Raw genomic sequence first — 115,343 nt, 5'->3', positions numbered from 1 at the left:
GTTAAGGTATTAGCCCCTGGAAGAGGTAAACTTGTAGCTACAGTAGATGTTACAGGTAGCGACTTTGGACAACAGACCCAAAAGATTGAGTTTAGTTCAGAGGTGGTTGATTTTGAGTTTAATTCTCTAAGGGATGATGTACAAAATGTAGTGCTAACTCCTGTTAATGGAACTGGTAAGCCAACTGTATCTAATAAAGATATAACCTTTAAATTTAAGATGCTATCAAAAGGAGCTCATGAGTATGATACTACTTACCCAATAGAGAATAATGATAGAGATATTGTGGGATGTGAGTATAATGTGCCTGTAACAGGAGCTCCAGTACAGTATGAAATACTATGGAATAATATTCAAATAGGAGGTAAACTCAGACCTTACTCAGTGGCAACTAATGCTAATTATATAGATGTACCAGTGAAGGTTATCTTCCCAGGTGAAGCTGTTATAGAATCTGATGTTCAAGTAAATGGAGTAAGTTATAAAGGGTCAAAAGTATTGACAGATAATGATATTAATACAAATGGAGGAGTAAAAACTATTCGATTACAAGCCACTGGTAGACCAGAGAAAGCTGATCAATCTGTATTTACTTTAAAAGGAAACAGTATTGGTAATAATCCTCAAATAGGACCTGTTACAGTACCTATTTTGTATAGACCAATGGTTTTATTATCCTCTGGAAATAGTTCAGGATATCGTGTAGATGCAGGAACAAAAGGTGGATTGTTAAACAATAAGGATTATTTTGGTCCTAATGGACTTGTTAAAATAGAAAGCTTAATTGTTGTTTCAGGAAGTCATACATCAGCTTCAGCTTTTTCAACTGCTTTAACAAATAATAAAGTAGATATAGTTATAGGAACGCTAAACTTTGGATTTGATAATACTAAAAATAATGTTCTTTATGATTTTTTAGTTAATCAAAAAGGAGCAGCAATGATTAATAATGAAGCAAATGAATCTTATGCTGCGGCATTTATAAATTTATTAGCAGGAGGAGGAAGTGCAACTATTTCAGGACAAAGTACATTCCATACTTTAGTAAGTATTAATGATCCGCTTCTTGTGGGGCCATTTGGAGACTTAAGAGGCTTAACCCTTGGGGAGGATGTAGTAGGTAGAACAGTTAATAATTTACCGTCTTCTTATATTGCCTACGATGCAGATCCAAACAAACGTTGGGTTATAAGACACAATAAGTATAATTTTGTTTATACAGGAGATAGTGGGTTTATGCAACTAGGTAATGTTTATGGAGTTAGTGGTAATTCTACTAAAGCAACTGTAACAACAGGTAGAGGATCTGCAGGAAATGGTAGTCTTCCAACTTATAATAGTCACTTTACAATGAACTTCTTGGCCTATGCAATTGATCAAATTCAAAGAGATAGACCAAATGAGTAAAAAAATAAAAGAGAGCTGAAAATAGCGCTTTTTAGATAAATGAGGTAAAATAGGAATAAAAGTGTTCTTATTTTACCTCTTTTTTTTGGGTTTATAAAATTTAAATAAGAATCAGTAAAGCAAAATTAATGAGTCTTAGGTTAGTTAAAACTTTATTTTTATTGACTAATTAGGGGGGATAGTATTTAATAAATTAAATGAAGAAAAATCGTGTATATACTTGTGATATATCTACTATGTTTTAAGCTAAGAAATCAAATAATTCTCCCTTTGATTCTAAGGGTAATTATTTTAAGTATAAAGCTAATTATCACCAGAGAAAGTAAAATAAATACAAAGGAAAGTACCATAAGAAGTATCACAAATACAATCGGGATTATTTTGGCTAAATAAGGACATAGTGTAGGATTACCTGGATTAGAGGTGATCTTTTTTTGTTAAAAGATTCCAAGTTTTAAGGCTTTTTTTTACCTATAAAATCTTATGTAAAAAGTTGTAATACGACGAAAAACCTCTTGTATTGACAAGAAGCTTAGAATATTTATTAAAAACTGGATAAGAATACTTTAAAAAGTTGTACATAAGGTGAATTTATGCAAATTGTGATATTCGTTTTTTTAAGCAGGTGATTTTTATATGGATATTGTCTTGTGTGATTAAGTGTTTTGGTATAGGTGATTTTTGGTGATTAATTGAAAAAACCTGCAACTAGGGATTGTTTTAAGATTGTTATAATTTTTTTTTAGTTTTTCTTTTTTTTCGATATTTAATAGGGTTTTATTCAATAATGATTAGTTAATTGTTTGTTTTACAGGCTTTTTGTTATTTTGTTTTAAGAAATAGTATTGGTAATTAATGAGAATAATAGCAATCCATTTTGTTTTTTAACATTTAAAAATATGGATTGGGTATGTTCTTTGTTAAAGCCTATTTACTAGTAATAAATAACAAAAAGGTTATGAAAATAAAGGTAGATATTAAAAAGATAGGAGTGAGTTTACTGACTTTAGGATGTTTTACAACTATGCAAGCTCAACAAGACCCTCAATTTACACAATATATGTATAATACCTCAAACATCAACCCTGGGTACTCAGGTACTCGTGGAGTGCTTAATGTTTTTGGTATGTATAGAGCACAATGGGTAGGGCTTGATGGATCTCCTCAAACAGCAAATATATCCATAGATACTCCACTTGGGAAAAATGGACTCTCAGGAGGTATTAACTATACCAATGATAGAATTGGAGCTATGTCAGAGAATAACTTTTCTGTAAACCTAGCCTATGCGGTAGATTTAAATGACCAGTACAAATTATCATTTGGTTTAAAAGCAACAGCAAATCTTTTAAATTTTGATAAAGACAAGCTTGATATATATGATCCAAGTGATGTTTCTTTTGTTGATGTTAATAATAAATTTAGTCCAAACATAGGAGCAGGATTATATCTATATTCAGAGAAGTCTTATCTGGGTATGTCTGTGCCTAATTTTATGACTACAGATAGAACAGAGAACGAGGGGCAAAAATTAATGCGTCAAAAAATGAACTTTTATCTTATGGGAGGATATGTTTTTGAACTTAATCCAAGTTTAAAATTCAAACCTGCTTTTTTGGCTAAGTCTGTTTCTGGCGCTCCTATGCAGGTTGATTTAACAGCAAACTTCTTGATTATTGATAAATTCACACTAGGGGCATCTTATCGTTGGGATGCTTCTGTAAGCGCTCTGGCTGGATTCCAAATAAATGAAGGATTGTTTATAGGGTATTCTTATGATGCTGATACCACTAAATTAGCTAGATACAATTCTGGATCACATGAGGTGTTTCTAAGATTTGATATTTTCAATAAATACAATAGAGTAACCACAGCTCGTTTCTTCTAAAAAAGCTATAAATATAATATAAGAAAAAGAATGAAAAAGATTTACAAAACAGGGTTTATAATGTGTTTAAGCTTGTTTTCCTTGACCAGTTTTGCCCAAAACAGCTATGTTAAAAAGGCAAATAAGCAAATACAGAAAATGGCTTATGCCGAGGCAATTACTACTTATGAAAAAGCAATAGCAAAAGGTAAACAAGCAGATGATATACTTTTTAATTTAGTCAAGGCTTATTATGAGAATGGTATGTACTTGCAGGCAAATCACTGGTATGAAAAATTGTTTGAAAACGTAAGTCAGGCTAGTGATATAAAAGATATAGAGGCTTACTATAGATACATTCAAACAATTAGAACAACAGGGGATTATTTTTTAGCAAACTCAAAGATGGAGCTATTTGCCGAGAAAGCTCCTGGAGATTCTAGAGTAAAAAAGTATTTGAGTAATCCTAACTACTTAGAACAGGTTAATACCAATAGAGATGGGTATAGGGTAAAGCAACTAAATAGCGTAAACACCCCAGGATCTGAGTATGGCTCTGCATTATATAAAGGAGAGATTGTTTATGCATCATCGGCTAAAAAAGGTAAACAAAAAGGTATTCACTCTTGGACCAATGATCCTTATACTAAGCTTTATTCTGCTTCGGTAAGAATTGATGGGTATATTGGCAAGGCGAAACCTTTTGTTAGAAAACTAGAAGGGAATTATAATGAGGCTAATGCTATTTTCTCAGCCGATAGTAGAACCATGTATTTCTCTAGTAATAATCGAGCAGATAAAAACGTGAGATACTCAGATAAAGCTTTACTAGTTAATCTATATAGAGCCTATAGCTTTGGACCAGGAAAATGGGGAGATGTAGAGAAATTAAGTATTAATGTAGAACATGCCAATACAGCTTCTCCTGCATTATCACCTGATCAAGATTGGATTTATTTCTCATCAGATAGACCCGGAGGATACGGTCAGTCAGATTTATATAGAGCTAAAGTATTTAGAGATGGATCTATTGGAACTCCAGAGAATTTAGGAGATAAAATAAATACAGAAGCTAGAGAGAGTTTTCCTTTTGTGAGTTCTGATAATGTATTATACTTCGCCTCGGATGGTCATCCTGGGTTAGGAGGACTTGATCTTTATGGAGTACAGATTTATCAAGATGGAAGTTTTGGAGAGGTAGTTAATTTAGGTAACTCAATTAATAGCCCTTATGATGATTTTGCTATGTACTTAGATCCTGAGGCTAAGTTTGGATTTATTACCTCTAACAGACCCAATGGAAGTGGTAAAGACGATTTGTATTATGTAAGAATGAAATTAGGTACTGAGCTTAATATCTCTCAAGATATCACAGGAAAGATCATTGATCAAAAAACTAAGCAACCAATTCTAGATGCTTTTGTGTTTTTATATGACAGTAAACATAGAATGATAGAGCAAATAGAGGTTGATAAGCGTGGTGAATATGTTTTTAAAGACGTAAAAGTAAACAGAGATTATTATGTATCGGTAAAAGCAACTGGTTATGTATCAGAAGAAAAATCAGTAGAGGATGTTACATTAACAGATGTGAAGGTTGTGAATTTTCAGCTTTTAAAAGATACAGCTCTTGATATTGATCACTATAACAATTCTGGTGAAGCACAATCCTATAAGGAGATACAAAAAGGAGAAGATCTAGGTAAACGTTTAGCACTTGCACCAATTTATTTTGATCATGATAGTGCTGTAATTAGAACTGATGCTCAGTTTGAGCTTGCTAAAGTGGTTGTGATGATGAAAAATAATCCAACTATGAAAATACAGGTTCGTTCACATACAGATAGTAAAGGGTCCGATGCTTATAATATGGGATTATCAGAACGTCGAGCTCAAACAACAGTTGATTGGTTAATCTATCAAGGTATTAATCCTTCTAGGTTAAGTGCTAAAGGTTATGGTGAGACTAATATTATTAATCATTGTCAGAATAATGTTCCTTGTTTAGAAAAACAACATCAACAAAACAGACGTAGCGAGTTTATTATCATGGAGTTATAATATGTAGTTATTATAAAATAATATGTAGTAGAGCTACCTTCTTTTTAAAAGAAGGTAGCTCTTTTTTTATAGGAGATTTTTCTTTGTCTTTTGAAGTGTTTTTTATAGAGAAGAAGTTGAAAATAGATAGAGATTTTGGATGTACAATTATTCATGATTTTCCGCCTCCATCGGATAAACTGAGACAGCTCCAATAGTGTCTCTACATAAGTTGATTAATAATTCAGATCGGTCATGTGGATTAAGCTTCCAATGTTTTTCTCCGATGTCTAGTAACCAACCTTCAGGAATTAACCCATCGAAAAAAGGAAAAAGTACATTACTATGATAATTTTCTTCAGATAAGGGTAAACTAATTGGCTTAGGATTAGTTGTTTTTAGATAATCCTTTTCATAGTAAAACGAGTAACCATTATCTGTTTCAAGAAGATAACCAGCTAATTGATCTTGAAAATATATTTTCGCTTGTCTTACCATTATTATCTAGTTTTATCAATTACACCTACTTCTTTACCAAATAGAGCTAGTACATCGTTTACTTTGTCTAAACGAAGTGTTTTTTTACCTTGTTCTAAATCACGTACAAAACGCAGTCCTACACCAGCATTTAATGCTAAATCCTCTTGTGTTAGCTTTAATTCTTTTCGTTTTTGCTTTACAAATAATTGTATTGAATCCATATCTATACCTTTTCAGGTATAAGGTATACATAAAAATATTATATAATACCTCTTCGGGTATAGTTTGTACTTAATTTATTTTTTTATACCCAATAGGTGTTATTTTATGAGTTAAATAGAAAGTGTTTTTAGTTGGAAAGTTCTTAAAGAATAAGCTTCTATTTATATGTTTTTTCCTCTGATAAGTTTAAGTCAAAGATTCTATTTTTTCATTCTTGATTAGAAAGAGGTCAAAATAGTATTGGTACAAACAACGCACTACTTCTATAAGTGCTTCTGCTGGTCTATGGAAAAAAAGTCCTTTCTCTGTTGACATACTATTTCAAACAGAGATACGCAACCTAAAAACAGAAGAATAAAAAACGATTAACCTTTATGAATTAACAAGTTATAACTATTTGCCAGAAGTAAAGTTTAATTATGTATTGTCTAGAAAATGGCAAGCTCAATTACAGCTCTCTGCTTAATTGACTACTTTAAAAGAAAAAGAAAATAGATATAGTTATAATAGGGTAAACGATGATTTTTCTGGTGTTTATGATTATGTTAAAAAAGGAGAGATAAAAACCCTATGTACTAGATGAGAATCAATATAGAATTGAGGTGAGTATTACTTATAGACATAGTCAGTTTTGGTTATACAGTTTAGGGGTGAGTTACCAAAAAGACAGCTATGATGAGTATTATAAGCAGACACTTTTTAAATCTCAACTTGATAAAAAAACTCCAAAGGCTGAAGCTAAGGTACTTTATCAAAAACAAAAATATCAAGTAGGAGTAGGAGTGAGTTTTGAAGCTCAGAAATCACAAAAAGCTTTTACACAAGAAGACACTACTTTTCAAAGTTTGTATCAAGAGATTTACCTTCCTGCTTTTAGATATCGAACGATGGATAAAAATTATTTGACACTAGAGCTAGATTATATTTACAGTCTAAAAGAGAGACAGCAGATAGGAGCTAGATTTACTTTAGGTAAACTATGGGCAGATAAAAGTGAGTTAATACTAAATGACCAGGCTTATAAAGTTAAAGCTCATCAAGTTTATATGAGTTTATATTTTCAGTTTTAGTGCGTATAACAATAATTAGATTTTTATAAGTATCTCGCTATCAGTCACTTTTTCTATAGATATGTAAAACTGTAAGGACGAGTCTTTTATAGGATATACCTTTGTCGTTCCTAAGGAAACAAAGGAAGTAGTATTAATAATAAAAAAAATATGAAATGAAAAGAATTGTTCTATTACTAATGATGGCATCTATGGCACTAGCTTGCTCTTCTGATAATAATGAGGTAAATGAGAGTGAAATAGTTGATGGAATTTCTACCTCAACTAAGATTCAAACACCAAAATGGCTTCAAGGAAATTGGAGGATAAGTGGAGGATAAGTGGGGGGACTTCACCATTTGTTCCTGGTTTTAGTATTTCTTTAAATGAGTTATGTTTCATTTCTCTAACAACAGAATGTTTTCAAGAGATGATTAATCAGGCTTATCAAGTGAATCCTGATGTAGTCAAAGTAGAACAAGAATATAGAGAAGGATTACAACAAGGGTATAGAGAAGGGTATTATCGTCTAGCTATTTACCTTAATAATACTACAATAGAATTTATATTTACTGAAAAAAGTAATAGTGAGGTTAGATATACAATGGGAAATGTAAAAGGTACCTTATTTAAAGTTTATGAATAATATTCCAATAAAAACAGAAAGGCTGTCCAATCGGACAGCCTTTCTATTTTTTAGTTATAAAACTATTTAGTTTCAAATGTGATTTTGTTTTGATTAGCACCACACTTAAGCATTGAAGAACCGTATAATGGGTTAGATAGGTCTTCTACATCACTTAGCCATTGACCACCTTCACCGTTGTTGTACATTGGGCAGTATTGTTCAAATACTACTCTGTCTGTTCCTACCGTATTGATTAGTTTTACTAAGTCTTCTGTTAGGTCTTCGAATTCTTCTCTTTGTACTTTGATGTCTGCTACGTCAATCTTAGTAGCTGTTTCTACTAATTCTTTCACTAGTTCTTTTGCTGTAGCATCTTCTGTTACTACTGCATTAAGATTAGTTACTAATGTTTTACTAGCCGTAGCAGCTTCTGCTTGATTGTCTTCTTGAAGTGCTTTTTTAACTAAGAAATAAGCATCAAGAGTAGATTGTAATACAGCAGATTCTTTTACTGTTGTTACTTTTTCAGCAGCGCTAGCTGTAGTGTGATCATCGTGATCATGTCCTGCGTGCTCTTCTGTTGTTGGAGCTGTTGTTTCTTGTTTTTTGTCATTACATGCAGTAAGTGTGAAAGCTAATACTGCAAAACTTAAAATTACTTTTTTCATTTGATTGTTATTTGTATTATTGTTTTTTGTCAAGGTGTGAAATCGTGAAACCGCTTATTTGTATTTTTGTTACTTGTTACTTGTTACGTGTTTTCAATTCTCTGTTCCCATTTTCGTTTTCGATAAGGTAAAGTTAGAAAAAAGAAGGTAGAGTTTTGTTTAAAGTTAACAGTTTACGGTTTACAGTATTGCCCTACGGGCATAATGTACTTAGATGATGTAATTAACTATACTCTGAAACAGTTTCACGAAAAAACAACATCACAAATTCACGGTCTCACAAATTCACGGTCTCACAAAAAAGAAACTACCTTTCGAATTGACAACAGCTGTGTAAGGCTTTATAATCTGCATCTGTAGCTTTGTCTAGTTCTGTATCGTGTCCTACCTTGGCTACAGCCTTAGATATAGCTGCTTTAGAGGTTAGTTTTTTATCAAAGTTAAGGTGTAGTACCTTTTCCTTTACATCCCAAGAAGCAGTAGATACCCCTTTTACTTTCTTCGCAGCGGTTTCTATTCTCTCTTTACATAAATCACAGTTTCCTTTTACTTTAAGCATAGCATGTTCTAGATTAGCACTTGCCGTAGTTCCGTGATTAGCATGTCCTTTAGCAGCAGGAGCATTATCGTTGTTCATCATACTGCGTTTCCCCTCTAACTGCGCGCTAGCATCAACTGTAAATACTCCATTAGTTACGATTTCTTCTCCATTTTCTAATCCTGACATCACTACATAATTCTCTCCAAGTGAAGGTCCTAATACGATTTCTCTTAGCTTAAAGGCAGGAGTAGCTGTATTGGGTTGTTTTACATAGATTACAGAGCGTTTACCTGTCCATAGTACAGAAGATTTAGGAATGACCATTTCTTTATTGTACTGTTTAAGAGGAGCTGATATTTTTGCACTCGCGTACATCTCAGGTTTAAGGTTATTATTTCTATTGTCTGTTTCTACTCTTACTTTTGCTGTTCTAGAAGTAGCGTCTATAATAGGATTGATAAAAGCAATCTTTCCTTTAAATACTTCTCCTGGTAAACTCTGCAATGTATATTTTAATACATCTCCTTCTTTGATAAATGGAAGGTCATTCTCATAGGCATCAAATACAGCCCACAGTTTAGATAAATTAGAAATATTATAAAGCACAGTTCCTTGACTGATATAATCACCTTGGTTAACATTTTTTGCCACGACAATACCACTTGTATTCGCATGTATAGATACATAAGGAGAAACATTCCCTGTGCTCAAGACTTTGCTTATTTGAGCTTCTGACATCTTCCAAATGCGCAATTTCTCTTTAGCAGCGTCTAATAATAATGGCTGTAAGTCTTTTAACTTAGCTGCTTCTAATAACTCTTGTTGAGCGGTTAGTAGATCAGGAGAATAGATAGTAGCGATTAGTTGTCCTTGTCTTACAGCTTCTCCTGTAAAGTTAACATACAACTTCTCAATACGACCATTGACATGTGAAGTTTGAGATTGTTGTAATCGCTCATCTACTTGTATGGTTCCATAGAGTTGAATGTCTTTTACTGCATCTTGATGTCCTACCACAGTAGTTTGTATATTAGCTAGTGCTACTGCTTCTTTAGACATCTGGATTGCCTCATCATCTATTGCGTTATCACCACCATCAGAAGATTTAAGCGGAATTAAGTCCATAGCACATAAAGGACATTTCCCTGGTTTATCCATTTTGATTTGTGGGTGCATAGAACAAGTCCATACTGTATTTCCCTCTTCTGTAGTAGCTGGTTCTCCATTGTGCTGATGTGATCCTGCTCCACCAAAGACCATCCATCCTAATAATAAACCTACAAGTAATATTGCACTATAACGCACAATATTGTTTTTGAATATATTTCTTATTTTGTCCATTGCCTAAATATTTTGTGTGTTGTCACGTATTGCTAATAATTTCTTGATAGAAGCTACCATGGTATTGTAGTTAGCAATTGCTTCTGCTTTTTTTAATTGGTAATCTAATAATTGACGTTGTACTTGTATTACATTGGTTAAATCACTTTTACCTGTTACAAATTCTTTGATAATAAGGTTGTAAGTCGTCTCAGCTAATGTAGTCTGCTTCTCATACAAGGTGACAATTCGTTCAGCATCATCTAATTGACTTTTGTATCCATAATACTCACTTTTTAAAGTATTATAAGTGTCTTCGAACTTCTGATCACTAGACTTCCACCATAGTTTACCTTCTTCTTGTTGGGCTTTATACTTTTTGCGGAAGATAGGAAGACTCACAGTGACCATTGGCATAATCATATCCTTTCCATTCATATCTCCCATAGCCAGCATTTTATCATTAGTCTTTCCGATAACCATATACTGCAGTCCAAGTCCTATCATAGGGTAGCTCATTTTCTTGTCCATTTCTGCTTTCGCTTTATAGGCAAGACCTTCTTCTGTGATCATTGAAAGCATAGGGTTATTAGCCTCTATGGCTAGAAGAGCATCTTGCTCTCCATATATAAAAGGTATTTTCTCTATTTCACCTAAGACTACTTCATGGTTTGCCTCTCTGTTTAAAAGAGCATTGAATTTTGCTTTCTCTGCTTTTAATTGAGAGTGTAAGCTTTCAATATTATTCTCTATCTCTATAAGCTCTAATCCAATACGCAATACATCAGACATTCCTGAAGCGCTACTGCCGCCCAATTCGCTCATACCTCCGCCAGATCCCATGGAAGAAGACATCGCTGGTGTGCTACTAGCAGTAGTTCCACCACCCATATTCATTGATCCCATACCTGCTGATGCAGAAGCAGATGTAGTAGAGGCAGTCTTACTACTTACTTTAGGAGTAGCGGTAACCTTAGCACTATTAGATGGTGCTGAGAACTTTCTAAGAGCTAATTGTTCTAATTGTTGTAAGAGTTTTCTGTTCTCTTCATTATTTCTTAACTGCTCGTTTAGCTTCTGCATGGCATACCATTGGGTATGTACTTGTAAAGTAATATTATCAACCACTTCTTTGTACTGCTCGTTTTGCATATTAGCCATATGACCAGCTTCTATGCGGGCAGTCTTACGCGTACCAAACCAAGGAAGCATCTGCATGATACTTACATTGCCAATAGAGCGCCCACCTACAATATCCATAGGCTTTGTGTAGAAGTCCATAGATAGTTCAGGATCCTGAAAAGCACCTGCTTGTGGAATCTTTTGTAAAAAAGCTTCATGAGCAAATTTCTGTGCTTTGATCCCTGGGTTATTCTCTATGGCTACATTGAGATAGCTTGATAGAGAGTCTTTAGGTTGCTGCTGCGCTACAGCCGTAGCAGTGAAGCTAGTCACTGCTAAGAAGGCCGAAGCTAAATATATATACGTTTTATTTTTGTTCATTGTTTTATTAGTTTACGGTTCACAGTTTATGTCGTCACGGATTGGAAATCCACACCATCATACTTCGTTTAAGTTGCGCAAAGTCGGGAGACTTTCCGCAGCGAGTTATCCCCTGAATGTGACACGCATAATAATGCGTCTCTACCTTAGTGTATTGTGTGCCGACAGTGTGTATATAATGCCCGTAGGGCAATCATTCTTAATTCGTAATTAATTAAGCGGAACGCTTAATTGCCCATTCTCTCCACCAACATTGGAATACTGGTACTACAAACATGGTCATGGACTGTATTAACATTCCTCCGAATGTAGGGATAGCCATGGGGACCATAATCTCTGCTCCTTTACCCGTAGAGGTCATCACAGGAAGAAGTGCAATTAGAGCTGTAGCAGTAGTCATCGCTGCAGGTCTTACACGTTTTAATCCTGCGTATACTACCGCTTCTCGAATCTCCTCTTTAGTCTTAGGATCTCTAGCCTTAAAGGTATCATGTATATAAGTTCCCATTAGTACTCCATCATTGGTAGCTAATCCGAATAAGGCGATAAAACCTACCCAGACTGCTATACTCAGGTTGATATTGTGCATTTGGAATAAGTCTCTCATATTCATATCTCCGACTGAGAAGTTCATAAACCAAGGCTGTCCGTATAACCACAATAAGATAAAACCTCCTGCAAAAGCTACGAACACTCCAGAGAAGTGGATAAGCGATGCTGCAATCGTTTTAAACTGGAAGTATAGAATCAAAAGAATCGCTAATAAACTCAGTGGTACAATGTATAGTAATCGCTGAGAAGCTCTTTCTTGTTGTTCATAATTACCAGCGAACTTATAGGTTACTCCTTTTGGTAGGGTAAGTTCACCAGAGGCTAGCTTAGCTTGTAATAGCTTATCTGCCTCGTGTACTACATCTACTTCTGCTTTTGTTTCTATTTTATCAAAGATGACATAACCAAGTAAGAAGGTATTCTCACTTTGAATCATCTGTGAACCTTTAGCATATTCTATATCCGCTACCTCGCTTAAAGGAATTTGAGCTCCTGTAGCGGTAGGGATTAGCATTTTTGCTAGCTGTTCTGGGTTATCTCTTAGTTCTCGAGGATAACGCAATCTTACCGGGAATCGCTCACGTCCTTCTACAGTAGTGGTTAGGGCCATTCCTCCGATAGCAGCACCGATTACATCTTGCAAGTCAGATACTGTAATTCCGTATCTAGCCATATTATGTCTGTTTAGGTGAATCTCTACATAAGGAGCACCTACCGCGCGATCATAGAATACAGTAGAAGGCATAATAGAAGGGATGTCTTTAAGCGCAGTCTCTAATGCTTTTCCACCTGCTTCTATAGATTCTAGATCTGGTCCAGATACTTTTAATCCCATTGGCGCACGCATACCTGTTGATAGCATCACAAGTCTTGCCTCGATAGGCTGAAGTTTAGGAGCCGAGGTTAGTCCAGGTAAGTGAGATACATTGACAATTTCTTGCCAGATATCATCTGCCTTTTTAATCTCAGGACGCCATTGACGCAAGAACTTACCATCTTTGTCTATAATTAAACTATCTCTAGGGATAAGTCTAAAACCATCTTCTACATTATAGGTAGTTCCATTGATAAGTTCAAACTCTCCTTTTTTATTCACTTTAAATCGCTGTCTATGTCCATTGTCATCTAGGATGTATTCTGATCTATAGTTGATCGTGTTCTCAAACATCTGAGTAGGAGCAGGGTCTAGAGCAGAGTTTACACGTCCCCATTTACCTACTGTTAATTCTACTTCAGGAATATTGGAAATACGTCTGTCTAGTGTACCGATAAACTGAAGGTTCTGTTCAATACCTGTATGAGGCATACTTGTTGGCATCAGTAAGAATGATCCTTCGTTAAGACTAGGCATAAACTCCTGTCCAATACCTGGGAAGGTCTGTGTTGATTTTTGCCAAAAAGCAGTTTCTCTAAATGATTTCCATCCAACAGTCTCAAAGCCTTTGGCTAGAAAACCAAAGCTTTTGTCTGCACCTAACCATACTAGCATTCCGAAGACTAATGTTAGAATAGGAATACTCATGAACTTCCAGCGGTGGGTAAGTGCCCATCTTAAGATTTGTTCATAGTAGATTACTAATAACCACAATACACCTAATATAGATCCGATAGCTAAAAGTACAAAGACAAAGTTTAATCCTGTACTCTCTTGAGTACCCAGAGGTAACCATTCTACTGTAAGGTAGTATAAAGCCACAAATAGGGTAAGGACTACATTGATATAATTGGCTATTGTATCTGTTTTCCAGCCTGGTGTAAACAGATTATTAATAGCCACTAATGTTAGCGTCACAGCGATAAACTCGCCTGTATATATCCACAGTCCTATACCTACTACAGCTAAGATATAATTGGCTATTTTGCGCAGTTTTTGTTTGTCTATTTTAATAGAGTATACATAGTACGCTATTGTAGGAAGTACGATGATCCCTAAGATAAATGCCGATAATAGAGCGAAGGTCTTGGTGTAAGCTAATGGTTTAAATAGCTTTCCTTCTTGCGCTTCCATTGCAAATACAGGTAAGAAGCTGATAATGGTGGTTAGCATAGCTGTTGACAAGGCACCTGATACTTCTGATACCGCTTTTGTAATAAGGTTGACAAAAGCCATTCCCTTACTTTGTATTCCTTGGGCTTTTTCTTCTTCCATGTACCTGATGATACTCTCGACAAAGACGACGCCAACATCCACCATAACTCCAATAGCAATAGCAATACCCGATAGGGCAACGATATTGGCTTCTATTCCCATATATTTCATAATGATGAAAGTCGCTAGTACACCTATGGGTAGAATACTAGAGATAATCACTGACGCGCGCAAGTTTATAACAAGTACAATAACTACGATGATACAGATTAATATCTCGTGTGCTAAGGCTGTTTCTAGTGTACCTATTGTTTCTTGTATTAATCCTGATCGGTCATAGAAAGGAACTACGGTTACTTTAGATATGGTACCATCAGCAAGTGTTTTTTGAGGAAGCCCAGCTTCCATCTCTTTTATTTTAGCTTTTACGTTACTAATCACATGCATAGGGTTAGCTCCATAACGAGCTACTACAACACCTCCTACAGCTTCAATACCTTCTTTATCTAGACCACCACGACGTGTAGCTGGCCCTAAGTTAACGAAGGCTATGTCTTTAATTTTTACAGGAACATTGTTTCGTACTGTGACTACAGCATCCTCTAGATCCTTGACATTTTTAATGTATCCAAGACCGCGTACTAAGTACTCTGCTTTATTAATTTCGATGGTCTCTGCTCCGATATCAAGGTTACTTTTCTGAATCGCAGACATCACATCCATCACAGATACGTTATAAGCGCGCATTGCATCAGGATTTACTTCTACTTGATACTCTTTTACATATCCTCCGATAGAAGCTACCTCAGACACTCCTTCTGCAGCAGATAAGTTATATTTAGTATAGAAATCTTGTACTGTACGTAGCTCGTCCGGATCCCATCCACCTGTAGGTTCTCCTGTCTCAGGATTACGCCCTTCTAGCGTGTACCAGTATACTTGCCCAAGTGCAGTAGCATCTGGTCCTAATGAAGGGATTACTCCCTCAGGTAATGTTCCTGCTGGTAGAGAGTTTAGTTTCTCTAAGATACGCGAGCGGCTCCAGTAGAATTCTACATTTTCTTCAAAAATGATATAGATAAACGACATCCCAAACATAGAGCTACTACGCACTGTTTTTACACCAGGGATTCCCAGTAGAGAAGTCGTTAGTGGATAAGTGATTTGCTCCTGAATATCTTTAGGAGAGCGCCCCATCCACTCTGTTGCTACGATCTGTTGGTTTTCACCAATGTCAGGGATAGCATCTACTGGTACAGGATCGCTTGGCAACATATTTTGGTGCCAGTTAAATGGAGCTGTTATTAGTCCCCATACAATAACTACTACTAGTAGTAATAGAGTAATTACTCTATTGTGTAAGAAGTACTTAATGATTTTATTAAGCATAAGATATGTATTTCTGTATTAAAAAATGACATCTACTAATCTTTGATTCTATGCAACAATAGGTATGCCATAAGTTAAGGCATTGATTTTAAACCTAACATCCGATAAAAATAGATTAGTGATGATAACTAAAAGATAATTATCATTTGCCCCACAGATTAGCACTTTATTACTTCTTTAGTAAAGACATCTAAATAGTTACATTGTTATAGACTTCTTTAATGTACATAATAAGGTAAGTACTTAGAATAATACTTTCCTATCTAGTAATAAAATAAAATGTGTGGGTAAAGTAACTATCCTAAGAGTTTGCCCAGAGTATAGGGCATAAGGTAGTTACCTTGTGTAGAGTATCATATACGGTAAATACAGATATAAGACAAGGGGTCTATATCTTTATACTTAAATCCAGAAACAGAAACAGAAAGGGGAGAAACAGATACTAAATCAATAGATTTTAAGTCCTCTAAGTAGTTAGAGTTAAACCATTGTGATTTAATATTGGCTATTTTAGCCTTTGTATCTTGAACAACTTTTGGCGTTTGTACTTTTAACTCTGCTATGGTAACTAGTACTCGTGAAGCAACTGTACAACATGGCATATTCATATCCATACTGCGAGAACTTTGCTCCATATCACCACCACAACAAGACATACCACCCTCAGTACTCATCTCCATACCACAAGTCATCACCTCCTCCGTGCAAGACCACTCTATAACAGGGCTAGCCGTCACTAAAAAGGATAAGAATAGGAATAATATGGATAAGTATTTCTTCATTTAATGTCTGAATTGTTCAAAACAATGAGACAAAGATACTTGTTTTTTAAATATATAGATAGGTTTTAAATGATTTTTGCAGACGTAAAAGCACTTTTATTTTTACACTTATACAATTGTTGTTATTTGTTGTATAATTCTTGTCTATTATTGGTTTTACTTCCTTTAGACACTTGTCAATAGTGCCTTTAATACGGTTAAAGTTTTGCAAATGCAATAATTAAGTTTTGGTTTAATTCAGCACCAGATTATTTTATTGAAGCAATTTACTCTTGTTTTTTTGTTTTTAACGGTGTGTTAATGTATTTGATTTATTCTTATTTATAGTGTTAAACTATATTCGCACTATGTGACTATTATTATTTAGACAGTCCTAATAGTAAACATAATTTAAATTGCTATGAAAAATTATTTTGCTGAGTTCTTCGGAACTTTTTGGTTAGTATTAGGAGGGTGTGGTAGTGCTTTATTTGCAGCAGGGGTACCTGATGTAGGCATTGGGTTTGTAGGTGTATCTCTAGCTTTTGGTCTGACGGTTTTGACTATGGCTTATGCGGTAGGACCTATTTCAGGAGGTCATTTTAATCCTGCTGTATCCATAGGAATGTATATAGGGGGAAGATTTTCAGGAAAAGAAATTCTACCTTATATAGGATCACAACTCGCTGGAGCAATATGTGCAGCTGTTGTATTATACCTGATTTATATGGGTAGCTCAGTCTGTTGTATTGACAATAAATTACCAGGAGCATTTGCAGCCAACGGATATGGGCATTTATCACCTAGTGGGTTTAATCTACTATCTGCTTTTGTTACAGAGTTTGTATTAACAGCTTTCTTTATTCTAATTATTCTAGGTGCTACAGATAAGAAAGCAAGTGGTAAATTTGCAGGGATAGCCATTGGACTAGCGTTAACTTTAATTCATTTAATCTCAATTCCTATTACCAATACTTCTGTAAATCCTGCTCGTTCTATTTCGCAAGCACTTTTTGCAGGAGGAGAGTATATCCCTCAACTTTGGTTATTTATCACAGCGCCTATATTAGGAGCTATCGTAGGAGGAGTGATCTATAAGTATCTTTTACAAGACAGAAATTAAGAGATTCTGCTAAATACACGACAAAAAACTAAAGCACTTGATATTTAAAGGGTTGTATTCGTTTTTAGAAAGCAATAATCTTGATAGATAGTCAAGTCCAAGTTTAAAGACACTAATAAGCCTATTACCATGATTCTTGATTGTAATAGGTTTGATAGTGTCTATATAATCCCCAATCTTATAGCACCATACAAAGGCAATCATCACTAATATGACTAGTTTTTCAAGTCTATCAATTTTTTGTAAGTGTGTATCTTCTATATTAAAACCATTAGACTTGAAGGCTTTAAATAATGTTTCTATCTGCCATCTTATTTTATAAGTATCTAAAGCTTTCTCTGGTTTATTAAAACCTATGACTATACAGAAGTCTATTTTACCATCTGTTATCACTTTAGTTCCAGAGATATAACATAGCTGGTTATGAATTCTAACAATCTTGTGATACTGTCTTGTTTGACTAGATTTTAAGTTATTAAATAGATGAGAAGCCGTTATTTCTTTCTGTTTACTGGTCAAGTAAACCTTAAAGTTATTTCGAATACGGATGTAGTATTTAATCTGTCTATCATTTAGATAGCTAATCCAATCTTCTCCAACAAATTCTCTATCCGCTAAGACACAATCAATACAATCTTTGCCAAACCAATAAATAAAAGTATTAATGAGTTCTTTTCGCTCATTTGTATTTGAATTACCACGTTTATCTAGCATTTTAAATAGTATTGGAAAACACATATTCTTATAACTAATACCTAACATTAAGATGTTTATATCTTGTTTTCCAAACTTCCAATTGGTGCGATCCATCACAAGGACATAAGATTCCTCAGTAGGAATAAGTGCAAAAATAAGTCTTGAAACCCATTCCAACTTCAAATCGACACAAGACATAAAACGCTAAAATACGTCTATAGTTACTACTAGTTGTTGCACAGTTGTCAAATCCAGTTGATACTTTAGAAAAATTCACGGACTTTACTTTGCATAGAGCAATGATAAATAAACAAATAAGTCGGATCCTAGCTAACCCTAATTTTCCTTTAAAATTAGCTTCTATAGTTGTTAGAAGTTCTGTGTTTTTGTACTCTAGGCTGTTGTTTGTTTTTAAAAACATTACGTGAGAAATAATTATTTAATATACTGAATATCAGCCTTTTTTACAAACAATCCTTTCCTTTATTTATCTTAAAATCAACTATTTAATAATTTTGTCGTGTACTAAGGAGATTCTGTTTATATTTATAGGGGTTTCATGTTTAGTAAAATTGCATATTTAGTCAGAATGATTTATTACATTTCTGTCGAGTGTTGTATTAGCGGCTTAGTGAATAAAACAGATTTTTTATTGATATAGAAGTCTATTTTGATGATATAACTTATATCTAGTCAATTAACTAATGCTAAAATATCTCTATCAAGATTGTTTATTAATGCTGATTTTGATTCTCAGAAGCTTAAAAAAATTAGTGATAAAGAAATAATAGATAACATCTGTCCTAATAAAAGAAATGGGCAAGATAATGAAGACGATTATTTTGATGAACAACTATACAAAGAAAGATATGCTATTGTATGAACCAATACTTGGTTAGATAGCTTTTGTTCTTTACTAAATAGATTTGACACCAGACTTTCAATAATCAAAATATCCTGAAGAATTATTTAAATATAAGATTAAATTTTATTATTGGAAAAATGAAGTCATCTTGACTTTTTAGTTTCGTAAAACTTTTTCAGTCTATCACAATAAAAGCAATGAAGTCCAGCTAGAAACTCCTAGTTTATTTTCTCAGAGCATTTTAATGATTTAGTATAATAGATGTTTATTTATACTAAATCATTAAAATGCTCTGTTAGATTGGTTATATCTTGTTTGATAAGTAGTGAATGTAAAATAAACAGTTAACACGATAATTTATTTTCAAGAGATAATAAATTAACTAACTATTGTTAAAGCATGTCTATCTAGATTGTTTACTGAAAATTTTATAACACATAAAAACAAATTATCTGAATTTATTTATGAAAATCTATGTAAAAATATTTTATTATCAATAAAATATTAGTAGTTTTACTTCTACTGTGACTTATGTAAGATGTGATATTAAAAATAAAGTGCTAAATATTTAATTAAATTGGAAAATTTTGAGATGTTGATAAATATTTTTTTTTTAATTAGCCTAGGTGTTCTTCTTATAAAAGAGTTGATACTATATTATATATTAAAAAAGAAGAATGTCTATATGATGAGTTTTAAACTATTAAGTAGGCTTAACTATCTTGTTATAATACAGCTTTCTTGTTTTTTCTGTTTTATATTAGTTAAAAAAGATTTGTATATATCACCACTGTGGATTTTATTATTTATATTATATGCACCTTATTTTATTTTGATATTGTATTATTGTTTTTTTAAAGAAAAAAATATTTTTTATAATTACTATTTAAATAATTCTTTTTTTTTATTGTGTTTTTTTACATTTTTATCTTTTGTGTTTTTTCATTTTATAGATGATTTACATTTAAGTAGTGATATATGGTATTTTTTATGTATTTCTGTGTCATTACATTTGTTATATTATATTACCAAGGGATTTTACTTGTTAGGATCTATAAAAAGAATTAAAAGAAAGAATCTTCGAATTTACAATCTACAGGTGATTCTTTTAGTTTTTAATTCTGTTTTTTCTGTTTTTTTCGTGATAGCTCTTGTTTATTATCGACATTATTACAACGTGTTGTTTGGTTTTTTAGGATTAAACTTATTTGGCTATTATATTTTTTTAGGAGTTTTGAGATACAGGTTAATTCACAATATTTATAATGATATAAGTGCTGATATTAAAGCTCAATTTGATGTTATTCAAGAAAAAAGTCAAGTTTCAACCTCCTATCAACTTACTAATACCATAGTATTGGGAACTTATTATCAGGGAAATATAGATTTAAAAGAACAGGAAAGTAAAGGAGGTGAAAATAAGAAGATTGATATTGAAGAGAATATTTATCAAGAAGAGACCAAATATGAGAGGGTACAATTGAGTAAAGATGTACTTAATAGGATAGATAAGAAAGTTAACCAGATTGTTTTAATAAATAGGGCATATTTAAATCCTAATTTTAAAATTACTGACTTAGCTCTACAGACAAAGGTATCAAGATATTATTTAGCTCAATATTTCTCGAAAATTCATAATATGAATTTTCGAGAATATATAAATTCTCTACGTATACAAGAGGTCTTGGAATATATAAAAAGTCAAGAACAGAAGGAAAAAATTACTGTGAATGAATTGTTTTTCCAAAGTGCTTTTAATTCTAGAACTTCCTTCTTTAAGTGTTTTAAGAGCATTACAGGTATGACTCCTGCAGAATATTTAAAATCTATTTAATCCGTTGTGCATTTTAATTTATAGAAATTTCTATTGAATAAGAATTTATTAATACAACGTGAATTTGATGTGGAAAAAGACGAAAAGTATATAGTTTTAGTTAAAAATTTATGATTAACAATCTTGAATTTACCAATTATATCTATTTTTTATATTATTTTTTTGTCTTTTCTTATATTGAATTCACGTTAAGATAGATGTATCTCCGTTTTAGTCATAAACAGTAATATTGGCAATAATAAGCCTATCAAAGAGTTTATCACCAAAGTACCTTCTATTAAGTTTATAAACGAATTCATTTAAGTATACTTGAAGATATTTTCGTTTAATTTTATGGTAATTTCCCAGTAGTTTTTTTTGGGCATTACGATAACTATATGTACCCATTTAAGAGTTTGTTCTGATGATTTTTCAGTGATATGTATCTGAACAAAATCTGAAATATCTACATAAGAAGTACTCTTGTTAGTTAAGACAATACTACTTTCATGAATATTTTTCTTAATCATTTCATTAACACCTTCAGCTTTATGATCTTCTAAAAACAACAGCTTTAAAAAAGCGTACATGATTTTGTTTTTCACCTGTTTTTATGTCCTCTAAAACTGTACTCTCTGCCATAATTGCAACATTTTGGACACCTGTAGATCCACGACCACTTTTTGTTTTAGACTTCTTTATTTCAGATGTTTATACTTTAGAATACCCCCTGATCCATCTCTAACATTCCTGCTAAAGTATATTTGCTATCTCTATTGCCCATTGCCCATACTGGTTCATATCTTTTTAGTCCTAACTGCTTCTGAATTTCTAAAGTAGAAAAGCCTTTCTTGGTCGCTGTCATTAAGAACATTGTTTTATAGCATATTAGAAAAGATAGCTTAGAATGTTCCATTATTGTTCCGCTTTTTAAAGTCATATGAGAACGACATTTCTTACATGAATAACTCCATCTACTTTGAATTCAATAGTGGGTATCATGACAATATCTTTGACAAGTTACACCTAATTTGTCACGTTGTTCCTTAAAGTGTAAACTGCAAGCTTCTTCACTTGTAAATTCGGCTGAAAAGGTAAATGATTGGCCATATGATTCCTCTCTTTTAGACTACAAATATAGAATTATGTCATTAAACGGAGATACATATTTAATTTATATAACTATGAAAAATGATAGTCTAAGCTTTTATTATATTGATAATATATTTTTACTATGATACTTTTTGTTAAAAGTATTGGTAGGTGTTGTGTTTTATTGTTAATAATTCTTTGTTTGTTTCTTTTTGTTAGTTGTGTTTTTTTTAAAACGATTTTTTTTTTATACATAATATGGGGTACTTACTTGATTTTTAATTTGTTATTAGTGTTTTTTTTTGTTAGGGAACAATATTTATAACAAAAGAGAACTGTGTTTTTTGTTATTTTATTGAATTTCGTTTCATAAAATTTAGTGAATTATGAAAAAAAAGTTACTGTGTGTGGCAGCATTTTTATTTATGCTGTCAGTAAAAGCTCAAGTTGGTATTGGAACCAAAGTTCCGAATAAGTCAGCCGAATTAACTATTAGCTCTAATGACAAAGGATTATTAATACCAAGTGTCTCTTTAAAAGCTACTAATGATTCTTCAACTATTTCAAATGGGAATGTTGAGAGCTTATTAGTCTATGCTAATAAAAAGCAAGGAGATATTGAACCAGGGTTTTATTATTGGAATAAAACAAAGTGGGTTAAATTGGCATCGGATTCAGAAGTCAAAGATATTGTAATAAATAATTTTGAAGAAATTGTCAAAAATGAGACAGTTCAAAACATTATAAAAAAAACAGGAGGGAATGTTTTTTATGATGGAAGTAAATTTGAGTATTTAGATCGTTCAGGAGCTAGGAAGGAATTAATTTTTTCATCAATAGTTAAGGCAAATGAGACACTAACTACGCTAGTTGCATCAGACAACGGTACATATACTTATAAATCAGAGAATGGAACAGAGACAGTTATTGACATCCCAGCATCTGTTGCCAATAACTTTGAGACAATTGTAAACAACAACCCCGAGAAAGTAAAAGAGATTATCGAGAAAGTAGCTAAAGATGTAGAGGGTAATGTAATCTACAACGGTAAAGACTTAGTTTACAAAGATAAAGATGGCAATGATCAGACAATCGACCTAGATAAACTAGTTAAGGCCAATGAGACAGTAACTACGCTATTGGCTGGGGCTGATGGTACCTATACCTATAAGTCAGAGGATGGGACAGAGACTAAGATTGACATCCCAGCTTCGGTAGTTCAGAACTTCGAGACTATTGTAAAGAACAACCCTGAGACAGTAGAAAAAGTAATTAAGGAAGTATTAAAAGATGTAGAGGGTAATGTAATCTACAACGGTAAAGACTTAGTTTACAAAGATAAAGATGGCAATGATCAGACAATCGACCTAGATAAACTAGTTAAAGCCAATGAGACAGTAACTACGCTATTGGCTGGGGCTGATGGTACCTATACCTATAAGTCAGAGGATGGGGCAGAGACTAAGATTGACATCCCAGCTTCGGTAGTTCAGAATTTTGAGACTATTGTAAAGAACAACCCCGAGACAGTAGAAAAAGTAATTAAGGAAGTATTAAAAGATGTAGAGGGTAATGTAATCTACAACGGTAAAGACTTAGTTTACAAAGATGAAGATGGCAATGATCAGACAATCGACCTAGATAAACTAGTTAAAGCCAATGAGACAGTAACTACGCTATTGGCTGGGGCTGATGGTACCTATACCTATAAGTCAGAGGATGGGGCAGAGACTAAGATTGACATCCCAGCTTCGGTAGTTCAGAATTTTGAGACTATTGTAAAGAACAACCCCGAGACAGTAGAAAAAGTAATTAAGGAAGTATTAAAAGATGTAGAGGGTAATGTAATCTACAACGGTAAAGACTTAGTTTACAAAGATGAAGATGGCAATGATCAGACAATCGACCTAGATAAACTAGTTAAAGCCAATGAGACAGTAACTACGCTATTGGCTGGGGCTGATGGTACCTATACCTATAAGTCAGAGGATGGGGCAGAGACTAAGATTGACATCCCAGCTTCGGTAGTTCAGAATTTTGAGACTATTGTAAAGAACAACCCCGAGACAGTAGAAAAAGTAATTAAGGAAGTATTAAAAGATGTAGAGGGTAATGTAATCTACAACGGTAAAGACTTAGTTTACAAAGATAAAGATGGCAATGATCAGACAATCGACCTAGATAAACTAGTTAAGGCCAATGAGACAGTTACCAAATTAATAGATAATAAAGATGGAACGTTTACTTATTTTAATGAAAAAGCGATAGACTCTGATGGTAATGTAATTGATGAACAAGGTGTTAGTTTTAAACTGAATGATGGTTATGCTCTAGTTGATATGGCAGAATATACAAGTACTGCTGCGTCTGATAGATCTTATACATATAATCAGATAGTGGGACAAAATATTCAAAACGAAGGAGAATGGCGTTATATTCCTCAATCATCTGTTTCTTTCAATAACCCTGTTTATACACTTAATTTTAAATCAGATGTAAACAAAACAGAAAAGAGATATATTCAACTCTCAAGTATAGTAAAAACGAATTTTGAAACAATCAATGATTTTACTGTTAGACAACATTCAACTGTCAAAATAGTAGTATCTACTTATCTAAATAGTCAATTGATAGCATCTTATAATGATTATCTAATCTTGCCAATAGGAGGCGGTGACCCTATCCTTTCAAAATATTCAAAGAGTATCAATATAGACCATCTAATGCTTTTGGAAACTAATAATAATTTAGAAATACGAGTAGCAGTAGAGTCTTCAACTTTTAAAAAAAATGGAGGGGATCAAGATGGGAACTTTGCTAAGGGTGATGTGAAATTATTAACTTTTAGTGTAAAGGATATCTCTTTTCAATTATTTCAGAAGTAATCAATGATTTAGATATAAGCTATAAAAGGATTAGCATTCTTCAGATTAGAAGCAATAATTAAATAAAGTAGAACAATATTAAAAATATTAATATGAAAAAAATAATTGTATTGGGAATTCTATTATTGACTCCCTATTTAGTTTTAGCACAACAACCCGAAAAAGGAAAAAAACCTTTAGTTATAGATCAAACTATTGTAAATGTCGATAGCAAAATTTTTCTAGTAATAAATAAAAAAGATACTCAAAAACTAACAGTAAAAGGTACAATATACAATGCACAATTTGATGGAACTAAACAGGGAATTAATAGTGATAAGGTACAAATTAGTACAAATAAAGAAGAATTAATTTTTGCTCCTAATAGAGTATTTAGAATTACAGGAGCCATTGGAGTACGTGGTGCAAGTTCAAATGGACAAGGAAGTACTAGTCCAGGTTATATTACCAGTGAATTTAATTTAATTAATGGAGGTCGAGTTTTAGTTAGTACTAAAGGATATACTGAATCTTCTACTGAAGGATATGATGATGGTGGAGTAACTCAACCTGTAATGATTTTTACTTCGGAAGCTGCAGGTGCTCGCTTGAATTTAAAGGTTAGGTATGGTGGTTCAGCTGCAGGTAACGATGGTTATTATTTGGCAGGAGAAGCAACTACTTCAAGTGTAGGAACCTATATACTTATAGAAGAACTTTAGTTAATTTAGATGTGTTTTGGAAGTTTTTCTTATTATTTTAAATAAGAAAAAATAATTTTATAATTAGTATTATGATAAAAATACATATACCAATGATCTGTTTTTCTCTGTGGAACTTTGCTGTGTTTGGTCAGGAATCTGTAGAAGAAAAATTTATCAATCAAGGAGATTTGATTGTATTGGAGGGAGGAACCTTAAGTATAGGTTATAATTTTGAGAATAGTATTTCTGGAAATTTCGAAAATAGAGGAGAGATTTATTATTATAATAATTTTAAAAATGATAATCTTTTCTATTCAGGTGCTTCATCAAAAAAGGCAAAAGTATATTTTCATCCCAAGAAAGAATTAATAAGACAAGAAATTTTAGGACAAAGTGTTAGTGAATTTCATAATGTAGAGTTTAGAACAGATAATTCTAACCAAAGTTTTTTACTTGGTAATGAAATTAGTGTTAAAGGTGAATCCAATTTTATTTCAGGAATTGTCAAAGTTTCTGATCAAGAGGGCATGTTTACTTTTCTGTCTAATTCTAAATCAATAGGCGCTTCAGATAAAAGTCATGTAGAAGGGTATGTAGAAAAACAAGGTAAGGATTCCTTTACATACCCAATTGGGGATAGTGGCTATTATCGTCCAGCAAAATTATCTACATCATCTAATGAAAAGGATTTATATATGAGTAGATATGTTTATTCAGAGGAAGATTTTTTTTTAGATAAGTCTAGTAAATCGGGAGTTATAGAGGATTTGAATACAAAGGAGTATTGGGAGATAAAACGCTCAGACTCTAGTTCAGGTAATGTATTATTAACACTAAGTTGGGATGAACGAACTACTCCATCAGAATTGTTGACAAATCCAGAGAAAGATTTACATATCGTGCGTTGGGATTCAAAACAACAATTATGGGTAGACCAAGGTGGAGTAGTAGATCTAGAGAAGAAAGAGATTACAACGGCTTCAGGCTTATTAGGTTATGGATATTTTACTCTAGCAAGGATAAAAACAGATTTACTCTTAGAAGGAGATGTTGTTATCTATAATCTAGTATCTCCTGATGGAGATGGAAAGAATGATTATTTTATCATTGATAATATTAATCGTTATCCTAACAATACAGTAGAGATTTACAACCGTTGGGGAACAAAAGTATTTACTACAGATAATTATGATAGTGCTGGGAATGTGTTTAGAGGATACTCTGATGGACGTGTTACTATAAATAAAGGTGAGAAATTACCAAGTGGTACATATTTTTATATTGTAACCTATGAATACAAAGATCATAGTGGTTCACGTATGATAAAAAAATCAGGGTATTTACAATTAGAAACAGACTAAAACTATGAAATTGAAAAAGAGAATTATATTACTTGGGATGAGCCTACTCATGGTAGGCTTAATCCCTTCCCTTTACGCTCAACAAGATCCGCAGTATACACAGTATATGTATAATGCTAATATGATCAACCCTGCTTATGCAGGTAGTAGAGGAACACTGAACGTGTTTGGGATGTACAGAACACAGTGGGTAGGACTAGATGGAGCACCTAAGACAGCGAATGTATCTGTGTCTACACCTCTTGGAGAAAGTGGATTAGGTCTAGGAGTGAACTTTACCAATGATCGCATTGGAGCGATGGATGAGAATAATATCTCTGTAGATTTAGCTTATGCTATTGACTTAAATGCTGATTATAAATTAGCATTTGGACTTAAAGGAACAGCTAATCTATTAAGTGTTGATTATACAAAGCTTAATATCCACAATCCTACAGACCCTGTAAGCCAAGAGAATCTAAACAACAAGTTTAACCCAAATATTGGAGCAGGGGTTTATTTATACTCTGATAAAGCTTATGTAGGATTATCAGTTCCGAACTTCTTGACTACGGATCGCTATGATGATAATGATATCACGACTATGCGTCAGAAGATGCACTTCTACCTAATGGGAGGGTATGTATTCGATGTGAGTGAGAACTTATTATTTAAGCCAGCAGCTTTAGTTAAGGCAGTAAGTGGATCACCATTACAAGTTGATTTAACAGCTAATTTTTTGTTGTATGACAAATTTACTTTAGGAGCGGCTTATCGTTGGGATGCTTCAGTGAGTGCATTGGCAGGATTCCAGGTGAATGACAACTTATTTGTAGGATATTCTTATGACTTTGAGACTACTGCCTTAAAGCGTTATAACTCAGGATCACACGAAGTTTTTTTAAGATTTGAATTATTTAACCGTCGTAGTACAATTAATGCTCCGCGATTCTTCTAAGGAAAATTCGCTATAAAGAAAGAGAAACTATGAGAAAACAGCTATTAAAAATAAGCTTATTGACAATGTCACTTTTCGTAGGTATTAGTACTTATGGGCAGAAAGTAGCAGAGAAGAAAGCGGATAAAGAATATCAAACTAAGGCTTACGTAGATGCAATCAAGATCTACGAGCGCATAGCTAGCAAAGGATACACCAATGCTGATATGCTAAAGAAGTTAGCGGATGCGTATTACTTTAATGGAAAATTGATAGAAGCAAATAAGTGGTATACTGAATTGTTTGAAGGTCAATACGAAGATAAAGGCAAAGAAGTGTTGCCATCAGAATATTATTATCGTTACGCACAGACACTAAAAGCTGTAGAGAACTATGATAAGTCAAAACTGATGATGGAGGAGTTCTCTAAATTAGAGGCAAACGATTCTCGAGCACAGCTTTTTGAATCTAGTAAAGACCGTTATCTAAAAGAGATAGAGAATAACTCTGATCAATACGAACTAAAGAATATAAGCGTGAATACGGCCTATTCGGATTATGGAGCAGCTTTATTAGGAAATCAGTTGATTTATACTTCTGCTCGTAATACAGAACATCAGTCAGGAAAGAGATTACACGAATGGACGAACGAGAGTTTTACAAGTTTATACAGTAGTGTGATTAATGCAGACGGTACTTTTGAGGAACCAGTGAAGTTCGCACCTGAGTTAGACACTAAAGTAAATGAGGCAACAGCTGTATTTACTTCTGATGGGAAGACAATGTATTTTACACGTAATAATACAAGTGTAAAAGGAAAGAGAAGATTAAATAAAGAGCATTCAACTTTATTAAAAATATATAAAGCGACTTTGTCAGAAGAGGGAAAATGGGAGAATGTAGAAGAGTTGCCGTTTAACTCGGATAACTATAATACAGCTCACCCAGCTTTAACACCAGATGATAAGTGGCTATATTTCTCTTCAGATAGAGAAGGCACTTTAGGACAATCTGATATCTTTAGAGTAGCTATTTATTCTACTGGAGAATATGGTAAAGTAGAGAATATAGGGAATAAAGTAAATACAGCAGTAGAGAGACATTTCCATTTATATCTAAAGATCACTTCTTGTTCTTTAGTTCAGATGGACACCCAGGACTTGGTGGTTTAGATGTATTTGTGGCCAAGATTAATGTAGATGGAAGTGTAGGTCAAGTAATCAATATGGGAACACCTATTAATAGTAGCACAGATGATTTTGCATTCTATATTGATAGTAAGACACGCAAAGGATTTGTTAGTTCTAATAGAGTGAATGGTGTAGGTGGAGATGATATTTACTTCTTTATTCAGAAAGTATGTCACCAGAGCCTAGAAGGTATTGTGTTTGATAAAGATACCCAAGAGGTATTAACTAATGCTAAAGTAACCGTGTATGATAACTCATATAAAGTAATCGGAGAAATTATCACTGATGATAAGGGATATTATAGAATAGATGATCTAGAGTGTAAAGGGAAGTATCGACTAAAAGCAGTAGCTGAGAAGTATAATACAGAAGAAGTAAGTGTACAATTAGACGCTGTAGCTGGAGGAGTTAAAAAACAAGATATTTCTTTAGAGAAAACAGAGAAACCTATTGCTAAAGATGATGATCTATTTAAGAAATTAAAACTGAATCCAATCTATTTTGATTTCGATAAATCAAATATTCGTAGAGATGCATCTATTGAATTAATGAAAGTGGTAGAAGTATTAAAAGAGTACCCTACTATGAAGATAGATGTTCGTTCTCATACAGATAGTAGAGGAAACGATGATTATAACTTAAGATTGTCTGATCGCAGAGCCAAGTCTACAGTACAGTGGATTATCAGCCAAGGTATCGAGGCAAGCCGAGTGACAGGACAAGGATATGGTGAGACACAATTACAGAATAAGTGTAGTAATGGAGTGCCATGTACAGTAGAAGAACATCAGTTAAATAGACGTAGTGAATTTATTGTTCAATCCTTATAAATAAGGATGATTTTATTGTATTTTATTGGAAAATATCTGATTTTAAGTATTTACTTAGAAAATGTAACAGTACTAAGAAAAATAAGTTGTATGCTTATAAGTGTTGTTTTATAATCAAAAGATTCCCTAGAGGCTCTGTTTTTGGGGAGTTCATTCAATGTTTTTATTAATGTTATACCAAGGCTAAGTTATTTATTCTATTACTTATGAATTAACTTAGCCCTTGGAATACAACAAGTAGTTTAATTAATGATGTTTAACTTCTGTCTTAAAGTCGAGGAGCTTTTTGTTAAAAATTCCTTGTTAAATAGATGTAGAAGAACAAGAATAATTAATTTAAAAATAGATAAATATGAAAAAGTTTGTTTTTATTTTTTGTACATGTTTGTTTAGCATGTCAATTAATGCCCAACTAAGTGAAAATATTTCAATACCTGAGTTGTCTAAAAAAGTAGGTAATACACCTATTAAAAAAGGTAATTGGATAGTTGGAGGAGCTCTTGGTTCTACAGGGTATAGTTTTGAAGAAGAGAGTTTTAATATTAATATTACACCAAGAGCTGGTTATTTTATCTCTAATGGCGTAGCAGTAGGATTAGAAATAGGAGCTGGTCTACAAACAGTAAAAGGTGGTGATAATATTTGGAATTACAAAGTAATGCCTTTTGCACGTTACTATTTTCCTGAAGGAGCTAGTGAAACTGGTAGATTTTTTGGGCAAGGAGCAATTGGTATTTCTGGAGCAGAGGTAGGAGGTAAAAGTGATACATCATTTGCATTTAATGTAAATGCAGGTTATTCCCACTTTGTAAGTAGAAATATTGCATTAGAGGCTATTGTTGGATACAATTATAGCAAATCAAATCAATCCAATGCATCTGCACATAACGGATTAGGTGTGTCACTTGGTTTTCAAATATTTTTGGGTAAGTAAACTCAAGTACTATTAAAATAATTGAGTTTTATTTAAAGTGATTTTATATAATAAAGCTAGTTAAATAAGTTCTTTTTCCTTTAGTTATCTCATAAAAAAATTAGATGAAAAGGGGACAACGTTTAGATTCGCTAGGAGACTTTTTAGTCTTATTAAGTTGTTGGCTTGTTAGTAAGAGCATATGGATAACAAAATAAAACTGTTTTTTTAGAAATTAACTAGATATTTGAATTATAATTAAAAAATGATTGAAGGTTAACAAGCATCACATAAGCTTTTTTTCCGATTTTAAATAAGGAGTTTTTATTTGACGATTAAAAAGCTACTAGTAAGAAACTTTGTGATAAAATAGTGTGGTGTTTGTAATGAAGACCTTAGTTTCAAAACTAGAAATTAAGGTCTTTTAATCAAGAACTAAGTAAATAGGATTACTTAATTTATTCTCTTAGATAAAGATAAGCTATACTGTTTTGTAAGGAGGTTGTCATGAGTTTGTAAAATAAAAATAAAGAAGGGTTATAGATCTTTGTGTTGCGAAACAAACAAAATCTACACCCCGTGACCAAGTACTCCACAAAAGATAGTATAGAATTAGATATAGTACCATATTTATCACTTCGAAAAAGATGGATTGAATCATAAGTTTCACTATATAAAACAGTTAGTTCTTTATTGTGCAAATTAAAAACAGGTATCCAATGGAGTTATTAGCCAGTTCAAGCTTTGTTTAGCAACTAAGTATTAAGTCATAAAAAGTCATAAAAAAGTATTTGGTCATTTTACAAAACTAAAAAGTCAAGATGACTTCAAATTATTAGTTATAAAGAAGTTTAATTTAAAATAAAAGAATTATGAATGAAGATCAATTAAAAAAAACAGTAAACAATGCTCAAGATAAAGTAGAAGGGGCAATAGATTCTATGAAAGAAACAGTAAACAATGCTCAAGATAAAGTAGAAGGGGCAGTAGATTCTATGAAAGAAACAGCTAGCAATGCTCAAGATAAAGTAGAAGGGGCAGTAGATTCTATGAAAGAGACAGCTAGCAATGCTCAAGATAAAGTAGAAGGGGCAGTAGATTCTATGAAAGAGACAGCTAGCAATGCTCAAGATAAAGTAGAAGGGGCAGTAGATTCTATGAAAGAGACAGCTAGCAATGCTCAAGATAAAGTAGAAGGGGCAGTAGATTCTATGAAAGAAACAGCTCAAGAAGCTAAGGAGAGAACAAGTGATTTTTTAGGTAATATGTGGGATAAAGCAAAAGGTTTAGTAGAAGATGTTGTAGAGGAAATTAAAGAGTTATCTCATAATACTAAAGATGAAGATACTAAGGTATCAGATAAAATCTCTGATGTAGTAAGTGATACAAAAGATGCTGTTCAAGAAACAAGTAAAAATGTATCAGAAAAAATAGAAGCAGTTGGTAATCAAACTCAATCTAGCTTACAGAATACTTCTGAAGATTTTAAATAAGACAATAGCGTCCTAAATAAATTTAAGGCATAAAGTATCCTTCCACTTTAGTTGGTTATAGATGATATTTTGATAAAATTTAAAATAGAACCCCTTCTTTCAATTTTGAAGGAAGGGGTTCTATGTAATTTAGTGGGGTATCTAACCATTTTTGTAGATATATTTTGAAAAATAGATTTAAACTGATAAAAGCGACTAAATTAGGTAAGTGCCATCCAAATTTAGAGTGAGCTCTTAGTGCTTTGTGTATTAGTATAGTTACCAATACAATAATTTAGATCCTAGAATTAGCTCTATTTGTGTATTGTTTTTACAACACTTTTTTTCAAAATAATTCGCACTAAAATCAACTCAAATTTTTTAACAGATTAAAGAGAAAGTATTGCTGTTTTGTAGGCTTCCCTAAAAATGTAGGCTTCCCCATTTTAGGACACCTCTAAATTCGACAAATAATTCTTATTATGTTCAGATTTGATGAAGAATTTAAATTCTTCATCAAATCTGGGCTTATATTCTTTAGGTGATTTATTCCCTAATGCTTTGTGAGGATGGTTAAAATTGTAATCCTCTCTCCATTTATCAGCCAATCTTTGTAACTGGTAAATATCATTGAAGTAAAAAGCATCTAATATATCCTCTCTAAAAAATCGATTAAAACGTTCTATATATCCATTCTGCATTGGAATTGTAATAAAAAAGGTTGAAAAAAGTAATATTTATAGTTAGTTTTGAAAGTCTTGTCATATTATTTTATCAATTCTCTTAGTGCTTAATACTGTGGTAAAAAACAAACAAGAATGCAAATTTATAAAGCTAAACTAGATTATTCAGTTATTCTCTTTCTTGTAATAGGCATTTCAGTTATAGGATACTTTATAGACATGGAAGCCCTTAATATTATTATCTTAAATATAGTAGTTCTAGGGCTACTAGGTATTTCAAATTTTATTTACTCAGATATTGAGTTTATTATAGACTCAAGTAACCAAACAGTTAGTTATAGTTTTGCAAGATTAGGTAAAGTTATTAAAAATACTTATAAAGTAGCGGAATTAGAATATAGCTATAAAAATGTGGTAACAAGCTCTGGTAAGTTTAATAAATTTAGTTTGCTTCAAAATGGAAAAACTATAGTTAAAACACGACCAAAAATATATTCTTTGACAGAGAATCAAATTCAAGATATAATTAAAAGTTTAAGTGACTTACAGGTTAAAGAAAGTATTTAGTGGACTGCATATTAAAAACTAAGTCACAAAAAATGAAAGATAAACATTACTTGCTGTTTTTGAGTTTACCTACAATTAGTGGATGTAATAATTATAAGTAGATTGTGAGTGATTAACTAGTGATGAGTTAAAGACAGAGTGTATAGTAATAGTTAAAAAACTTTCTATTCAAAAAGAACAAACTCTTATTTTTCTATGGAAATGTGGTAGAAAGGAGTATTAAGATTAAGTACTCGTAGTTTAATATACCAAAGAGAGATAGAGTCATTTTTATCTCTCTTTTTTATTTATAATTATGTAGGTTTTGTTCAACACAATATGTAATTAACTGGATCTTGTTTTTAACCATAAATTTTTCAGAAAGCTTTTTTATATAATTTTCAACTGTTCGAGAGCTTAAGTTGACTTTATCTCCTATTTCTTTATTTGTTAAACCTTGACAAGCATGATTTATTATTTGCAATTCAATAGAAGTAGGATCATAGATATTTTGTCGTTGCCTAGTAATATATTCATGAACGTCTGCTTTGTTTTGTTCCCATTTCTTTAGATAATCAGCATAGAAATCTATTTTTTTTTCAATTATAGATGTTAAAATTTCAAATATTACATCACTGTTCTTTTGACAATAATAGACATTGTTAATGCTTTCCAAAAACAAGTGTATATCTTCTTGATATACATGTGAATAGGTTATTATTGGAGTCTGATTATTTCTTTGTCTTAAGATTTTTATCGCCTCAAACCCTGTCATAATCGGTGTAAATGAGTCAATTATCAAAAAATTGTTTTGTTTGTAATAAATTCTATTAATTAATTCTAATCCATTGTTGTATTGGTCATTTAAATTATATGATATTCTTCTTTCTATATTATCTATTAGTAATTTTTTAAAGTAAAAATCGGATTCACATATTGAAATATTGACTTTCATTTTCTTAATATTTTTTTTTGATTTGAATTCCGTAAAAATAGTATTAATATTGTTTTAAAATTATGTTATGTTTAAAAAATACACTGTTTATAATAAGTTATGGGGTTAAAAAGGGTAAATAATAAGGAGATATTTAGCAGTTTTTGTGTGTTTTTGACATCTTTTGTCATGCTATTAACAGTATCTTTTATTGGGATTTTTTGTTTTTACAAAAGTTCTGATTTACAGCAAGATAATATAGAAAAAGATGTTTTGGCTTACAAAGAGGTTTTAAATAAGCATTATGCTTTAAAGACCAAGATAGACACTGTTTATTATCATATGAGTCTTCTTAGTACAGGTAAGGTGAGAAATGATGTTTTTTTAGAAAACTATATCACCAAGGATATTGTTCAGATTAAAGCTTTAATCGGAGAGGATAAAGAAGAGAATTTTAAATATTACTCTGTACTGGTATCTAAACTTGATAGTTTGCTAGAACTTAAGAATAAAATTATTCATGTTAGTGATCAAGAGAATTTAGCCTTAAGAGACTTGAATGAATGCATGAATAGATTCAAGAAAGTCCACAATGAATTAACTGATGATCCTGGTCGAAAGTTTAATAGAAAATAGATAGTTATGACACAAAATAAATATCAGTCTTTATCAAAAACAGAAAGAAGATATCAGTTCTTTTATTTAGTTGCAATGCTTGTTGTTTCTTTAATTTTATTAGGAATTGTTTTTTTAAGAGGTTTTAATTCTCCTTTTTCAAACCACACTGTTTTAGAGATACAAATGTTAGAACAAAAATATAAGTTTATTGAACAGCAGCATATTGTAGAACCTTTACTTGAATCAACCTTTAATAAGATTAGTATTTTAAGTTTTGAAACTCCTCAACCTTTTGTGGAGAATGATATAACTAACAGTATTAATGAGGTTGCTAATTCTTTTGCTAATGTTCCCATTTACGATCCTCGCAAGGAAGCATATATTCAGATTGGTTATTTCTATAAAATGTATTTTGAGGATAAAAAGATTGTTGCTAAAAAGTCTGAAAATATCAAGTTGTTTCGTAAACAATTCGAGGAGTGTTCAATTGGTTTTAAGGATAAAGAACAACAACTGGTTCAAAGAAGAAATGCATTACTAGCAAGATAAGAGTTATGAGTTATATAGAAAAAAATAAAGGTAAAGTTATTTTAATAGTTGGTAGTGTTTTAGTTATTCTTTCACTGGTTATCTATTTTATTCAAAAGAAGTTTTTTTATAGTATTTCTGATTTAGATAGTAAGGTGTATCCTGCGGTATTACATGTTGGAGATACTTTGCATTTTGAGGATAACACAAGTATTAGAGCCATAAAGAAATGGGAGTTTGGAGATGGAGATTTATCATTAAATGAAAAGGGATATCATATTTATAAACAACCTGGTTTTTATCAGGTTTCATTTACAGTAAACAATAAGTATACTAAGACTTTTTCAGTAGAGGTAAAACAAAAACAACAACAGAATTATGGAGATTATTTTACGCAGATAGAAGCTCCAAGTCAGGCCATGCAATATGAAAATATTGTTTTTAGAGCAGTGACAGAAAAGGCTAGTATGTATAGTTGGAAGTTTGGGGAGACTGGAAATATTGATGCCAAGGAACCCTTAGTTATTTATGCCTATCAAGAACCAGGTGATTACGAGGTTTTCTTGTACACAGATGATACAGCTTATCCTGTGATTCATCGTATAAAGGTTCATCCTTCATTTAAAAATATGAACGATGAGTTAGATGTAGAGGATGTATATAAGGCTGTGGATGATGATTTTAAGTACCATTTACAACAAATAGCAAACGGCGCTTCCTTTAATCAACACTACAATTATTTGGTCAATAAATATTTATGTCAAAATGAGAATGCAAGTGTAAGTGTGAATACAAGTAAAGTCAATTCATTTTATTATTACTGCATGGGATTAAAGTTTGATAAAAACGTTGTGATTCAATCTGTAAAAGTTGGATTTGATGAGGCTGTTAATTGTGTAACAAAGGTAAATGTAGTACAATCTAAATAAAAGAAGATGAATTATAAGTTTAATAGTAAAGTTATTGGTCTGGTTTTAATTGGTGCAGTCTCAGTAACAAGTTGTGGTATTAAAAAAGTACCAGTTAAAAAAACACCTTCTTCAAGTATTATTTTTAAGTATGAAGATAATTTACTTTTATCGGGGTTTCCTAAGTACTCAAAACCTTGGATTGTTTTTGCAGATAAGGAAAAAGCGGTTGTCTACCCAACAAAGAACTTTGATCAAGCTGATAAAAAAGCAAATTTTATAGAACCATTTATTGTTTTACGCAAAAAAGGGGACATGTATAAAGTGGCTAAATACGAACCAGGAAGTATTGTTGAGAATAAAATAGATAAAGGGCTTTTAAAAGGTTATGGTTGGCTTCATAAAGATGATTTACTTCTATGGAATGAATCTTTAAAAAATGAAGTTAATGGATTTAGACTCAAAGGAATCTTAGCTATAAATGATAAGGATGTTATTGAAAAAAGCCAAAAATATATTCAAAATGATTCTGTTTTAATCTATAAAGAACCAAGTTTAATTAATAAGGCAGATATAAAACTACCTATTAATGATATTGTCTATATCTACAAATTTAGTGATGATAGTAAAAATGCATTAATTGGAGGAGTGTCTATTTTAGAAGTTGACCAGCCAGATAGTAAATTATATGGATGGATTGACACTAAGATACTTTCTCTCTGGGGGGAGCGAACAGGGTTTAAAATAAAACCAACTAAAGAAGATAATAAAATTCAATTAGGAGTAGAAAGTCCAGAAGGAACTAGTTTTAACTCAGTGATTAACTCATCAAAAGTTACAGAGGTAAATGACCTTGGACATATTAATGCTTTGGGGTATGTTAAACGGGATAATGATTTTGAAATTAGGTATTTAGATAATGTACTTGACTATAGAGAGAACAAAGTATATAATGTTTTAGGTAGGGCGATTTATTATAATGCTTATCGCGAGATTCTAGCCAATAACCGAAAGTTAAACCTTGTGTTTGTAATTGATGGGTCAAGAGAAAACTTTAGCAGTTTAGCTGCTTTAAGATCTGTTGTACAGGATTTTGAACTGCAAATGTCAAAACAAGACTATTTTGATCAAGTAACTTTTTCAGCCACTTACTATAATGTTGATAGGGAATATCAAAAAGAGTATGTGAATTTGTCAAGAGATTATAATGAGCTTTCTAATGCCTTAGATAAGCGCTTTTTCTCAAATACTAGAGCAACATCTAATCTTAGCTTATCCGAGGCTATAAATGATGTTAATCATATGCTTATATCAAATTTAGATCAGACTAATCTGGTTGTAGTTCTAGGTAATACACTAGATCAGAAAGATAAACTAAATCAAAGTGCTTTAATAAATAATCTAGCAAGGATAAACAGTAGAGTTGTTTTTTATCAGCTTAAAGCCAATAGAAATGACAATTACAATGATTTTGTTTTATTTGGGGAGCGCGTGATAATGGAGTCTTCTAAAGAGGTTTCTAAGAATAAAAAACAAAAATTAGTTAATCACGAGGATGTATTACAAACAAATCAGTTTGATCTTTCTCAAGGAGAGATGGGTATTTATAGACTTGATTATCCTAATAACAGTATGAATCAAGGGGCTATTGTTTTTCCTAGAAAAGGCGAGGAGAATAGACCAATTTTACTACAAAATGTTATCGAGAAAACACTTTCTGATATTGTTTTAGACAATCAAAATATTGATAGTACACTAACTAATTTCTTTAAGAGTCCTATAGGAGTATCTCATACTAAGGTTAAATCAGAGTATTTACCATGGTATAAACAAGACAAAACATATGTCTCTACTGATATTGCAATGCCATTAATAGATAAAGATTACTCGTTTATTGTAAAAGGGAAACTAAAAAAACAAGATAGTAATGATTATCAAAATATTGAATATGGCGTTTTGTTAGATGATTTTGAATTAGAACAAATCAGAAACTACTATTTAAGTATTTATGCGAATGTTTTTAGAAATAATACTTTAACAAACAGACGTTTAATACGTAGGTATATGTCTGTGGTTAGAGACAAGAGTTTATTACATAAGGGAGTATCAAGAAGTTTCTTGCGAGAAAATCCAATGCATATTGGTTTGTTTCAAAGCACGGGATTGTATTTACCCCAGGCAGATAGCCTGTCAAGTATGAAACTTAATAAATGGAAGCGTAAAAAAATTATGAATCCTATTATGCTACAACATTACTTTAGAAGCTTTAAGGATTATGCAGATAAAATTGTAGCAGATAAAGGAAATAAAGAAGTGATGTTTAATCATCATGGAACAAGTTTTTACTGGTTAAGTTATAAGTATTTACCTGTATTGGATTATTCAACCAGTAAAGAGTATGACAATAGTTTTGATATACTTCCAGTTGAACTTGAAAAAATAAAAGCTGGTCAAGAAAATAAAGATGTATTGCAAGGTAATTCTAAAGAGTATATCGAAAGAGTGAAAAAAGGAATGCCTTAATGAAAAAAATCCATTGAAAATATGAGTGTATTATTATCAAATGAATCAGTTCAAGAAGTGATTCATATTGCAAAATCCATAGCTAGAGAAAATTACAATCCTAAATATTCAGCCTCACATGTATTACAGGCTTTAATGCATAAGAATATTGATCTACAGGATTTTTTATTTAGCATCGATAAGGACCCTTCTTATTTTTATGAATGGGCAGAGGTGCGTATAGAGGATTATCCCAAGACTACACAACTTCCTGAAGAAGTAAAAGAGGATGTTGAATTAAAACAGATGTGGGAGAATGCAGAAGATGTAAGAATGAAATTAGGTCTTTTAGAGGTTACTCCTTTATGTTTGTTAGCTAGTATTGTAAAGCCGAATTCTGTTTTTTCTTCAGAGCAATTAAAATCTTTACCCTTACGTGAGTCTGAGGTATTTGGAGCATGTCAATCTAGAGAAAATATGCGCCTTTTTGAAAGCAAAGATGTAATTGATGCTAATTATAAAGGGGAGAATGATCAACCTTTAAAACTAACAGCAATTACAAATTACTGTATAGATTTAACCAACAAAGCAATTGATGGAGAGTTTGATAGAATCCTAGGAAGAGAAAAAGAAACTAGGACTCTTGTTGAGATTTTAGGAAGACGATCAAAACCCAATGTTATTTTAGTTGGAGAACCAGGGGTGGGAAAGACTGCCTTGATTGAAGGTTTTGCAAAACAGCTGAGTCTACAAGAAGTTCCTTTTTTATTAAAGAATTGTAATTTATTCCAGATTGATTTAAGTCTACTTGTTGCCGGTACTAGTTATAAAGGAGAAATAGAAGATCGATTAAAAAAGATCTTAACTGAGAGTAAACAACTTGGTAAAACTATTTTATTTATAGACGAGATACATTCTTTACTAGATAGTAAAGGTAATATGGCAGGAGTGGCTAATTTACTAAAACCTGATTTAGCAAGAGGAGAAATTACAGTAATAGGTACTACTACTTTTGAAGAGTATCGTAAAATCATTGAACCAGAACTAGCTTTTAATAGACGATTTGAGGTCTTAGAAGTTATGGAACCAGATGATCAGACTTGCGTGAAAATGTTAGAAAGTGTAATTGGTAAATATGAATCACATCATAATATAAGAGTTGATTTAGATGCCTTACCTACATGTGTTTCTTTAGCTAAAAGGTATTCTAAAGATAAGAAACTACCTGATACAGCATTTGATTTATTAGATAGAACCATGGCAGCTATTGGTATGCTTGATGAATTATCTGAATCAGAGCTTGAATCGTGGAGGTTGTTTTATCAAACTAGTTTAGATAAAGATTTTGTAGATGATACTACTAAATCCTCTGAGATGATATGGCTTTATGGCCAATTACAAAATATGATAAGCCCTATTTTATGGGGAATGTTAAAAAATCAACCCGAACTTGATAATAGTTTTTCAAGTGAAAAACTTGATTGCATTATCACTGATATCTACAAGGAGTTAGTACAGGCTTCAAAACAGAAAGTAAGTAGAGTATCTCATATGGAATTAGCCGCTGTTATGGCTGCTAAAACAGGTATTCCTTTAGGTAAGATACAGGCCAAAGAGAAAGAGAAGTTACTTAACATGGAAGAGCTTTTACAAAATAGAGTGATTGGACAAAATCATGCTTTAAAGGTACTCTCTGACGCCATAGTAGAGAGTAGAAGTGGGCTTAATAAACCAGGACAACCTATAGGCTCTTTCTTTTTTTTAGGACCAACAGGAACAGGAAAAACAGAACTGGCAAAATCAATAGCTGAACTTTTATTTAATGATGAAAAAGCGATGATTCGCTTTGATATGTCAGAGTTTAAAGAAGAGCATTCTGCAGCACTTTTATACGGAGCACCTCCAGGATATGTTGGATATGAAGAAGGGGGGATGCTTGTTAATAAAATAAGACAACAACCGTATGCTGTGGTTTTATTTGATGAGATTGAAAAAGCTCACCAATCTGTTTTTGATGTGTTTTTGCAGATAATGGATGAAGGGAAAATTCATGATAAACTTGGAAAAGAAGGAGATTTTAGCAATGCTCTGATATTGTTTACCTCAAATATTGGTAGTAAACATATTATAGAGTCTTTTAATCAAGAAAAAATACCTTCATCTAAAGAACTTATGGAGCTGATGACAGGTAATTTTAGACCTGAGTTTTTAGCTCGTATTACTGAGATAGTCCCATTTGCTCCTATTACAGAAACAATGGCAAAACAGATATTCTCTATTCAATTAAAAGGACTTATTAAGGCTTTTGATCGATTAAATATTGGTTTTGAAATTACTGATAATGCAAAAACAGAATTAGCTGTTTCTGGGTTTAATAGCCAGTATGGAGCCAGACAAATCTCAGGGGTGATTCGCCAAGAGATAGCCCGACCTATTTCAAAGATGATTGTAAGGGAAAAATTACTGCCAGGACAAAAGGTTCTTGTAGATATAAAAGATAAAGAGGTGGTTTTTAAAGTGAATTAATTTAAAACTAAGTATGCAAAATACATTTTATAAGTTTCCCTTTAATCCTGAACTAGCCATGAGTGAAGGTGCTAGTTTACCAACGTGTAGTTTGGCTGAGAGTATTGCTCAAAATGTGATGCTACTGGTTCTTACTCGCAAAGGTGAAAATAGATTTAATCCTGATTATGGAAATGCAGTTTGGGACTTAGAGTTTGACAATGCAGTTACTCTAGTGGAGTGGGAGAGAGTCTTTGAGGAGAGTTTACTGGATCAAATTAAAAAATATGAACCAAGGATTATCTTTCCTAAGATTCAAGTGCATATGGAGTATGTGGAGCATAATTATGGAACTAAAGATTTTGTGGAGATTAGAAAAAAGGCCAAAATAGGTGTAAATGCAGTGCTTACTGATATAGGTGAACTATTTACTTTTTCTACCCATATCTATCTCAGCCCAATGTCGGTGGATTAAAAAAAATATTGCTATGAAAAAGATATTAAATAATTATTCCAAAGAAGTAATCAAATCTAGGATTCTTCAAAATGCAGCTAAGCTTTGGGGGGTTAATAACCCTAATGCTTTAGACCCTTTTGTGACCTTATTAGTAGATGCCTTTAGTACGGAGATTTTTAAAGTAAACAACGATATAGAGGACATCAAAGCAGGTATCTTAGAAAAGATGGCGCGTTTATTAACTCCTAGTATATATACTTATCCAAGGCCTTCTCATGCTATTGCAATTATAGAGGCAGAGGAGTCTAAAGAGGTGCTTTTAAATCATCAAGAATTCTTTACCAAAAAGCTCTTTACATCTAATGTAAAGTCAGCCTCGGATATTCAAATAGATATTCCTTTTACAGCTATTGATAATATAAACCTTTATAAACTTAAGGTTAGCTTTATGTTAATTGGAGATACTATTTGGAAATATGATCGATTCTACAACAGCGTTCCTGAGGTAAAACTCAGTAGTTCAATTGGGCATAACACTATGTTTTTGGCTATTGATTTTAGTGAGTATGATCTAGAGCATACCCCAGAGTATTTAAGTCTTTATTGTGATAATCCCACTTATGAGAATTTAGAGTTTGTCTATAAGCTACTTCCTTTTTCCTCAATGAGAGTAAAGGGCGAGGTACTTAAGATAAAAGAGGGGTTAACTTATCCTGATAAAGAAATTAAAAACGGATATGAAGAAATGTTTGATAGTTATTCTATTGAGCATAGAATTGAGGAAAATATAAAGAATATTTATTCTAGTAAGTTTATTGAAATTAGTGGTTTAAAGGATAAAGTAGCTGATTTACAACTTGCTGTCTTACCTAAAGAATTAGAGTTTTTAAAACAACAACAGGGGGCCAAAGAGATTTTAAAAAACAATAATCTACTTTGGATTCAAATTGATTTTCCTGCTCAGTATTCTAAAGAAATTTTAGAAGGATTTACCTTTCATTTAAATGCTTTTCCTGTTTTAAACAGAGGATGGAAACACAATGAATCTAGTTTAGATATTATGGGAAATAATATTCCTTTAATGACTAGTGTGGGAGAGGAGTTTTTGTATACAAACAAGGTAGTGGATAGTCATGCTAGAGAATACAGCGAGATTCCTTTTTCTGAAAACAATAGTTTAAGACAAGGTTTGTATACGTTAAGAAAAGGAGGGATGGAACGCTTTAGTGAGCGCAATGCTATTGATCTTATCACTAATGTGATAGAATTAACCAGAGATGAAGTCTCTGCTTTTGGTATTGTTGAAAGAGATAAGGTAATGGAGGCTTTAAAAAATATGATTTTCCAGATGAGAGCCTTAGATCAAAAAGTAAAATCAGTAAATGGTATCGTGCCAAGTGATGTGAATTATGTTATTGTAGAGCCACTGGCCAATACAGAATATCTAAATGCGACATATTGGATCACTCATTGTGCTCTTGCCAACAATATTAGAAAAGCAACAGAGCTTACTCAGCAAAATAAGGTTTACACCAATGTTAATAGACATATTTTACTTCTTAGTAATACTCAAGGAGGTGAGCGTGAAAAAACAGGAACAGATGCTATTCAAGCATATAAATATGCCTTAACTACTAGAGATAAGATTATTTCAAAAGAAGATATTAAAAACTATTGTAAAATGGTCTTAAAACAGCAGTGTAAAGGGGTTAACGTTTCAAAGGGAACAATAGTTAGCGATAAACCAAAAGAAGGTTTTATTCGTACTGTGAATATTGAAATAGTTGTAAGTGATTATGAGGAATTAAGTAGTCAGTATTGGATTAGTTATGCTCATAGTTTAAAAAAACAAATTGTCAGCAGAGCAATTGATGGGATTGAGTATGTGGTGAGTTTTAAATCGGATACTTCTATTAAAGCGTAAGAGTATGAAGGAGTTTGATAAGCTAAATATTAAAGACTACAATAACCTAAGTACCGATTATAAGGCAGAAGTTATTGCTTATAATATCTGGAAATACTATAAGGAGGTAGATTATGTTTTTTTAAAAAAACTAGGTAGTAATAATAGAAGTTTTCATAAAGACTTAAAAGCTATAAAAGAGGAATATATTGATTTAAATGAAAAAATAATTAGTGTTGAGAGTTATAGAGAAGGAATCTATGATTATATGCCAGAGGGAGTTTTTCATCCACCATCACTTAAGGGAAAAGGTCAGAATATAACTGAAGTAGTTGAACAAATAAGGTATGAGAAAAGAATTGAGAAAAAGGCAAGAGAGTTTTTTCAACCCTTTGAATTAGAAATCTATTTTAGTCATTTAAAGGCTTTAGAGCTTAGTGATAGTTTTGATGTTATTGCTGATAAAAGTGAGTTTTTAAATATGATCGAGCAACTTTGGCCTTTATTAAAGTCATTGGATTTAAAGAGTGCTAAAATTTTTGCTTGTCTGCTACCTTATTTTCATTCCGCTAGAGGAAAGAAATCTTGGATAGAGAAATGTTTAAGTTCATTTTTAAACATACCAGTTAAGGTAAGTTTTACGCCAAATAAAATTTCAGAGCTAGATGAACTATCCTCAGAATTAGTGTTATCTGAGATAAGATTAGGATTGTCTAGTGTGCTTACAGGGGATCACTTTGATGGAGAGAGAAATTGGAAATTCTCATTCGGTCCAATTAAATATGAAGATTTACACTTGTATTTAAACGGTAGTCCACTAAGACAATTATTAGATGTTATATACGATTACTGTTTACCAGTTACAGTTACAGTTAAGCAGGAGTTTATAACAAATAGAAACGAAAATTCATTTAAGATAGACAATAACAACAATAGTTTATTGGGGTATTCAACCTATCTATGATTTAAAAAAGAAACAGTTATGGATATAGAATTAGTAAAAGCCTTTTTTTTAAAGCACTTGCTTTTACCCACTATAATAATAGTGCTTGTTTTAATAGTAGTATTTCTTAAAAAGAAATTATCATTTATAAAACCTAAAGTTGTAATACTCTACACACTTATCAGTGGGCTTGTATTGGCTTTGCCTGGTTTTTTAGGATTCTCAGGTAATAGTTTTAATCCTTATTGGTATATAATTGCAAGTATTATCTATTTACTACTGGGTATTTTTAATGTAAACCAACTTTTGAAAAGATTTCAAAACAAGGATACAGCCAAGTGGTTAACAATAACTTTTGAGGTAGTAATAACTCTTATTTGTATGGTGTTTGGAGCATGGCTATTTGCTTATATTTTTGATTGGTTAAGTCCATTTAAAGGATATGCTTATATCTCGGCAACAAGTGTGATTGTGTATATTATTCCTCTTTTGTTTTATTATACCTATATAGAGTTTTTAAATATTCCTTTTAGTATTTATAAAACTTGGACGTATGAAAAAAACAAACAAGCAGTTGACTTTGAAGGGATTGATTTTAATAAGCTTATGGTTATCAATATAGAACTAACAAAGAATGTAACAGATGGAAATAGGTTTAGAATTAAGGCAAAGACTCTTTCCTCTGGCGTGAGTTTTGGAGATTGGTTTCACAAGGTTTTAGATGACTATAATTATAAGAATGGTACCTCTATGATAGAGTTATATAATTTAAATGGAGATTCTTATTCATGGGTGTTTTATGTAAAAAAATCCATATTTCATTTTAGAAGGTATATTGATTTTGATCTTGATATTGCTGAGAATAATATAAAAGAAAATGATGTAATTGTTTGTAAAAGAGTTGCTGAATTCAAACAAGAAATATAATAATTGCTATGATAAATCCAATAAAACATAATGCTGTCAACTGGGTTGATGGTATGAAGATTTCGCAAAGACACTTTGACGCGCACACCAATTTTACTCTAGATAGTTTACGTGATGTGAGTTCTTTGTATATCAATAATTTCAATTACGGATTATTACCTATCTCTGATAAGAGTCAGGATAAAGGAATTTTTGAGGTGTTTAATACCTTAACAGGAGATGTACAGCTTGTAATTAAGCAGTGTAGCGCTGTAACTCCAGCTGGTTTTAGAATTGAACTTTCAAATTTTTCAACCAATTTAAAGTCTTTAGCTCCTCAGGCATCTGAGGAACTACAAGAGCAAAAGGAAGATTACTATTTAATTATATCGGTTAATCCCTTTGATAAAATACCTCATGGAGATGTTGATTTGGAAGAAACTCCACCTAGACATCCATTTACAAAACCAAGTTATCACATTGAGTTAATGCCTGTGTCTTCTTTTGATTCTGGTGCTGCCACTAGTGGAGGAAATTACATTATAATAGGTAAGGCAACAGTTCAAGGAAATAGTATTCAAGCCGATACAAGTTTTATTCCACCTTGTACAAGTGTGCTGAGTCATCCACTGCTTTTAAATTATTACAATAGTGTGGCAAAGACCATGGCCATACTTCAACAATATGCTATTAGAATTATTCAAAAAAATATAAATACTAGTCAAAACACAAAGCTTGCATTTAATGTAAAACTACTTTGTCATGCACTGGTTAACCATATAGGTAATATTTATTTCCAATTTAGAAATGTAATACCTCATGTGGCTCCCATATATCTTATTGAATGCTTTTCTCAACTCTCAATTCATCTATACAATACAACTCAGTCTATTTCTTCACTAGAATTAGAAGAGATGTTAAACTATGTGAGTGAATGGAGTGAAGTGGCTCCTCATACTTTTTTAAATCAGTTATCTGCCGTGGCAGAGATTAATTATCAACATACTGATTGTGGAGCGCATTTAAAAGAAGTACAACTTCTTTTGGTTAGTCTAGAGAAGATATTTTTAAAATTAAGTGAGCTTGATTATATCGGTCAGCGCAAAGAAAATATCATTGTTAATGAACTCGATGTAACTCCTGTGGCTAAAACTAATCGCGGTTGGAGTGTATTGGACTAAAAATAAAGTAGTATGAGTTTTTATGATAAGTTTAAAAAGGTAGTTAAGTCTATTAGCCAGCCAGTGAGTTCAGTGATTGTCTCTAGAAATAATGCTTGGAATGAATTAAAACTCAAGACAACAAGAAACAAACAAGCTGATGTGTGTGCCCAGAAAACAAACAAGAATGTATCAGAAATAAAAATAGAAGAAAATAATATTAATCATTTAAATAAAAAGAAGAAAATGGCAGTGTTTAATTATGGTGTTGGCGGTAACGAAGTTAAAGTAGACGCTAACGATGCAATCCAAGAGATTCAAGGAAACAAAAGTTTATTAGTGGCACAATTAACCACTGATGAGGCTATTAGCCCAGAGATCGTAACGGGGTTAAAAACGGTAGAAGATGTGTTTAACTATTACTCGCCAAGTATAGAAGTTGAGCATCAGACTCATGATGGTCAAACTGTAAAAGAAGAGTTTGCCTTTAAAAACTTAGGTGATTTCACTCCTAAAAATATGGTTGAAAATTCAGAGTTTTTAAAAGGATTAAAACTAGACGAGGAGCAGTACAATAAGATTGTTAGACAACTTAGAGTAAATAAAGTTCTTCGTAAAATGTTTGAAGACAAAGAGGCTAAACAAGAGTTTGCAGATACTTTAAGAGCTATTGCAAAAGAATTAGAAAAATAATATAAAAAAATTGAATAATGGCAAAGTTAGATCAAGATACAAAGGCTATACAAGAGCAACACAAGGTAGCAGGTAAACAACAAAAAAGTGTTGCATTAGAAAAATTAGGAGGATTTGGATTTGTTGAGACTGTTGTTGATGGAATGGCAAATATGAACCCTGAGAGAAAAGCGCGTAAACAGATTTTCTTAACAGATTCAAGTAAAAAAGACGAGCGTGCAGATTTGCTTAAAAACATTAATCTTTGGTTAGAACTTTTAGAGTCTGATCAATCGGCAGATCAGCTTATCGATGTATGTAAACAAAAGTCTGCTCAAGCTGTTAGTAGTTTAAAGAGTAATTTAAAAAACTCTTTAGATCAATCTCGTGAGTTGGAAGTTTCTTATCGTACAATGGCTCAGTTCTATAAAAACACAGAACTAGACAAGGTTGATAACGTTCATGTTATCAATGCTACTATGGAACAGATCACAGATTTAGATAATCCAATATTTATCGATCATATTGCTGAGGAATTTAAACTTTACTACGATCGTTTAGATTTAAGAGACAATTATTCATTATTGTCTATTCCTGGGTATATGGGATCTAATAAAGTAGTTGATAAATGGGCTAAGATATGTAATGAGAACAAGGTTATGCTTGTAACTGACTTTGCCAATTTAGATAAACCAGATGATGTTGTTGATTTATTCCATTCAGCAAACCTAACAGGAGGTGAGGTACACAAGAGTAATGTTATTATGACGTGTAACTGGCTAGTTGGTCGTGGTAAGGCACAAGAGGTAGGAGAGGAAGAAGATGTATTTATAGCGCCTTCAACTTCTTTAACTGGAAAGATTCACAAAACATTGATGTCTCAAGTAGCAGCAGGAAAAAAACACGGAGGAATTAACGAGGTAGATGCCGTTAAATTTGAGCTTAAAAAGAGTGAGATTTCTCAACTTGAAAAAATGGGTCTTGTACCAATGGTAAATGAGTATGGTAAAATTATGGCATTCTCGGCTAAGACTTTATTTAGTGGTGATAACATTGGACTTCAAACTTATTCTGTTGTTCGTGTGTTTGATTATGTAACTAAAGTATTATTAGACTTCTTAAACAGAAGAGCTTTTGAGAATTGGAATGCTAAAAATGAGGATGATTTAAGAAGACAAATCGTTATGTTTTTAGATGGAATCAAAGGAGCAGATAAATTAATTGAGAAATTCAAAATTGTTCGTTTTGAACAAGATAGAAATCAAAAAGATCGCGTTTGGCTTGATATTCGTTTAACTCCATATTTCCCAGCTAAGAGTTTTGTTATTAAACTAGATGGGCACAAGGGAGATGATGGAAATGATTGGGAGGCTGAATACGTGCAAGAATAATTAAGGTAAATAACCAGTAGTTTTTTATTAAAGCTACTGGTTTACCTTCTAAAAGAAAATATGGTTTTAAAGAGCCTTAATAGTATTGTTTAACAAGAAAGTTAATATTTGTTTTTATGAGTAGTCTGCGTATTGGCTTTAAAGAATTACTTGTGGGTTTAATAGTTATTGGCAGTTTTACTAGCTGTAAGAAAACTGATGCTATAAATGAGCAGACTTCCTCTAAGTACTATAAAGTTAATTTATTTCCAGAGCAAACAAAACAGGAGTCAACCACAGAAATGTCTTTAGAAAAGACAATTGAACTTAGCGATAAGGTAGTTGTTTCAAACAAAGTTGTTTTGGTTGATATCTCTTCAAAAGATAGGTCCTTAAAAGAGTTTTATTTGTATAAGGTTTATAATGCAAAGACTATTAAAGATCAAAAGGATTATAATGCAAAACAAAAGTCAAAAGACACAACAAACGCAAGTTTTTATTTCTATAGTGATAAACTCTTAAGTTTTAATCAAAAAGGTAAAGATTCTGTATATGTTTTTTTACAAGTAAATAAAGACAAAAAGATTATAACAAGACACCATAGAATAGATTACAAATGGCTATTAGAAAGTGATATTATACTTAAATAGTATATTTTAACATTTCTTTTACAGTAAAATCCCCCTATTTTTTCAAAATGTTATCAAAATTTTTTTGAGTGGAAAAAATAGTATATATGTTTGAATCAAATAATAATTAAATAAAATTAAGTTATGGCACAGAACAATTCAAGAGCAGTGTTAAAATTCAATGGCGGTGAGGCGCAGAAAGTGTTAAACCTAAAGTATGGTGTATCTCGTACAGTAGACGTATCTGGACGTGTAGCATCAGATCCTTCTAATGCACTTATTACTATTACAGTTGAAGCTACAGATAAATCAGATATCTTAGAGAGTTTACTTAATGGTAAATACAAACCAACAACAGGTGAGGTTACATTTAATAAATCTCACGAAGAGGGAACTCTAATTACTTTAAAATGGTCAAATGGATATGTAATCCAACACCATGTAGATTTTGATGCAATTAACTCAAATAGTATGTATGTTACTTTTGTTGTTAGTGCAGAACAAATCGATTATGGAAACTCAGTTTACCAAGGAACTTGGCCAGGAGCATAATTAAAGTAAAGTAGAGTTTTAGACTCTGTTTTTATATAACCCAGATTAAGTATTAATCTAATTCTACAAGACAGTTCTATTAAGGTATACTTACTTTATGAAATCGCTTTGTTTATTGGCTTAATACTTTCTCTGGGTTTATTTTTAAATAGTATACCTGCTTTTTAAAAATAAGGCCCCAACTATTTTATTATTTAATTAAGGAAAAAGAAAAATATTGCTATGAAAGAGAATTTTAAAGGTGTTCCAGATAAAAGTAGAGGGATTATTAATGAGCAATCACAAGAATCTCTAATTGAAAATGCTACACAAAATATAGAAAATATAGTAGAAAATAAGGCTCTTAGTCATGCTCAAAATTTAGTGGCTGGTATGGAAGAGCGTGCTGCTGAGCAAATGGCCAAAGCAAAACAGATCACCAGTTATGCCACAGAGACTTATAAGGCTACAAATGATTTGGCTAGTAAGGCAGTAGCCTATAAAGGTCAAGCTAATCAAATAAAAAGCACTTTAGCTCCGGCTAAAGAGAATTTAAGTCAAAACAGTACAATTTCAACAGATCAAGCACAGGTAAGTAATGCTCAAGCAATTTCAGATCACACCATCTTTGGGGTTAATCATTTGGTTGATTTAAAGATTGTAGTTGAAGGAACTGAGCTTAAAAACTTTAGAAATTTTCAGTTAAATCAAACACTTAAAGGACATCATGAGTTTGTATTGTCTTTGAGTCACGACGCATTAGGAGAGCAGGAAACCTATCAAATGGAGAAAGCTCAAGAGCTTTTAGGTAAGCGCATCCTAGTGATGATTAACTTTAAAAATATAAAGGAAAAACCAGAGAGAGATTTTGTTGGAGTAATTACAGAGGTTAGTTTTGAACAGGCTCATGGAAGCAGAGGTTATATAACTCTAAGAGGTTATAGTCCAACTATACTTTTAGATGCCGCTCCACATATTCAAAGTTTTGGAGGAAGTAGCCCTGTTCCATTAAATACTGTGGTTAATCAAATTCTAGAGCAAGGCTATACGCAAGGGGGGAAATATAATTTTGTTATTAAATCTTCTAAAAATTATAACCTTTCTTATACCTGTCAATATAACGAGACGCATTATAATTTTCTAGCCCGTATGGCAGAGGCCTATGGCGAGCAGTTTTATTACGATGGACAGACCTTGTATTTTGGAGATCTTCCCCCGGGAGAAGAACCAATTCAATTAGTCTATGGAAGAGATATAGAGAACATACAAGTGCGTATGATGGCTCAACATGTTAATAGACAACTTTATGGTTATAATAGTTTAAACAATGAAAAACTAAGTGCTGCAGGTGATACAAAGCTTCAACCTAAAGGGACTTTAGCAAAGGCCGCTTACCAAAAATCTGAAGGTATTTTTACAGCACCTTCACTTCAACAAGCTTCTTTAAAGGCCTCGACTAATCAAGATATTACTCAAGCTCAAAAAGGAGTAATAGGAAGTATAGGTATGAATGTATTTGTAACCTCTGGTGTGACAACAGTACCATTTTTATACCCAGGATGTATTGTGGAGCTTAGCATGGTTAATTCAGAGGATAAACAAAGTAATTATTTTACAAAACTAATGATCACTAGTGTAATTCATGGGGTGGATACCCTAGGTAATTATAAAGGACGTTTTGAGGCTGTAGATGCAGAGACTGGATTTATACCTCGTATAGGTTACCAGAATCCTCTTGTAGAGCAGCAAGTAGCTACAGTGGTAAGCAATACAGATCCTCAAAATAAGGGACGTGTACAGGTTCGATTTGATTGGCAAAACTCAAATTTAAATTCAGAGTTTATCCGTGTGATGACTCCTGATGCAGGAAGTAGTGACAAGGTTGGATCTAATCGTGGATTTATGGCCATTCCAGAGGTAGGGGATCAGGTTATGGTTGGATTTATCGGTCAGCACCCTGATAGACCTTATGTTATGGGAGGACTTTTTCATGGGCAAACAGGTGCTGGAGGAGGATCAGGTAATAATGTAAAGAGTATAAGTACTAAAAGTGGACATACTTTAATGTTTGATGATTCTGGAGCTATTACATTAAAGGATAAGAGTGATAAAAACTTTTTAGTAATTGATGGAACAAATACTATTAGTGGCATTGCGCAAGAGACAATTTCTTTTTCAAATGGGAAGTCAAGTATAATTATGTCTGGAGATACTATTGTTATGCAAACAGCAAAATTTATTGTCAATGGTAGTGAATATGTTCTTCAAACTAGTGGAGCTGCCACTCAATTATTTACGGCAGAAGGAAATGCTGTTCAAATTGGAGGAAAAACTTTAATGATGGCTACTAGTGATAGTATTGAATCAAAAAGTAAAGAAATAGGTGTTACAGCCGATAATTATAAATTAGATGCAAGTGCAGAGGCTGTAATTGATGGAGGTATAGTTAAAATAAACTCTTAAGAATATGATAAATAAAAATGCCTCTATTATACAAGAATTTTATAAGGTTAGAGATGTTTGGTCTGAGATTGATAAAAACGAATCTTGGAGGTTAGCTATTTGGAGAGTTGAATATGCTGATGTAGAGATTGTACATAATTTTATGGAAGTAGAGCAATCACCTATTGGAGTTTTTGAGGATTTATTTTTTAAGTTTAATATAAGACACCAAGGTGATCATAAAGAATATATTCAGGAGTTATACAATGAGTTTGTTTCTTGGTTTATAAGGCCTACTGAATCTAAATATGATTTAATAGAAGCACTAGATAAAAGTAAGCTTTTAAAACAGCAGTTTATAGTTAAAGAAAATAATACAGCTACTATTGAAGATTTATGGTCAGAATTAATACGTTTTAAAGAAACATTTGTAGATCATGCAGATGTAAAGAATTTTTGTGTTTATTTTCCTTATGATATCTATAGTATATCAAATATGTCTTCTTTTTTTAATAAGATAATCTTAACTGTCCCTAAAGGGATTAGATTAGTTACCATGGATATGGCTCAAAATAGTAAGATTGAAATTTCTACCAGTGCAAAGGATAGGGAGATATATCAAATTTTACATCCGAGTTTAGATATGCTTAATGCGGTGAAAAACGATATGTATAAAGGAGCTACCAGTAATAGTACAGTAGATATAGAAGGGCGTTTTCAAAAGCAAATCATAGACACTATGGAGAGTACTACCCAAAAAGATAAGTCTCTAACTAGTAAAGAAATTAAAAAGTTATTATCTATTTCTGATGAAATAGGGACCTTAAATGCTAGTACATCTGGATATTTAATTGCTAGTCAGGCAAGTTATCAAGTACAAAATGTAAAGGAAAGTGAACTATATATAACAAAAGCTTTAGACTTATCAAAGCAAGCAATGGATAATAACGAATCTTTTGGATATCCAATATGGAAGTCATGTATGTTATTAAAAGCAGCATTATTACATGGTAAAAAGGAAAAAAAACAAGCCATAGAGGCCTATCAAGAGTTAAATCAAATTGCTTTAGACAGAGGAGATATATATTATTTAATGGAAAGCTATAGAATGATTGGGCATTTGGAATATGAGTTAAACAATCAAAATACAGCTCTAGATTATATGCTTTTATCATTAGCCTCTGGAGCTTATTTAGAACCCGAGTTAAGAGTACAATCTACTTACATTCATGCGGCTCATATGGCACATTATTTATGTAAAAAGATAAAAGATAAAGAATCTGTAGCAATATTGGAATCTCAATTGCAAGAGTGGTTAGGTGAGAATTGGCAAGAGATTCTTGCTTATTCACATGCACAGACGTCAGAGTTGAAAATGAAAAAGACATTGTTTTAAAAAAAGAAAATTGCTATAGATATGGAATTAGTAGGTAAATTAGCTTCATCTCCCACAGGAGAAAGGGCGTTTGGTACACTTTTTAGTGAGGCAAAATCAAAACTAGATCAATTACAATCAAAATTAGCATCTAGTGTATTTCCTTCAATGCCTGGACAAGATGTTGCTAAATTTTATGATTTAGCCATAGGAATAGATGCCCATACAACTATTTGGCCACCTTCACCGTTGTGTCCTGTTCCTCATGTCGGGATGGTCTATGATATTATGTCTGCTGTTATGGCGGGTATTTCTTCTGTAGTACCAGCTCCAACTGATTCAGATGGTACATTAGTTACAATTGCCAAGACATTAGTTAAAGGGATGGCTCCTTCAGTGAAAGTACATGATAGATGGATTGCCAATGCAGGAAGTAGTATACAACATTTACCTGCAATAATAGCTCATGTACCATTTCCTCTTGTAGCTCCTATGGCTAGTTCAGAGATGTTTATGGGAAGTAGTACAGTTATAGCCGATGGTACTCCTTGTAGTACAAGGTTTCATCCGGCACTTTCTTGTAACTTAATTGGAATTCCAGCGCCTTTTAGAGCAAAGAAGGCAGTTAAGGCCAAGACTTCATTAATGGCTCCAACCTCAATGTTAAGTATTATAACATCTTCAGGAAAACCTGTATTAGTAGGAGGTCCCCCAACTATTGATTTATTTCAATTAGGTATTAGTTTAGGGTTAAAAGGAGTTGGAAAACTTTGGAAAAAAGTAGGAGATGTCTTTCAAAATTTCGTTGATTTTATAAAGAAAAAAAATCCTTTTTTAGGTAATATTTTACAATGGATTAAATGTCGTTCATTTGGTGAACCAGTTGATGCTGTTACAGGCCGGGTGACTAGTACTAATATTGATGTAGAACTCTCAGGGGCTATTCCATTTGTCTGGGAGCGTACCTATTATAGCGATGCCCATACATGGGGACCTATAGGATATAATTTTCATCATAGTTACAATATGGGATTATATGACATGGGAGAATACTTCTCTGTTCGTCTTTCAGACGGAAGAGAAATAGCTATGCCAAAAGTAAGTGATAATGATTGTTTTTATAATCGCACAGAAAAAATGTGGATTTATAAAGATGATAAGGGATATTATATTCAGGATAATGCTAAGTTAAGATATCGTTTTTTAGGGCCAAAAAATAGAGAAGAATATCAAATGTTATCTAGTATAGAGAGTCAAGAAGGGTTTTCAATTGTTCTTGAATATCATGGAAAGGGCAATCTTAAACGCATTAAAGATAGTACTGAGCGCTACATCGAAGTAGATACAGATGATAGAGGGCTTATTACTAAACTCTACAGTATTTATCCCAATGAAACAATAACTTGGATAGAATACACCTATGACGATAAACAACAATTAGTTTATATTAAGGATGTTGCTGGGGCAGAGAAACACTTTAAATATGAGAATGATTTGCTTGTTCAACTAACAAATCAAACAGGACAAAATTATTATTGGAAGTATCAGAAGATAGAAGGAGCGTATAAGTGTGTACATACCTATGGAGATGGTGGAGTACTTAATTATCGTACAGAATATAAACCAGGTCTTACTATTACAACTAACGGGTTAGGATATACAACACATTATTATTATGATAAGCGCAATTTAATCTATAAGATTATAGATGAAAAAGGAGGCATTACTCATCAGCACTATAATGCAAATCAGGAATTAGAAGTTGTTGTAGATCCTCAAGGTATAAGTGAAAAATATGAGTATGATCACTATGGAAACTTAATTAAAATAAGTGATGCAAATGGAGATTCAGCACAATATGTTTTTGATAGAAAACAGAACCTAATAAGTATAAACACCCCTGGTAAAAAAGAAATAAAATTAGAGTATGATGATCTTGATCGAGTAATAAAAAAACAAGTAGGAAAGGATCAGATACAAAAATATTATTATTCAGATAAATACTTAACTCAAATTATTGATCAATCAGATAATAGTTGGAATTTATTCTATGATTCACATCATCAATTAACACAATTGACTTACCCTAATCAAACTTTTGCCCAATGGCAATATGATACAAGAGGTAATGTGTCGGTAGAGCGTGATGTAAAGGGTAATTTAACACATTATAAGTACGATAAGGCAAATAATGTAATTAAACTAGAAGAGGCGAGTGGTAATATTCATGAGTTTGAGTATGATAGTTCTTATAATATAATTCAAGCTAAGGATGACACTCATGCTATATCATTTGATTATGGTAGTTTAGGAGTTTTGCTTTCTCGAGTGCAAAATGGAAGACGAGTAAATTTTACTTATAACACCGAACTTCAATTAAAGGATATCAGCAATGAAAAAAGGGAGTATTACCGTTTTGAATTAGACCCAGTTGGTAATGTTGTAGAAGAGCAAGGCTTTGATGGGCAGATTCGCAAGTATGAAAGGGATTTAGCAGGACGTGTAACTAAAGTAATTTACCCTGATAAGACTTGGAGTAACTATACGTACAGTGATAGTGGTAATCTACTCAGAGAAGAGCACAGTGATGGAAGCTATAGTGGGTATCAGTATGATAAGGATGGTCTTTTAATGGCTGCAATAAATGAGCATACTACTTTAAAGCTGACAAGAGATAAACTCGGAAGAGTTATTAAAGAACACCAAGATAAGTATGAGGTGTGTAAAACCTATGATTCAAAAGGCAATTTAACTAAGTTAGAGAGTAACTTAGGTGCAGATGTGTCTATGGGTTATAATGAGTATGGTTGGGTGATGCAGATGGATAGTCAAACTTGGCAAGCGAAGTTTTCTTATGATAAACAAGGTTTAGAGATACAACGAGACCTTAGCGGAGGTGTTAAGGTAGAGACTGAGCGAGACAATTATGGCAGAGTGATCAGACGAGGTGTTGCGGTAAATGGAGTAATGAAAGTAAGCGATCGCTACAAATGGAATAGAACAAATCAGTTGCAGTCTATTGTAAGTGATCTCACTCGACATAGAGTTGATTTTAAGTACGATCAGTGGGACAACTTAGTTAGTGGTAGTTATACTACATCTAATGAGCTTAAAACAGTCTATAAGACTCCTGATGCGGTAGGTAATCTCTATGAAAGTGCTAAACAGGATGATAGAGTGTATGATAAAGGTGGTAAACTACTTAAAGATGAATTGCACTACTATTATTACGATGCAAAAGGGAACCTTGTCTTTAAGGAATTTAAAAAGACAGAGCATCCGCGTGTAGTGGACAAAAAGGAAATACAAGATCGATTTAAGATCAAGCTTTCAGGTAGTGGTATTGGTTATCAGTACCTCTGGTCAGTTAGTGGAATGCTACAAGAGGTAATCAGTCCAATGGGAAATCAGGTGAAGTTTTACTACGATCCGTTAGGAAGACGTATTGCTAAGACTTCAAAAGGAGAGACTACTAGATGGGTGTGGGACGGTAATGTACCACTACATGAGTGGAAACATAGAGAAATGTACCCTCTACCAATGGTAGTTAACAAAGCAGGTAAACTATCTAAAGCTAACGAATCTACAGAAAATATTATTACTTGGCTGTATGAAGTAAATTCTTTTGTACCTTGTGGTAAGATTGTAGATGGGGAGAGTTTCAGTATTGTAACGGATTACTTGGGTACTCCTACGCATGCTTATGATAAGGAAGGTAAGGAAGTTTGGCATCGTGAACTGGATATCTATGGTAGATGTATTAAGGGTAATAATGACTTTATTCCATTTTTATACCAAGGTCAGTATTATGATAAGGAGACTCAGTTAGCGTATAACCGTTTTAGATATTATGATCTTAAGATGGGTATGTATATCAGCCAGGATCCTATAGGTCTTATGGGAGGTATGGTGCTATATGGGTATGTGGGGGATAGTAATAATGGTATAGATCCTTTAGGTCTATATAATCCATATCCAAGAAAAAACGGGAAATTTGGGCCTAATCCTAATCCCCAACCTAAGCCTATAAAAGATAAGATTCATGGTAATTCACATGCCTCTACCAAAACAAATTATCTATATGCTAAAATTGATAAAGATGGAAACTTTTTAAAGTGGGGGAAAACTGATGATATAGTTGGTAGATATACATTAGATGAATTAGGAGGAGGTAAATTGATTCCTCTTGATGCTGGAAATATTGTTAATATAAAGGATATTGAAAGAGAATTAGCAGAGATAGTACCAGGTATAGATAATAAAGAAAATTGGGCTGGAAGTAAGAAAGGACAGACATTGAGTCCTCAGGCACAAGAAATTTATGATAAATCAAAAGCAAACGGAGTGAAACATAAACATTAAAAAAAATAATGGCAAAATTAACAATTTTTACAAAGTATGGTGGGGGACCAATCATACCATACGAATCAGATATATCTAAAATACTAAATGATTTTGGAGATAAAATGGTTATCAGTCCTAATATACAGCTTCATATTGAATGTAGAATAGATGGTGATATTATAAAGTATAATGACCCTCTAGGATGTTCAAATATGCGTTTTATGAAGAAAAAAAATATTATAGCTAACACGATTGCTATTACTTATGATTTTTTAAAAGAATCGAATGAGGAAACTTTGAAAGTATTTTTAAAAGAAAATTTTGTATTAGCTATTTCCCAAATGTTAGATCGTTTAAAAAAAGAAAAATACATACTTGATAAAGATTCTATTTTGAATGTTTTAAAAAAAGAATTTGAAAGTATAAATACAAAATAGTACGTAGAAGAGGAGGTTAATTTTTATTAATCTCCTTTTTAGTATTATATAGGTACTCCTACGCATGCTTATGATAAGAATGGCATTCTAGTGTGGAATAGTGAGCTCGATATCTATGTTAGATGTATTAAGGGTAATAATGACTTTGTTCCGTTTTTATATCAAGGTCAGTATTATGATAAGGAAACTCAGTTAGCGTATAACCGATTTAGGTATTATGATCCTAAGATAGGTATGTATATCTCACAAGATCCGATAGGTCTTATGGGAGGTATAGTGCTATATGGATATGTGGGGGATGTGAATGGATGGTTGGATGTACTGGGGTTGGCACCTAAAAATGATTTTGGCATTCCTAGTATTAAAGATTTTGGAGAGTGGTTTAACAATATGTTTACTTCTGACTTTGATAAATTATGGAAACAAAAAGGAGCAGGTGATATAATAGAATCTAGACTTAGATATCCTGGTAAAAAACATGAATGGTTGATGGTTTCTCGAGCAGATGTATTTAAAAGTTTGGGAGTTAAATTTGAAAAGATAAGAGATTTAAGAACACTTACTAAAGATGTGAAATTTGTTAATCCAATAGGAAAACACGGAGGATTGGGTTCAACAAAAGCTCATAATGAAATTTTGGAAATTATAGATACTTCATTAGATTATAAAACATTTATTAGAAGACTAAATAATTGGGCAGATTATAGGCTAAAAGGTGGAGCAGATGCTTTACCAGATGGATTAAAAATAAAACATCATTGATATGAAAAATAAAGTTTCTATTTGGCTTGCTAATTTTACTACAGAGGAAAAATTAGAAGAATATCTTGAATTTAGATATTCTGAACTAGAAGATTTACCAAGATCAAATTTTATAGATGATTTTGAAATAGAGTATTATGACGAGGATTTTCAAGAAGCATATTGTGCTAATAATATTATTAGTTTAAAGGAATTATTAGCCCCGTTATCTTATTCAGAATCATTTATTGACAAGATTGGAGATACTAGTAATTCTCAATATAATTCTGTAATAGCTATTTATAATTATAAATACGATGATCAGAAACAAGGTAAAGATAATATTCAATTTTTAGGTGTATTAGATTATGAATATTAAGGTTTTATCTTAAAAAAAAATTTAGTTATTAAAGACCTAGTTTTAATTAGCTAGGTTTTATATTGATATCCATGTGTGGAGTCCTATAGAATATAACTTCCATCACAACTATAATATGGGATTATACGATATGGGAGATAATTATATGCTGCGTCTATCTGATGGAAGCGAGATCAGTATCCCTTAACTAGATTCGTTAGAGCCATATTATCACCGTCAAGAGAAACTGTGGGTACACTGGGATGAAGTAGGGCAATACTATATTATCGATAGCAATAAGCTGATCTATCGCTTTAATGGGGGAAAATAGGGGCAAGCATTACATCCTTATTTGCTAAATAAACATCCTATAAATGCAGTAGATCACGGTGATTTATGGAAAACTGATAGGAAAGTATATTGGATGCAGAGAGCAGAAGAAGCAAAAATAAGAATGAATTGTGGTTAAAAATTTTAAAATATGTTGTCAGAAAAAATAAAAGAGTTATTTAGACAAAAAGGATATATTTCTTTAACAGAGGAAGAAAAGCAGGAATATATAAATGCTTTAATTGATTTAGATATTTCCTTAGAAAGTACTTTTGCCGATTTCAATTTAGCAACTTATGGACCTACATTTAGTGGGCGTGGTAATGAATTATACAATGTTTGTTGGTTTAAAATATATTCCGATGATTTGGATTATAGTATAGAATCAGCCCATAAAGTTCTAAAATTACCCGAAGAGTATATTCCGTTGGATAGCTTTGAAGCAGAGGGAGGTTTTTTCTATAATCGTAAAACAGGAGAAGTCTTAGAACTTGAACTTGGTCAAAAATTGATTGACTTTCAAAATGGAAAATTACAACCACAATGGGAAGATTTTAATTCCTTTTTAGAATGGTATTTTGAAATTACATAAAATTAAGCCGCTTCGCTTGAAGCGGTTTTTTTATTCTTTTTTGGTTTTCAAGATGGAATAAAAATGGGGTAAAAAAGGAGTAATAACTCTAGTAGTGTTCGAAATAAATTCTGACCATATTATTTTATATAATGACCTAAGTTTGATTAGGTAAGTTAGATTTAGTGAAATTTGCTAAGAAGAATCGAGCAAATAGTTTGACCACACTTAAAACAATAGGAAATAAAGTTCAAGAAAATGTAACTATAGCTCTAAAAGTAGATAATATAAATCCAATTAATAACTAAGTCTTTTTTAGTATTGTGACGGATTATCTGGGTATTCCTGAGAAGGAAGATATTTATAAACTTATAGATGTCTTGAATACTTTTTTAGTACGGTAATTAAGGTCTAGTTGTAGGCTTCCCCATTTTAGGACACCTCTAAATTCGACAAATAATTCTTATTATGTTCAGATTTGATGAAGAATTTAAATTCTTCATCAAATCTGGGCTTATATTCTTTAGGTGATTTATTCCCTAATGCTTTGTGAGGATGGTTAAAATTGTAATCCTCTCTCCATTTATCAGCCAATCTTTGTAACTGGTAAATATCATTGAAGTAAAAAGCATCTAATATATCCTCTCTAAAAAATCGATTAAAACGTTCTATATATCCATTCTGCATTGTTTTACCAGGTTGAGTATATTTTATCTCTATAAAGTTCTTCTTACACCAGTTTACAAAGGTTTTAGAGATAAATTCAGGACCGTTATCACATCTAATGTACTTTGGATTTCCTATTTCATGTTTTAGGTTTTCTAATGTTTCTATTACCGCCCTTGCAGGATAACTTAATCCAGCTTCGATAGCTATTGCTTCTCTATTACAGTCGTCTAATACATTAAAAACTCGTACTTTTCTTCCATCTGTAAGTAAGTCACTCATAAAGTCCATACTCCAACACTCATTGAGTACTTGTGGTGTTTCTAAAGGCTGTTTAACTCTTGTTATTAAACGTTTCTTATGTTTTCTTCTTAGACTTAGTTTCATTAAGCGATAAACACGTAGAACTCTTTTTCTATTCCATACAAGTCCTTCTCTGCGTATCTTATGATAGTACTCATCAAAGCCGCGAGTAGGATATTGTTCTGCTAATTCGCTTAGTTTATCAATGACCTCTGTATCATCTTTTTTACTTTGATAATACCACATTGATCGGCATAGCCCAACTAATAAACAAATACGAACGATGGATAACTTATATTGCTCTAACAGATACTTTGCCCTTTCTATTTTATCTGCTGAGCTTAAAACTTTTTTGACAGAATATCTTTGAGCATTTTATTGTCTAAACTAACATCAGCATACATCTGTTTGAGCTTGCGATTTTCTTCTTCAAGTTCTTTTAAACGTTTCAACTCTTGTTTTTCCATTCCATCATACTTCTTTCTCCAATAGTAAAACGTGCTCTTATCAATACCTAATTCTCGAGAGATTTCACTTACTGATCTTCCCTGTTCATTTTCTTTGAGAGCCTTAATGATTTGGCTCTCACTAAAATTACTTGTTTTCATACTTGACAGTTTTGTTTAAAGTTAATAATTTCGAATTAACAACTGTCCGATTTTTAGGGAAGCCTACAGTAATATAAAAAGACTTAGTTTTAATTAGCTAGGTCTTTTTAGTATTGTGAAGGATTACTTGGGTACTTCTATTCTTCTTTTTCTACTGGATTTTATAACATTCAGTTCTGTCATTTTTTTAATTATGTAGTTGGTCGGGTATTAAACTCATCTATAATCAGAATAGAAAATAATATTATACAATAAATATTAATATCACTCTTGCTATTGAAATCAAATGTAAAAGATGATTTAAAAACTTTTAAATCATTATTAAAACCCCCGACAAACTCATTATTTACAATAAAATCTCCTTCAAATTTCCATGCTTTCATTTTTTTATTTATTGAAATAATATCATTTTCCGCTTTCAAATATAATTTCTTCTTTAGTTTAAATAAATAAATTTGTTGATTCACTTTCTGTGCTATTATCAAATATTTTTTATTAAATCCAAAGAAATGCTTGATTTCTAGTTCTAATAATTTTACTCCATAAATATCTTCTATATAGAAAATATCCTTAAGTAAATATTTATAAGAGATACATCTATATAACAATTCATTACCAAAGTAAATATCTGTATTTCCATTGAGAGTTATTGCGTTATAATTCATCTTTTTCTTCCTGTTATTCCAAGCTTTAGAGATGCTTCTATTGCAAATATAGCTTTTATACTAATTCTGTCTTAGCATTATGTGAATTTAGTGTATTAGACTTGTATACTGTATAGATTTTAGTGTTAGTATAAATGAAAAGTTATAGTCTATTTGGAGTTTATCTTAAATAATTATTAGGTACTAAATTTTTTTGTGTGTTGTAAAGGATTGAATATGATGTTTTAATTGTAAAAAGTGCTATTAAATGACAAATTAAGTAGGAATTACTGTTAGCTATATTTGTTTTTTGTTGTTTAATCGTTAATAAAATGCTTTTGTAAGATGTTAAATTTGTTTGTATAGATGATTTTTTTTAGCTATTTGTTAATACTTGTAGGTTGATGTAAATAAATCATTTGTTTTTTTGTTAAATGATGTTATATTTATAAAGTAGAACAACAGCTCAGGTTGTATAGAAAATATATGTGCTTTATTCTTTTTAGCCAGTGAGTAAAACGTAGTTCTTGCACTTAAATTTTTTTCTTTTCAACTTATAGAGGCGCAACCCTAACCAAGTCGTCGATATTAGTAAAAGCTATCCTAATTTTTAGGGTAGCTTTTTTGTTTAAGAAAAGGGATAATAAATTGTTCTTAATGGAGTAGATAAGTGATTTATTGTTCTAAAAATAAAATTAGGTTCTGTACCTTGCTTGTACTTTACAATAACATAGAGATGCAAAACAAGTTTATAGATTATATCAAGACCTATACACCACTTACTCTTCAAGAACAAGAGTATCTGATATCCCATATTGTTTATAGAAGCTATGCTAAGCAAGAGATCTTGTTTCAAGAAGGGAATGTTTCTAACGAAATTTATTTTGTCACTAAAGGCTGTGTTAGGCTTTATTATAACGTCAATGAAATAGATAAGACGGGGTTCTTCTACACTGAAGGGCAGTTTATCTGTGCGGGTGAGAGTTTTACATATAAAGTAGAAGCGAGCGAGAATTATCAAGTCTTAGAGGATACGGAGTTATGTGTATTAACTAGAGAGAATATCGAAATTCTATTAAAGTTATCTCCCGTATTTGAGATTATCGCTCGTATCGCTGTAGAGAATGAATTACTGACTGCACAGCGTATCATTCGTTCTTTTGTTACCCAATCTGCTGAGGAGCGTTATAAAGATTTATTAGCTCATCAGGGAGAACTTTTTTTACGTGTACCTCAGCAGTATATCGCTACCTTCTTAGGGGTATCACCAGAGACTTTGAGTAGAATTAAAGCTAGAATTTTAAAGTAATTTCTTTTCTTGACGATAGTCAAGAGTTCTTTTAGGGTTAGTTATGGAACTTTGTGTAGAGAAATAAAAAAAGCAAATTAAGATGACCAAAAGAGTTTTAGTAGCAGGAGCAACAGGATATTTAGGAGGTGAATTAGTGAAGGAACTAAAAGCAAGAGGATATTGGGTAAGAGCTTTAATCCGCAACTCTTCACAACACGATAAAGTCGTCCTAGCTGATGAGGTATTTATCGGAGAAATAACAACACCTCAAAGCATAAGAGGAGTTACACATACGATAGACTATGTATTTTCTACCATTGGAATCACTCGTCAGAAAGAGGGAATGACCTATATGGATGTTGATTATCAAGGAAATTTAAATCTATTACACGAGGCGTGTATCACTGATGTAGAGCGCTTTTTATACGTATCTGCCATCAATGGAGACAAACTACGACATTTAAAGATATTCCAGGCTAAGGAAGGTTTTGTGGATAAACTTAAAGAATCAGGTCTAGACTATAGAGTAATTCGCCCTAATGGGTTCTTTTCAGATATGCGCGATTTCTTAGAGATGGCTAAGTCAGGTAGAGTCTACCTATTCGGTAAAGGGGATAAGAAGCTCAACCCTATTGATGGATGTGACTTAGCGAAGGTATGCATTGACAAAATGGAAGGTACCGAGAGAGAGTGTAGTGTAGGTGGTCCTGATATAGTAAGTCATAGAGAATTGGCCTTACTGGCTTTAAACGCATGGGGTAAGGAAGAAAAGATTACTTATATTCCTGATTGTATACGAATATGTATCATTAAGCTATTGCGTCTATTTACCTCTTCTAAAACCTATGGTCCTTATGAATTCTTTTTAACAGCTATGGCAGAGAATAATATCGCTCCTTGTTATGGAGATCGTCATTTGAAAGATTTTTTTAATGAGGAGGTGTATCGCTATTTCCCTTCAGGGAATTAAGAATTGTCTTCATTATTTTAGGGATGTATAACCGTTGTCATGGATTTGAAATTGGAGATGGACGTGTATGAAATACATTTTATACGATAAAAGCCCTGACTTCACCGTTAGTGTGATAATCGGTGACAGGGCTTCAGAAATTAAATTTGTTGTTTGTCGTCTTACCTTAAGGTGATATAAAATTGTTGTGATAATTGAAGTCTGATGGTGTCGTTTATAGCATTTATCTCCTCGTTAAGCAATGTTCTCTCATTAGACCTGTAAGTAATGCGATAGGCAAGAGAAGTTTTAGCTTCATGGCTGTATTGATCTACGAGCTCTACGCGTTCGATTAGATCGTTGCCATATTCTCTAATGACTTCACATAGATTATTGTACTCTTCCCAATTGTCTTCTCTATTTGGTTTGTACTGATGAACCCAAAATGAAATATCCTTGTATACAGGAGGGTATTTTGAGTACTCTTTAAAAGTGGCAAGCCCATTTCTGAACTGTGATATAAAGCGAGGATCTTCTGTCCAAAAATAACGGATATCAGGTATGTTACAAAAAGACATTACAAGTCTATCTAACCCAAGTCCAAAAGCCCAACCTGTGGCTTGTATATCATTGTGCTTTAGGATATCTGTATGGATCACACCAGCACCTAATATCTCCATCCATTCTTCCTCTTGCTTTACTTCAATCTGTAAAGAAGGTTCTGTAAATGGGAAGTGGTCGTCTAAAAAGCGATATTCTTTCCCAGGGTATAAGAACTCTACTAACTTAGCTAAAGTTGTCTTTAGATCTTGTAGTGCATCTGATCCCAATGGCAAGAGTTTAACTACCTCCATCTGGTGAAAGACAGGATAATGCGTCTTATCAATCGTATCTTTTCGATATACATCTCCTGTGACAATGAATTGTTTATATCCTTGGCTCAACAATTGATTTTGATGAGCTGAGGTCTGCGTGCGCAAAACGAAGTTATCATTCACATAATACGTATCGTTTTTAGAACGGGCAGGATGATATAGAGGAACTAATAGTTTGTCAAAATTCTCTTGTGTACTTACAACTTCATCTAAATTATCAAAGGTTGTAAAGTCGCAAAAAAAAGATTGTATTTTCTCTTTTAATAGACAAATAGGGTGAAGCTGATTAAGGTGTAGCTTTCTCGTTCTTTTTTCATTAATACTCTTTGATAAATTACTCATATTCTTTGATTTATAATTTTGAATCCAGTAGACTTTGTTTCTGTTGATAGTCTTTGTGCAAAAGTATTATTCTAGAAGCTTCTAGATTTTGCGTTTTATTGGATGTTATGTACTATTTTTAATGTTTATTATGTTATTTATCCTTTTTAGGAATAGGTATTATTCATTTTGTTATATTTTAGATATGTCTTTATTTCTGACTTTAGATTATTTGTACGAACTACACGAGCTTGATTCTTCTCTAAAAGGGGATGGAGTGTTTATCGTAGACCATACCAATTTGCCTATAGTGGACTATGCTTATCAGAAGCATCAGTTTGAGGGATTGTTATTTGGTTTTGTGCTAAAGGGAAAGATGACTGCGCAGGTACACTTTCTAGAGTATGAAGTAAAAGCGGGGGAGGTCATCATTGCTTTGCCTCATCTGATGATCGATGTAGTAGAAGAAAGCGATGATGCTGAGGTGATCACGATAGGGTTGTCCCTTGACTTTATAAGCTCTATTCCTAGTTTATGGGAATTCGTAACGGATGATCAAATCAGATGGAATCCTAAGATTAAGTTCTTTGAGAAGGAAGACAGCTTAGAGCGTCAGTTTCTAGCATATCTACAACAGTTCTACCATAAGGAGAACAGTGTGAAAAAGAATGAGATCTTGCGTTATCATATCTTAGCTTTGTTTAATATGGTAATAGAGTCCTATGCCAGTCTTTCTGTTAAGAACCCTGTTGTGAAAGAGGGAAGTCACGATATCATAGATCGTTTTTATACATCGATTACAGAGCATGCTATCAAGCATCGAGAGGTAGGATTCTATGCTGATAAATTACACCTTACTCCTCAGTATCTCACAACTCTACTCAAGCAAAAAACGGGTAAATCTGTTCTAAAATGGATTGATCATATGGTAGTCTTATATGCAAAGTCATTGCTAAAAACAACTGAGCTGTCTATTAAGGAAATAAGTCATGAACTCCACTTTAATGATGCTAGTCTATTCTGTAGACATTTTAAACGCAATACAGGGATATCTCCTCAGCAGTTTAGGAAGAACGCTTCGGTTTAATTAGGAATTTAAAATTATGAATTAGGAATCGTTTTGCCTAGGGCAATAGGTATGTATATCGCGTCCTATCGGCACGCAATCGTAGGGCTGTATTAGATACAGCCGATATAGTATATCACGTTCATTCGGCACGCAATCGTAGGGCTGTATTACATACAGCTGATATATAGTAAAATATATTAAATAGATGAAAACAGTGTATAAGATTATTCTCTTTTAGTTATCTTAGTAAGAATAAAATAAAATGGATATGAGCTATGATATTGCTGTTTATAGGATAGAGACAAGAGAAAAGTATCAAGGTAATACAGAAGATGATTTTTTTGGAAATGAGGAAAATTTGATAGAATTTACTTCAGAACAGATAGAAGGACTTAAAAAGAGACTCTTGGTATATGAATATGTTTTAATTAAAGAAGATGATTTAGGTATGCGTTTTGGACATCCTGATGAAGATTATGGAGCAGCATTGTTATGCAAAAATGCGCTTTACTTTACTGCAAGTTGGAGTGGAGATTCTATTTTTGAGGTAGGTATGACAGCATCTGAATTTACCGATACTGGCGAGTATGCAAAGTATGATTTTCAAAATGGAGAATGGGAGGAATAGGAAGTTTGGGTATTGAATTAGTTGAGTAATAGCTTTAATGTAATTGGAACAAAATGTTTAAGAAGATAATCTCTGTCATTGTATTTTTTTCGTTATTGATGGGTGTCTATGCACAGAAGCCTAAAAAAGTTGAGTTTATAGAATTACCTATATATGATCAGTTACCAGAGTGGCGATGTACATTACCTATAGCAAATAACAATACCATCACTACAGTAACAGATACTTTACCTTCTTTAGACAAGGTTTATCATTCAAGGGATGTAGAACAGAGAGCTACTTACTTAGGAGGTATCAAAAAGTTCAGAACTGACTTTCTTCTTAAATTTAGAGTGCCTAATGAAATAGAGAAAGGAAAAAAGACAAATGTAATTGTCCAAGTTATTATTGAGAGAGATGGTACACTTACTAATATAGAAATACTTCGAGATATGGGGTACAATACTAAAGATGAGGTTATTCGTGTTATTAAGGAGTTGCCTAAGTGGAGTCCTGCTTTCATCAATAATCAACCTGTGAGAAGTGTTGATATAATCCCTATTACTGTGCATAGGTATTAAAAGGTGATTTCCGTGGATTGATATAGGGAATTAAAAAGAATCTCTAGTTCTTTCTCCTTTAGAAGAAGCAGTGTACTAGAGATTCAAAAGTACAAATCTATATATTGTTAGGGAGTTGATTTTCGATACTCTCTTTATCTTTTTTGCTCATCATAAGATTACCTAGTTTATTGATATACACACGAGTTTTCAATGTGCGTATTCTACCGTAGTGGTGGAATAATACATATAACAACACTCCTATACCAGCGATATTTATATATCCATATACTGTCTTGGTGGCAGCGAGTACCCCGTTTAGTTGGACAATGGATAGATTAATACCTGACCCTGACCTTAATAGCATGGCATCATCTAGGTATACGGCTAAGTTGTTTAGACTTTGTATTTGGAATTGATATTGTGTCCAGCTGTATAATGCACTAAACATCCCTACAGCGATAAATGTACGCCATAGAATAGCAAATCCGATCAGTCCTAACATACTAGCTAAGTCTAACTTATCTAAGGTGTAATACCAAGTGGTGACAAAGATAACTCCCATTCCATATCCTTTAAAGAACATCGGTAGATACCACATCGAATAGCTGAATTCTGTTGCCATAGCGAGGTACATCATCACACTGTACATTAGAAATGCTGAAAACCCAGAGAAGATGAGCATGCGTATAGGTATCTCGTTTTTATACCAATAATAACAGACAACTGCTGCAGTAATAAGCCCGGGAATCAGTAAGAGATTTAGGGAGGCATTGGTCATCGGATTATATCCTAATATACCTACAGCAAAGATATTCTGTATCGTAGCGGTGGCAAGGTACATTCCTAAACACAGTAGCATGATGGTTCCGTGTCTTACATTATTCTTCTTAAAGGCATTTAATGGTAAGAATGGTCTTCTAATCAACTGCTGGCGAATGACAAAAATAAATAAGAGAATACCAAATACTAATGAGGCATATCTTATGATCTCTGAGTCAAACCAAGCTTGTTGTTTTCCGAAGGCTAGGATATAGGCCAAGGTCATGAATGTCGCATTAAATAAAAGGATGCTAATCCAGTCAATGTAAATAAAAGGAACCTTGCGCATAAAGCGTTGATTGTGTTGAAATATAATACAAATCAATGCTGCTCCAAAGCACATAATCGCTAGGTTCATATAGGTAATCTGCCAGCTGAATATAAAGCTTACTTTAGCTACAAAGTAACCTGATAATTGGGTGATAACTAATAGGGCAGAGTAGTAGATACTGTAGAATATACCTCTGTTACCTCCTACACTTAAGAGCATCATAAGGGGTAATACTACTTCCATCATTCCCATCATTTTAAATACTCCTATTAGATAGGAGCAGGCTATAATGATATAGGGTTGATGTGTGGTGGATTGTACCAAATATAATAAACCACACATGGTGAGTGAGATTACAAGAAGTTCTTTTGTTCTGAATCGGGCTTTGATCCTAACAATAAGAGGCATGACTGTACCTAGACCTATGGCATAGGCATAGTTAGCCCATAGGTAGTACTCTGTCATCGAGCCTGTACTACCCACGATATTGGTGATATTAGTGGTATATATTCCACTAATACTACAGAACACAGCTGCTATGATTACAATGAGTAATAGCATGACTGGTTTTGGTACCCAAGAGTGAAATAATCCTTTGTTATACATCGTATAGAATTAGGAATTAATACTTAGGAATTGTGTACGTTGTACATCCCTAAGTATGGTTTATTATTTTTTCGTTTTCTTTGATTGTTTTTAGAATGCTTCCTATAATTTTAAGCAGCTCATCTATGTCAGTCAAAAGGCTTGTACTCTGTTTAGTCGTTAGATAGTCTGTGTCAGTTAACAGTCGAATCCAGTAATGAGATTCACGAGCTTCTTTATATGCAATATATAGTTTAGCATAGAAAGCTTTATCTGATTGACCTCCAATAGCTTCTTCTATATTTGCACCAATAGATGTTCCACTGCGGAGTAATTGTTTACTTAATATAAACTCTTTCTTAGTAGTAGTTAGATGTTTATAAGTATTAACCATTCGAATAGCAAAAGCATAGCTTTTAATTTGTACTATATTTTCATTCTTCATAGAAAACGGATTTGATGAATTTAAAAATATAGTGTGCACATTAATCATTCCATTATTAAGAATTAGAAATTTAATTATAGGATATATTTAGAAAGCCCGAAGGGCTATGATTCCTAATTTAAAATTCCTAATTCCTAATTAGTTAGCCAGTTGTATATTCATATTCATCCCTGCTTTAAGGTTAGCGATGTTTTCTATATCATTCGTATCTGTAAATTCGATACGCACAGGGATACGCTGTTGTACCTTGACGAAGTTCCCCGTAGAGTTATCCGTAGGCATACTAGAATATCTAGAACCTGTAGCCGCAGAGATAGCCGTTACTTTTCCTTGAAAGCGTATTCCTTTTACAGCATCAGCTGTCATGTCGATAATACTACCTATTTGGATATTGTTCATTTGAGATTCTAAAAAATTAGCTGTTACCCATTTCTCATTATCTTTTACGATAGTTGTAATTTGCTGGCTAGGCGAGAGTAGTTGTCCTTCGCTGATTAGTCTTCGTCCCATCACTCCGTCATAAGGAGCTGTAATCACTGTGTATGACAGGTTTAGTTGAGCCATATCTAACATCGCTTTTGTGCGTTTGATATCCGCTTCATTTAGGGCAAGACGTGTTTCTATCTCTGATACTGAAAGTTTGGTTGTGTTTTGTTGTTTTATTAAACTTTCATAAGCAGATTTAGCAGCTTGGTACTCTGTTTTTACTTGATCATATTGTTGTTGGGTAACAGCCTCAGCTTGTAATAAATTCTCGTATCTTTTATTGTTTTGTTCTGCGTTCCACAATCTTGCTTTTGCCCCTTCAATATTAGAGCTAAATACCCCGATATTATTTGATGCTGTATGAATAGAGGAGTTAGTTACTTTCTTAGCAGCTAATGCACTTAGATAAGCTGCTTCAGCTTGTTCTACTTGAGTGATGATTTCTCTGTTGTCAAGGATAACTAGTGTATCTCCTTTTTTGACTTGCTGATGTTCGATGAATTTGATCTCTTTAATATAAGCAGATACACGGGTATTAATAGGGTTAATGAACTCTTCTACCTGTGCTGATTCTGTGTAATCTCTATCGTTGATGTGAAAGTATTTAGTCAATAACCAGAAGAAAGCGATTCCTATTACCGCAAATGTTAGGGTGTTGACTAAGAGTATCTTTGTTTTCTTCTTTTTTTCTTTTTTAGCTTTATCCTCTACAACTTGCTCAACTGGAGCTTGAGCTGGTTGTTCAGTAGTTGTATTTTCTTTATTTTCCATTGCTTGTTTTGTTTTTTTGTGAAATCGTGAAACTGTTAAGGTGTGAAATCGTTTTTCTGTTCCCCGTTTCCTGTTCCCGTTCCCGTTTCCCTGTTTCCTGTTCCTGTTCCCCGTTTCCTTACTGCCGTAGGCACCCATTCTTAATTCCTAATTTTTAATTCTTAATTGCCTGTAGGGCATTAAAGTGTTCCTGTTGACTTCAGTAAGTTATAGTATTGGTATAATACGTTTATTTCAGCATTGGCGTACTGAAGTTCGGCTTCTAATTTTGCATTAGTGGCATCTGTCATTTCAGCTTGTATAGCCAATTGGTTTAGGTATTTAGCTTCTATGATTTTGTAATTCTCCTGTGCGAGTTGTTGACTTTTCTTTAGCAGATTAGCATTCTGTATAGCCTCATCGTATTTGGTATAAGCTGCATTGACTCCCATTTCTAATTGTTGTTGTACAAGGGTAAATGTCTCTTCGGCTTTGTCTTTTTGAAGCTTTTCTAGTTTGACTTTTTTGGGTGTCTTGTATAAGTTGTCAATATTGTAAGTTAGTGATACCCCCACTTGCCAAGCGTTAGAATACATATCCATCACAGGGTTAGTTGTGGTGATAGGTCTAGTCATATTATACCCACCTACTGCAGCTAGAGCAGGATACTTATCTGTATTGGCAATCTCTATCTTTTTTTGTGCCGCTTCGACTCCTTTTTCGACTCTTTGTATCATAGGATGTTGCGTATAGGCTAGATCTAGATAATAGTTATAATCCCCTTCTAGTGGTCTGTGTACAAGAGCTTCATTAGGTGTTATTTTAGTTGAGGTCGGCAGTCCTAGTGCAATCGCTAAATTATAGTTTAGAATCGATAGGTTATTATCTACACTTAATAGGGCTTGATCCATATTCTGAAGAACTAGCTCACCTCTGATTACTTCATTTCTAGTCATCATTCCTTCTTTATAATATCTATTGACATTCTCAAGGCGGATTTGGGCTAACCTTTTATTGTTTTGATAAACTTGCTCTTGATGAATTAGTTTATATACATCTAGGTAGTTAGAAATAACTAAGAACTTAATGCTTTGTTGATCTTGTACAAGGTCTAGAGAAGCAAGCTGTTCGCCTATTTCAGCGAGTTCTATATTCTTATTAATCGCTCCCCCTTTAAATAGTAGTTCAGATGCCTGTACTGCATAGCTATTGCCAAAGTGAGGCATATCCTTGGTCATGACCTTACTGAAATCTCGGTCTAATATAAGCGCATCTCCTATATAAGAAGCATTGGCAGTAAAGGCAAGATTAGGAAGGCGTTGTTGTTTAATTAATTGGGTTTGTTGTTCGCTAATGTTTTTGTTTAAAGCAGTGACTTTTAATTGTTGATGATTTTGCATCGCTAAGTTCACCGCTTGTTCTATACTAAGTGTTTGGTCGCTTACTTGGCTATATATTGAAGTATATGAGAGTAGTAGTAAGCTTAATCCACAAAAGTATTTGTGAATATTTCTTTTCATTTTATTTGTACTTTATGCCGACAAAGTTAGCTCAGTAGTACATGGTATAAAATGATTGAGAATATCAAAAAAGATGTTTAAAAGTATTATTCTATAACTTAAACATCTTTCTATACTGAGTTGGGCTGGTGCCTTGATGTTTTTTAAAGAAGTGAGCGAAAGCATACTGATCACTAAATTGAAGTTTAGTAGCTAATTGTTTGATAGGCAAAGTAGTAGTGGATAACTGTGCTTTAGCTTCGTTAAATATAAACTCATTAATGATTTCTATAGGTGTTTTTCCAGAAGTTTCTTTAACGACTGTACTTAGGTGTCTAATAGAGAGTTGTAGTTTATCTGCGTAGAACTGAACAGACTTAGTCTCTAGGTAATAATCAGAGACTAGCATCACGAATTTATACGTGATCTTTTGCTGTGAGGTCATTTGATTAATAGAATCTTCACTTCTAGGCGTGGCTACACTTACTAGGTGATAGAGGATGATATTAAAATAATTTTCTATAATGTATTGACCATACTCAATTTCGTCGAAGTGCTCCAGGTAATAACCTAGAGATTCTACATTGGTCCAGAAGATATCTAGTTCTTGTTTGCTAATGTGGAAATTGCGTTGTAATTGTGTTTTTAAATCTCTATATACTTTTAATCGGTGAAGCTTAAAAGAAGCAGTTTCTAAGAAATTTCGATCATAGCTAAGTAGTCTCAGTTCTGCATCGGGACTTATCTCTAAGATTTCGTATACGTATTTGACATCAATAAGGAAGATAGAGTTCTCTATGATTTCGAATTCATTAATCTGTTCTCTTATTCTTAGTTTTCCTTTTTTGACAAATAGAAAGGAAGAACGAGTGGGTCTATAGGGATGCCCAAAGTTGGCATGATCAAAGATGTTTTGTTGATCGTATATCTGTACATGTATAAATGAAGAATTGGCTGTCTCTATATTTCCTTGAAGCATAAGGATGGTTTTATAGGTGCAAGGTAGGGAAAAAGTAAATAGGATAGTAAAATAAGTGGTGATGTGTAGGTAACCACTATTCTATTTATGGTCTCTTTTTGAAACTATTAAATGATAGTTTTGTCCAAACAAATATTTAATAGTAAAAACAATGAAAAATTACAGACGATTAGGGATGTTATTTATGGGTATAGGAATGATGTTCTTCTCAACTAAATCAATAGCACAGAATTCTTTCTATAGTGTTAATGTTGGAGGTGTAAAGGTCACCTCACTAAGTGATGGTAGCGTAGATATCGATGTAGACCAACTCTTTGATTCAAAAGAAGGTGTTAAAGCTAGTGATTTAATTAAGAATGCTTATCTAGTTAACCCCGTAGAGGTTAGTATAAATGCTTATTTAGTGCAATATGCCAATAAGAATATCTTGATAGATACTGGTGCAGGTCAGATATTCGGAGATCATGCAGGCAAGCTAGTAAATACTTTAAAACAATATGGTTTAAAACCTGAAGAGATAACAGACATCTTGATTACGCATATCCATGTTGATCACGTAGGGGGGTTAGTGGTGGATAATAAAATGGTATATCCTAATGCTACTATTCACGTGAATGAAATAGAATATAATTATTGGATGAAAACTATGAATAGTGATAAGGCTAGAAGCGGTTTAGCGAAAGAACAACAAAAAATAGTAGAGAATGTTCAGAAGGTTGTAACAGTCTATGCAAATAGTAAACAAATACAAACATTTAAAAATAATAACAGGGAACTACTGTCACATATAGAGGTTTTACCTACAGTAGGACACACGCCAGGACATACTGTATTTGTATTGAGTAGTAATGGGCATTCTATGTACTTTTGGGGAGATTTAGTACATGTGGCAAGTGTACAATTTGAAGAACCATTTATGATTAATCATTTTGATGAAGATATAGAACTAGCTAAAAGAGTCCGCAGTGCATTTTATGATAAGATGGTGGAGGGTGAATACCTTATCGGAGGAGCACATCAGTCTTTTCCAGGTTTTGGTAGAATGCGAAAAGTAGGGGAGCGCTATCAGTGGCTACCTGTCCCATACAGCGTTATAGGTAGAACTAAATAATAAAATGCTTACTCATGTGGATAATCAGGGATATTATATTTCTGATTCCACAGCGTAAGCTGGTTTAATATTTTTAAGAGTTCGATTCCTTTTTCAGTTAAAGTATATTCTACTCGTAGAGGAACTTCATCAAATTCTTGGCGCATAATGATTTTATCTTCTACTAGCTCTTTTAACTGCTGTGTAAGTACCTTTTTAGAGATTATCTCCACACGAGCGAATACTTCTCCAAATCGCAATGTCTTTAAGCCTATAGCATAAATAATAATAGGTTTCCATTTTGTGCCTATGGTTGCCATAGTGCGTGTCATAGGGCAGTTATGACAAATAAATATATCGTTTTTCATAATTAATATTTCTGTTAAGCAAGTTAAGCAAAAAAGAGAAGGTATAGACTTTAGATGTCTGCAGAGTTAATGAGGTATGTGTGCAATGTTCTTGCTGAAAGAAGCAATCTGAGTAGGAATATTTTAGGGATATGGAGTTACTGGGGGATGTGGAGAGTGGGAGAATGGTGTGGTGCACAGATTATTTTGATTATTATTAAATAAATCAAAATAAAATATGCTTTGTTTCTTTGAGAATCAAAGCATATTTAGTTCTAATTTTAATTAGCGAATTATGTAATCCTTATTTGGATCATAGACCTCAAAATCTATAAGTTTTCCACCACCACCACTAGTTCCACCACCACCACTAGTTCCACCACCGCCTCCTGAACCAGGTTCTGTATACCCTGGATAAGTTCCATCACTTCCTGGTAAATCAGCACATCTTAAAGGAGTAGGTCCTGATGATGGTACATTTTTAGTTCCTACTATCTCGCCACCAGCTTGCTCAATATAACGCAATGCACATTCATAGCCATTGATTTCAATTAAACTACCTGTTTTTGTTTTAACAACTATAACTAAGATATAGTTGTTTTGAACTAAAAAAGATGATTCTTTAAAAGTTAAAATTGAGTTAACTTCTAAATTAGAAGCATTGCAAACTACAATTCCTCCTAATAGGACTATTGCAGAAACGAATAATTTTTTCATAATTAATTAATTTTTAAATGGTTATTTTAAAACAAGATAATAATACTTAGTTGATTTTTAAAAAACTAAAAAAATATTATAAATAAAAAACTAAAATCTTTTATTTATAATAAATGCAATTAAATACTTGGGAAAAAAGTATCTAAAAGTTTAGTGAAATGTTAAAAATAGACTTTGTTTTTTTATTGTATTAGAGTTGTTTATAAGATAATTAATTATTTTGTAATCTTAGATTGATTAAAAAGACTTTATACTTTATTGTAAATGCTGTTTTTTCATAACCATATATAGAAAACATAATTGTATAATTATGTACAAAAGTATTTCCTGAGAATAAAGCATTTGTAGATATTATTAACAACAAAATCTATAGCACAAGCCTTGTATACTTTAAGTTACAAGGCTTTTGCTATAGATTTTTTACTTTATCTCTTGCTCTACTAATAGTCTTCTCATTTTACCACTTACGACTAAGTATTTCTTCGTCTATAAATAGTCCTCATTATATTCATATTCGTATTCAAAAGTTTCAAATTGAGCTGAGTTTCTCCTTTTATAACACTTGTTTTCTCTTTATGTATGATGTTTCCTAATACATCATACTCATACTTGTAAAACCAACCTTCTTTTTGATTAGAAGTTTTCCATTTTTTAGAATAATTAGTTTCTACTAAGTTGTTTTCATTATAAGTGAATCTAGAGAAAGCATCCTCTACTTGTAAGTCTTTGTTGTTGTATTTTAAACTAAAGGTGATTTCGTTCTGACCTGCTAGGGGATTGCTTGAGGGTTTCTTGCACTTTTCTTCGACAAAGACGCCTTCTGGGCAAGGAAAGCCCTAGGAAACTCCTAGCAACCCCTAAGAAGTGCAAGCGAAGTGCACATATTTATATCACTTTATAATAACATCATTCTACAATTATGCATAAAGTCTTTTTAATCGAACTGAAGTTAGACTCGATATTACCATTCTTATCATAAATAAGTTGAGTAATAGCTCTAAGATCTTCGTTATAAAAGGTCTTATAAGACGTTACTTTATCTTCTTTTAGCATGTATTCTTTTTTCCAATAAGTCTTTCTCTCATAAGGTGTTCTCTATATAACAGTAGTGTAGTTTGCCCATTTTTCGTTTTTTTCTAGAGGAGCTTCTGTGCTTTGAGCATTAACACTAATTCCTAAAAATAGAGATAGAATAGTTAGAACATTTCTCATAGTATAAGTTGTGTGATTAATAATTCAAAGTAAGTTAAGCTTTAAAAGCTTATTACCAAAATAATCACTTCATCCATTGGCTAGGAGATGCCCCGTACTTCTTCTTAAAAGCAGAGGAGAAGTGGCGAGGGTTCTTATACCCTATTAAATCAGATATCTCGGCGATGTGAGGTTCTTGTGCTGTAAGGAGCTTAACTCTTAAATAATATGTACACAGTTCGATTGTTTTTTTACTATTTGTAACTTTTACGTTTTTTTACTATAAGTAATATGTTGTGTTTTGATCAGTGTTAACATTTACTTAATATATAAGCTTGTTTTACCTTTATATCATGTATTTAGCCTTTTTTGATACGATTTTTTCTTGTATAGGTAATGTTTTATTAAACCTTAGATTTTAATATTTGTAAAATATTGTTTCAATTTTGTAAAGTATTTAATCAATAATAAACTACTTTATGAACTACAAGTTTACCTTAAGTCTATTTTTAACTCTAGGTTGTCTTTCTTTAACAGCGCAAAACAGAACGCTAAAAGGACGAGTATTAGATGGCAATGAAGCATTGCCAGGAGTTGTTGTTGAAGTTGTCGGAGAGGGCAAGGCAACAGCTACTGATTTAGATGGATATTTCACATTTACAGATTTGCCAGAGAAGCAATATGAAATTGTTATGCGTTATTTTGGATATAGCGATAAGTATGAAACAATAGATTTGACTTTGGTGGAGCCAAAATCGCTGTATAGTTTTGAAATGGCAACTTCTGGAGGGAATTTAGACGAAATTGTAGTGATTTCTACAAAACGACTAAGTGAAGCAAAAGCTATTAATATGCAGAAGAACTCTGTTAGCTTAGTGAATGTAATCGCTTCTGACGGTATCGGTAAACTACCGGATAGAAATGCTGCAGAAACAGTACAGCGTATCCCAGGGGTGTCTATAGAAAGAGATCAAGGAGAGGGAAGATATGTGGCTGTAAGAGGATTGCCAGCAGAGTGGAACTCTACTACGATGAATGGTCACAGATTACCTGCTGCTGCAGATGAAGGAGCGAGTAGAGCAACGGCCTTTGACTTTTTTCCTACTGATATTATTGGTTATGTAGAGGTGTTTAAAGCACTGACACCAGATATAGATGGTGATGCCTTAGGAGGAAGTGTGAATTTTATTACTAAAACTGCACCAGCGGATTTTACATTAAATGCCTCTTTAGGTATGGGGTATAACCAGCTGTCTAATAAAGGAGTGTATAGTGGAAGTCTAACTGTGGGAGATCGCTCTAAAAATGATAAGTGGGGTTATATATTAAACCTTTCTCAATGGAATAGAAATTGGGCTACAGATAACTATGAAGCAAGGAGATCAGGAGATGAAGGAGTGTACCGTTTAGAATTAAGAGATTATACAGGAGAACGTCAGACTACAGGAGTTAATACAGGATTCGAATATAATGCAAGTGAGAACTCTAAGTTATTCGTACGTCTTAATTATGGTAAGTTATTAGATAAAGAATTGCATTATAAGAGGCGTATTCGCTTCGATAAGTATAACCCACAAACGCAAAATGGACGTATAGAATTACAGAATATCGTTAATGATTTGAACTTTGATTTTTACGGAGCAGAATTAGGAGGAAAGCATTTCTTAAATAAAGGAACATTTGATTGGAGTTTAGGACATTATAGAACGGAGTTCTACTATGGAAATATCCCAGATAAGAAAAATCATAGTTACCTGTCTATGATGTACACGCAGGATAATGTGGCATTTAATCCTGATCTTTTTGAGGATAGAGGTAATGGAATTCGCGCGTATTGGGATGTAGATGGAGGAGTGTTAAACACAGGCAATGTGTTTGATTACTTAGCTGATCCTACCTTCGTAGATAATCCTAAGAATATGAAGTTTACGAATCTACAGTTGTATAAAGTAGGAGTTAAGGAAAGAGATAATATTGTGGTTTCTGCAAATTACCAAGTAGAAAGTACAGCAGGCTTAAAGTGGAAATTCGGAGCTAAGTTCGTGGATAAAGAACGTTCGGCTGTATTTGCAGATGAGTTTTACGGATGGTCAGGTTCAGGAAGTACACCTGTGTTAGAAAATGAAAAAGGATATTTAGTGTCTCAACCTGGAGGCTCTGATTATCTAAAAGCGATGAATACAAGTATAGGAAATAGTTTTGGACCAGTACTGTCTAAAGAAGGCATGAAAAACTTCTATAAGAACCACTTCTTTAATGGAGATTTATCTCTGCTGAGAAATGACTCAGAAATATTAGAAGAAGGTAGAGGACTAGGTCGTAACTTTAAGGTTAGAGAGCAACATTCTTCAGTATATGGAATGGTTACTTATGATCTAACTAGTCAACTTACTTTCTTAGGGGGACTTAGAGCAACGCATACAAATACAAAAATAGACGGATACGCTTTCGAGAAAGAAGAAGGAACAACAAAAGGAGAACTTAAGAAAGTAAGCGATACGAAAAGTTATCTATCGCTATTGCCAATGTTACATCTTAAGTACACAATGACAGATAATACGAATTTGAGATTTGCCTTTACTAGAACGTTTACTAGACCAGATTTTGGTTATTTAGCTCCAGGAGGAACCTATTTAGCGGCAGATAATCAGTTCGTAGGAGGTAATCCAGATGTGAATCCTACTTATGCATATAACTTTGATTTAATGGGAGAGCACTACTTCGGCGATTTAGATGTAATATCAGGAGGGGTATTTTATAAAGTGATTACAGACCCTATTTTTGTTAGTGCTAAACAAGGTACTTATAATGGTATAGAGGGGGTGGAGATGGCACAGCCTCGAAATGGAGATAATGCATGGTTGTTAGGAGTAGAAATAAGTGGTAATAAGAAGTTTGATTTCTTACCAGGATTCTTAAGTGGTTTTGGGGTACAGGCGAATTACACATTTACTAAGTCGGAGATGAAAATACCTTCACGTGATGGTGTCACAACATTGCCTCGACAAGCTAAACATCTCTTTAATGCTCAGTTATATTATGAAAAAGGAGGTTTTAATATTCGTGCAGCATATAACTTTAAAGGAAGGTATATCACAGAACACGGTGCAAGTGGCTTAGCTAAAGATGATGTGTACTATGGTGACTATGCTTCTTTAGATGCGAATATCACGTATAAAATAAATAAGCATTTTACGGTTTTTATGGAAGCTAATAACTTATTAAATTCTAAACTAGAGTATTACTATGGAGATTCTAACCGTCCATTACAGGTAGAGTACTATGGGGTAAAAGGAATGTTAGGAATAAAATGGGAGTTGTAAAATAACGTTATATATGATTATAAAAAATCCTGATTTTCACACTGTAAATCAGGCTTTTTTTGATATGGAGTGAAGTGATTTTAGTCAATTTTTTCACAATAATTGACTAAGATTGATACTAGATTCAAAGAGTTGCTTTTATCCCTACTCTGTACTGCTGCGTTTTATTAGCACAGTCAAAAGCCTCTTCTAATTGTTCGAGAGCAAATTCATTTTTTGCCAAATCTTTAAAAGGAAAAGTGTTGTGGTGCTGACTCAAAAAAGCTACTGCATTTTTTAAATCATCAGGGGTGTAATTGTGTAACCCCTTTATAGTAATTAGCTTGCGGATTATAGTTTCAGCATTGATTTGTGTAGCTGATTGATTAAAAACGGCTCCTATCCAGACGTTAGTAGCGCCGATAGCTGATAGTTCAATTCCCTGTTCCATAACAGCAGGAATACCTGTAGTATCTAGTACTGCGTTAATCTTTAGCTGAGCGATTTGCTGTTTTATGCTCTCGGTGTCATGGGTACTCTGAAAGGTATGTGTCGCTCCAAATAAAGTAGCTGTAGATAAACGCTTTTCATTTACATCACAGACGATAATATGTTTAGCCCCTTGTGCTTTAGACATAGCAATAGCAGATAATCCTAGCATACCTGCACCGTATACCAGTATCGTTTTGTCTTTTACATCGCCAGCTAATCGCATAGCCCCCGCTATAGTCGCATGGCTACAATTAAGAGGAGTAGCTTCATATAGTGTTAGGTGTGTAGGGAGTTTAAATATAGCTGTTCCTTTCTTAAGAATACAATGGGTAGCGAATCCACCGTTTAATTCTGTATTAGAAAATGGATGGTGACCATACTTATATAATGAAGCTGATTTCTGAGGGTATCCTTCTAATGCAATGGCATCTTCAGAATCATAGGCATATATACACCATGTGATTAAGTCACCCTCATTAATAGGGGTTCCTGTATAATCGGTAGTAGTCATCGGGGGAAGGTGTGTGATGTAACCTATAATCTCGTGTCCTAATATAGTAGGGGCATCTAGAGATCTCCTACCGCAGTAAGTGTGTAAGTCACTACTACAGATAGTGGTGTAAGCAACCTGAACAATTATTTCCTCTTGGTTAGAAGGGCATATTTGTACTTCTCTAGATTTAAAATTTCTAGTTTGGTTGTCAAAGACCATTGCGGTGGCTGTTTTTTGTTTCATAATTTTACTATTTGTAAATATTTGTGTTGTTATATTGCTAACTTTGATTCTGCTTTAAAAGAATTCAAAAAAACTTGTATTACTTGTTTTTAAAGCTATTGCAAATATATGTTCTTTGTTTTTAGTGATATTACGATGTTTTAAACTTAACTGAAAGTTTACTTTTAGTTAATATATGACTACTTTGTTTCCGTTAGTTTTGTTTACAAATAATAAAATTACAATACGATGGAGTTGTATAAGTTTAAGAATAGTAAAAAAGTAGAAACTTGTTTGTTGTTGTTTTCTGTCTTTTTGTGTTATACAGGAATGTATGCTGTGCGTAAATCATTTTTGGCAGGACAGTATGATGATATGGAAGTGATGAGCAATGTAGATCCTAAAACTATTTTAGTGATTAGTCAGGTTTTTGGATATATGATTTCAAAAGTTATTGGGATTAAAATTATTTCAGAGATGACTAAGAGTAGTAGACTGTATTGGTTAATCGGAGCAACTACTTTTGGGTTAGCTATGTTGGGACTATTCTCTATTCTGCCACCGCATTTAAAGTTTATAGCTCTATTCTTAAATGGACTTCCACTAGGGATGATTTTCGGAATAGTCTTCTCATATATAGAGGGGCGAAAAAACACAGAATTATTAGCCGCAGCATTAAGTGCGACGTTTATCTTCTCTACTGGATTTGTAAAGAGTGTGGGGTTAATCTTAATGGAGAATTTTTATGTGAGTGAGTATGATATGCCATTTCTGACAGGATTGCTATTCTTCCCTATATTTTTGAGTTGTGCATTTATTATGAATAAGTGTAAAGGACCCTCTAGTAGTGATGTAGAAGCCCGTGCTGAACGCAAACCAATGTATAAAAAGGAGCGAATGGCGTTCTTAAAACAGAATGGCTTGGGGTATTTAAGTCTTGTGTTGATTTACATCGTATTGACTATTGTACGTGACTTTAGAGATAATTTCGTAGTAGAGTTTTGGGAAGAACAAGGGACGTCAGAAGCGCCAAAATTAATCACGCTAACGGAAGTTCCTGTAGCCATCATAGTATTAATTATAGCAGCGAGTAGTGTGCTGATTAAGAATAATAGAAAGGCTTTTAACTTAGGAATGTATCTGACGATATTCGGCGCGATAATGATGTTAATAACAACAATTCTCTTTAGAGAGCGCCATGTATCAGCGATAACGTGGATGGTAGTATCAGGTATTGGGGTTTATTTGCCATACATCCTGTTTCACTGTTTGGTATTCGAGAGACTAGTAGCATTACTAAAGTTTAATGGCAATGTAGGGTTTCTATTTTATCTAGCCGATTCGCTGGGGTATTTAGGTAGTGTCACTGTGTTATTAATAAAAGAGTTTGTAGGCTTTAGACAGAACTGGAGTACATTCTTCATTAATTTAAATATAGAATCTGCAATAGCAATATTGATTCTGTCTTTAGTGTCGATATGGTTTTTCGAAAAGCAAGTTATTCGAAAAACAAAATTGAGTAATGTAACTGTATAAAAATAAAATAGATATGAAATATGATTTAATCGTAGTAGGAGGGGGAGTATTGGGAACCTTTCACGCTTTTCACGCCGCTCAGAAAGGGTTGAAAGTATTAGTAGTAGAAAAGGATAAACAACCAGTGAGTGCGACTGTACGAAACTTTGGTCAAGTAGTACCATCAGGAATGGATACAAAATGGCAAAATTATGGAAGGGAGAGTTTACAGATTTATAAGGAGATTCAAAGTGTATTTGATATTTCGGTGCGAAATAATGGTTCTATCTATCTAGCGTCTAACGAAGAAGAATTAACTCTATTAGAAGAATTAAATAAGATTAATCAGTCAAATAGTTACGAGTCTATGCTTTTAACTAAACAAGAGTGCTTATCTCGTTACCCAGGAGTGAAGGAATCTTATGTCATAGGTGGGTTATTCTTTCCAGAGGAAGTGACAGTAGAGCCACGTACTATGATTTATCGCTTACACCAGTATATGCAAGAGACGTTAGATGTAGAATTTTCATATTTAACTCCAGTGGTGAATTGTGAAGAGGGCAATGATGGAGTGTCAGTAATAACAGCTTCAGGTGAAATACTAATCGCAGCTAAAGTAATTATATGCTGTGGATCAGAGTTTAAGACGTTGTTCCCTAAAGTGTTTGCGCAGAGTGATATGGAGGTGACTAAGCTACAGATGATGCAGACAGTAGCTCAGCGTAATTATGAGTTAAAGGGTTCTGTTCTAACAGGGTGGTCTATCAGAAGGTATGAGGCTTTTTATGAGTGTCCTTCTTTTGCGAAAATTAAAGCAAGTGAACCTTTAGACTCTCTTCAGAAAAAATGGGGAGTGCATATCCTGTTTAAACAAGCGGCAGATGGCTCTGTGATTATAGGTGACTCACATGAGTATTCGGATGTTAATGATATAGATGAATTGGGATTCGATATAAAACAGGAGATAAATGACTTTATGATTCAGGAGGCTAAAAAGATTGTGGATTTGCCAACTTATCAGATTAGGGATTCGTGGGCAGGAGTTTATTCTCAATGTAAAAACGCGGATATATTTAATACTATGATAGGTCAGCATATTCATATTATTACCGGAATCGGTGGAAAAGGAATGACGGGTAGTGCAGGCTATTCAAAGCAAGTTATTAATAGTATATTTTAAATGATTATGAAAGAAATACAAATGGTAGTTTTTGATATGGCAGGAACTACAGTGAATGAAGATAATTTAGTGTATAAAACAGTTTGTGACTCAATTAATGAGATGGGCTATGAAGTAACATTGGAACAAACTTTACAATATGGTGCAGGAAAAGAAAAGTGCCAAGCAATCAAAGATATTCTAACAGCGTGTACAACTGAAAAAGAGGTGGATGAACAGGCTAATTTAATATTTAAAAACTTTAAAAAACACTTAGAGAATGCCTATAATACTTATCCTGTACAAACGTATGAAGGGATGCAATCTCTTTTTGACTTATTAAAATCTAAAGGAATTAAGGTTGTATTAAATACGGGATATGATAGTAAAACGGCTAATAAACTGCTGAATAAACTTAACTGGAAAGTGGGTGATACAGTGGATGCATTGATTACGGCGGATGATGTAGAAATAGGACGTCCATCTCCCGAAATGATAAATAAGGCAATGAAACAGTTCGATATCGTAGATGCTAAATATGTATTAAAGGCAGGTGACTCGATTATCGATATAGAAGAAGGACATAACGCTAATTGTGGTTATGTAGTAGGCGTGCTTACAGGTGCTCAAAATAGGGAATTATTAAAAACGGCTAATCCCACTCATATCGTTGATAAATTAACGGATATTAGAGAGTGGATCTAAATAGTAAGTGTGTGAATAAGAAAGGGATAATACGGCTGTATTATCCCTTTTTTTATAGATCATATTTCTTAATCGTTTTTATCATAGAATAAGTAAACGACTAACATAAGACAAGTTTCGGTTCCTTTATTAATGGGTACGTGTGGTATTCTACCATCAAAGAGTATGGAATCTCCACTCTGTACTAAAACTTCGTCTTCTCCAATGATATAGGTACACTCTCCAGAGATAATGTATTTAAATTCAAAGGCGTCAGTCTCTACTTTATCTCTCTTAGAATTAGGTTTTACCTCTAGTAATACGGTTTCGAATCCACAAGAATTTAATTGTTTTGAAAAGATAGAACGGTATTCAAAGCCAACAGCTTGCTCTTCTTTTTCTATAGTGTTATAGTCTTCTTTTTTACACAGGATATAATTGCTCTTACCTACAACAGGAATAGTCTTAAAAAACTCTCCTATCTCTACGTCTAAAGCTTGTATTATGGTTAATAATACAGGTAGTGAAGGAATGGTTCTTCCGTTCTCAATTTTTGAAATTAGCCCATTACTAACTTCAGCTTTAGAAGCGATTTGGTTAATAGTGTACTTATTTGCCTTTCTAATTTCTTTTAATTTCTTGCCTATACCAATTAGGTAATTGTCCATTTCTTCTTTAGTTTAAAAACAAATATAGTAAACTTTTTATGTAGAATAAAGACTGAGGAGCAAGCATAACCATAACTTGACATTGCGATTTTACTTTATTTATTGGATAGGTGATACATTGCTCATTTACTTAAAAGTAGAGGAAAAGTGGCTTGTTTTACAAAACCTAGTAAGTTAGCTATATTGGATAAAAAACAAAAGCGACTCAACTTTTTTAAGTTGAGTCGCTTTTACTATATAAATGTGATAATTGATTTGAATTAATTAGTATTATTTTTCTCTTTAATCAGATAACATCCTAGATATAACAGATGACATGCAAGTAAAGAATAAGCAGTCAAGGTCATGATGTCAGCAGGGATTAAGTTAGTCACGGCTGATATGATAAAGGTAAATAGCAGTTGTAAAGTACCTAGTAGAGCTGACGCAGATCCACTATTAGTAGTGAATGGTGCTAAGGCTAATTTAGTAGTTGTAGGGAATAGTACTCCAAGAGTTAGTACAATGAAGAACAACGGAACTAATAAGGCTTCAATAGGCTCTTTTAGCACACACATAACTAAGAAGGCTACTGTCCAAGCAATACCGAAATACACGGTGTATTTTACGATTTGTTCTACAGTCCACCAGCGAGAGAATACAGAGTTTGCCAGCCATGCCCCAAGGATTAAACCGATAGCATTAAAAGCAAATATACCACTAAACATATCTGAAGACATTCCTCCATACTCCATAATAAGGTAAGGGGCATTGGCTAGGTAGATCATTAAGATACTATAGGTTAAACTTCCAATCAATGTATATTTGACAAAGACGTTATTTTGTACTATTTCTTTAAAGTCTGCCATAAGGTTAACATCTTTTTTCTCTGTGACAATACGTGTTTCTGGCAAGAAGATGATAACAGCTAATAGGCAGATGATACCTAATATCACTAAAGTAACGAAAGTAGATTGCCATACGAAATGACTGATCAGAAAGTTACCAGCGATAGGACCTACGATAGGTGCTACTCCTGCTATGATAGCTAGTAGAGAGAAGACATTCATACTCTGGTCAGCAGAATAGTATTCATTCACTACGGCACGAGCGATAACTACTCCTGCACATCCTGCAAAAGCTTGAAAGAATCGAGCTGCCCAGAACTGTTCTATGGTCTCTGCATAGATACAGGCTACTGATGCTAGAATAAAGATGATTAAAGAGGCAATAGTCGGAAGTTTACGACCATAGCGATCAGAGATAATTCCCCAAAATAGCTGTCCTGCAGCAAATCCTCCTAAAAAGAAAGAAAGGGACAACTGTACATTTTTTAGATCTGTATTAAAGGTCTGTGAGATTTTTAAGAAACCAGGTAAGTACAGATCTATACTAAAAGGTTCGATAGCAGATAGTAATGATAAAATAATCACGACTATAAACTGAGCTTTTGTTAACTTATTCATATTGATATTTTGATGGGGCAAAAGTAAACCTGTTGATTCACTTAGACCTTGGCAAAACAAGTACTCTTATTGGACTTTTTTCACATTTTCTCTAAAAGCTAATGGAGCCAAACCTGTACTTTTTTTAAAGAAGCGGTTAAAATAGTTGACCTCACTAAAGCCTAATTCGGCTGAAATCTCTTGGATATTCAAGTCAGAATATCCTATTAGTCTCTTTGCTTCTAGAAGTATTCTGTTGTGAATGTGTTGATTAAGTGTATAGTCAGTAGCCTTTACTACGAGTTCATTCATTCGCTTTACAGATAATGCTATTTTATCAGCATAGAAAGCAGTAGGGTGGTGGACAGTATAGTTTTCTTCCACCAACTCTAATAATTTTAGTACTCTAGTATCTATAAGAAGATTGTCCTGTGAGAGCTCTTTTAAGCCTTGAATATGGGAAATATAGATATTGAGGTACTTCTCTAGTATATAAGTTCGTTTCTGTGTATCCCATTCTTGTTGGAATAAAAACATGATTGCTTTAAAGACTTCTTTTTTATCTTCTGATAACTCAAACCATAAGGGAGGATTAAATCTAAACTTGTGTTCGTTAAATTCTTTGGCGAGAATGCGGTTAAAGAAATCCTTATTGACAGAAATAAAATACCCCTTTACCCCGTCAGGGTTAATATTGTGCATTTGCCCGGGATAGATGACCCATATCTGATCATCAGAGATAGGGTAGGACTCAAAGTCAACTTTCTGTGTTGTCTCCTTGGTTTGGGTAAACCAGTAGATCTGATAGAAGTTACATTGATAGTGGTAATCAAAGTTGAATAGATGACTATTGTCTTCTAGCATAAAGAATTCAATAGGTACATCTTGATCAAATTGTTTGGCTTTAATTACCTTGTGTGTAGACATTGTAGATTAATTAGGGGGTAAAGGTAGTTTATTTTGCCTAGTTGTAATTTAAAAGTGTTTTAAGAATGTGTTTATATTGTATAAACAGTTGATTGTAAAGAGGCATTCTTTTAAAAATATAATATATACATCTATTTTTTTGGTAAGTATCTGTTTTATAGGTTAAATTTACATATAAGCGGTGTATTAAGTGGTATAAATAAGGCTAATAAAACGAAATAAATACTGAATTGATATGGAGGTAATTGGCGCTATACAGATTCTGGAGATATTAGAAACGAATAGTATTCCTATTAAAATATTAGGCACTGATGCTGATATCTATTATGCAAAAACTATTTTTAAGATTCATCCTCCATTAGAAGATATTATTAATGAATTGATAGGGAATCAGGTTTATAAGATTTGGGGTATAAAAGTACCAGAAATAAAGATAATAAAAATTGAGAATAGGTTACTTCAAGAATATTTGATCACCAATAATATGATATCTAAATATAGTCAGTTTGATATCGAAGAGTTGTTTGTTATAGGTTCTAAAGAGATTAATAGTCAGACAGAACTAGATTACCACAACTTAGTTCTATCTAATAAGAATGATTTTAATCAATACTTAGATCCCTATAAATTTTTGGATATAGCCTTTTGTGATGTATGGTTAGCTAATAGAGATCGTAGAATCAATAATCCGAACCTTTTGTTAGTTGAGGATCAAGGAAAAATAGATTTTGTTGCTATTGATCATACACAACTTTTTGGTAATCAAACTAACTATAAAGGGTTGAAAATTAATGTAATGGATGTCAGTCTTGTAAATATGTTAATTGCTTCAAAATTCACCAAAAAGATTTGTAATTTTGCTGAGAATGAAGTACTTTCAAAATTCAATAGTAGAATTATTGAAAAAATTAACACAACACTAGTGGTCTTGCCAGAGGTGTTAGATAGCCTTCCGTCAAAAGTAGGACTGAGTAAGGCGGGTAAGCTTAAAATAATAGAGATACTTAGTAATCAAGAACGAAATACTAGAATTTCCAACATATTAAACAAACTATTAAAATGAAATCGTATTACAGTTTAATTAGATACTTTAATAACTCCTTGTCTAGGGAGAATATTGTTATTGGACTAATAGCGGTTTCTTCAACCAATAATGTGTTTTATAAGTTTTCTGAATCAAAGATTAGTTTTATTACTAGATTCTATGACAATAAGAGTAAACTATTAAATTTCAATATAAAGAAGATTAGTGAAGTTTTGGAACTAAATGCTAAGGAAGATTTATTTATTGAAGAGAATACTAATATTTTAAAGAAGTACTTAGATCGTTTAGCAGTTTATAATAACGGAATGATTCAATTTGACAAACCAGTTGAATTAAATATGAATATAGATGCAGCTTTCTTTAGTAAATTCTATGAGAAATATATAGGTGACTTGAGGACAAGTACTAAGAGTAACAAAAAAGATGAGGTGTTTTATAATCGTATTAATAGTTACTTTAGAGAACCTCTAGAAGACATCATAGATATTGACTATAAGATTGAAAAGAAGGTAATTCCTTCCTTATTTTTTGATTATAAATTAAATGGGATAGGAGGAAATGGATCTATTTATAGTGTAAAGTGTATTGATATTAATTCGACTAGAACAATAGATACTATTCAGAAAGATATATCTGAACTAGAAAGCTTAAACTTTAGATTAAATGATTTTTCTAAGCAATTAGTAGAATATCCTGAACAGAATAAGCATTATCTAGTTATAGATCAGTATAAAGGTATTGATGAGAAGTATCTAGAATTATATGATACATTAAGTAACCAAGAAAATGAACTATATCAATTGATTAATTCAAATCAACTAGAAGAAGTAACTGCTGATATTCTTAGAACAGGAGCATCTAAATTCTCTGAACTGATTTTACGATAATATTATTAAGAATTAAATAATAAAACAAAGGCTAATACATCGAGATGTATTAGCCTTTGTTATTTATGATAATAAGTCTGTTCCCTTCTAACTATTCTATTACACATTGGAAGTTGAGGTCTCCTTCATTAGATTTAATCACAAAGTGGTTGTTATTAGCAACACATTGTTCTATGGTATACTCTTGATTAAAACGAAGTTCTTTATTAAAGTGCATGTCAACTACAGAAATGTCTTTAGAAGTGTTTTCGGATACTTTTAAGGCATTAATCACCCATTCTAAGTATTTGATATTAGTTACATGATTAACCATGTCTAGATCAGAGTATCTTACCTTATCTGTGATTAAATGCGTTGTCTCAGGTTTCTTCTGAAAAGTAGTGAACTCACTTTGGATACTTTTTTTGTCCTTGTGTTTAGTAAAGTGGTCGTGAGGGATAGCCATCATCTCAGGACGACGTCTTACCGTATTCATAATCACCCACATCGAGCTAGCACTTGCGACAAGCTCTCCGTTACAGTGTACCTCAAAGTTACGCACAGAACGAATACCATCTAATGTCTCTATCCAAGTAGTGATATCAATTCGGTCTTGCCACTTAGGCATTCTGTCTATTTCTACTCTAAATTTATAGACTACCCATGATTGGTTTGCTTCTTGCAGATCCCAAAAGCTTATCCCTCCTAAGACTGCATGATTAGAAGAAGCCATCTGTATCATCTTACATAAATCTACTGTTTTTAACTGAGCATTGATATCGCAGTCAAAGTAATCAACATCGAAGCTCTGTGTAAATATAGATGTAAAGTTGGGTGATATAGGCATGGTTTTTTTGTTTTTTGTGCTGTTGTTTTTTTGTGAAACTGTGAATTTGTGAAATCGTTGTTCCCTGTTTTCAGTTCCCTTAAAACTGTATTTTATCTTCTACAGCTTTTAAGATTTGTTCTGGTGCAGTAAGGTAGTCAAACCACATAACATCAGGAGTACGTTTAAACCAAGTAATCTGACGTTTAGCAAAGCGGCGTGTATTCTTTTTGATTTCCTCGATAGCGAACTCTAATGCGAATTCGTTGTCAAAGTACGCAAATAATTCTCGATAGCCAACGGTTTGTAACGCATTGTTATCGCGATACGGATATAAATCTTGAGCTTCCTTTAGAAGGCCATTATCTAGCATGATATCCACACGTTTATTAATGCGCTCATACATCTTCTCTCTATCAGCTTCTAGACCTATCACGATAGGAGTGAAGTTGCGAGCGTGTTGTTTTATATTTAAGAAACTAGAGTAGGGTTTACCAGTACCGATACAGATCTCTAATGCTCGAGTTACTCGCTGAGGATTGTCTATCGCTACTTTTTCATAGTGAATAGGATCCAATTCCTTTAGCATATTTTGCAAATAAGGAAGGCCTTTTTCTGCTAAGTCTTGATTTAATTGTTTTCTGATACTTGGGTCTACATCTGGGAAATCATCAAGCCCATTTAGGATTGCATTGACAAAGAGTCCTGATCCACCTACCATAACCTGTACAGGATTATCTGTAAAGAGCTCATCTAGTTTAGCCAATGCTTCTCTTTCGAAATCTCCTACAGAGTAAGTATCGTGAATGCTGATATTCTGAATAAAGTGATGTGGAGCAGCAGCTAGTTCTTCCTTAGAAGGTACAGCTGTTCCTATCGCCATTTCCTTATAGAATTGGCGACTATCACATGATATTATATTGGTATTAAAATGTTGTGCAAGTTTGATTCCTAAAGCTGTTTTTCCAATCGCTGTAGGCCCAATGACAACAATAAGATAATTGTTATTTTTCGTAGACATCTCCTAATTTTTGACCGCAATTATAGCAGTAATTTGCATCATCATCATAGATTGTAGTAGTACATGTAGAGCAGTTTCTTCTTCTCTTCGCATCTAATCTGTTGCGTTTAATATTAGAGAACTCTGCTGTCACGATACCTGTAGGAACGGCGATAATACCGTAACCCATAATCATGATAAAAGATGCTATCATTTGACCTAGTGGTGTCTGTGGAGCGATATCTCCATATCCCACAGTAGTAAGCGTTACGATACACCAATAGATACTTCTAGGTATACTCGTAAAGCCACTTTCTTTACTCTCGATCACATACATTAGCGCACCTAATAAGATTGACATCACAAGTACAAAGTATACGAATACAATAATTTTCGTTCTACTAGACTTAAGAGCTAGCTTTAAGTGTGACTGTTGTCCAATGTATGGAACAAGGTTTAAGATACCAAATAAACGTAGTAAACGCAGTGCTCTTACAACAGTAAGCGCTCTAGAACCAGGAATAAAGAACGATAAATACATCGGTAGGATAGAGATAAGATCTACTATTCCATAAAAACTAAAGATGTACTTAAGCGGTTTTTTATTACAAAGAATCCTAAGGATATACTCTATGGTAAAAAACACAGTGATAATCCACTCACAGACTACTAGACCTGTGTGGTGCTTCATATCATAGCTCTCTATCGATTCAAGCATAACTAGAAGTACACTCATCAGAATAACTGCTAGTAGTGCAATATCAAATAATTTACCTGCAAAAGTATTTGAACCATAAATAATGATGTAAATCTTCTGCTGTAGGATATCCCATTTGTTTTTTAATCTGCGTCTCACAAAAACTGTTTTTAGTAGTGAATTAATTTGTAACCGATCTTCTTATTTAGATAATTAAGAATAATATTTCTGTTGTTTCTATTAAACAAAATTGGCGTTAAATTGGCTGCTATTCGTTCTGGGGCGTTGATTTGGTGGTTTAAGTTATAGAAGCAATATCCGTTTAGCTTCCCTTTTTCTAAAGCGACAGCACTCTTCTCATCTACTTTACGGCCTTTGTCTAAGATTAGAACATGGTCTTTATCTATATCATAAGGTTTAAATAGTTCAAGTATATTAGCATTGAACTCTTCTCTTGTCGAGGTAAAGTTGATAAAGAAGTTATCAGCTGTTATTTTAGTTGATTTTTTCTCATATATAAACTCTACATAAGGTAACTCCTGTTGACGTTGGAATATCTTATGTAAGAATTTTCTAGCTTCGTTAGGCGATGTAAACGCCATTAGATTTCTCTTTCTACCATCTGTCTTTTCGATAGATAGATATAAGTACCCCTCTAGATTAGTTTTTAAATAAATAGAGTAGGGGAATACACTTTTCTTACTGACCTTATTGTACTTTGGTTTATTGGTATTGATCTCTTCAGCCTCTTTTAGAAGCGCGATGAGTTCAGTACCTGTTTTTTCGAAAGTGACAGTATAGGTTTCTTGTTGTATTTTTTTGAATATAGGCGAATTACTCGTAAAGTGCTGTAAGACTTTCTTTCTAATATTCTTGCTCTTACCGATGAAGATAATATTACCTTCTTTGTCCAGGATATAATAAATACCTACAGTAGAAGGCAAAGTGTCTACGATATCCAAAAACTTAGGACTAATCCCCGTTTTGATATCCGACTTAATCATAGAGGTTAAGATAGTCTTCTCTTTATCTTTTGATAGAAGTAATTCGAATAGCTTTTCTGTAGCCATAGCATCTCCATTAGCGCGATGTCTATCTGCGATGGGAATACCAAGTGATCGCACTAGTTTACCTAAGCTATAAGAAGGCATATCAGGCAGTAACTTCTGTGATAGTTCTACTGTACACAGTGTATTGCGACTGTATTCATAACCTAGTCGTTTAAACTCGTTGCGCAGTACTCGATAATCAAATTCAGCATTATGAGCTACGATGACGCAGTTGTCCGTTATTTCTATGATGCGCTTAGCTATTTCGTAGAACTTCGGAGCTAGCCGTAGCATAGCATTATTGATTCCCGTAAGTTTCACTACGAAAGGTTGTATTTCCATCTCTGGATTAACTAAACTAATAAACTGATCTACGATCTGATTACCATCAAATCTATATATAGCAATTTCGGTGATTCCTTCTTCATTAAACTGCCCACCAGTTGTTTCTATATCTAAAACTGCGTACAACTTGTCCTTTTAATAAATTAATAATTACGACTACCGAAGATATTACTACCTATTCTAACCATCGTACTTCCACATTCTATCGCTAGTGGATAATCGTTACTCATCCCCATAGAGACAATGTTTAGGTCAAGGTTATCCTTCGTGCCGTATCTCTCTTTACACATTGCAAATATATTACTTAGTTGTGTAAATTCTTTCTTTACTTGCGTTTGATTATCGGTAAAAGTAGCCATACCCATTAGTCCAACTACTTTAATATTCTTAAGTCCAGCAAATTCCTCACTTGAAAGAATTTCTAGTAATTCTGCCTCATCTAAGCCGAACTTTGTATCTTCTTCTGCGATGAACATCTGTAATAAACATTCTATAACGCGATTATTTCGTTTCGCTTGTTTATTTATCTCTTCTAAGAGTCTAAAGCTATCCACTCCGTGAATCAGAGAGACAAAGGGAGCCATATACTTCACTTTATTGCGTTGTACATGTCCGATCATGTGCCACTTAATATCTTTAGGAAGAGCTTCATATTTATCAGTCATTTCCTGAATCTTATTCTCACCGAATACACGTTGTCCTGCCTCATAAGCTTCTACAATATCCTCATTTGGTTTCGTTTTAGAAACAGCAACAAGGGTAACATGAGCAGGTAATGTGTTCTTAACGTGTTTTAAATTCTCTGTAATAGACATAATTTTTATCTTTTTTAAATTTCGTATATAAAGAGACCATTCATAAACTTAGGCTCTATATATGTGCTTTTTGGAGGCATGATAAGGTCGTTATCTGCCACTTGTTTGATCTCACTTACATTTGTAGGATAAAGCATAAATCCTACTTCGTATTCGCCATCATCTACTAGTTCTTTGATCGTAACGATAGACTCATTACCAGGAACATAGTCTATACGAGCATCGTTTCTCAAGTCATCTAATCCTAGTATAGGATGTAGTACTTCATCGTATAGTATTTGCGCATCTAACTGTTGTAAGATGCAGTCTGTTTGTTTGATGTCTTTTAGCGTTAAGGCATAGAAGTCACCGTCTAAGTACATTCCGAATTCCATCTTCTTAGTAGGTTTCCAAAGCTGTTGTTCTTTATTGACAACGTGAAACTTCTCTTTTAGAAGGTTTAAGAATTCTCCTTTGCTATGGTTGTTTAAATCGTGTATAATACGATTAAACTCATAGATTTTAATATTGTTTTCAGCGATTAAATACGTCATCACTGTATTGTTATGAGCAGGAGTTCCGTTAGAATGTTCTGCTTGTAACAGTTCTGCAGAAGCGAAACGGTGATGTCCATCTGCGATATACAGTTCTTTAATATCTGCAAATTGTTCTGTTAACCATTCGATATCGGTATCCTCATCTATCTTCCAGATCGTATGTCTTTCTCTAGTTACAGTACTAAAGTCATATAGGGGTTTCTCATGCTTCTTTGTGATAATCCATTTTTCTATATCCTCCTGATCAGGATACATCATCAGTACAGGTTCAGTATTGAACTTACTGTGATATAAGTATTCCTTAAATAGTCTTACGCGAAACTCTAAGGTGTCTTCATGTTTTTTGATCACATTACTTTGGTAGTCATCTATAGAAGTTCCTGCCACTATCCCTGTAAAACTCCAACTTTTTGTGCTGATCTGATACAGATAATAAATCGGTTTATCTTCTGTAATCAGAATACCTTCTTTCTTAAAGTCGTTTAACTTCGCTGCGACCATCTTATAACGTTTATCATACGTTACTTTTGAGGGGTTTACATAAGCAGGATTTAATACGTGCAAAAAAGAGAAGGGGTTGTAGTCTAAAAGATAAGCAATCTCAACAGCATTGTAGTCTTCGAATGATCTACAGCTTACTAAGCTTACTTTATCTCGGGTAGGGCGCAAGCCTTTAAAAGGAATTATTTTAGCCATTATAAGTATGGTTTCAAAAATATCAAAGACAACCAAAGTTTAGTTTGGTTGTCTTTTATTAGTATTTACTAGTTTACAATAACACTGGAGGGTTAAGCGAACATTTTCGCTACTTTCTCAGCTTTTTTGCTTTCGCTATAGTCGTAGAATCCTTCTCCAGATTTAACTCCTAATTTACCAGCCATTACCATATTTACTAATAGTGGACATGGAGCATATTTAGGGTTTTTAAATCCGTCATACATTACGTTAAGGATAGAAAGACATACATCTAATCCGATAAAGTCAGCTAGTTGTAATGGTCCCATAGGATGAGCCATACCTAACTTCATCACAGTATCGATTTCTTCTACACCAGCTACACCGTTGTATAATGTTTCGATAGCTTCATTGATCATTGGCATTAAGATACGGTTCGCTACGAATCCAGGGTAGTCATTTACCTCTGTAGGAACTTTATCTAATGTTTTAGACATATCCATGATTGCTTTAGTCACTTCATCACTTGTGTTGTATCCTCTGATGATTTCTACTAACTTCATGATAGGCACAGGGTTCATAAAGTGCATACCGATTACGCGCTCAGGGTTTTTCACCACAGAAGCGATTTTAGTAATTGAGATAGAAGAAGTATTCGATGCTAAGATTACATTCTCATCACATACTTCACTCAGTTGTCTAAAGATATTTAGTTTTAACTCTACATTCTCAGTAGCAGCTTCTACCACTAGGTCAGCATTAGCTACACCATCTTTAATGTCAGTGTAAGTAATGATGTTTTCGATAGTTGCTTTTTTATCCGCTTCAGTGATGCTACCTTTCGCGATCATACGATCTAAATTCTTAATGATCGTAGTCATTCCTCTTTCGATAGCAGCTTCTGATATATCAATTAAAAGAACTGTAAAACCTTTTTGAGCAAATGTATGTGCAATACCATTTCCCATTGTTCCAGCTCCGATAACAGCAATTTTTTTCATAATGGTTAATTTATATTTTTTGATGTTAATTTATTTTTTCTCCATTGCCTCGATGATTTGGTAAGCTAAGCGCAGTGCTTTAGTACCATCATCTAATGTCACGATAGGTGTAGTTTTATTCACTATCGCGTCATGGAATGTCTCTAACTCGTCTAAGATAGCATTATTCGCTAATACTTCAGGATTGTCGTAATAAATTTGTTTTTTAACCCCTTCAGCATTTTGAAGGATTAGGTCAAAGTCACCTGGTACTTCAGGAGCTTCTTTCATCTTTACTACTTCACATGTCTTTTCTAAGTAATCCACAGAGATATAAGCATCGCGTTGGAAGAAGCGCGATTTACGCATATTCTTCATTGAGATACGGCTAGCAGTGATATTAGCTACACATCCGTTTTCAAATTCTACACGAGCGTTAGAAATATCTGGAGATTCGCTTAGTACAGCTACGCCACTAGCACTTACATGCTTCACAGGAGATTTAACCACACTTAAGATAGCATCTAGATCGTGGATCATCAAGTCTAATACTACAGGTACATCAGTTCCTCTAGGATTAAACTCAGCTAGACGGTGAGTCTCGATGAACATAGGTTTTTCTATCTTTGGACGTACTGCGATAAACGCTGGGTTAAAACGCTCTACGTGACCTACCTGTCCTAGTACATTATACTTAGCAGCTAATGCGATAATGGCTTCAGCTTCTTCAATAGTCGTCGTAATCGGTTTTTCTAAGAATACATGCTTACCAGCTTCAATAGCTTGTTTAGCACAGTCAAAGTGAGAAAGGGTAGGAGTAACGATATCTACTACATCTACTGCCTGAATTAATTCCTCTATAGTGTCAAATTTTCTATAGCCAAATTCTGCTGCTACTTTTTCAGCATTCTCTTTAAAAGGATCGTAAAATCCTACTAGTTCATATTTTTCAGATTGGTTAAGTAAGCGTAGGTGAATTTTACCTAGGTGGCCTGCTCCCAATACTCCAACTTTAAGCATAAAACTATATTTTGAAAACAAAAATATAATTTATTTATCTAAACTTTCAATAAACCTGCTTAAAGTTTTGTTCAATTATATTCTCAGGGCTTATACGGATTGCTTTTGTTAGAAAATATTAGTTATTTTGTGGGAAATAATAATTTAATAGTGAAAGATTCTGCAAAACATCAAGGTCTTAGAAACCAGTTGGTTGAAGTACTTAAGCAAAAAGGGATTGTTGATACCAATGTTTTAGATGCTATCAAGAGGGTACCACGTCATTTATTCTTAGATTCAAGTTTCGAGGATTTTGCATACCAAGATAAGGCTTTTCCTATCGGAGCAGGCCAGACTATTTCGCAACCTTATACTGTAGCTTTTCAATCTCAGCTACTTCAAGTCAAAAAAGAAGATAAAATCTTAGAAATCGGTACGGGTAGTGGGTATCAGACTGCTGTACTAGTCGCTATGGGAGCTAGAGTGTACAGTATCGAGAGACAAAACGAATTGTATAAAAAGACTTCAGCTTTATTGCCAAAGTTAGGAATCAGACCTAAGCTTACTACTTTTGGTGATGGGTATAAGGGATTACCTAATTATGCTCCTTTTGATTCTATTATTGTTACAGCAGGTGCTCCTTTTATCCCGCAAGCTTTATTAGGACAAATAAAAGTAGGAGGTAGACTGATCATCCCTATTGGTGAGGAAAAGCAAATCATGACAGAGTTGATCCGTATCAACGAAAAACAGTTTGAAAAATACGAACATGGAGACTTTAAGTTCGTACCCATGCTGGAGAATAAGAATTAGGAATTTAGAATTAGGAGTTAGGAATCTTTTGCCTACGGCATTCGGTATATATATATCACACCTATCGGCACACAATCGTAGGGTTGTATCACATAAAACCGTTACTTAGTAGAGATACAATATTTTGTGTGTCACATAATCTATGTCTACAACTATATTACTTTTAATAATCTCAATTAGAGATTATTTTATGTTGATTTTAATTGTGAAATAATGTTAATTAGGATTATTTACTTATAGTTAAATTTTTAACATTTACAGCGTTTTTTACAGTGCTAAATAATATTCAAACTCAGTGTTTTCCAATGTTTACAACGTTTTTTGTTAGCCTTGTTCGGGGATTGTTCGGAGCTTCTTCGGAAAAATGGCGCTTTTTCCGAACAGGTTCCGAATAAAACTAGTCTAATGCCGTATGAATAGTGGGTTTAGATGAAAAATAATGCGTTAAAAAGAGTGTTAAAATTTGAAATGAAGATTTTACAGATTGACTTTTTTACTGTAATGATGTTGAAGAAAATAACATTACATATTGGTTCAATTTGTGTGTTTTAAGGAGTAACACCTAAAACCTATATGTTTGATATATGCAAATATACAGAAAAAAACCTTTAATTTGTTAGAGGTTTTTACAATATAAAGATGAACGCATTACTTAATAAGATTACCTTGTCATTCTTTGTAGGCATAGCTACTTTGTTATGCATAAACATTGCATTTGGAAGAAGTGATAGGACTGACTTAAAAGTAGAAAAAATACAGACAAGCAAAAAGAAGAAGATCTTTTTAAGTAAAGAACTCGATTCTATAGAAAAAGGAAGTAATATCATCAGATACTCTACTGAGAGATTTTCCTCAAGATATATTATGAAAGGAAAAAGAATGGTTCTACAACAGTATTTCTATGACAATCATTATGATAAGGATACTGTTAGTTATTCCAAAATTAAAGAAATTACATGGGTGAAGTCAAAAGACTCTTTACAAACAGATTGGTATCTACAGAAGGGGCGTAAATGGGAACTTATAGGTCAATATCCTTTTAAGAAAGGAATTGATTATTAGGTTTGCTCGAAAGTCAAGAGATTTTGTAAATGAAGGTGTTTTTTGTGAGGATATATTCTCGCAACGCATATACGCAATATACTAAAGTAGAGATGCAATATTTTGCATGTCACCCAAACCTTATCAAGTAATCAAAAGTCAAGAGACTTTGTGGAGGATAAAAAGTAGAATGTAAACAAAAAAAGCATCCGATAAAGGATGCTTTTATAAGAGTATATCTTAATACGATTTTTTAAGTCTATCTAGGTCGCGTTTATTATCGCGATCTTTAATTGTTTCTCTCTTGTCATAGTTCTTTTTACCACGAGCTAGAGCGATATCAAGTTTGGCTCTACCTTTATCGTTTAAGAATAGTCTAAGTGGGATGATAGTCAGACCTTTATTCTGAACATCTTTTAGTAGAGATTTTAATTCTTTTTTGTTTAAAAGAAGTTTTCTCTCTGTTTTTGCTTTGTGATTAAAGTGCTTACTATATGCGTATTCTTCTATCTGACTATTGATAACGAATAATTCGTGTCCTTGAAACTCACAAAAGCTTTCAGCGATATTTGCTTTACCTAAACGTATAGACTTAATTTCAGTTCCAGTTAATACAATACCAGCAGTATACTTATCTAGTATTTCGTATTCGAACTTAGCCCTTTTGTTTAAAATGTTTATTGTCTTTTGCATGGGACAAAAATAACAAATTTTTAAAGTGTTTCTAATTTTATGATATAAAAAAAGAGTTACCGCTAGCGGTAACTCTTAAATAGTATGCTTTTATAGACCTACTATAGGAAGAAGTATCCTAATGATACCATCCAAGTATTAGGTTTTGCTCCGATTTCTTTGTTTGTTTTGCTGAAGCTTCCATCATAAGAAACGTCAAGAGTGAATGTCAATACATCAACACCAACACCTAAACGGTATCCGATATTGTTCTTGTCAAAGTTTTTGAATTGTACTGCATCGTTGATTTTACTTCCAGATAATTTGTCATCGATAGTATTTGTATACACACCACCTGCAAATCCTCTAAGGCTTACCATTGGTAATTTTAAGAATTTGTGTCCGATAACTACAGGGATCTCAAGTTGTTTAGAAGTACTAGTAGTACTTTCTCCTAAGTTGTTTTCGAATTTAGACTTTTTCTCAGCATATAATAATTCTGCTTGGATATATGTTTTTTTGATATCGATTCTAGTCATTGCTCCAACACCAAATCCTGTAGATGCTTTACTACTGTAATCTTTTAAGTCAGTAGAGATATTTGTGAAGTTAGCACCAGCTTTAATACCAAAGTGAATTGGAGAAGGTGTTTGTGCAAATGCAGTTGCCCCAACTAACATAAGAGCACAAGTAAGTGATTGCATGATTTTTTTCATTGTCATTTTTTTTATATTGAAAGACAAAATTAAATAAAAAGTTAATTATTTGAAATGTTTTGTTTGTGGATATTGACAGATTTACATAATATATACATAAAGGGCAGTATTTTTATGATAAACGGTTGAGTTGTTTTTGTATAGAAATCAAATTTTCAGTTTATAGCTAATATTATGAGATTGTATTTGCAGTGTTATTTTTAATTGATGTATTGATATACAGTTTTTTAAAGATTTTGTTTTATCTAAGTGCTTGAATGAAGGGAGTATTTCATAAGTGTCACCTAAGGGAATTTCTTATATAATAAATATCACCTTATTTAGCCTATAAGGGATTGGTTCAGAGGTTTCGCATTGGATTAATAGAGGTTTTTATAGTAAATAAACTAGAATAAACGGAATTTTAAAGTCATAAATATTATATTTGACTATCTTGTAACAATTACTATAAAATGACTATTTCATACCAAAATGCTACAGTAGCAGATTGTGAATTACTAACAGAGACGGCATTAGCTTCCAAGAGATATTGGGGATACAGAGAGGAATATATGTCGATGTGGACAGATGATCTAACAATCACAGATATTAATTTTAGAAAAGGAGAACTTATCAAATGTTTTTATGCAGATGAATATATTGGCTTTTTTGAATTAGAAGATAAAGGCCCTTACCTATGTATAGACCACTTTTGGGTATTGCCTGCACATATTAATAAAGGATTTGGACGAGTGATCATGTCTCATATCAAAGCGATCGCTAAGTCTAGAGGATATAAGTATATAGAGGTGTATGCAGAGCCTAATGCAAATCTCTTTTATGAGAAAATGGGAGGTGTATGTGTACGCCAGGTGTTAACTAGTGTTCCTGGACGTATGATGAAGGTGTATCACCTACCTGTCATAGAAGAAGATTGGATAGATCTAGAGACAGCTGGGCTTGTCGTAGTAGAAGAAGGTAAACTACTACTAGCTTATAGCAATAATAAGAAGGCTTGGTATCTACCTGGAGGAAAGATCGATGAAGGAGAGGGGAGTAGAACTGCTCTTATTCGAGAGATAGAAGAGGAGTTGAACCTAGTACTAGATGTAGATAGGCTGACTTTCTTACATCATATCACTGCTCCTGCCTATGGGGAGAAGCTGAATATCATGATGCAACAAGACTGTTATAGTTATAGCCTAAATGGAGAAACTATAGAAGCTACTAATGAAATAGGAGCCGTGAAGTACTTCAGCTTAGAAGAATATAAGAAAGAAGAAATACAGGTACCAGGGGTACTGATGGTATTCAATATTCTATCATAAGATAACTAAGACCTAAACATTGTTTAGGTCTTTTTTTGTGGTATTTATAAAAAAAACAAGAGGCTCTTATTATCCAATAAGAGCCTCCATAGTTATTTAGGTATCTAGATTAGAATTTATATCCTATAGATAATTGAAGTACCCCATTTCTTGAAGAATCTCCATATTTGTTAACTTTACTAAGACCTACATTATATCTAGTATCAAAGAATATTCCGTTAGATAATTCGTATCCAGCACCAAGTCCTAATCCAAACTCAAAAGACTTAACATTCTCTTTAATATCTTCCATATGGTTTTTTGCAGTTACATTGAATGCAAATTGAGGGCCTGCCTGTACATTAAGTCCCTTTACGATATAGTATTTGGCAATTACAGGTATTGTAATATAATCTAGTTTTAATGTTTCTGTTTTAGTTTTAGAAGAGTAATAGTAATTACTTATTATAGTTTCAGTATAATCATATCTAGCTCCTTGTGCTGAATATAGTAATTCTGGTTGAATAGAAAATTTTTCATTGATAAAAATTTCAGCAACGGCTCCAATGTGAAAAGCTGGACGTGATGAAGAGTCTTCGAAGTTACTAATATTAGAGATGTTAAAACCTCCTTTTATTCCGATTTTTACATCTGGAGTTTGTGCATTTGCAGAAAAACCTATTGCTAGGGCTGCAATTAATGATAAAGTAATTTTTTTCATATATTATAATATTTAAAATGTTGATAATTATACTCGCACTACGTTTATCATAGTAATCGTAGCATGTTGTACTGATCTTGAAAGGAAGATCAAGAGGCAGTATTAAGGTTTGTAAACAAATAAGAGGCTTTTATTAGATGATAAGAACCTCCATCGTTATATTAGGTATCTGTATTAGAATTTATATCCTACAGATAATTGGAATACTCCGTTTCTAGCAGCATCACTACCTTCTTTGTTTACTTTAGAAATACCTATATTGTAACGAGCATCAAAAAATACACCTACAGGTAATTCATATCCAGCTCCAAAGTTTACACCAAAGTCAAAAGATTTAAATTGGTCTTTTATAGATTCATTATTAGAACTACTAGGTACATCAATTTTTACTCCGTCAACTCTCATTTTATTTATATGTGCTTTAGCAGAAGTTAAAAATCCGAATTGTGGACCTACTTGTACGTTTAGACCTTCCCATAGGTAGTATTTAGCCATAATAGGTACATTGATATAATTAACTCTCATCTCAGTATCCATTTCTAGGCGTGCTACATTAAGACCTACGTAAGTCATTTCATCTATATCAACGCTTGTTCCTTGAGCAGAATAAAGTAACTCCGGTTGGATAGAGAATCTCTCATTAACGAAGATTTCAGCTACTGCACCAATGTGAAAACTAGTAAGAGACGATGTATTATCTATATTTGTTAAGTTTGAAATATTTAATCCTCCTTTAGCTCCGATTTTTACATCTGGAGTTTGTGCATTTGCAGAAAAACCTATTGCTAGGGCTGCAACTAATGATAAAGTAATTTTTCTCATATCTTTAATGTATTGTTAAATTTAACGTAAATCTAGTGCGAATTTCTCATAAAAACAAGGGCTGTAAAGTGTTTATGTGACAAAATGAGAATGGGTAATTATATAATAGATTGAAAACGAGCGAATTTATTGACATAAATCAAAGCTTTTTATTTAGAACAATTCTATCTTTGCAGTATGAATTTGATAAAAATACTTAAACAGATAAAGCCTTTTGTAATGCCTTATAAGAGGTTAATCATAGGGACATTGATATTGACAGCCGTTGGGTCCTTCGCAGTGCAGGTAAATGCACTTATTATTCGCTCTATGGTAGATACGTTAAATGATGTAGTAAGTGGAGTGAAGGATTTAACTTGGGGGTATAAGATGCTTGTTTTTAGTACTGTTGTTCTTATTGTAAAAGAGATTTTAAATGCCTTTATACAGTTTGGTCAGAAGTTTTTTGGGGAGAAACTGCGTATTTATGTTTCTAGAGATATTTCACAGTTAGTGGTTACGAAGATATTGACCTATCGAATGGCTTTCTATACCTCTGATGAGAATGATAGTGGTAAGCTACAGACTCGTATAGATCAGGGAGTAGGGAGTATTACTAGATTGATTCAGAACTTTTTTATCGATATCTTGCCTTTGTTTGCTAATGCTATAGTAGCGTTGATATTTATATATACAGCTAATGTGTATGTGGGTATAGTTAGTACAGCGATGATTCCTTTATACTTCTATGTGAGTCAGCTTCAGGCTAGCAAATTAAAAGGTTTTAGAAGAAAAATGCGTAGCTATAGAGAGAATAAAAACAATGGTATTATCTCTCTGATTAATTCTATTACTGTCATTAAGTCTTTTGTGAGAGAACCTTTAGAAGCGGAGAAGCATGAAGAGATTCAATACGATATGACAGAGAATCAGTTACAGACGAGACGAATGAGTTTTGTCTTTGATGCTGTAAAAGGGTTTATTGAGCAGTTCGGACTTGTGGTGATTATTCTGATGACAGCTTACTTTGTTCTAAAAGGAGAGATGACTGTAGGAGCTATTATGTTTCACGTTCTATTATTTAATAACGTTACAGCTCCTATTAGACAGCTTCACCGTATCTATGATGATGTGAACGATGCGATGATTTACTCAGAGACTTTCTTTGAGATTATTAATGCAGATCATGAAGTAGAAACAACAGGTACTTATGTTCCTACCGAAATTAAAGGAAAGATAGAGATTAAGGATGTTTCTTTTGATTATCCTAATGGGACAAGCGCTTTAAAAGAAGTGTCTATGACGATAGAACCTAATCAGACGACTGCTCTTGTAGGGCTGAGTGGAGCAGGTAAGAGTACAGTGATTAATTTATTAGATAAGTTCTATGCGCCTACTTCTGGACAAATATTGTTAGATGGTGTAGATCTAAGAGAATACGATACTAAAGAACTTCGTAAGCACATAGGGCTTGTACTACAGAAGAATCACATATTCCAAGGTAGTATAGCAGAGAATATACGTTATGGGAATCCTCATGCTACGATAGAAGAAGTAGAATTAGCAGCGCAGAAGGCGTATATTCACGAGCAGATCATCGATCTTCCTCAAGGGTATGAATCTGATGCACGTCTGCTATCAGGGGGCCAACAACAGCGTATCGCTATAGCGAGGTTGTTCTTAAAAGATCCTGCTATTATTTTCTTAGATGAGCCTACAGCTAGCTTAGATGCTATCGCTACTGAGCAGATCAAGAAAAGTTTAGACGCGATTAAGGAGAATAGAACAGTGATTATCGTATCGCATAGTATTTCTCAGATTATAGATGCTCACGATATCGTAGTGATGGAAAAAGGAAGAGTAGTGGAGAATGGTAAGCATGAGGAGCTGTATGAGAATAAGAATACCTATTATGAGATCTTCTCTGCTATGGCAAATAGCTTGAACCTAGAGAAAATATCACAAACACTACATCAAGATTAAAAATAGACATTTATAAATTAGGTTGTGTAATAGAGCCACTGCATTTGCGGTGGCTTTATTTATTATAAAGCGTTTTTATTGACTTATGTCAATGTTTTTGGATTGAGCAGGGATGATATTTGCAATACCAAAAGATCAAAAATTATTAGTGTCTCTCAAGAGATAAAGTCGGAAAAGCTAATAATTATAGTTCAAAAAAGATACCGCCAACCTGATATAAGATTATACATATTATGTGATTTAGACTCTCACAAGTATAGGTTGTGTAATAAAGCCACTGCTTAGGCGGTGGCTTTATTTTTTTGAGTGTGTACTAAGGTTTTTTGAGTGTGTTTATTTTTTGACTTACGTCAATGTTTTTCGGGGTTAGGAAGAAGAACTTTGTCTCATCAATAAATAAAAATAAAAAAATGAAAACAAAGTATTATAAGTATGTAAATACGCTATTTGTGGTTATTCCGATGACCCTTATAATGGCCTTTGTAGGGTTGATTAGAAATTATGGTTTTGGAGATGGATGGTTCTTTATGTTTTTAAAAGCATGGAGTGTAATGTTACCAGTGGCCTATGCTTCTGCCTTTCTAATTATTCCTCGAGCGCGTAAATATGCAGAGAGACTAATAAAAGAATAAAATATGAATACATTAGAAAATGCCCTTAACCAATTTGGTTGGGATAGTCAAGAAAGAGTTAATCAAGCGTTGAGTTTTTTAAAGAGCGGTAAAGGTGTTCTTTTATTAGATGATCAAGATAGAGAAAATGAAGGAGATATCATCTTCTCAGCACATTTAATGTCAGAACAGGATATGGCGATGATGATTCGCTATTGTAGTGGAGTAGTGTGTTTATGTCTAACGAATGATAAAGCAGACGAACTAGAGCTTCCTTATATGGTGACAGAAAATAGTTCTAGATTCCAAACACCTTTCACAGTAACCATAGAAGCTGCAGAAGGGGTAACCACAGGATTATCTGCCGCAGACCGATTAACTACGGTAAGAGCAGCAAGTGATAAGAATGCTAAACCAGCTGATCTAGCACGTCCAGGACATATATTTCCATTAAGAGCAAAAAATGGAGGTGTATTAGAGCGCAATGGACATACAGAAGGAGCGATTGACTTAATGAAGTTAGCCGGTCTACCTCCTCAAGCTGTATTATGTGAATTAATGAATGACGATGGTACAATGGCTAGATTGCCAGAGGTAGTAGAGTTTGCAAAAGAACATAAAATGATGGTGTTAAGTATAGCAGACTTAGTATATTACCGTACTTTTGTTACAGAAAAATAATGAGTAATGAAGCAACTAATAGATTATATACAAGATAGAGTTGAATTAAATGATCAGGAGCTAGATGTGATACTTTCTTTTTTTCACTATGAGAAACTAAAAAAGGGAGAACAGCTTACATCAGCAGGGGCGAGTGCGCAGAAGCTTTATTTTGTGTGTAAAGGGTGTTTGCGTATATTTTATATCAATGAGGCAGGGCAAGATGCTACGAGATTCTTTGCTTTTGAAAATCAGTTTGCTACAGCCTTAGTGAGTTTTATCAATAGTTCTACGTCATCCGAATATTTACAAGCACTAGAGATAAGCGAAGTATATTCTATTACGCACGCTGATTTTTACAATTTATTAGAGTTAGTCCCAAAGTGGGAGAAGTTCTACAGGCAGTATTTAGAATTCGCTTATATCAATAATACCAATAGATTACACGCTATGGTCACCATGGATGCGGCAGAGCGATATAATGAACTACTCAAGTTAAATCCCCTTATCGTACAACGACTACCCAATAAGATAGTTGCTTCTTACTTAAATATATCTCAAGAAACGCTGAGTAGAATAAAATCTAAATAAGTCGGATTATTTATTTAACCCAAAATAGGTGATAGACATATAAACGACAAGTAAGTATATAAAATAGGTCTGAATTTGCGATACAAGCATACTGTAGTATGGTTTTAGAGTTAATGAAAGAGCTATAAAGTAGAATTACTTTGTATTATGTGGCTAACGAATATTTTGGCTTTAACCCTCTTGACAGTGTGTGCTGTTGAGAGGGTTTTTTATTTCATTGATTTAAACAATATAAGATGAATAAGCTGTATCTTAGTAAGACTGACATAAGCATATAAAGCAATGAATATAGATTTAAACGAACAGTTCTTTTGGGAATTAATAGAACAGTCTAATACTAGTGATAGTTGGCAGACTTATGATATAGATGAACATATCGATGAACTAACTGCTCTCTTAACAGAGTTGTCTTCAGAAGAGATGATTCTCTTTGAAATGACATTGAGAAAAAAAATCAATGAACTAGATAAGGTAGAGATAGGAGAGTTAGGTATTATTTTAGAAAACAGTTTTCAAGAAGAGGATGGGATTTATAACTTTGATGATCATATCTCTACAGACGGATTTATCTACTTTAGGTGTTGGCTTATTTTACGAGGAAAAGAGTTTTTCTACGATATCATAAAGGATATTAATGCCTTTATTAGCGGCAAGTATTCTTTTGATATAGGAGATACATGGGGCGAAGGCTTATTGTATGTGAGTGATTTAGCCTATGATGCCAAGTATGGGACAGAGGATTCTAGTTTTGTAACAGATGCTGTAAATGAATTGTATCAGGATATAGAACATTATGATGTTATCGACACACAATGGACTCGACCACCTTATACAGGTACAGCCTTACAAGCACACTATCCTGCATTAGTGAAAGAAATAGGAGAGCTGAGGAGAGAGGAGTGATGATTGTTTTGTATTCTGTAATTATATTTTGTTTTTTGTTATATATTTGTTGTAATTATAAGCTAGATGAGAATAGTAACCTTTTCGGCAATTAAGTCTTTTATAGAGAACCATCCTATGTTGGATATTGCACTTAGAGATTGGTATTATAGGGTTAGTCAATGTGATTGGGAAAGTTTAGGAGATCTTAAGCAGACTTTTAGTACTGTTGATTATGTTGGAAATAATCGTTATGTTTTTAATATAAAAGGGAACCATTATAGACTTGTAGCAATAATTATTTTTGCATCTAAGAAAGTGTACATTAGATTTATTGGTACACATGCTGAGTATGATAAGATTGATTGTAAAAATATATAATTAATTATGAGAACAATTCAGAATAAACTTGAATATAACGCACTGTGTGAGCGAATAGAGGAATTACTTAAAGTAGTAGGTAATGATACCCCTACAGATAGTAAAGACTTTATAGAGTTGGATTTTATTTCTGACTTAGTTGCTAATTACGAGGAATTAAATGAACCCGTTTTACCTCCTACTTTAATTGAGAGTATGAAGTTAAGAATGTATGAAAGAGATTTAAATCAAAAGTCTCTGTCAGAATTATTAGGTGTTAGTACTTCTAGAGTTAGTGAATATCTTACAGGGAAGGGAGAACCTCCTTTAAAAGTCGCTAGAGAAATCAGTAGAAAATTAGATATTGACCCAGCTATTGTCTTAGGGGTTTAAAGTCTTTTATTAATAATGAGTTACACAAAATTAACTAAAGAGATAGAGAAGCATTATAAACAACTTGGTCTCCAGTTTCATTATAATGCCTTAGAGATTACGCTAGAAGAAGAGCATAAAAGATTAACGAGGTATAATGAGGTGCGTGATACTATAATCGCGCAGTGGAAAGAGGCTAAGCGATATAAGGAGCTTATCTCTTGTGCCCATGGAGGCTGGTATAGCTATGAGGAGTTTAATGAACCTCTAGCTTTATATTTTGTACAGCAAGAAGAGTTTTTAGCGCTTAAGGTATTATGTGAGCGGGGTATTCGCTTTAGAGTAGAGGATATATTAAGTACACTAGTAAGAGCAGAAGAAGACTTTCCTAATATCACGAAGGAGGAAATGGTCAAGTTTAATCTAGAGCTATATTTAAAGAGCCAGGTATATCATCCTGTAGGAGAAGTGGTAAAGTACAGAGGTAAAGCGTTAACCCTAATTGATCACTTGATTCAATATATAGAACAAACGAGTGAATCAGAGTATTTAAGACAATTAAATATACTTAGAGAGAAAGTATATTCATTAGAAGTGAAGAAATCAGATTTAAAATATTTTAAGCATAGGTTGTAAGTAATCTATGCTTTTTTTATTCATTCTTTAACCCAGAATACGCGATAGACCTATTAACGAGAGTAAATTATACAAAACAGCTCTGAATTTATGAAAAAAGCATACTATAGTATGGTTTTAGAAGAAATGAAAGAGATGTAAAGTAGAATTTATTCGTAGTATTGGGCGAATGCGGAATCTGGGTTTAACTGAGCTAACATTTCGAAGGCATCTACGAATTCTGTTGAGTTCTCTATTCGATCAAGTACAATGCTTTGTTGCCATTGAGGGATGTTAGATGATTCTTCTTCTGTTAGATAATCAATAAACAAGTCAACTTCTCTAAGTAAGTTCTCAGGTAAATTCTCAAGTTTATAGCTAACTCTCTTTAACCTTTCTGATTTGTTATTATTGTCCATTTTGTCAGTTTATAGTTGGTTAACTTGTTGTTAATTAGTATCGTATTGCAAAATTACACTTTTTTTTGTTATCGTTGTATATCTGAATTAAATTTATACAATAGAAGGTTTTTTGATAAAGAACCAATTATAAAATGATAAATACTTAATCCTCTTGTAACATATCCCCATACAACGTATCTAAATTACAAAACCAATCAAAACACATGAGTAAGTATAAAGAAACATTTGAGTCACTCTATGAACAATATTGGCATCGAATTTATCGATTGGCTCTAGGGTATGTTAACGATGTGGATTGGGCTAAAGATATAGCACAAGAGACATTCGTTAATGTGTGGAATCAGTTGCCCAAGTTTAGAGCTGATTCAGGCTATGGTACATGGATATACCGGATCACTGTAAATATCTGTTTAAGGCAAATAGAGCGGAGTAAAAAAGTTATGCCTGATGAAAGCAAGATAAGGCATAGCAAAAGTGTAGAGGAGGAGTATAAAGAAACCAATACTCAAAAACTCTATCAAGCGATTAGTGAACTCACAGAAATTAACAGGATTATTATTTCGCTGACTCTAGAGGGGGTGGATCAAAAACAGATTGCTGATGTGACAGGACTTACACATGCTAATGTGCGTACTAGAGTACATCGTATTAAAGAAGAACTATATCAAAAACTCAATAACTATGGAAAGTAATCAAGTAAATTTAGAACAGCTTTGGGCTATTCCGAGAGTAGAACACAGCGATATTAAGGAAGTTTATCAGTCTATAGATACCTATCGTTTAAAGAAAATAAAGATGAATTGGGCTCTAGCTATAATAGGTGTGTTTTCTATAGGATGGATTATCGGGATTAATGTACTATTAAAAGGTACAGTGTTCTATGGATCTATTTGGGTAGTATTAGGGAGTATAATTTGTGTTTTAGCAATGACAATGTTTATGACGAGTTATTATCGCTTAAATGGTTTAATACCAAGCTCTATATTAACACAGACTACAAGTGATTATATTGTATTGTTGACAAAAGAAAAGAAACAACAATTACAATTGTCTAAAGTATGGATGAATGTATATATTTTGCTTTTTATAGTTGGGATAGCTATATACTCTTATCCATTTATAGACATGGTAGATACTGCAATATCGGTAGGGTATTCTATTGTATTAGCAGGATATTATGCTGCATTAGGGATTTGGGCAGGAGTGAATATGTATTGGAATAAAAAGATGAATTCAAAAAAGATAGTGAAGCTAGAGCAAATGATTAAAGCTCTCCAAGCTATTCAATAAAAAAAGTAAAGCCACCTCATGGGTGGCTTTGTATTTTAAATCGTTTTCAGGTGCAAAAAAAGTAATTAGAATTTGTAACGTACTGCAATACCGAAGTCTGCATAGATACCATCGCGGTAACTGTCATTTAAGTAGATCTCTGGACGTAAGTCTAAGGCTACTTGTATTGGAAACTCAGGGAAAGTGTATTCTACCCCTACAGTACCTGTGATTAGTCCGAATGCTCCACTATCAGAGTGTTTTCTTTTTCCTTCGTAGTAGCTAGAGTTCCATGTACCTACTGCAGCTCCTACACCAGCATACCAATCGAAGTTTCCTTCAATATTCCAAACCCATTGATAAATACCTGTAAGTTTTACAGCATCAAAGTCGTTGTTGTTTCTCCAACCAAGATCTAATTCTAAACGGTTGTTTTTAGATAAGTCTCTTTGGTAAGAGATTTCTGTACCTAAACCGTGGTTTCCTCCAAAACGCAAACCTAATGCGTTTTTTGGTCCTTTTTGTGCTTGAGCAGTAAAAGCTACCGCTACAACAAGAGCAGCTGAAAGCAATAATTTTTTCATTGTAATGTTTTGTTTTTTTGCATTTCAAAAGTAGTACAAAATGTGTGTGAATTCAAACTAAATAAGCAGGAGTGCCTTGTTATGGCATTAAATATGGCTACTCAGAAGGCTTAAATGTTTAATAAGAATAAGTTAGTTGTTTTTAAAAAAGAAATAAAAAAATGTAGACTTAACAGATTGTAGTGGAATTATGAGAGGATTAAGCCCTAATTTGTAAAATATTAAAAAAAATGTGATAAGTCTTACAATTGATATTATTCTACAGAGAGAGAGCAAAATTACTTTTCTACAATCAATTATTTGACTTATCTTACGTTAGTACTTTATAGTGTCTATTATCTAACTAAATATATTATTATATGACTATACAAGAATTTAAAAATAGCCTAACATTACCGATTGTAGTATCCCCGATGTTTATCGTTTCTGGAACAAGACTAGTAATCGAGTGTTGTAAAAATGGAATTGTAGGTACATTCCCTGCTTTGAATGGAAGAAGTTCAGAGGATTTTGAGAAGATGTTAGTTGAGGTAACAACAGAATTAGCAGCCTTTGAGAAAGAGACAGGTATTAAACCTGCTCCATTTGGGGTAAACTTAATCGTGAATAAAACCAACCCAAGAGTGATGCCTGATTTACAACTGTGTGTTAAGTATAAAGTGCCTTTAGTGATTACATCACTGGGTGCAGTGAAGGATCTTGTAGATGCAGTACATAGTTATGGGGGATTAGTATTCCATGATATTGTGAAGAAAAGACATGCTGAGAAAGCAGCAGAAGCGGGTGTAGATGGATTAATATGTGTAGCTGCAGGAGCAGGAGGTCATGCGGGTACTGCGAGTCCTTTTGCCTTATTAGCGGAGGTAAAGAGCTTCTTTAAAGGAGCTGTATTATTAGCAGGAAGTATAGATACAGGAAGTGATGTATTAGCAGCGCAGACTATGGGAGCTGATATGGCCTATATGGGAACTCGTTTTATAGCAACTAATGAATGCTTAGCAGTAGACGAATATAAACAGATGATCGTTGACTCTGGAATAGATGATATTATGTATACAGATGGAGTATCTGGTGTGAATGCTAACTTTTTAAAACCTAGTATAGAAAAGGCTGGAATAGACTTATCAGAGAAGAAAGAAGAGGACTTCTCTAAATTAACAGGAGAGCATGCGAAGGCATGGAAAGATATTTGGTCTGCTGGGCATGGTACAGCAGGTATTGATAAAGTGCTTAGCGTTAAAGACCTTGTTAGTCAGTTAAAAGCAGAATATAAAAGTGCACTGAATAAGAATGCTGATATTCAGAAGAATATTAAGTTTTAAGAATCAATCATTTAATGGATAAATAATAAGAACAGCTCCCAAAAGGAGCTGTTTTTTTACGCCTTTATGTCGATAAAGAAGTTGTAATAAGCAGGCTTTTTAGGACTAAGACTTTATAAAGAGTTCATAGAATGCAAATTATAATAAATACAGATATTGCTTTTTAGCTAAAAACGATTATCTTTGTCCCTCAATTATCAAGAATTCTACTTAATAAGTAGAATAGCAACCTGCAACAACAAGCAAGGTGCTGCAATCGATAAGCCAGAAATGGAAAAAATGTTGTTTACTTCCTTAGTAAGTTTTATTTCTACCAATCTGGCAAATTATTTGTAATAACATTATTATTAAATGAAAGCTATGTCAGATAACAAGTTTTACACTTTTATTCCTTTTTTTATTTTTATTGCCATCTTTTTAGGCTCAGGTATACTATTAGGTGATTTTTATAAAATGCCATCTCCTATAGCAATATCTGTCGGAGTGATATCTGCATTTTTACTATTTTATAAAACACCGATGCAAGAGAAGGTTATCTCTCTTATCCATGGATGTGGAGATAGTAAGATTATCACGATGTGTATCATCTATTTATTAGCAGGAGCCTTTGCGGCAGTGACTAAAGCTATAGGAGGAGTAGACACGATGGTAAATATGGGACTTAGTGTGGTACCAATAGAATATCTAGCTATTGGAATCTTTGTAATTGCTTGTTTTTTATCTTTAGCGATTGGTACCTCAGTTGGAACTATTGTAGCTTTAGGGCCTATTGTAGTCGGGTTGGCTGAGAAGTCAGGTTCGTCTATGGGGTTACTATGTGGAACACTATTAGGAGGTGCGATGTTTGGGGATAACCTTTCTATTATATCAGATACAACGATTACAGCTACACAAACGGTGGGGTGTGAAATGAAAGATAAGTTTAGAGCCAACTTTAAATTAGCATTACCTGCGGCTTTAATCACGATAGTAGGTTTGTTCTTTATGAGCGGAGGGGCTACAGATGTAGCTTTAGAACTAGGTGATACAAGTAATTTCTGGGTAATTATCCCTTATATATTAATTATCGTACTAGCCTTA

104 protein-coding genes, 2 pseudogenes and 1 riboswitch (2 of these 107 only partly in view) are annotated in these 115,343 nt (G+C 33.1%); of the genes and pseudogenes, 64 read left to right on the top strand and 42 right to left on the bottom strand.

The annotated features are described in order from the left end of the window. The 3 genes from MPR_RS10420 to MPR_RS10410 all read left to right on the top strand — a co-directional run. Positions 1–1,407: the 3' portion of a phage tail-like protein gene (locus MPR_RS10420; protein ID WP_041895382.1), read on the top strand. It extends 1,161 nt beyond the left edge of the window; only the last 1,407 of its 2,568 coding nucleotides appear in the window; the start codon falls outside the window, past its left edge; it ends in the stop codon at positions 1,405–1,407. A gap of 958 nt (positions 1,408–2,365) precedes the next feature. Continuing rightward, the gene (locus MPR_RS10415) at positions 2,366–3,295 is read left to right on the top strand and encodes a PorP/SprF family type IX secretion system membrane protein (protein WP_041895380.1); all 930 of its coding nucleotides are present in this window, start codon (positions 2,366–2,368) and stop codon (positions 3,293–3,295) included. 30 nt (positions 3,296–3,325) lie between these two features. Next, positions 3,326–5,335 (top strand): OmpA family protein, encoded by a 2,010-nt coding sequence (locus MPR_RS10410; protein WP_041892345.1) that lies wholly within the window; start codon positions 3,326–3,328, stop codon positions 5,333–5,335. Between the two features lie 147 nt (positions 5,336–5,482). Here MPR_RS10410 and MPR_RS10405 read toward each other — a convergent pair whose 3' ends face one another. Then, positions 5,483–5,812 carry a HipA N-terminal domain-containing protein gene (locus MPR_RS10405; RefSeq protein ID WP_041892343.1) on the bottom strand — a complete coding sequence of 110 codons (330 nt, stop codon included), beginning with the start codon at positions 5,810–5,812 and terminating at the stop codon, positions 5,483–5,485. Between the two features lie 2 nt (positions 5,813–5,814). Further along, on the bottom strand, positions 5,815–6,015 hold the full coding sequence (locus tag MPR_RS10400) for a helix-turn-helix transcriptional regulator (protein ID WP_006259945.1): 201 nt from the start codon (positions 6,013–6,015) through the stop codon (positions 5,815–5,817). A 603-nt stretch (positions 6,016–6,618) separates the two neighbouring features. Here MPR_RS10400 and MPR_RS10395 point away from each other — a divergent pair. From MPR_RS10395 to MPR_RS10390, 3 genes are all read left to right on the top strand, one after another. Continuing rightward, positions 6,619–7,086: a hypothetical protein gene (locus MPR_RS10395; protein WP_041892338.1), complete on the top strand. Its 468-nt coding sequence runs from the start codon at positions 6,619–6,621 to the stop codon at positions 7,084–7,086. Positions 7,087–7,241: 155 nt separating this feature from the next. Continuing rightward, positions 7,242–7,406 carry a hypothetical protein gene (locus MPR_RS18915; protein WP_235280430.1) on the top strand — a complete coding sequence of 55 codons (165 nt, stop codon included), beginning with the start codon at positions 7,242–7,244 and terminating at the stop codon, positions 7,404–7,406. Beyond that, positions 7,370–7,711, top strand: a complete 342-nt coding sequence (locus MPR_RS10390) for a hypothetical protein (RefSeq protein ID WP_235280429.1) — start codon at positions 7,370–7,372, stop codon at positions 7,709–7,711. Before MPR_RS18915 ends, MPR_RS10390 begins: the two co-directional genes overlap by 37 nt. Positions 7,712–7,773: 62 nt before the next feature. Here the strand turns inward: MPR_RS10390 and MPR_RS10385 are convergent, their stop codons facing one another. The 5 genes from MPR_RS10385 to MPR_RS10365 all read right to left on the bottom strand — a co-directional run bounded on the left by MPR_RS10385 (position 7,774) and on the right by MPR_RS10365 (position 16,537). Further along, on the bottom strand, positions 7,774–8,361 hold the full coding sequence (locus MPR_RS10385; RefSeq protein WP_041892336.1) for a DUF3347 domain-containing protein: 588 nt from the start codon (positions 8,359–8,361) through the stop codon (positions 7,774–7,776). 307 nt (positions 8,362–8,668) lie between these two features. After that, on the bottom strand, positions 8,669–10,243 hold the full coding sequence (locus tag MPR_RS10380; RefSeq protein WP_041892334.1) for an efflux RND transporter periplasmic adaptor subunit: 1,575 nt from the start codon (positions 10,241–10,243) through the stop codon (positions 8,669–8,671). Positions 10,244–10,246: 3 nt separating this feature from the next. Next, positions 10,247–11,725 (bottom strand): TolC family protein, encoded by a 1,479-nt coding sequence (locus tag MPR_RS10375; RefSeq protein WP_041892331.1) that lies wholly within the window; start codon positions 11,723–11,725, stop codon positions 10,247–10,249. A gap of 214 nt (positions 11,726–11,939) precedes the next feature. Continuing rightward, a complete protein-coding gene (locus tag MPR_RS10370) occupies positions 11,940–15,755 on the bottom strand; it encodes an efflux RND transporter permease subunit (RefSeq protein ID WP_041892329.1) in 3,816 nt (1,271 codons plus the stop codon). A gap of 353 nt (positions 15,756–16,108) precedes the next feature. Beyond that, positions 16,109–16,537, bottom strand: a complete 429-nt coding sequence (locus MPR_RS10365) for a hypothetical protein (protein ID WP_041892327.1) — start codon at positions 16,535–16,537, stop codon at positions 16,109–16,111. A gap of 400 nt (positions 16,538–16,937) precedes the next feature. Between MPR_RS10365 and aqpZ the strand changes: the two genes are divergently transcribed. Further along, positions 16,938–17,639, top strand: coding sequence for an aquaporin Z (gene aqpZ, locus MPR_RS10360; RefSeq protein ID WP_041892324.1), 702 nt, complete (start codon positions 16,938–16,940; stop codon positions 17,637–17,639). 9 nt (positions 17,640–17,648) lie between these two features. On the opposite strand, the gene MPR_RS10355 is transcribed toward aqpZ, so the two are convergent. After that, positions 17,649–18,533: an IS4 family transposase gene (locus MPR_RS10355; protein ID WP_235280428.1), complete on the bottom strand. Its 885-nt coding sequence runs from the start codon at positions 18,531–18,533 to the stop codon at positions 17,649–17,651. A gap of 1,352 nt (positions 18,534–19,885) precedes the next feature. Between MPR_RS10355 and MPR_RS10350 the strand changes: the two genes are divergently transcribed. After that, complete coding sequence (locus tag MPR_RS10350) at positions 19,886–21,034, top strand: helix-turn-helix domain-containing protein (protein ID WP_158438871.1); 1,149 nt, start codon at positions 19,886–19,888, stop codon at positions 21,032–21,034. Between the two features lie 210 nt (positions 21,035–21,244). On the opposite strand, the pseudogene MPR_RS10345 reads toward MPR_RS10350, so the two are convergent. Then, positions 21,245–22,112, bottom strand: a pseudogene (locus MPR_RS10345) (IS1595 family transposase); the annotation flags it as partial. Between the two features lie 379 nt (positions 22,113–22,491). On the opposite strand from MPR_RS10345, the gene MPR_RS18160 reads away from it, so the two are divergent. The 7 genes and pseudogenes from MPR_RS18160 to MPR_RS10310 all read left to right on the top strand — a co-directional run bounded on the left by MPR_RS18160 (position 22,492) and on the right by MPR_RS10310 (position 32,376). After that, the gene (locus tag MPR_RS18160) at positions 22,492–24,990 is read left to right on the top strand and encodes a phage tail-like protein (protein ID WP_052472707.1); all 2,499 of its coding nucleotides are present in this window, start codon (positions 22,492–22,494) and stop codon (positions 24,988–24,990) included. 92 nt (positions 24,991–25,082) lie between these two features. Beyond that, entirely contained in the window at positions 25,083–25,691 is a 609-nt protein-coding gene (locus MPR_RS10335) for a hypothetical protein (RefSeq protein ID WP_041892316.1), read from the top strand. A 71-nt stretch (positions 25,692–25,762) separates the two neighbouring features. Beyond that, a complete protein-coding gene (locus tag MPR_RS10330) occupies positions 25,763–27,034 on the top strand; it encodes a T9SS type B sorting domain-containing protein (RefSeq protein WP_041892313.1) in 1,272 nt (423 codons plus the stop codon). Positions 27,035–27,071: 37 nt separating this feature from the next. Beyond that, positions 27,072–27,971 carry a PorP/SprF family type IX secretion system membrane protein gene (locus MPR_RS10325; RefSeq protein ID WP_489884326.1) on the top strand — a complete coding sequence of 300 codons (900 nt, stop codon included), beginning with the start codon at positions 27,072–27,074 and terminating at the stop codon, positions 27,969–27,971. Between the two features lie 29 nt (positions 27,972–28,000). After that, positions 28,001–29,970: pseudogene (locus MPR_RS10320) on the top strand (OmpA family protein). A 352-nt stretch (positions 29,971–30,322) separates the two neighbouring features. Continuing rightward, positions 30,323–30,904: a porin family protein gene (locus MPR_RS10315; RefSeq protein WP_041892310.1), complete on the top strand. Its 582-nt coding sequence runs from the start codon at positions 30,323–30,325 to the stop codon at positions 30,902–30,904. Positions 30,905–31,755: 851 nt separating this feature from the next. Further along, positions 31,756–32,376, top strand: a complete 621-nt coding sequence (locus MPR_RS10310) for a hypothetical protein (protein ID WP_041892308.1) — start codon at positions 31,756–31,758, stop codon at positions 32,374–32,376. A gap of 425 nt (positions 32,377–32,801) precedes the next feature. Here MPR_RS10310 and MPR_RS10305 read toward each other — a convergent pair whose 3' ends face one another. Continuing rightward, positions 32,802–33,056, bottom strand: a complete 255-nt coding sequence (locus MPR_RS10305; protein WP_041892306.1) for an integrase core domain-containing protein — start codon at positions 33,054–33,056, stop codon at positions 32,802–32,804. A 117-nt stretch (positions 33,057–33,173) separates the two neighbouring features. Between MPR_RS10305 and MPR_RS10300 the strand changes: the two genes are divergently transcribed. Beyond that, positions 33,174–33,605: a hypothetical protein gene (locus MPR_RS10300; RefSeq protein WP_041892304.1), complete on the top strand. Its 432-nt coding sequence runs from the start codon at positions 33,174–33,176 to the stop codon at positions 33,603–33,605. A gap of 283 nt (positions 33,606–33,888) precedes the next feature. Here the strand turns inward: MPR_RS10300 and MPR_RS10295 are convergent, their stop codons facing one another. Continuing rightward, positions 33,889–34,539 (bottom strand): response regulator transcription factor, encoded by a 651-nt coding sequence (locus MPR_RS10295; RefSeq protein WP_041892300.1) that lies wholly within the window; start codon positions 34,537–34,539, stop codon positions 33,889–33,891. A gap of 99 nt (positions 34,540–34,638) precedes the next feature. Between MPR_RS10295 and MPR_RS10290 the strand changes: the two genes are divergently transcribed. From MPR_RS10290 to MPR_RS10190, 21 genes are all read left to right on the top strand, one after another. Further along, positions 34,639–35,154 carry a type VI secretion system transmembrane protein TssO gene (locus MPR_RS10290; RefSeq protein WP_041892296.1) on the top strand — a complete coding sequence of 172 codons (516 nt, stop codon included), beginning with the start codon at positions 34,639–34,641 and terminating at the stop codon, positions 35,152–35,154. A gap of 6 nt (positions 35,155–35,160) precedes the next feature. Further along, entirely contained in the window at positions 35,161–35,685 is a 525-nt protein-coding gene (locus tag MPR_RS10285; protein ID WP_041892292.1) for a type VI secretion system transmembrane protein TssO, read from the top strand. Between the two features lie 5 nt (positions 35,686–35,690). Next, on the top strand, positions 35,691–36,593 hold the full coding sequence (locus MPR_RS10280) for a PKD domain-containing protein (protein ID WP_041892290.1): 903 nt from the start codon (positions 35,691–35,693) through the stop codon (positions 36,591–36,593). 6 nt (positions 36,594–36,599) lie between these two features. Further along, the gene (gene tssR, locus MPR_RS10275) at positions 36,600–39,095 is read left to right on the top strand and encodes a type VI secretion system protein TssR domain-containing protein (RefSeq protein ID WP_052472705.1); all 2,496 of its coding nucleotides are present in this window, start codon (positions 36,600–36,602) and stop codon (positions 39,093–39,095) included. Between the two features lie 21 nt (positions 39,096–39,116). Then, positions 39,117–41,600: an ATP-dependent Clp protease ATP-binding subunit gene (locus MPR_RS10270; protein WP_041892289.1), complete on the top strand. Its 2,484-nt coding sequence runs from the start codon at positions 39,117–39,119 to the stop codon at positions 41,598–41,600. 13 nt (positions 41,601–41,613) lie between these two features. Beyond that, entirely contained in the window at positions 41,614–42,054 is a 441-nt protein-coding gene (locus tag MPR_RS10265) for a GPW/gp25 family protein (RefSeq protein WP_041892287.1), read from the top strand. 13 nt (positions 42,055–42,067) lie between these two features. Then, the gene (locus MPR_RS10260; RefSeq protein ID WP_041892284.1) at positions 42,068–43,960 is read left to right on the top strand and encodes a type VI secretion system baseplate subunit TssF; all 1,893 of its coding nucleotides are present in this window, start codon (positions 42,068–42,070) and stop codon (positions 43,958–43,960) included. Positions 43,961–43,964: 4 nt separating this feature from the next. After that, entirely contained in the window at positions 43,965–44,903 is a 939-nt protein-coding gene (locus MPR_RS10255; protein ID WP_041892282.1) for a hypothetical protein, read from the top strand. Positions 44,904–44,921: 18 nt separating this feature from the next. After that, complete coding sequence (locus MPR_RS10250) at positions 44,922–45,809, top strand: TssN family type VI secretion system protein (protein WP_041892279.1); 888 nt, start codon at positions 44,922–44,924, stop codon at positions 45,807–45,809. Positions 45,810–45,817: 8 nt separating this feature from the next. Next, on the top strand, positions 45,818–46,969 hold the full coding sequence (locus tag MPR_RS10245; RefSeq protein ID WP_041892276.1) for a hypothetical protein: 1,152 nt from the start codon (positions 45,818–45,820) through the stop codon (positions 46,967–46,969). A gap of 12 nt (positions 46,970–46,981) precedes the next feature. Next, a complete protein-coding gene (locus MPR_RS10240) occupies positions 46,982–47,641 on the top strand; it encodes a hypothetical protein (RefSeq protein ID WP_041892273.1) in 660 nt (219 codons plus the stop codon). 17 nt (positions 47,642–47,658) lie between these two features. After that, positions 47,659–49,011, top strand: a complete 1,353-nt coding sequence (locus MPR_RS10235; protein WP_041892271.1) for a DUF5458 family protein — start codon at positions 47,659–47,661, stop codon at positions 49,009–49,011. Between the two features lie 116 nt (positions 49,012–49,127). Further along, on the top strand, positions 49,128–49,640 hold the full coding sequence (locus tag MPR_RS10230) for a hypothetical protein (RefSeq protein ID WP_041892267.1): 513 nt from the start codon (positions 49,128–49,130) through the stop codon (positions 49,638–49,640). Positions 49,641–49,763: 123 nt separating this feature from the next. Further along, positions 49,764–50,171, top strand: coding sequence for a type VI secretion system tube protein TssD (gene tssD / locus MPR_RS10225; protein ID WP_041892264.1), 408 nt, complete (start codon positions 49,764–49,766; stop codon positions 50,169–50,171). A gap of 222 nt (positions 50,172–50,393) precedes the next feature. Next, entirely contained in the window at positions 50,394–52,613 is a 2,220-nt protein-coding gene (locus MPR_RS10220) for a type VI secretion system Vgr family protein (protein WP_235280426.1), read from the top strand. A gap of 4 nt (positions 52,614–52,617) precedes the next feature. After that, positions 52,618–53,988 (top strand): hypothetical protein, encoded by a 1,371-nt coding sequence (locus MPR_RS10215; protein ID WP_052472703.1) that lies wholly within the window; start codon positions 52,618–52,620, stop codon positions 53,986–53,988. Between the two features lie 21 nt (positions 53,989–54,009). Next, a complete protein-coding gene (locus MPR_RS10210; RefSeq protein ID WP_041892261.1) occupies positions 54,010–58,329 on the top strand; it encodes an RHS repeat-associated core domain-containing protein in 4,320 nt (1,439 codons plus the stop codon). An 8-nt stretch (positions 58,330–58,337) separates the two neighbouring features. Further along, positions 58,338–58,748: a hypothetical protein gene (locus tag MPR_RS10205; RefSeq protein WP_041892258.1), complete on the top strand. Its 411-nt coding sequence runs from the start codon at positions 58,338–58,340 to the stop codon at positions 58,746–58,748. A gap of 90 nt (positions 58,749–58,838) precedes the next feature. Continuing rightward, positions 58,839–59,510 (top strand): RHS repeat domain-containing protein, encoded by a 672-nt coding sequence (locus MPR_RS19010; RefSeq protein WP_052472701.1) that lies wholly within the window; start codon positions 58,839–58,841, stop codon positions 59,508–59,510. Between the two features lies 1 nt (position 59,511). After that, complete coding sequence (locus tag MPR_RS10195; protein ID WP_041892254.1) at positions 59,512–59,868, top strand: immunity 22 family protein; 357 nt, start codon at positions 59,512–59,514, stop codon at positions 59,866–59,868. Between the two features lie 460 nt (positions 59,869–60,328). After that, entirely contained in the window at positions 60,329–60,769 is a 441-nt protein-coding gene (locus MPR_RS10190; RefSeq protein WP_041892252.1) for a hypothetical protein, read from the top strand. Between the two features lie 411 nt (positions 60,770–61,180). Here the strand turns inward: MPR_RS10190 and MPR_RS18565 are convergent, their stop codons facing one another. The 3 genes from MPR_RS18565 to MPR_RS10175 all read right to left on the bottom strand — a co-directional run bounded on the left by MPR_RS18565 (position 61,181) and on the right by MPR_RS10175 (position 62,990). Continuing rightward, positions 61,181–62,026 (bottom strand): IS3 family transposase, encoded by an 846-nt coding sequence (locus tag MPR_RS18565; RefSeq protein ID WP_235280677.1) that lies wholly within the window; start codon positions 62,024–62,026, stop codon positions 61,181–61,183. Positions 62,027–62,058: 32 nt separating this feature from the next. After that, positions 62,059–62,325 (bottom strand): transposase, encoded by a 267-nt coding sequence (locus tag MPR_RS18805; RefSeq protein ID WP_041892247.1) that lies wholly within the window; start codon positions 62,323–62,325, stop codon positions 62,059–62,061. Positions 62,326–62,516: 191 nt separating this feature from the next. Further along, positions 62,517–62,990, bottom strand: a complete 474-nt coding sequence (locus MPR_RS10175; RefSeq protein WP_041892244.1) for a hypothetical protein — start codon at positions 62,988–62,990, stop codon at positions 62,517–62,519. A 715-nt stretch (positions 62,991–63,705) separates the two neighbouring features. Between MPR_RS10175 and MPR_RS10170 the strand changes: the two genes are divergently transcribed. Both MPR_RS10170 and MPR_RS10165 read left to right on the top strand, forming a co-directional pair. Further along, positions 63,706–64,278 (top strand): Crp/Fnr family transcriptional regulator, encoded by a 573-nt coding sequence (locus MPR_RS10170; RefSeq protein ID WP_041892242.1) that lies wholly within the window; start codon positions 63,706–63,708, stop codon positions 64,276–64,278. 82 nt (positions 64,279–64,360) lie between these two features. Next, positions 64,361–65,230 carry an SDR family oxidoreductase gene (locus MPR_RS10165; RefSeq protein ID WP_041892239.1) on the top strand — a complete coding sequence of 290 codons (870 nt, stop codon included), beginning with the start codon at positions 64,361–64,363 and terminating at the stop codon, positions 65,228–65,230. A gap of 161 nt (positions 65,231–65,391) precedes the next feature. On the opposite strand, the gene srmL is transcribed toward MPR_RS10165, so the two are convergent. Then, complete coding sequence (gene srmL / locus MPR_RS10160; protein WP_041892237.1) at positions 65,392–66,426, bottom strand: PheS-related mystery ligase SrmL; 1,035 nt, start codon at positions 66,424–66,426, stop codon at positions 65,392–65,394. Between the two features lie 184 nt (positions 66,427–66,610). Here srmL and MPR_RS10155 point away from each other — a divergent pair, with 184 nt between their 5' ends. From MPR_RS10155 to MPR_RS10145, 3 genes are all read left to right on the top strand, one after another. Next, positions 66,611–67,492: a helix-turn-helix domain-containing protein gene (locus tag MPR_RS10155; protein WP_041892235.1), complete on the top strand. Its 882-nt coding sequence runs from the start codon at positions 66,611–66,613 to the stop codon at positions 67,490–67,492. Between the two features lie 250 nt (positions 67,493–67,742). After that, positions 67,743–68,102 (top strand): hypothetical protein, encoded by a 360-nt coding sequence (locus tag MPR_RS10150; protein ID WP_041895364.1) that lies wholly within the window; start codon positions 67,743–67,745, stop codon positions 68,100–68,102. A 53-nt stretch (positions 68,103–68,155) separates the two neighbouring features. Continuing rightward, entirely contained in the window at positions 68,156–68,662 is a 507-nt protein-coding gene (locus tag MPR_RS10145) for an energy transducer TonB (RefSeq protein WP_082027829.1), read from the top strand. 97 nt (positions 68,663–68,759) lie between these two features. Here MPR_RS10145 and MPR_RS10140 read toward each other — a convergent pair whose 3' ends face one another. The 5 genes from MPR_RS10140 to MPR_RS10120 all read right to left on the bottom strand — a co-directional run bounded on the left by MPR_RS10140 (position 68,760) and on the right by MPR_RS10120 (position 74,478). Next, positions 68,760–70,340 (bottom strand): MFS transporter, encoded by a 1,581-nt coding sequence (locus MPR_RS10140; RefSeq protein ID WP_041892233.1) that lies wholly within the window; start codon positions 70,338–70,340, stop codon positions 68,760–68,762. A 49-nt stretch (positions 70,341–70,389) separates the two neighbouring features. Beyond that, complete coding sequence (locus MPR_RS10135; RefSeq protein WP_041892231.1) at positions 70,390–70,764, bottom strand: four helix bundle protein; 375 nt, start codon at positions 70,762–70,764, stop codon at positions 70,390–70,392. A gap of 138 nt (positions 70,765–70,902) precedes the next feature. After that, positions 70,903–72,021, bottom strand: a complete 1,119-nt coding sequence (locus MPR_RS10130; RefSeq protein WP_041892229.1) for an HlyD family secretion protein — start codon at positions 72,019–72,021, stop codon at positions 70,903–70,905. A gap of 179 nt (positions 72,022–72,200) precedes the next feature. Beyond that, a complete protein-coding gene (locus tag MPR_RS10125; protein ID WP_041892227.1) occupies positions 72,201–73,520 on the bottom strand; it encodes a TolC family protein in 1,320 nt (439 codons plus the stop codon). Positions 73,521–73,611: 91 nt separating this feature from the next. Beyond that, entirely contained in the window at positions 73,612–74,478 is an 867-nt protein-coding gene (locus tag MPR_RS10120) for a helix-turn-helix domain-containing protein (RefSeq protein WP_041892224.1), read from the bottom strand. Between the two features lie 151 nt (positions 74,479–74,629). Between MPR_RS10120 and MPR_RS10115 the strand changes: the two genes are divergently transcribed. Next, positions 74,630–75,589, top strand: a complete 960-nt coding sequence (locus MPR_RS10115; protein ID WP_041892222.1) for an MBL fold metallo-hydrolase — start codon at positions 74,630–74,632, stop codon at positions 75,587–75,589. 8 nt (positions 75,590–75,597) lie between these two features. Here MPR_RS10115 and MPR_RS10110 read toward each other — a convergent pair whose 3' ends face one another. From MPR_RS10110 to MPR_RS19050, 4 genes are all read right to left on the bottom strand, one after another. Next, a complete protein-coding gene (locus MPR_RS10110) occupies positions 75,598–75,888 on the bottom strand; it encodes a winged helix-turn-helix transcriptional regulator (protein WP_235280425.1) in 291 nt (96 codons plus the stop codon). A gap of 312 nt (positions 75,889–76,200) precedes the next feature. Then, positions 76,201–76,632, bottom strand: a complete 432-nt coding sequence (locus MPR_RS10105; protein ID WP_041892217.1) for a hypothetical protein — start codon at positions 76,630–76,632, stop codon at positions 76,201–76,203. Positions 76,633–77,538: 906 nt separating this feature from the next. Continuing rightward, positions 77,539–77,685 (bottom strand): hypothetical protein, encoded by a 147-nt coding sequence (locus tag MPR_RS18670; RefSeq protein ID WP_158438869.1) that lies wholly within the window; start codon positions 77,683–77,685, stop codon positions 77,539–77,541. Between the two features lie 223 nt (positions 77,686–77,908). After that, positions 77,909–78,061, bottom strand: a complete 153-nt coding sequence (locus MPR_RS19050) for a helix-turn-helix domain-containing protein (RefSeq protein WP_367888726.1) — start codon at positions 78,059–78,061, stop codon at positions 77,909–77,911. 241 nt (positions 78,062–78,302) lie between these two features. Here MPR_RS19050 and MPR_RS10100 point away from each other — a divergent pair, with 241 nt between their 5' ends. After that, positions 78,303–81,146, top strand: coding sequence for a TonB-dependent receptor (locus MPR_RS10100; protein ID WP_041892215.1), 2,844 nt, complete (start codon positions 78,303–78,305; stop codon positions 81,144–81,146). Positions 81,147–81,270: 124 nt separating this feature from the next. On the opposite strand, the gene MPR_RS10095 is transcribed toward MPR_RS10100, so the two are convergent. After that, positions 81,271–82,353 carry a zinc-binding dehydrogenase gene (locus tag MPR_RS10095; RefSeq protein ID WP_041892213.1) on the bottom strand — a complete coding sequence of 361 codons (1,083 nt, stop codon included), beginning with the start codon at positions 82,351–82,353 and terminating at the stop codon, positions 81,271–81,273. Positions 82,354–82,581: 228 nt separating this feature from the next. On the opposite strand from MPR_RS10095, the gene MPR_RS18695 reads away from it, so the two are divergent. Genes MPR_RS18695 through MPR_RS10080 form a run of 3 tightly spaced genes read left to right on the top strand, consistent with a single transcriptional unit; the run spans position 82,582 to position 85,711 of the window. Further along, complete coding sequence (locus MPR_RS18695) at positions 82,582–83,868, top strand: DUF5690 family protein (RefSeq protein WP_041892209.1); 1,287 nt, start codon at positions 82,582–82,584, stop codon at positions 83,866–83,868. Positions 83,869–83,875: 7 nt separating this feature from the next. Then, positions 83,876–85,027 carry a TIGR03364 family FAD-dependent oxidoreductase gene (locus MPR_RS10085; RefSeq protein WP_041892207.1) on the top strand — a complete coding sequence of 384 codons (1,152 nt, stop codon included), beginning with the start codon at positions 83,876–83,878 and terminating at the stop codon, positions 85,025–85,027. A gap of 6 nt (positions 85,028–85,033) precedes the next feature. Then, a complete protein-coding gene (locus MPR_RS10080) occupies positions 85,034–85,711 on the top strand; it encodes a phosphonatase-like hydrolase (protein WP_041895359.1) in 678 nt (225 codons plus the stop codon). 68 nt (positions 85,712–85,779) lie between these two features. Here MPR_RS10080 and MPR_RS10075 read toward each other — a convergent pair whose 3' ends face one another. The 3 genes from MPR_RS10075 to MPR_RS10065 all read right to left on the bottom strand — a co-directional run bounded on the left by MPR_RS10075 (position 85,780) and on the right by MPR_RS10065 (position 88,709). Then, the gene (locus tag MPR_RS10075; protein WP_041892205.1) at positions 85,780–86,358 is read right to left on the bottom strand and encodes a helix-turn-helix domain-containing protein; all 579 of its coding nucleotides are present in this window, start codon (positions 86,356–86,358) and stop codon (positions 85,780–85,782) included. A 260-nt stretch (positions 86,359–86,618) separates the two neighbouring features. Continuing rightward, positions 86,619–87,803, bottom strand: coding sequence for a multidrug effflux MFS transporter (locus tag MPR_RS10070; protein WP_041892203.1), 1,185 nt, complete (start codon positions 87,801–87,803; stop codon positions 86,619–86,621). Positions 87,804–87,869: 66 nt separating this feature from the next. Then, positions 87,870–88,709 (bottom strand): AraC family transcriptional regulator, encoded by an 840-nt coding sequence (locus MPR_RS10065; RefSeq protein WP_041892200.1) that lies wholly within the window; start codon positions 88,707–88,709, stop codon positions 87,870–87,872. A 235-nt stretch (positions 88,710–88,944) separates the two neighbouring features. Here MPR_RS10065 and MPR_RS10060 point away from each other — a divergent pair, with 235 nt between their 5' ends. Both MPR_RS10060 and MPR_RS10055 read left to right on the top strand, forming a co-directional pair. Continuing rightward, entirely contained in the window at positions 88,945–89,772 is an 828-nt protein-coding gene (locus MPR_RS10060) for a HipA family kinase (protein ID WP_039329733.1), read from the top strand. Continuing rightward, positions 89,769–90,641, top strand: coding sequence for a hypothetical protein (locus tag MPR_RS10055; RefSeq protein ID WP_041892195.1), 873 nt, complete (start codon positions 89,769–89,771; stop codon positions 90,639–90,641). The genes MPR_RS10060 and MPR_RS10055 overlap by 4 nt, the downstream gene beginning before the upstream one ends. 91 nt (positions 90,642–90,732) lie before the next feature. Here the strand turns inward: MPR_RS10055 and MPR_RS10050 are convergent, their stop codons facing one another. The 8 genes from MPR_RS10050 to MPR_RS10015 form a co-directional block, all read right to left on the bottom strand. Then, a complete protein-coding gene (locus MPR_RS10050; RefSeq protein WP_041892192.1) occupies positions 90,733–91,467 on the bottom strand; it encodes an acyl-[acyl-carrier-protein] thioesterase in 735 nt (244 codons plus the stop codon). Positions 91,468–91,546: 79 nt separating this feature from the next. Next, positions 91,547–92,467, bottom strand: coding sequence for a tRNA (adenosine(37)-N6)-dimethylallyltransferase MiaA (gene miaA / locus MPR_RS10045; RefSeq protein WP_041892189.1), 921 nt, complete (start codon positions 92,465–92,467; stop codon positions 91,547–91,549). Beyond that, positions 92,451–93,302: an ion transporter gene (locus MPR_RS10040; RefSeq protein ID WP_006259977.1), complete on the bottom strand. Its 852-nt coding sequence runs from the start codon at positions 93,300–93,302 to the stop codon at positions 92,451–92,453. The genes miaA and MPR_RS10040 overlap by 17 nt, the downstream gene beginning before the upstream one ends. Before the next feature lie 11 nt (positions 93,303–93,313). Further along, positions 93,314–94,663 (bottom strand): exonuclease domain-containing protein, encoded by a 1,350-nt coding sequence (locus MPR_RS10035; protein ID WP_041892174.1) that lies wholly within the window; start codon positions 94,661–94,663, stop codon positions 93,314–93,316. 17 nt (positions 94,664–94,680) lie between these two features. Then, positions 94,681–95,352, bottom strand: coding sequence for a YggS family pyridoxal phosphate-dependent enzyme (locus tag MPR_RS10030; RefSeq protein WP_041892173.1), 672 nt, complete (start codon positions 95,350–95,352; stop codon positions 94,681–94,683). A gap of 14 nt (positions 95,353–95,366) precedes the next feature. Continuing rightward, on the bottom strand, positions 95,367–96,584 hold the full coding sequence (locus tag MPR_RS10025; protein ID WP_041892171.1) for a DUF1015 domain-containing protein: 1,218 nt from the start codon (positions 96,582–96,584) through the stop codon (positions 95,367–95,369). A gap of 92 nt (positions 96,585–96,676) precedes the next feature. Next, positions 96,677–97,564, bottom strand: coding sequence for a 3-hydroxyacyl-CoA dehydrogenase family protein (locus tag MPR_RS10020; RefSeq protein ID WP_025124813.1), 888 nt, complete (start codon positions 97,562–97,564; stop codon positions 96,677–96,679). Positions 97,565–97,594: 30 nt separating this feature from the next. Beyond that, on the bottom strand, positions 97,595–98,563 hold the full coding sequence (locus MPR_RS10015; protein ID WP_041892170.1) for a Gfo/Idh/MocA family protein: 969 nt from the start codon (positions 98,561–98,563) through the stop codon (positions 97,595–97,597). A gap of 150 nt (positions 98,564–98,713) precedes the next feature. Between MPR_RS10015 and MPR_RS10010 the strand changes: the two genes are divergently transcribed. Next, positions 98,714–99,355, top strand: coding sequence for a protein-L-isoaspartate(D-aspartate) O-methyltransferase (locus MPR_RS10010; RefSeq protein ID WP_025124812.1), 642 nt, complete (start codon positions 98,714–98,716; stop codon positions 99,353–99,355). A 639-nt stretch (positions 99,356–99,994) separates the two neighbouring features. Next, positions 99,995–100,417 carry a hypothetical protein gene (locus MPR_RS10005; protein ID WP_041892167.1) on the top strand — a complete coding sequence of 141 codons (423 nt, stop codon included), beginning with the start codon at positions 99,995–99,997 and terminating at the stop codon, positions 100,415–100,417. 219 nt (positions 100,418–100,636) lie between these two features. Here MPR_RS10005 and smpB read toward each other — a convergent pair whose 3' ends face one another. Both smpB and MPR_RS09995 read right to left on the bottom strand, forming a co-directional pair. Further along, on the bottom strand, positions 100,637–101,089 hold the full coding sequence (smpB, locus tag MPR_RS10000; protein WP_006259985.1) for an SsrA-binding protein SmpB: 453 nt from the start codon (positions 101,087–101,089) through the stop codon (positions 100,637–100,639). Between the two features lie 101 nt (positions 101,090–101,190). Then, positions 101,191–101,784 (bottom strand): porin family protein, encoded by a 594-nt coding sequence (locus MPR_RS09995; RefSeq protein WP_041895358.1) that lies wholly within the window; start codon positions 101,782–101,784, stop codon positions 101,191–101,193. A gap of 452 nt (positions 101,785–102,236) precedes the next feature. Between MPR_RS09995 and MPR_RS09990 the strand changes: the two genes are divergently transcribed. Next, complete coding sequence (locus tag MPR_RS09990; RefSeq protein ID WP_041892165.1) at positions 102,237–103,091, top strand: GNAT family N-acetyltransferase; 855 nt, start codon at positions 102,237–102,239, stop codon at positions 103,089–103,091. Between the two features lie 109 nt (positions 103,092–103,200). On the opposite strand, the gene MPR_RS09985 is transcribed toward MPR_RS09990, so the two are convergent. Together MPR_RS09985 and MPR_RS09980 are read right to left on the bottom strand one after the other, a co-directional pair. Next, positions 103,201–103,791, bottom strand: coding sequence for a porin family protein (locus MPR_RS09985; RefSeq protein WP_041892162.1), 591 nt, complete (start codon positions 103,789–103,791; stop codon positions 103,201–103,203). 174 nt (positions 103,792–103,965) lie between these two features. Further along, on the bottom strand, positions 103,966–104,613 hold the full coding sequence (locus MPR_RS09980) for a porin family protein (protein WP_041892160.1): 648 nt from the start codon (positions 104,611–104,613) through the stop codon (positions 103,966–103,968). A gap of 177 nt (positions 104,614–104,790) precedes the next feature. Between MPR_RS09980 and MPR_RS09975 the strand changes: the two genes are divergently transcribed. The 8 genes from MPR_RS09975 (at position 104,791) to MPR_RS09940 (ending at position 110,687) form a co-directional block, all read left to right on the top strand. Beyond that, positions 104,791–106,575, top strand: a complete 1,785-nt coding sequence (locus MPR_RS09975) for an ABC transporter ATP-binding protein (RefSeq protein ID WP_041892159.1) — start codon at positions 104,791–104,793, stop codon at positions 106,573–106,575. A 410-nt stretch (positions 106,576–106,985) separates the two neighbouring features. Beyond that, entirely contained in the window at positions 106,986–107,207 is a 222-nt protein-coding gene (locus MPR_RS09970; protein ID WP_006259990.1) for a DUF2798 domain-containing protein, read from the top strand. Between the two features lie 3 nt (positions 107,208–107,210). Further along, entirely contained in the window at positions 107,211–107,867 is a 657-nt protein-coding gene (gene ribB, locus MPR_RS09965) for a 3,4-dihydroxy-2-butanone-4-phosphate synthase (protein ID WP_006263747.1), read from the top strand. A gap of 6 nt (positions 107,868–107,873) precedes the next feature. After that, positions 107,874–108,437, top strand: a complete 564-nt coding sequence (locus MPR_RS09960; protein ID WP_025126173.1) for a Crp/Fnr family transcriptional regulator — start codon at positions 107,874–107,876, stop codon at positions 108,435–108,437. Positions 108,438–108,719: 282 nt separating this feature from the next. Further along, positions 108,720–109,340 carry a DUF4240 domain-containing protein gene (locus tag MPR_RS09955; RefSeq protein ID WP_041892156.1) on the top strand — a complete coding sequence of 207 codons (621 nt, stop codon included), beginning with the start codon at positions 108,720–108,722 and terminating at the stop codon, positions 109,338–109,340. 66 nt (positions 109,341–109,406) lie between these two features. Beyond that, positions 109,407–109,700 (top strand): type II toxin-antitoxin system HigB family toxin, encoded by a 294-nt coding sequence (locus MPR_RS09950; RefSeq protein WP_041892154.1) that lies wholly within the window; start codon positions 109,407–109,409, stop codon positions 109,698–109,700. Between the two features lie 6 nt (positions 109,701–109,706). Then, positions 109,707–110,072, top strand: a complete 366-nt coding sequence (locus MPR_RS09945; protein WP_041892147.1) for a helix-turn-helix domain-containing protein — start codon at positions 109,707–109,709, stop codon at positions 110,070–110,072. A 15-nt stretch (positions 110,073–110,087) separates the two neighbouring features. Continuing rightward, positions 110,088–110,687, top strand: a complete 600-nt coding sequence (locus MPR_RS09940; protein ID WP_041892144.1) for a hypothetical protein — start codon at positions 110,088–110,090, stop codon at positions 110,685–110,687. 149 nt (positions 110,688–110,836) lie between these two features. On the opposite strand, the gene MPR_RS09935 is transcribed toward MPR_RS09940, so the two are convergent. After that, positions 110,837–111,085, bottom strand: a complete 249-nt coding sequence (locus MPR_RS09935; protein ID WP_041892142.1) for a hypothetical protein — start codon at positions 111,083–111,085, stop codon at positions 110,837–110,839. 206 nt (positions 111,086–111,291) lie between these two features. Between MPR_RS09935 and MPR_RS09930 the strand changes: the two genes are divergently transcribed. Both MPR_RS09930 and MPR_RS09925 read left to right on the top strand, forming a co-directional pair. Further along, positions 111,292–111,780, top strand: coding sequence for an RNA polymerase sigma factor (locus tag MPR_RS09930; protein WP_041892139.1), 489 nt, complete (start codon positions 111,292–111,294; stop codon positions 111,778–111,780). Continuing rightward, on the top strand, positions 111,770–112,378 hold the full coding sequence (locus tag MPR_RS09925; protein WP_041892133.1) for a hypothetical protein: 609 nt from the start codon (positions 111,770–111,772) through the stop codon (positions 112,376–112,378). The genes MPR_RS09930 and MPR_RS09925 overlap by 11 nt, the downstream gene beginning before the upstream one ends. Positions 112,379–112,443: 65 nt before the next feature. Here the strand turns inward: MPR_RS09925 and MPR_RS09920 are convergent, their stop codons facing one another. Next, positions 112,444–112,941, bottom strand: coding sequence for a hypothetical protein (locus MPR_RS09920; RefSeq protein ID WP_006263740.1), 498 nt, complete (start codon positions 112,939–112,941; stop codon positions 112,444–112,446). A gap of 359 nt (positions 112,942–113,300) precedes the next feature. On the opposite strand from MPR_RS09920, the gene MPR_RS09915 reads away from it, so the two are divergent. Next, complete coding sequence (locus tag MPR_RS09915) at positions 113,301–114,263, top strand: NAD(P)H-dependent flavin oxidoreductase (protein WP_041892132.1); 963 nt, start codon at positions 113,301–113,303, stop codon at positions 114,261–114,263. 189 nt (positions 114,264–114,452) lie between these two features. After that, a riboswitch (SAM-I-IV-variant riboswitch) is annotated at positions 114,453–114,553 on the top strand. A 61-nt stretch (positions 114,554–114,614) separates the two neighbouring features. Beyond that, positions 114,615–115,343, top strand: the 5' portion of a protein-coding gene (locus MPR_RS09910; protein ID WP_041892131.1) for a Na+/H+ antiporter NhaC family protein. It continues 573 nt past the right edge of the window; 729 of the gene's 1,302 nt are visible here — the first part of the coding sequence; it begins with the start codon at positions 114,615–114,617; the stop codon falls past the right edge of the window.

This window comes from Myroides profundi (assembly GCF_000833025.1).
GTDB lineage: Bacteria > Bacteroidota > Bacteroidia > Flavobacteriales > Flavobacteriaceae > Flavobacterium > Flavobacterium profundi_A.
This window is presented reverse-complemented; position numbering and strand designations above follow the sequence as displayed.

Coding starts and splice junctions, on each gene's coding strand:
- MPR_RS10415 (WP_041895380.1), top strand. CDS start 2,366: ATGAAAATAAAGGTAGATATTAAAAAGATAGGAGTGAGTTTACTGACT.
- MPR_RS10410 (WP_041892345.1), top strand. CDS start 3,326: ATGAAAAAGATTTACAAAACAGGGTTTATAATGTGTTTAAGCTTGTTT.
- MPR_RS10405 (WP_041892343.1), bottom strand. CDS start 5,812: ATGGTAAGACAAGCGAAAATATATTTTCAAGATCAATTAGCTGGTTAT.
- MPR_RS10400 (WP_006259945.1), bottom strand. CDS start 6,015: ATGGATTCAATACAATTATTTGTAAAGCAAAAACGAAAAGAATTAAAG.
- MPR_RS18915 (WP_235280430.1), top strand. CDS start 7,242: ATGAAAAGAATTGTTCTATTACTAATGATGGCATCTATGGCACTAGCT.
- MPR_RS10390 (WP_235280429.1), top strand. CDS start 7,370: ATGGCTTCAAGGAAATTGGAGGATAAGTGGAGGATAAGTGGGGGGACT.
- MPR_RS10385 (WP_041892336.1), bottom strand. CDS start 8,361: ATGAAAAAAGTAATTTTAAGTTTTGCAGTATTAGCTTTCACACTTACT.
- MPR_RS10380 (WP_041892334.1), bottom strand. CDS start 10,243: ATGGACAAAATAAGAAATATATTCAAAAACAATATTGTGCGTTATAGT.
- MPR_RS10375 (WP_041892331.1), bottom strand. CDS start 11,725: ATGAACAAAAATAAAACGTATATATATTTAGCTTCGGCCTTCTTAGCA.
- MPR_RS10370 (WP_041892329.1), bottom strand. CDS start 15,755: ATGCTTAATAAAATCATTAAGTACTTCTTACACAATAGAGTAATTACT.
- MPR_RS10365 (WP_041892327.1), bottom strand. CDS start 16,537: ATGAAGAAATACTTATCCATATTATTCCTATTCTTATCCTTTTTAGTG.
- aqpZ (WP_041892324.1), top strand. CDS start 16,938: ATGAAAAATTATTTTGCTGAGTTCTTCGGAACTTTTTGGTTAGTATTA.
- MPR_RS10355 (WP_235280428.1), bottom strand. CDS start 18,533: ATGTCTTGTGTCGATTTGAAGTTGGAATGGGTTTCAAGACTTATTTTT.
- MPR_RS10350 (WP_158438871.1), top strand. CDS start 19,886: ATGATGAGTTTTAAACTATTAAGTAGGCTTAACTATCTTGTTATAATA.
- MPR_RS18160 (WP_052472707.1), top strand. CDS start 22,492: ATGAAAAAAAAGTTACTGTGTGTGGCAGCATTTTTATTTATGCTGTCA.
- MPR_RS10335 (WP_041892316.1), top strand. CDS start 25,083: ATGAAAAAAATAATTGTATTGGGAATTCTATTATTGACTCCCTATTTA.
- MPR_RS10330 (WP_041892313.1), top strand. CDS start 25,763: ATGATAAAAATACATATACCAATGATCTGTTTTTCTCTGTGGAACTTT.
- MPR_RS10325 (WP_489884326.1), top strand. CDS start 27,072: ATGAGCCTACTCATGGTAGGCTTAATCCCTTCCCTTTACGCTCAACAA.
- MPR_RS10315 (WP_041892310.1), top strand. CDS start 30,323: ATGAAAAAGTTTGTTTTTATTTTTTGTACATGTTTGTTTAGCATGTCA.
- MPR_RS10310 (WP_041892308.1), top strand. CDS start 31,756: ATGAATGAAGATCAATTAAAAAAAACAGTAAACAATGCTCAAGATAAA.
- MPR_RS10305 (WP_041892306.1), bottom strand. CDS start 33,056: ATGCAGAATGGATATATAGAACGTTTTAATCGATTTTTTAGAGAGGAT.
- MPR_RS10300 (WP_041892304.1), top strand. CDS start 33,174: ATGCAAATTTATAAAGCTAAACTAGATTATTCAGTTATTCTCTTTCTT.
- MPR_RS10295 (WP_041892300.1), bottom strand. CDS start 34,539: ATGAAAGTCAATATTTCAATATGTGAATCCGATTTTTACTTTAAAAAA.
- MPR_RS10290 (WP_041892296.1), top strand. CDS start 34,639: ATGGGGTTAAAAAGGGTAAATAATAAGGAGATATTTAGCAGTTTTTGT.
- MPR_RS10285 (WP_041892292.1), top strand. CDS start 35,161: ATGACACAAAATAAATATCAGTCTTTATCAAAAACAGAAAGAAGATAT.
- MPR_RS10280 (WP_041892290.1), top strand. CDS start 35,691: ATGAGTTATATAGAAAAAAATAAAGGTAAAGTTATTTTAATAGTTGGT.
- tssR (WP_052472705.1), top strand. CDS start 36,600: ATGAATTATAAGTTTAATAGTAAAGTTATTGGTCTGGTTTTAATTGGT.
- MPR_RS10270 (WP_041892289.1), top strand. CDS start 39,117: ATGAGTGTATTATTATCAAATGAATCAGTTCAAGAAGTGATTCATATT.
- MPR_RS10265 (WP_041892287.1), top strand. CDS start 41,614: ATGCAAAATACATTTTATAAGTTTCCCTTTAATCCTGAACTAGCCATG.
- MPR_RS10260 (WP_041892284.1), top strand. CDS start 42,068: ATGAAAAAGATATTAAATAATTATTCCAAAGAAGTAATCAAATCTAGG.
- MPR_RS10255 (WP_041892282.1), top strand. CDS start 43,965: ATGAAGGAGTTTGATAAGCTAAATATTAAAGACTACAATAACCTAAGT.
- MPR_RS10250 (WP_041892279.1), top strand. CDS start 44,922: ATGGATATAGAATTAGTAAAAGCCTTTTTTTTAAAGCACTTGCTTTTA.
- MPR_RS10245 (WP_041892276.1), top strand. CDS start 45,818: ATGATAAATCCAATAAAACATAATGCTGTCAACTGGGTTGATGGTATG.
- MPR_RS10240 (WP_041892273.1), top strand. CDS start 46,982: ATGAGTTTTTATGATAAGTTTAAAAAGGTAGTTAAGTCTATTAGCCAG.
- MPR_RS10235 (WP_041892271.1), top strand. CDS start 47,659: ATGGCAAAGTTAGATCAAGATACAAAGGCTATACAAGAGCAACACAAG.
- MPR_RS10230 (WP_041892267.1), top strand. CDS start 49,128: ATGAGTAGTCTGCGTATTGGCTTTAAAGAATTACTTGTGGGTTTAATA.
- tssD (WP_041892264.1), top strand. CDS start 49,764: ATGGCACAGAACAATTCAAGAGCAGTGTTAAAATTCAATGGCGGTGAG.
- MPR_RS10220 (WP_235280426.1), top strand. CDS start 50,394: ATGAAAGAGAATTTTAAAGGTGTTCCAGATAAAAGTAGAGGGATTATT.
- MPR_RS10215 (WP_052472703.1), top strand. CDS start 52,618: ATGATAAATAAAAATGCCTCTATTATACAAGAATTTTATAAGGTTAGA.
- MPR_RS10210 (WP_041892261.1), top strand. CDS start 54,010: ATGGAATTAGTAGGTAAATTAGCTTCATCTCCCACAGGAGAAAGGGCG.
- MPR_RS10205 (WP_041892258.1), top strand. CDS start 58,338: ATGGCAAAATTAACAATTTTTACAAAGTATGGTGGGGGACCAATCATA.
- MPR_RS10195 (WP_041892254.1), top strand. CDS start 59,512: ATGAAAAATAAAGTTTCTATTTGGCTTGCTAATTTTACTACAGAGGAA.
- MPR_RS10190 (WP_041892252.1), top strand. CDS start 60,329: ATGTTGTCAGAAAAAATAAAAGAGTTATTTAGACAAAAAGGATATATT.
- MPR_RS18805 (WP_041892247.1), bottom strand. CDS start 62,325: ATGAAAACAAGTAATTTTAGTGAGAGCCAAATCATTAAGGCTCTCAAA.
- MPR_RS10175 (WP_041892244.1), bottom strand. CDS start 62,990: ATGAATTATAACGCAATAACTCTCAATGGAAATACAGATATTTACTTT.
- MPR_RS10170 (WP_041892242.1), top strand. CDS start 63,706: ATGCAAAACAAGTTTATAGATTATATCAAGACCTATACACCACTTACT.
- MPR_RS10165 (WP_041892239.1), top strand. CDS start 64,361: ATGACCAAAAGAGTTTTAGTAGCAGGAGCAACAGGATATTTAGGAGGT.
- srmL (WP_041892237.1), bottom strand. CDS start 66,426: ATGAGTAATTTATCAAAGAGTATTAATGAAAAAAGAACGAGAAAGCTA.
- MPR_RS10155 (WP_041892235.1), top strand. CDS start 66,611: ATGTCTTTATTTCTGACTTTAGATTATTTGTACGAACTACACGAGCTT.
- MPR_RS10150 (WP_041895364.1), top strand. CDS start 67,743: ATGAGCTATGATATTGCTGTTTATAGGATAGAGACAAGAGAAAAGTAT.
- MPR_RS10145 (WP_082027829.1), top strand. CDS start 68,156: ATGTTTAAGAAGATAATCTCTGTCATTGTATTTTTTTCGTTATTGATG.
- MPR_RS10140 (WP_041892233.1), bottom strand. CDS start 70,340: ATGTATAACAAAGGATTATTTCACTCTTGGGTACCAAAACCAGTCATG.
- MPR_RS10135 (WP_041892231.1), bottom strand. CDS start 70,764: ATGAAGAATGAAAATATAGTACAAATTAAAAGCTATGCTTTTGCTATT.
- MPR_RS10130 (WP_041892229.1), bottom strand. CDS start 72,021: ATGGAAAATAAAGAAAATACAACTACTGAACAACCAGCTCAAGCTCCA.
- MPR_RS10125 (WP_041892227.1), bottom strand. CDS start 73,520: ATGAAAAGAAATATTCACAAATACTTTTGTGGATTAAGCTTACTACTA.
- MPR_RS10120 (WP_041892224.1), bottom strand. CDS start 74,478: ATGCTTCAAGGAAATATAGAGACAGCCAATTCTTCATTTATACATGTA.
- MPR_RS10115 (WP_041892222.1), top strand. CDS start 74,630: ATGAAAAATTACAGACGATTAGGGATGTTATTTATGGGTATAGGAATG.
- MPR_RS10110 (WP_235280425.1), bottom strand. CDS start 75,888: ATGGCAACCATAGGCACAAAATGGAAACCTATTATTATTTATGCTATA.
- MPR_RS10105 (WP_041892217.1), bottom strand. CDS start 76,632: ATGAAAAAATTATTCGTTTCTGCAATAGTCCTATTAGGAGGAATTGTA.
- MPR_RS18670 (WP_158438869.1), bottom strand. CDS start 77,685: ATGCTAAAAGAAGATAAAGTAACGTCTTATAAGACCTTTTATAACGAA.
- MPR_RS10100 (WP_041892215.1), top strand. CDS start 78,303: ATGAACTACAAGTTTACCTTAAGTCTATTTTTAACTCTAGGTTGTCTT.
- MPR_RS10095 (WP_041892213.1), bottom strand. CDS start 82,353: ATGAAACAAAAAACAGCCACCGCAATGGTCTTTGACAACCAAACTAGA.
- MPR_RS18695 (WP_041892209.1), top strand. CDS start 82,582: ATGGAGTTGTATAAGTTTAAGAATAGTAAAAAAGTAGAAACTTGTTTG.
- MPR_RS10080 (WP_041895359.1), top strand. CDS start 85,034: ATGAAAGAAATACAAATGGTAGTTTTTGATATGGCAGGAACTACAGTG.
- MPR_RS10075 (WP_041892205.1), bottom strand. CDS start 86,358: ATGGACAATTACCTAATTGGTATAGGCAAGAAATTAAAAGAAATTAGA.
- MPR_RS10070 (WP_041892203.1), bottom strand. CDS start 87,803: ATGAATAAGTTAACAAAAGCTCAGTTTATAGTCGTGATTATTTTATCA.
- MPR_RS10065 (WP_041892200.1), bottom strand. CDS start 88,709: ATGTCTACACACAAGGTAATTAAAGCCAAACAATTTGATCAAGATGTA.
- MPR_RS10060 (WP_039329733.1), top strand. CDS start 88,945: ATGGAGGTAATTGGCGCTATACAGATTCTGGAGATATTAGAAACGAAT.
- MPR_RS10055 (WP_041892195.1), top strand. CDS start 89,769: ATGAAATCGTATTACAGTTTAATTAGATACTTTAATAACTCCTTGTCT.
- MPR_RS10050 (WP_041892192.1), bottom strand. CDS start 91,467: ATGCCTATATCACCCAACTTTACATCTATATTTACACAGAGCTTCGAT.
- miaA (WP_041892189.1), bottom strand. CDS start 92,467: ATGTCTACGAAAAATAACAATTATCTTATTGTTGTCATTGGGCCTACA.
- MPR_RS10030 (WP_041892173.1), bottom strand. CDS start 95,352: ATGTCTATTACAGAGAATTTAAAACACGTTAAGAACACATTACCTGCT.
- MPR_RS10025 (WP_041892171.1), bottom strand. CDS start 96,584: ATGGCTAAAATAATTCCTTTTAAAGGCTTGCGCCCTACCCGAGATAAA.
- MPR_RS10020 (WP_025124813.1), bottom strand. CDS start 97,564: ATGAAAAAAATTGCTGTTATCGGAGCTGGAACAATGGGAAATGGTATT.
- MPR_RS10015 (WP_041892170.1), bottom strand. CDS start 98,563: ATGCTTAAAGTTGGAGTATTGGGAGCAGGCCACCTAGGTAAAATTCAC.
- MPR_RS10005 (WP_041892167.1), top strand. CDS start 99,995: ATGAACGCATTACTTAATAAGATTACCTTGTCATTCTTTGTAGGCATA.
- smpB (WP_006259985.1), bottom strand. CDS start 101,089: ATGCAAAAGACAATAAACATTTTAAACAAAAGGGCTAAGTTCGAATAC.
- MPR_RS09995 (WP_041895358.1), bottom strand. CDS start 101,784: ATGAAAAAAATCATGCAATCACTTACTTGTGCTCTTATGTTAGTTGGG.
- MPR_RS09990 (WP_041892165.1), top strand. CDS start 102,237: ATGACTATTTCATACCAAAATGCTACAGTAGCAGATTGTGAATTACTA.
- MPR_RS09985 (WP_041892162.1), bottom strand. CDS start 103,791: ATGAAAAAAATTACTTTATCATTAATTGCAGCCCTAGCAATAGGTTTT.
- MPR_RS09980 (WP_041892160.1), bottom strand. CDS start 104,613: ATGAGAAAAATTACTTTATCATTAGTTGCAGCCCTAGCAATAGGTTTT.
- MPR_RS09975 (WP_041892159.1), top strand. CDS start 104,791: ATGAATTTGATAAAAATACTTAAACAGATAAAGCCTTTTGTAATGCCT.
- MPR_RS09970 (WP_006259990.1), top strand. CDS start 106,986: ATGAAAACAAAGTATTATAAGTATGTAAATACGCTATTTGTGGTTATT.
- ribB (WP_006263747.1), top strand. CDS start 107,211: ATGAATACATTAGAAAATGCCCTTAACCAATTTGGTTGGGATAGTCAA.
- MPR_RS09960 (WP_025126173.1), top strand. CDS start 107,874: ATGAAGCAACTAATAGATTATATACAAGATAGAGTTGAATTAAATGAT.
- MPR_RS09955 (WP_041892156.1), top strand. CDS start 108,720: ATGAATATAGATTTAAACGAACAGTTCTTTTGGGAATTAATAGAACAG.
- MPR_RS09950 (WP_041892154.1), top strand. CDS start 109,407: ATGAGAATAGTAACCTTTTCGGCAATTAAGTCTTTTATAGAGAACCAT.
- MPR_RS09945 (WP_041892147.1), top strand. CDS start 109,707: ATGAGAACAATTCAGAATAAACTTGAATATAACGCACTGTGTGAGCGA.
- MPR_RS09940 (WP_041892144.1), top strand. CDS start 110,088: ATGAGTTACACAAAATTAACTAAAGAGATAGAGAAGCATTATAAACAA.
- MPR_RS09935 (WP_041892142.1), bottom strand. CDS start 111,085: ATGGACAATAATAACAAATCAGAAAGGTTAAAGAGAGTTAGCTATAAA.
- MPR_RS09930 (WP_041892139.1), top strand. CDS start 111,292: ATGAGTAAGTATAAAGAAACATTTGAGTCACTCTATGAACAATATTGG.
- MPR_RS09925 (WP_041892133.1), top strand. CDS start 111,770: ATGGAAAGTAATCAAGTAAATTTAGAACAGCTTTGGGCTATTCCGAGA.
- MPR_RS09920 (WP_006263740.1), bottom strand. CDS start 112,941: ATGAAAAAATTATTGCTTTCAGCTGCTCTTGTTGTAGCGGTAGCTTTT.
- MPR_RS09915 (WP_041892132.1), top strand. CDS start 113,301: ATGACTATACAAGAATTTAAAAATAGCCTAACATTACCGATTGTAGTA.